The 114,704-nt window shown below is 64.7% G+C and carries 99 protein-coding genes, 1 tRNA gene and 1 pseudogene (2 of these 101 running past the window's edge); 54 read left to right on the top strand and 47 right to left on the bottom strand.

All coding sequences use genetic code 11. From position 1 onward, the window contains the following. From AC24YW_RS08940 to AC24YW_RS08930, 3 genes are all read left to right on the top strand, one after another. Positions 1-709, top strand: partial view of an acyl-CoA dehydrogenase family protein gene (locus tag AC24YW_RS08940; RefSeq protein ID WP_487482372.1) — the 3' portion only. It extends 419 nt beyond the left edge of the window; 709 of the gene's 1,128 nt are visible here — the last part of the coding sequence; its start codon lies off the left edge, out of view; it ends in the stop codon at positions 707-709. Between the two features lie 125 nt (positions 710-834). Beyond that, positions 835-2,079, top strand: coding sequence for an acyl-CoA dehydrogenase (locus AC24YW_RS08935; RefSeq protein WP_487482371.1), 1,245 nt, complete (start codon positions 835-837; stop codon positions 2,077-2,079). A gap of 119 nt (positions 2,080-2,198) precedes the next feature. Continuing rightward, positions 2,199-3,443, top strand: a complete 1,245-nt coding sequence (locus AC24YW_RS08930; protein ID WP_487482370.1) for an acyl-CoA dehydrogenase — start codon at positions 2,199-2,201, stop codon at positions 3,441-3,443. 67 nt (positions 3,444-3,510) lie between these two features. Here AC24YW_RS08930 and AC24YW_RS08925 read toward each other — a convergent pair whose 3' ends face one another. Continuing rightward, positions 3,511-5,106 carry an ABC transporter substrate-binding protein gene (locus AC24YW_RS08925; RefSeq protein ID WP_487482369.1) on the bottom strand — a complete coding sequence of 532 codons (1,596 nt, stop codon included), beginning with the start codon at positions 5,104-5,106 and terminating at the stop codon, positions 3,511-3,513. 198 nt (positions 5,107-5,304) lie between these two features. Between AC24YW_RS08925 and AC24YW_RS08920 the strand changes: the two genes are divergently transcribed. The 12 genes from AC24YW_RS08920 (at position 5,305) to AC24YW_RS08865 (ending at position 18,668) form a co-directional block, all read left to right on the top strand. Beyond that, positions 5,305-6,966: an ABC transporter substrate-binding protein gene (locus AC24YW_RS08920; protein WP_487482368.1), complete on the top strand. Its 1,662-nt coding sequence runs from the start codon at positions 5,305-5,307 to the stop codon at positions 6,964-6,966. Between the two features lie 223 nt (positions 6,967-7,189). After that, positions 7,190-8,143, top strand: a complete 954-nt coding sequence (locus tag AC24YW_RS08915) for an ABC transporter permease (RefSeq protein ID WP_487482367.1) — start codon at positions 7,190-7,192, stop codon at positions 8,141-8,143. 215 nt (positions 8,144-8,358) lie between these two features. Next, complete coding sequence (locus tag AC24YW_RS08910; protein WP_487482366.1) at positions 8,359-9,261, top strand: ABC transporter permease; 903 nt, start codon at positions 8,359-8,361, stop codon at positions 9,259-9,261. A gap of 3 nt (positions 9,262-9,264) precedes the next feature. Beyond that, entirely contained in the window at positions 9,265-10,323 is a 1,059-nt protein-coding gene (locus AC24YW_RS08905) for an ABC transporter ATP-binding protein (protein WP_487482365.1), read from the top strand. Continuing rightward, a complete protein-coding gene (locus AC24YW_RS08900; RefSeq protein ID WP_487482364.1) occupies positions 10,320-10,517 on the top strand; it encodes a hypothetical protein in 198 nt (65 codons plus the stop codon). Before AC24YW_RS08905 ends, AC24YW_RS08900 begins: the two co-directional genes overlap by 4 nt. Beyond that, entirely contained in the window at positions 10,514-11,929 is a 1,416-nt protein-coding gene (locus tag AC24YW_RS08895) for an amidase (RefSeq protein WP_487482363.1), read from the top strand. Before AC24YW_RS08900 ends, AC24YW_RS08895 begins: the two co-directional genes overlap by 4 nt. Next, on the top strand, positions 11,926-12,903 hold the full coding sequence (locus tag AC24YW_RS08890; protein WP_487482362.1) for an ABC transporter ATP-binding protein: 978 nt from the start codon (positions 11,926-11,928) through the stop codon (positions 12,901-12,903). The genes AC24YW_RS08895 and AC24YW_RS08890 overlap by 4 nt, the downstream gene beginning before the upstream one ends. A 100-nt stretch (positions 12,904-13,003) precedes the next feature. Next, positions 13,004-13,273 carry a GlsB/YeaQ/YmgE family stress response membrane protein gene (locus tag AC24YW_RS08885; protein WP_487482361.1) on the top strand — a complete coding sequence of 90 codons (270 nt, stop codon included), beginning with the start codon at positions 13,004-13,006 and terminating at the stop codon, positions 13,271-13,273. 256 nt (positions 13,274-13,529) lie between these two features. Next, a complete protein-coding gene (locus tag AC24YW_RS08880; protein WP_487482360.1) occupies positions 13,530-15,278 on the top strand; it encodes a type I secretion system permease/ATPase in 1,749 nt (582 codons plus the stop codon). Between the two features lie 10 nt (positions 15,279-15,288). Next, positions 15,289-16,620 (top strand): HlyD family type I secretion periplasmic adaptor subunit, encoded by a 1,332-nt coding sequence (locus AC24YW_RS08875; protein ID WP_487482359.1) that lies wholly within the window; start codon positions 15,289-15,291, stop codon positions 16,618-16,620. Positions 16,621-16,842: 222 nt separating this feature from the next. Beyond that, positions 16,843-18,312: an AMP nucleosidase gene (locus tag AC24YW_RS08870; RefSeq protein WP_487482358.1), complete on the top strand. Its 1,470-nt coding sequence runs from the start codon at positions 16,843-16,845 to the stop codon at positions 18,310-18,312. Between the two features lie 80 nt (positions 18,313-18,392). Continuing rightward, complete coding sequence (locus AC24YW_RS08865; RefSeq protein WP_487482357.1) at positions 18,393-18,668, top strand: DUF1488 family protein; 276 nt, start codon at positions 18,393-18,395, stop codon at positions 18,666-18,668. Between the two features lie 185 nt (positions 18,669-18,853). Here AC24YW_RS08865 and AC24YW_RS08860 read toward each other — a convergent pair whose 3' ends face one another. Then, positions 18,854-19,336: a CinA family protein gene (locus tag AC24YW_RS08860; protein ID WP_487482356.1), complete on the bottom strand. Its 483-nt coding sequence runs from the start codon at positions 19,334-19,336 to the stop codon at positions 18,854-18,856. Positions 19,337-19,479: 143 nt separating this feature from the next. Here AC24YW_RS08860 and AC24YW_RS08855 point away from each other — a divergent pair, with 143 nt between their 5' ends. From AC24YW_RS08855 to AC24YW_RS08845, 3 genes are read left to right on the top strand one after another with little or no spacing between them, the layout of a single operon-like run. Further along, positions 19,480-20,538, top strand: coding sequence for an amidohydrolase family protein (locus tag AC24YW_RS08855; protein WP_487482355.1), 1,059 nt, complete (start codon positions 19,480-19,482; stop codon positions 20,536-20,538). A gap of 25 nt (positions 20,539-20,563) precedes the next feature. Continuing rightward, positions 20,564-21,673 carry an amidohydrolase family protein gene (locus tag AC24YW_RS08850; protein WP_487482354.1) on the top strand — a complete coding sequence of 370 codons (1,110 nt, stop codon included), beginning with the start codon at positions 20,564-20,566 and terminating at the stop codon, positions 21,671-21,673. Between the two features lie 13 nt (positions 21,674-21,686). Next, entirely contained in the window at positions 21,687-22,100 is a 414-nt protein-coding gene (locus tag AC24YW_RS08845; protein ID WP_487482353.1) for a Rieske (2Fe-2S) protein, read from the top strand. A gap of 219 nt (positions 22,101-22,319) precedes the next feature. Here AC24YW_RS08845 and AC24YW_RS08840 read toward each other — a convergent pair whose 3' ends face one another. Next, a complete protein-coding gene (locus tag AC24YW_RS08840; protein WP_487482352.1) occupies positions 22,320-23,219 on the bottom strand; it encodes a transcriptional regulator GcvA in 900 nt (299 codons plus the stop codon). Positions 23,220-23,329: 110 nt separating this feature from the next. Between AC24YW_RS08840 and AC24YW_RS08835 the strand changes: the two genes are divergently transcribed. Beyond that, positions 23,330-23,533, top strand: coding sequence for a DUF1127 domain-containing protein (locus AC24YW_RS08835; RefSeq protein WP_487482351.1), 204 nt, complete (start codon positions 23,330-23,332; stop codon positions 23,531-23,533). Between the two features lie 68 nt (positions 23,534-23,601). Further along, positions 23,602-24,225 (top strand): N-acetyltransferase family protein, encoded by a 624-nt coding sequence (locus AC24YW_RS08830; protein WP_487482350.1) that lies wholly within the window; start codon positions 23,602-23,604, stop codon positions 24,223-24,225. Between the two features lie 52 nt (positions 24,226-24,277). Here the strand turns inward: AC24YW_RS08830 and AC24YW_RS08825 are convergent, their stop codons facing one another. Continuing rightward, the gene (locus AC24YW_RS08825; protein ID WP_487482349.1) at positions 24,278-25,108 is read right to left on the bottom strand and encodes an enoyl-CoA hydratase; all 831 of its coding nucleotides are present in this window, start codon (positions 25,106-25,108) and stop codon (positions 24,278-24,280) included. Between the two features lie 117 nt (positions 25,109-25,225). Next, the gene (locus AC24YW_RS08820; protein ID WP_487482348.1) at positions 25,226-25,927 is read right to left on the bottom strand and encodes an SDR family NAD(P)-dependent oxidoreductase; all 702 of its coding nucleotides are present in this window, start codon (positions 25,925-25,927) and stop codon (positions 25,226-25,228) included. 221 nt (positions 25,928-26,148) lie between these two features. Between AC24YW_RS08820 and AC24YW_RS08815 the strand changes: the two genes are divergently transcribed. Both AC24YW_RS08815 and AC24YW_RS08810 read left to right on the top strand, forming a co-directional pair. Further along, complete coding sequence (locus tag AC24YW_RS08815) at positions 26,149-27,933, top strand: acyl-CoA dehydrogenase family protein (RefSeq protein ID WP_487482347.1); 1,785 nt, start codon at positions 26,149-26,151, stop codon at positions 27,931-27,933. A 45-nt stretch (positions 27,934-27,978) separates the two neighbouring features. Then, positions 27,979-29,067: a Zn-dependent alcohol dehydrogenase gene (locus tag AC24YW_RS08810; RefSeq protein ID WP_487482346.1), complete on the top strand. Its 1,089-nt coding sequence runs from the start codon at positions 27,979-27,981 to the stop codon at positions 29,065-29,067. Positions 29,068-29,212: 145 nt separating this feature from the next. On the opposite strand, the gene AC24YW_RS08805 is transcribed toward AC24YW_RS08810, so the two are convergent. The 6 genes from AC24YW_RS08805 to AC24YW_RS08780 form a co-directional block, all read right to left on the bottom strand. After that, entirely contained in the window at positions 29,213-30,685 is a 1,473-nt protein-coding gene (locus tag AC24YW_RS08805; protein WP_487482345.1) for an amidase, read from the bottom strand. A gap of 92 nt (positions 30,686-30,777) precedes the next feature. After that, positions 30,778-31,926 carry an alpha/beta hydrolase gene (locus AC24YW_RS08800; RefSeq protein ID WP_487482344.1) on the bottom strand — a complete coding sequence of 383 codons (1,149 nt, stop codon included), beginning with the start codon at positions 31,924-31,926 and terminating at the stop codon, positions 30,778-30,780. A gap of 201 nt (positions 31,927-32,127) precedes the next feature. Next, on the bottom strand, positions 32,128-32,994 hold the full coding sequence (locus AC24YW_RS08795; protein ID WP_487482343.1) for an MBL fold metallo-hydrolase: 867 nt from the start codon (positions 32,992-32,994) through the stop codon (positions 32,128-32,130). A 16-nt stretch (positions 32,995-33,010) separates the two neighbouring features. Next, positions 33,011-33,622 (bottom strand): glutathione S-transferase family protein, encoded by a 612-nt coding sequence (locus AC24YW_RS08790; RefSeq protein ID WP_487482342.1) that lies wholly within the window; start codon positions 33,620-33,622, stop codon positions 33,011-33,013. 158 nt (positions 33,623-33,780) lie between these two features. Continuing rightward, on the bottom strand, positions 33,781-34,623 hold the full coding sequence (locus AC24YW_RS08785; RefSeq protein WP_370101506.1) for a fumarylacetoacetate hydrolase family protein: 843 nt from the start codon (positions 34,621-34,623) through the stop codon (positions 33,781-33,783). 86 nt (positions 34,624-34,709) lie between these two features. Next, positions 34,710-35,558, bottom strand: coding sequence for an MBL fold metallo-hydrolase (locus AC24YW_RS08780; protein WP_487482341.1), 849 nt, complete (start codon positions 35,556-35,558; stop codon positions 34,710-34,712). Positions 35,559-35,685: 127 nt separating this feature from the next. Between AC24YW_RS08780 and AC24YW_RS08775 the strand changes: the two genes are divergently transcribed. Further along, complete coding sequence (locus AC24YW_RS08775) at positions 35,686-36,162, top strand: DUF3775 domain-containing protein (RefSeq protein ID WP_487482340.1); 477 nt, start codon at positions 35,686-35,688, stop codon at positions 36,160-36,162. Between the two features lie 150 nt (positions 36,163-36,312). Here the strand turns inward: AC24YW_RS08775 and AC24YW_RS08770 are convergent, their stop codons facing one another. Beyond that, entirely contained in the window at positions 36,313-37,095 is a 783-nt protein-coding gene (locus AC24YW_RS08770; RefSeq protein WP_487482339.1) for an SDR family oxidoreductase, read from the bottom strand. A gap of 130 nt (positions 37,096-37,225) precedes the next feature. Further along, complete coding sequence (locus tag AC24YW_RS08765) at positions 37,226-37,738, bottom strand: CvpA family protein (RefSeq protein ID WP_487482338.1); 513 nt, start codon at positions 37,736-37,738, stop codon at positions 37,226-37,228. 121 nt (positions 37,739-37,859) lie between these two features. Here AC24YW_RS08765 and AC24YW_RS08760 point away from each other — a divergent pair, with 121 nt between their 5' ends. After that, positions 37,860-38,621 (top strand): SDR family oxidoreductase, encoded by a 762-nt coding sequence (locus AC24YW_RS08760; protein ID WP_487482337.1) that lies wholly within the window; start codon positions 37,860-37,862, stop codon positions 38,619-38,621. A 32-nt stretch (positions 38,622-38,653) separates the two neighbouring features. Here the strand turns inward: AC24YW_RS08760 and AC24YW_RS08755 are convergent, their stop codons facing one another. After that, a complete protein-coding gene (locus AC24YW_RS08755; protein ID WP_487482336.1) occupies positions 38,654-40,246 on the bottom strand; it encodes a GMC family oxidoreductase in 1,593 nt (530 codons plus the stop codon). 357 nt (positions 40,247-40,603) lie between these two features. Between AC24YW_RS08755 and AC24YW_RS08750 the strand changes: the two genes are divergently transcribed. After that, positions 40,604-40,680, top strand: a tRNA-Met gene (locus tag AC24YW_RS08750). A gap of 71 nt (positions 40,681-40,751) precedes the next feature. Here the strand turns inward: AC24YW_RS08750 and AC24YW_RS08745 are convergent. From AC24YW_RS08745 to AC24YW_RS08725, 5 genes are read right to left on the bottom strand one after another with little or no spacing between them, the layout of a single operon-like run. After that, positions 40,752-41,519 (bottom strand): ABC transporter permease, encoded by a 768-nt coding sequence (locus AC24YW_RS08745; RefSeq protein WP_487482335.1) that lies wholly within the window; start codon positions 41,517-41,519, stop codon positions 40,752-40,754. Continuing rightward, positions 41,516-42,280 carry an ABC transporter permease gene (locus tag AC24YW_RS08740; RefSeq protein ID WP_487482334.1) on the bottom strand — a complete coding sequence of 255 codons (765 nt, stop codon included), beginning with the start codon at positions 42,278-42,280 and terminating at the stop codon, positions 41,516-41,518. The genes AC24YW_RS08745 and AC24YW_RS08740 overlap by 4 nt, the downstream gene beginning before the upstream one ends. Then, positions 42,277-43,083 (bottom strand): ABC transporter ATP-binding protein, encoded by an 807-nt coding sequence (locus AC24YW_RS08735; RefSeq protein WP_487482333.1) that lies wholly within the window; start codon positions 43,081-43,083, stop codon positions 42,277-42,279. Before AC24YW_RS08735 ends, AC24YW_RS08740 begins: the two co-directional genes overlap by 4 nt. After that, positions 43,080-43,784 carry a GntR family transcriptional regulator gene (locus tag AC24YW_RS08730; protein WP_487482332.1) on the bottom strand — a complete coding sequence of 235 codons (705 nt, stop codon included), beginning with the start codon at positions 43,782-43,784 and terminating at the stop codon, positions 43,080-43,082. Before AC24YW_RS08730 ends, AC24YW_RS08735 begins: the two co-directional genes overlap by 4 nt. Positions 43,785-43,796: 12 nt before the next feature. Beyond that, positions 43,797-44,702, bottom strand: coding sequence for an ABC transporter substrate-binding protein (locus AC24YW_RS08725; protein ID WP_487482599.1), 906 nt, complete (start codon positions 44,700-44,702; stop codon positions 43,797-43,799). Between the two features lie 127 nt (positions 44,703-44,829). Between AC24YW_RS08725 and AC24YW_RS08720 the strand changes: the two genes are divergently transcribed. The 3 genes from AC24YW_RS08720 to AC24YW_RS08710 all read left to right on the top strand — a co-directional run bounded on the left by AC24YW_RS08720 (position 44,830) and on the right by AC24YW_RS08710 (position 52,190). After that, complete coding sequence (locus tag AC24YW_RS08720) at positions 44,830-45,819, top strand: fumarylacetoacetate hydrolase family protein (protein ID WP_487482598.1); 990 nt, start codon at positions 44,830-44,832, stop codon at positions 45,817-45,819. Positions 45,820-45,865: 46 nt separating this feature from the next. Further along, positions 45,866-46,642, top strand: a complete 777-nt coding sequence (locus AC24YW_RS08715; protein ID WP_487482331.1) for a cyclase family protein — start codon at positions 45,866-45,868, stop codon at positions 46,640-46,642. A gap of 235 nt (positions 46,643-46,877) precedes the next feature. Further along, entirely contained in the window at positions 46,878-52,190 is a 5,313-nt protein-coding gene (locus AC24YW_RS08710; protein WP_487482330.1) for a P-loop NTPase family protein, read from the top strand. A gap of 84 nt (positions 52,191-52,274) precedes the next feature. Here AC24YW_RS08710 and AC24YW_RS08705 read toward each other — a convergent pair whose 3' ends face one another. Next, entirely contained in the window at positions 52,275-52,976 is a 702-nt protein-coding gene (locus tag AC24YW_RS08705; protein WP_487482329.1) for a hypothetical protein, read from the bottom strand. Positions 52,977-53,676: 700 nt separating this feature from the next. Here AC24YW_RS08705 and AC24YW_RS08700 point away from each other — a divergent pair. Beyond that, a pseudogene (locus AC24YW_RS08700) lies at positions 53,677-55,284 on the top strand (acyl-CoA synthetase); the annotation flags it as partial. A gap of 41 nt (positions 55,285-55,325) precedes the next feature. Here AC24YW_RS08700 and AC24YW_RS08695 read toward each other — a convergent pair. Both AC24YW_RS08695 and AC24YW_RS08690 read right to left on the bottom strand, forming a co-directional pair. Continuing rightward, positions 55,326-56,276 (bottom strand): AraC family transcriptional regulator, encoded by a 951-nt coding sequence (locus AC24YW_RS08695; protein WP_487482328.1) that lies wholly within the window; start codon positions 56,274-56,276, stop codon positions 55,326-55,328. A gap of 159 nt (positions 56,277-56,435) precedes the next feature. After that, on the bottom strand, positions 56,436-57,578 hold the full coding sequence (locus AC24YW_RS08690) for an MFS transporter (protein WP_487482327.1): 1,143 nt from the start codon (positions 57,576-57,578) through the stop codon (positions 56,436-56,438). A 243-nt stretch (positions 57,579-57,821) separates the two neighbouring features. Between AC24YW_RS08690 and AC24YW_RS08685 the strand changes: the two genes are divergently transcribed. The 3 genes from AC24YW_RS08685 to AC24YW_RS08675 all read left to right on the top strand — a co-directional run bounded on the left by AC24YW_RS08685 (position 57,822) and on the right by AC24YW_RS08675 (position 60,749). Then, positions 57,822-58,625, top strand: a complete 804-nt coding sequence (locus tag AC24YW_RS08685) for an MBL fold metallo-hydrolase (RefSeq protein ID WP_487482326.1) — start codon at positions 57,822-57,824, stop codon at positions 58,623-58,625. A gap of 144 nt (positions 58,626-58,769) precedes the next feature. Continuing rightward, a complete protein-coding gene (locus tag AC24YW_RS08680; protein ID WP_487482325.1) occupies positions 58,770-59,786 on the top strand; it encodes an alpha/beta fold hydrolase in 1,017 nt (338 codons plus the stop codon). A 15-nt stretch (positions 59,787-59,801) separates the two neighbouring features. After that, positions 59,802-60,749, top strand: a complete 948-nt coding sequence (locus tag AC24YW_RS08675; RefSeq protein WP_487482324.1) for a fatty acid desaturase — start codon at positions 59,802-59,804, stop codon at positions 60,747-60,749. Positions 60,750-60,805: 56 nt separating this feature from the next. On the opposite strand, the gene AC24YW_RS08670 is transcribed toward AC24YW_RS08675, so the two are convergent. Both AC24YW_RS08670 and AC24YW_RS08665 read right to left on the bottom strand, forming a co-directional pair. Beyond that, positions 60,806-61,054 carry a hypothetical protein gene (locus AC24YW_RS08670; protein ID WP_028138614.1) on the bottom strand — a complete coding sequence of 83 codons (249 nt, stop codon included), beginning with the start codon at positions 61,052-61,054 and terminating at the stop codon, positions 60,806-60,808. 137 nt (positions 61,055-61,191) lie between these two features. Then, the gene (locus AC24YW_RS08665) at positions 61,192-62,172 is read right to left on the bottom strand and encodes a helix-turn-helix transcriptional regulator (RefSeq protein WP_487482323.1); all 981 of its coding nucleotides are present in this window, start codon (positions 62,170-62,172) and stop codon (positions 61,192-61,194) included. Positions 62,173-62,255: 83 nt separating this feature from the next. Here AC24YW_RS08665 and AC24YW_RS08660 point away from each other — a divergent pair, with 83 nt between their 5' ends. After that, positions 62,256-62,900: a glutathione S-transferase family protein gene (locus tag AC24YW_RS08660; protein WP_487482322.1), complete on the top strand. Its 645-nt coding sequence runs from the start codon at positions 62,256-62,258 to the stop codon at positions 62,898-62,900. 10 nt (positions 62,901-62,910) lie between these two features. On the opposite strand, the gene AC24YW_RS08655 is transcribed toward AC24YW_RS08660, so the two are convergent. From AC24YW_RS08655 to AC24YW_RS08645, 3 genes are all read right to left on the bottom strand, one after another. After that, positions 62,911-63,696 (bottom strand): enoyl-CoA hydratase/isomerase family protein, encoded by a 786-nt coding sequence (locus AC24YW_RS08655; RefSeq protein ID WP_487482321.1) that lies wholly within the window; start codon positions 63,694-63,696, stop codon positions 62,911-62,913. Between the two features lie 124 nt (positions 63,697-63,820). Continuing rightward, positions 63,821-64,039: a hypothetical protein gene (locus AC24YW_RS08650; RefSeq protein WP_018321417.1), complete on the bottom strand. Its 219-nt coding sequence runs from the start codon at positions 64,037-64,039 to the stop codon at positions 63,821-63,823. A gap of 288 nt (positions 64,040-64,327) precedes the next feature. Beyond that, positions 64,328-65,773, bottom strand: a complete 1,446-nt coding sequence (locus AC24YW_RS08645) for a TAXI family TRAP transporter solute-binding subunit (protein WP_487482320.1) — start codon at positions 65,771-65,773, stop codon at positions 64,328-64,330. Positions 65,774-66,176: 403 nt separating this feature from the next. Between AC24YW_RS08645 and AC24YW_RS08640 the strand changes: the two genes are divergently transcribed. Both AC24YW_RS08640 and AC24YW_RS08635 read left to right on the top strand, forming a co-directional pair. After that, positions 66,177-66,524, top strand: a complete 348-nt coding sequence (locus AC24YW_RS08640) for a DUF3307 domain-containing protein (protein WP_487482597.1) — start codon at positions 66,177-66,179, stop codon at positions 66,522-66,524. A gap of 199 nt (positions 66,525-66,723) precedes the next feature. Then, positions 66,724-67,122, top strand: coding sequence for a hypothetical protein (locus AC24YW_RS08635; RefSeq protein WP_487482319.1), 399 nt, complete (start codon positions 66,724-66,726; stop codon positions 67,120-67,122). On the opposite strand, the gene AC24YW_RS08630 is transcribed toward AC24YW_RS08635, so the two are convergent. After that, on the bottom strand, positions 67,119-67,433 hold the full coding sequence (locus AC24YW_RS08630) for a YkgJ family cysteine cluster protein (protein ID WP_487482318.1): 315 nt from the start codon (positions 67,431-67,433) through the stop codon (positions 67,119-67,121). The two genes, AC24YW_RS08635 and AC24YW_RS08630, sit on opposite strands and share 4 nt — an antisense overlap. Positions 67,434-67,438: 5 nt before the next feature. Next, complete coding sequence (locus AC24YW_RS08625; protein ID WP_025033709.1) at positions 67,439-68,137, bottom strand: helix-turn-helix transcriptional regulator; 699 nt, start codon at positions 68,135-68,137, stop codon at positions 67,439-67,441. Between the two features lie 127 nt (positions 68,138-68,264). On the opposite strand from AC24YW_RS08625, the gene AC24YW_RS08620 reads away from it, so the two are divergent. Together AC24YW_RS08620 and AC24YW_RS08615 are read left to right on the top strand one after the other, a co-directional pair. Next, on the top strand, positions 68,265-68,558 hold the full coding sequence (locus AC24YW_RS08620; protein WP_487482317.1) for a hypothetical protein: 294 nt from the start codon (positions 68,265-68,267) through the stop codon (positions 68,556-68,558). 37 nt (positions 68,559-68,595) lie between these two features. Continuing rightward, positions 68,596-69,324 carry a glutathione S-transferase family protein gene (locus AC24YW_RS08615; RefSeq protein ID WP_487482316.1) on the top strand — a complete coding sequence of 243 codons (729 nt, stop codon included), beginning with the start codon at positions 68,596-68,598 and terminating at the stop codon, positions 69,322-69,324. A gap of 261 nt (positions 69,325-69,585) precedes the next feature. On the opposite strand, the gene AC24YW_RS08610 is transcribed toward AC24YW_RS08615, so the two are convergent. From AC24YW_RS08610 to AC24YW_RS08585, 6 genes are all read right to left on the bottom strand, one after another. Next, entirely contained in the window at positions 69,586-70,737 is a 1,152-nt protein-coding gene (locus AC24YW_RS08610; RefSeq protein ID WP_487482315.1) for an ABC transporter substrate-binding protein, read from the bottom strand. Positions 70,738-70,830: 93 nt separating this feature from the next. Next, positions 70,831-71,250, bottom strand: a complete 420-nt coding sequence (locus AC24YW_RS08605; RefSeq protein ID WP_487482314.1) for an acyl-CoA thioesterase — start codon at positions 71,248-71,250, stop codon at positions 70,831-70,833. A 23-nt stretch (positions 71,251-71,273) separates the two neighbouring features. Next, entirely contained in the window at positions 71,274-72,035 is a 762-nt protein-coding gene (locus AC24YW_RS08600) for an SDR family NAD(P)-dependent oxidoreductase (protein WP_036036313.1), read from the bottom strand. Between the two features lie 26 nt (positions 72,036-72,061). Then, positions 72,062-73,945, bottom strand: a complete 1,884-nt coding sequence (locus AC24YW_RS08595; RefSeq protein WP_487482313.1) for a feruloyl-CoA synthase — start codon at positions 73,943-73,945, stop codon at positions 72,062-72,064. 10 nt (positions 73,946-73,955) lie between these two features. After that, a complete protein-coding gene (locus AC24YW_RS08590) occupies positions 73,956-74,765 on the bottom strand; it encodes a crotonase/enoyl-CoA hydratase family protein (protein WP_487482312.1) in 810 nt (269 codons plus the stop codon). Positions 74,766-74,892: 127 nt separating this feature from the next. Continuing rightward, positions 74,893-75,738 carry an SDR family NAD(P)-dependent oxidoreductase gene (locus tag AC24YW_RS08585; RefSeq protein WP_487482311.1) on the bottom strand — a complete coding sequence of 282 codons (846 nt, stop codon included), beginning with the start codon at positions 75,736-75,738 and terminating at the stop codon, positions 74,893-74,895. 178 nt (positions 75,739-75,916) lie between these two features. On the opposite strand from AC24YW_RS08585, the gene AC24YW_RS08580 reads away from it, so the two are divergent. The 4 genes from AC24YW_RS08580 (at position 75,917) to AC24YW_RS08565 (ending at position 81,314) form a co-directional block, all read left to right on the top strand. Further along, positions 75,917-77,413, top strand: coding sequence for an aldehyde dehydrogenase family protein (locus AC24YW_RS08580; RefSeq protein WP_487482310.1), 1,497 nt, complete (start codon positions 75,917-75,919; stop codon positions 77,411-77,413). Between the two features lie 111 nt (positions 77,414-77,524). Next, on the top strand, positions 77,525-78,652 hold the full coding sequence (locus AC24YW_RS08575; RefSeq protein WP_487482309.1) for an alkene reductase: 1,128 nt from the start codon (positions 77,525-77,527) through the stop codon (positions 78,650-78,652). A 239-nt stretch (positions 78,653-78,891) separates the two neighbouring features. Continuing rightward, entirely contained in the window at positions 78,892-79,395 is a 504-nt protein-coding gene (locus AC24YW_RS08570) for a GFA family protein (RefSeq protein WP_487482308.1), read from the top strand. A 257-nt stretch (positions 79,396-79,652) separates the two neighbouring features. Continuing rightward, positions 79,653-81,314 (top strand): thiamine pyrophosphate-binding protein, encoded by a 1,662-nt coding sequence (locus AC24YW_RS08565; RefSeq protein ID WP_487482307.1) that lies wholly within the window; start codon positions 79,653-79,655, stop codon positions 81,312-81,314. 113 nt (positions 81,315-81,427) lie between these two features. Here AC24YW_RS08565 and AC24YW_RS08560 read toward each other — a convergent pair whose 3' ends face one another. Further along, a complete protein-coding gene (locus AC24YW_RS08560; RefSeq protein ID WP_487482306.1) occupies positions 81,428-82,807 on the bottom strand; it encodes an LLM class flavin-dependent oxidoreductase in 1,380 nt (459 codons plus the stop codon). 294 nt (positions 82,808-83,101) lie between these two features. Between AC24YW_RS08560 and AC24YW_RS08555 the strand changes: the two genes are divergently transcribed. The 6 genes from AC24YW_RS08555 (at position 83,102) to AC24YW_RS08530 (ending at position 88,816) form a co-directional block, all read left to right on the top strand. Next, positions 83,102-84,499 carry a M20 family metallopeptidase gene (locus AC24YW_RS08555; protein ID WP_487482305.1) on the top strand — a complete coding sequence of 466 codons (1,398 nt, stop codon included), beginning with the start codon at positions 83,102-83,104 and terminating at the stop codon, positions 84,497-84,499. Between the two features lie 87 nt (positions 84,500-84,586). After that, positions 84,587-85,498: an amino acid ABC transporter substrate-binding protein gene (locus AC24YW_RS08550; protein ID WP_275515079.1), complete on the top strand. Its 912-nt coding sequence runs from the start codon at positions 84,587-84,589 to the stop codon at positions 85,496-85,498. Positions 85,499-85,616: 118 nt separating this feature from the next. Next, positions 85,617-86,348, top strand: a complete 732-nt coding sequence (locus AC24YW_RS08545) for an amino acid ABC transporter permease (RefSeq protein ID WP_487482304.1) — start codon at positions 85,617-85,619, stop codon at positions 86,346-86,348. Positions 86,349-86,351: 3 nt separating this feature from the next. Then, positions 86,352-87,044 carry an amino acid ABC transporter permease gene (locus tag AC24YW_RS08540; protein ID WP_487482303.1) on the top strand — a complete coding sequence of 231 codons (693 nt, stop codon included), beginning with the start codon at positions 86,352-86,354 and terminating at the stop codon, positions 87,042-87,044. A gap of 12 nt (positions 87,045-87,056) precedes the next feature. Further along, complete coding sequence (locus AC24YW_RS08535; protein WP_487482596.1) at positions 87,057-87,788, top strand: amino acid ABC transporter ATP-binding protein; 732 nt, start codon at positions 87,057-87,059, stop codon at positions 87,786-87,788. A gap of 167 nt (positions 87,789-87,955) precedes the next feature. Next, a complete protein-coding gene (locus AC24YW_RS08530; RefSeq protein WP_487482302.1) occupies positions 87,956-88,816 on the top strand; it encodes a D-amino-acid transaminase in 861 nt (286 codons plus the stop codon). A 110-nt stretch (positions 88,817-88,926) separates the two neighbouring features. Here AC24YW_RS08530 and AC24YW_RS08525 read toward each other — a convergent pair whose 3' ends face one another. From AC24YW_RS08525 to AC24YW_RS08515, 3 genes are read right to left on the bottom strand one after another with little or no spacing between them, the layout of a single operon-like run. After that, a complete protein-coding gene (locus AC24YW_RS08525) occupies positions 88,927-89,388 on the bottom strand; it encodes a carboxymuconolactone decarboxylase family protein (RefSeq protein ID WP_487482301.1) in 462 nt (153 codons plus the stop codon). A 26-nt stretch (positions 89,389-89,414) separates the two neighbouring features. Then, positions 89,415-91,025, bottom strand: coding sequence for an MDR family MFS transporter (locus AC24YW_RS08520; RefSeq protein ID WP_487482300.1), 1,611 nt, complete (start codon positions 91,023-91,025; stop codon positions 89,415-89,417). A 4-nt stretch (positions 91,026-91,029) separates the two neighbouring features. After that, entirely contained in the window at positions 91,030-92,211 is a 1,182-nt protein-coding gene (locus AC24YW_RS08515; protein WP_487482299.1) for an HlyD family secretion protein, read from the bottom strand. A gap of 201 nt (positions 92,212-92,412) precedes the next feature. Between AC24YW_RS08515 and AC24YW_RS08510 the strand changes: the two genes are divergently transcribed. Further along, on the top strand, positions 92,413-93,324 hold the full coding sequence (locus AC24YW_RS08510; protein ID WP_487482298.1) for a LysR family transcriptional regulator: 912 nt from the start codon (positions 92,413-92,415) through the stop codon (positions 93,322-93,324). Positions 93,325-93,532: 208 nt separating this feature from the next. Further along, the gene (locus AC24YW_RS08505) at positions 93,533-94,552 is read left to right on the top strand and encodes a DUF3616 domain-containing protein (RefSeq protein ID WP_487482297.1); all 1,020 of its coding nucleotides are present in this window, start codon (positions 93,533-93,535) and stop codon (positions 94,550-94,552) included. 26 nt (positions 94,553-94,578) lie between these two features. Here AC24YW_RS08505 and iaaH read toward each other — a convergent pair whose 3' ends face one another. Both iaaH and AC24YW_RS08495 read right to left on the bottom strand, forming a co-directional pair. Beyond that, a complete protein-coding gene (iaaH, locus tag AC24YW_RS08500) occupies positions 94,579-96,000 on the bottom strand; it encodes an indoleacetamide hydrolase (protein ID WP_487482296.1) in 1,422 nt (473 codons plus the stop codon). 75 nt (positions 96,001-96,075) lie between these two features. Continuing rightward, positions 96,076-99,525, bottom strand: coding sequence for an indolepyruvate ferredoxin oxidoreductase family protein (locus AC24YW_RS08495; protein ID WP_487482295.1), 3,450 nt, complete (start codon positions 99,523-99,525; stop codon positions 96,076-96,078). A gap of 151 nt (positions 99,526-99,676) precedes the next feature. On the opposite strand from AC24YW_RS08495, the gene AC24YW_RS08490 reads away from it, so the two are divergent. Beyond that, a complete protein-coding gene (locus AC24YW_RS08490; protein ID WP_487482294.1) occupies positions 99,677-100,132 on the top strand; it encodes an Lrp/AsnC family transcriptional regulator in 456 nt (151 codons plus the stop codon). A gap of 246 nt (positions 100,133-100,378) precedes the next feature. Next, on the top strand, positions 100,379-104,485 hold the full coding sequence (locus AC24YW_RS08485; RefSeq protein WP_487482293.1) for a bifunctional diguanylate cyclase/phosphodiesterase: 4,107 nt from the start codon (positions 100,379-100,381) through the stop codon (positions 104,483-104,485). Here the strand turns inward: AC24YW_RS08485 and AC24YW_RS08480 are convergent. The 5 genes from AC24YW_RS08480 to AC24YW_RS08460 form a co-directional block, all read right to left on the bottom strand. Continuing rightward, positions 104,459-104,800: a hypothetical protein gene (locus AC24YW_RS08480; RefSeq protein ID WP_487482292.1), complete on the bottom strand. Its 342-nt coding sequence runs from the start codon at positions 104,798-104,800 to the stop codon at positions 104,459-104,461. The two genes, AC24YW_RS08485 and AC24YW_RS08480, sit on opposite strands and share 27 nt — an antisense overlap. Positions 104,801-105,023: 223 nt before the next feature. Next, positions 105,024-106,016, bottom strand: coding sequence for a UDP-glucose 4-epimerase GalE (galE, locus tag AC24YW_RS08475; protein ID WP_487482291.1), 993 nt, complete (start codon positions 106,014-106,016; stop codon positions 105,024-105,026). 19 nt (positions 106,017-106,035) lie between these two features. Further along, the gene (locus AC24YW_RS08470; RefSeq protein WP_487482290.1) at positions 106,036-106,839 is read right to left on the bottom strand and encodes a WecB/TagA/CpsF family glycosyltransferase; all 804 of its coding nucleotides are present in this window, start codon (positions 106,837-106,839) and stop codon (positions 106,036-106,038) included. Next, complete coding sequence (locus tag AC24YW_RS08465; protein ID WP_487482289.1) at positions 106,832-109,201, bottom strand: exopolysaccharide transport family protein; 2,370 nt, start codon at positions 109,199-109,201, stop codon at positions 106,832-106,834. Before AC24YW_RS08465 ends, AC24YW_RS08470 begins: the two co-directional genes overlap by 8 nt. Before the next feature lie 291 nt (positions 109,202-109,492). Continuing rightward, positions 109,493-110,293, bottom strand: a complete 801-nt coding sequence (locus tag AC24YW_RS08460; RefSeq protein ID WP_487482288.1) for a class I SAM-dependent methyltransferase — start codon at positions 110,291-110,293, stop codon at positions 109,493-109,495. Positions 110,294-110,614: 321 nt separating this feature from the next. On the opposite strand from AC24YW_RS08460, the gene AC24YW_RS08455 reads away from it, so the two are divergent. Beyond that, the gene (locus AC24YW_RS08455; RefSeq protein WP_487482595.1) at positions 110,615-111,643 is read left to right on the top strand and encodes a glycosyltransferase family 2 protein; all 1,029 of its coding nucleotides are present in this window, start codon (positions 110,615-110,617) and stop codon (positions 111,641-111,643) included. 11 nt (positions 111,644-111,654) lie between these two features. Here AC24YW_RS08455 and AC24YW_RS08450 read toward each other — a convergent pair whose 3' ends face one another. Continuing rightward, positions 111,655-112,641: a glycosyltransferase gene (locus tag AC24YW_RS08450; RefSeq protein WP_487482287.1), complete on the bottom strand. Its 987-nt coding sequence runs from the start codon at positions 112,639-112,641 to the stop codon at positions 111,655-111,657. A gap of 250 nt (positions 112,642-112,891) precedes the next feature. Here AC24YW_RS08450 and AC24YW_RS08445 point away from each other — a divergent pair, with 250 nt between their 5' ends. Both AC24YW_RS08445 and AC24YW_RS08440 read left to right on the top strand, forming a co-directional pair. Beyond that, positions 112,892-113,995 (top strand): glycosyltransferase, encoded by a 1,104-nt coding sequence (locus AC24YW_RS08445; protein ID WP_487482286.1) that lies wholly within the window; start codon positions 112,892-112,894, stop codon positions 113,993-113,995. A gap of 3 nt (positions 113,996-113,998) precedes the next feature. Beyond that, on the top strand, positions 113,999-114,704 hold the 5' portion of the coding sequence (locus AC24YW_RS08440) for an O-antigen ligase family protein (RefSeq protein WP_487482285.1). Its footprint extends 686 nt past the window's final position; 706 of the gene's 1,392 nt are visible here — the first part of the coding sequence; its start codon is at positions 113,999-114,001; its stop codon lies off the right edge, out of view.

Raw genomic sequence — 114,704 nt, 5'->3', positions numbered from 1 at the left:
GGCCGCGAACGGCGTGCTCAACGGCGTCAAGAAGCCGGTCGCCGACGGCGCCATCGCGGATTTTGCGGTGGTCGCCGCGCGCACGGGATCGAGCGGGCGCGACAATGACATCTCGCTGTTCCTGGTCGATCTCAAAGCCGGCGGCGTCGAGGTCAAGAACCTCACCAATCTCGATCCGACCCGCGGACAGGCCGAGATCACCTTCAAGGACGCCAAAGCCGAGCCGCTCGGCGCTGCGGGCGAAGGCTGGAGCATCCTCACTGAGGTGCTCGACCGCGCCGCGGTGCTGTGCGCGTTCGAGCAGGTCGGCGGCGCCGACCGCGCGCTGGAGATGGGCCGCGACTATGCGCTGGACCGCATCGCCTTCGGCCGGCAGATCGGCTCGTTCCAGGCGGTCAAGCACATGCTCGCCGACATGTACGTCTCGGCGACGCTGGCGCGCTCCAACAGCTATTACGGCGCCTGGGCGCTCTCGACCAATTCGGCCGAGCTGCCGGAAGCCGCCGCCGCCGCGCGCATCAGCGCGACGCAGGCGTTCCAGCACTGCGCCAAGAACAACATCCAGGTTCACGGCGGCATGGGCTTCACCTGGGAGTTCGACTGCCACATGTACTACCGCCGCGCCAATGCCATGGCGCTGGGCCTGGGCAGCCTGTCTTATTGGGAAGATCAGTTGATCGACCGGATGCGGAAGAAGAACGCGGCGTGATGGTGTCGTCATTCCGGGGCGGCGCGATAGCGCCGAACCCGGAATCTCGACATGGCTAAGTAACCTCTGGATTCCGGGTTCGATGCTTCGCATCGCCCCGGAATGACGGAAGAGAAGGCAAGACCATGAACTTCGACGACACCCCGCAGGAAGCCGAGTTTCGCGCGACCGCCCGCGCCTGGATCAGCGCGAACGCGCCCAGGCAGTATGAGGAGGAGCTGCGCAAATCCTCGCTCGGCCGCACCGTGCTCAAGAACGCGGATATCCTGCAGGTCGCGAAAGCCTGGCAGAAGAAAAAGGCCGATGCCGGCTGGGCCTGCCTGCACTGGCCGAAGGAATATGGCGGCCGCGGCGCTTCGCCGATCGAGCGCGTGATCTGGCAGCAGGAGGAGGGGCCGTTCGGCCAGCTGTCCCGCATGTTCATCATCGGCCATGGCATGTGCGGGCCGACCATGATGGCGTTCGCGCGCGAGGAGCATAAGCGCACCTATCTGCCGCCGCTCGCCTCCGGCGAGAAGGTCTGGTGCCAGCTGTTCTCCGAGCCCGCCGGCGGCTCGGATGTCGCGGGCTTACGCACGCGCGCCGAGAAGGACGGCGACGACTGGATCATCAACGGCCAGAAGATCTGGACCTCTGGCGCGCATTATTCCGACTACGGCATCCTGCTCACCCGCACCGATCCGACCGTGCCCAAGCACAAGGGCCTCACCATGTTCTTCCTGGACATGAAGAGCCCCGGTGTCGAGGTGCGACCGATCAAGCAGGCGAGCGGTGCCTCGGATTTCAATGAGGTCTATTTCACCAATGTCCGCATCCCTGACCATCAGCGCCTCGGCGAGGTCGGTGACGGCTGGAACGTGTCGCTGACCACGCTGATGAACGAGCGCAGCGCGATCGGCGCAGCCGTCTCGACCGGCTTCCCGGAGCTGTTCGAGTACTGCTCCGGCCTGATGCTCGACGACGGGCCGGCGATCGAGGATCGCGCGGTGCGCTCTAAGCTGGCGAACTGGGCGGTGAAGGCGAGCGGCCTGAAATACACCAGCATGCGCGCGATCTCGGCGCTGTCGAAGGGCGAGCGGCCGGGACCGGAGAACTCCATCGGCAAGTTGGTGGCGGGTTCGATGATCCAGGACGTCGCGACCTACGCGCTGGACTTGCAGGGCGCGGGCGGCGTCGTCAGCGGCGAGGACGGCGAGCTCGCCGGCCGTTTCCAGGCGATGCTGCTGCGCGCGCCCGGCACGCGCGTCGAAGGCGGCACCGACGAGATCATGCGCAACATCATCGCCGAGCGGGTGCTGGGCCTGCCTGGCGATATCAGGGTCGACAAGGACGTGCCGTTCAACAAGATCCCGACCAAGGGAAGAGGCTAGAATCGTAGGGTGGGCAAAGGCGCGGTACGCGCCGTGCCCACGAATTCTATCGAGGGAAAGTGGTGGGCACGCTTCGCTTTGCCCACCCTACGCACCGAACGAGGATTGAGAGGTCCGCCATGAATTTCGACGACACCCCGCAGGAAGCCGCGTTCCGTGAGACCGCGCGCAAATGGATCGAGGCCAATGCGCCGAAGGAGCTGCATGCCGAGCTGTCGAAATCCTCGCTCGGCCGCATCCGCCTCGCCAATCGCGACATCGTCGACGTCGGCAAGGCCTGGCAGAAGAAGAAGTTCGAAGGCAATTGGGCCTGCCTGCACTGGCCGAAGGAGTATGGCGGCCGCGGTGCGACGCCGATAGAGAAGGTGATCTGGCAGCAGGAGGAGGGCGTCTACGGCAAGCTGACGCAGCCGTTCCAGATCGGCGAGGGCATGTGCGGCCCGACCGTGATGGCGTTCGGCAGTGAGGAGGCCAAGCGCCGTTACTTGCCGAAGTTGGCTTCGGGCGAGGAGATCTGGTGCCAGCTGTTCTCCGAGCCGTCGGCCGGCTCCGATGTCGCCGGCCTGCGCACACGCGCGGAGAAGAAGGGCGACAATTGGGTCGTCAACGGTCAGAAGATCTGGACCTCGGGCGCGCATTATTCCGACTACGGTCTATTGATCGCGCGCACCGATCCGAACGTGCCCAAGCACAAGGGCCTCACCATGTTCTTCCTGGACATGAAGAGCCCGGGCGTCGAGGTCAGGCCGATCAAGCAGGCCAACGGCATGCAGGAGTTCAACGAGGTCTATTTCACCGATGTGGTGATCCCCGATAGCCAGCGGCTGGGCGCCGTCGGCGACGGCTGGAACGTCTCGCTGACCACGCTGATGAACGAGCGCATGTCGATCGGCGCGCGGCTCGCGACCGGCGTGCCCGAGATGTTCGAATTTTGCTCCAACCTGATGCTGGAGGATGGCCTCGCCATCGATGATCCCGCCGTGCGCTCGAAGCTCGCGAGCTGGGCGGCCAAGTCGAACGGGCTGAAATATACCAGCTACCGCACGATCTCGGCGCTGTCGAAGGGCGAGCGGCCGGGTCCGGAGAACTCGATCGGCAAGCTGGTCTCGGGCATGATGCTGCAGGACATCGCGACTTACGCCATGGACCTGCAGGGCGCGGCCGGTGTTCTCACCGGCAACGACGAGGAAACCGCGCAGGGTCAATTCCAGCAGATGCTGCTGTCCTCGCCCTCGATGCGCATCGCCGGCGGCACCGACGAGATCCTGCGGAACATCATCGCCGAGCGCGTGCTGGGCCTCCCGGGCGACATCCGCGTCGACAAGGACGTGCCGTACAACAAGATCCCGACCAAGGGACGGTGATCGCGCGCCGCGCTTGTATCCCGGGTGGGCAACGGCGCAAAGCGCCGTGCCCACCCTTGCCTGTTGCTCACTCCACCCCGATCGTCGTCAGGTCCTGGAACCAGTGCTGCGCCTGCACGAACTGCTTGATCTTCGGTGACAGCGCGTGCGGATTGGTGTCGTGGACGACCCACACCAGCGTGGCATCGTCCACGATCAGCGCATGCGCCTGCGCCAGCAATTGGTCCTGCTTGGTGCTGTCGAAAGTCTGCTTGGCCTCGTCGATCAGCGCGTCGACCTTGGGGTTCTTGTAGCCGCCCCAATTGACGCCCACCGGCGCGATCTGGCCGGAATGGAAGAAGCGGACAATGGCGTAGAGCGGATCCGAGGTGACATAGGCGATGTTGTTGGAGGTGATGCCGGCGTTCATCTCGTCGGCGGCGCCCTTGCGCCAATGCGTATAGAGCGTCTCCAGCTCGACCACCTTGAAGTCGATCTCGATGCCGATCTCCTTGAAGCTTTGCTGCAGGAATTCGTTCATCGGCAGCGACAGCATCTGGCCGGTGCCGCCTTGCGCGATGATGAAGGTGGTCTTCAGCGGCTTGGCTTTGGAATAGCCCGCTTCCTCCACCAGCTTCTTGGCGGCGGCGAGATCATATTTCAGCTCGAAGCTGGGCTTGCCGAACCACGGGCTCGACGGGTCGACCTGGCCCTTGGCGGGCTTGGCGAGGCCGTTCATCAGGCCGACGACTTCGTCGCGGTTGATCGCAAGGTTCAGCGCCTTGCGCAGGCGGATGTCGGTCCAGGGCGAGCCCGGCAGCACGCTGAGGTGATAATTCCAGACATGCGGCGTGACGTTGTCGACCAGCTTCATGCCGGCCGCCTTCAGCTGCGGCACGGCATCCGGCGCCGGCGTCTCGATCAGGTCGACCTGGCCGGCGAGCAGCGCATTGGTGCGCGTCAGCGCTTCCGGCATCGGCACCAGCACGATCTTGTCGACCTTCGGAATGCGCTTCTTGTTCCAATAGTCCGGATTCTTGGTGAGCTCGGCGAGCTCGCGCGGCACCAGCTTCGTCAGCTTGAACGGGCCGGTTCCGGAGGGCTGGCTGGCGAACTTGTCCCAGTCCTTGCCCAGCTTTTCATATTGCGCCGGGCTCGAGACCAGGAACCAGAGCATCTGATAGGGGAAGAAGGAATCCACCGTCTTGGTGGTGATCTCCACGGTGAAGTCGTCGATCTTGGCGTAGCTGGCGACGGAGGGGAGGCGGGTCTTCACCTGCGCGCTCTGCCGCTTGTCGAATTGCGGCGCCTTGTCGTTGAGCACCTTGTCGAGATTCCAGATTACCGCATCGGCGTTGAAATCGCTGCCGTCGTGAAACTTCACGCCCTTGCGCAGCGTGAAGCGCCACTTCGTCTTGTCGGCGTCGTCCACCTTCCATTCGGTGGCGAGGCCCGGCACCAGCTTGCCGGGGCGGTCGGCGACGTCCATCTCCCAGGCCACCAGCGGATCGTAGATCGTGTACGCAGTGAACTGATAGGCGCCGGCGCCACGATCTGGCTGGCCGGTGGTGAGTGGAATATCCGCCATCGAGATGCCGTAGCGCACCATTGTTTCGGCGTGCGCCGTGATTGCGGACACCGCCAGTGCAAGCACGGCGAGACAGGTCGATAGACGAATGCGCATGGCCCAAAGCTCCAGGGGGATCTGGGACCAAACCTGCAATCTTGATGCCAGAATAGGCAGCGCGCCAATGTCGCCCGTGCGTCATCACAAGGACTTGTCGTCGCAGGGGCAATTTGCAGAAAAAGTTTTCCCTTGGCATAGCCATTGCATACGATTGCATCAAAATTAATCATCGAAAGCCGGAAAGGGACTGAGGCGATGCTTATCAAGAACAACAAGACACGGGCGGCGCTGATCGCGCTGTTGGCGCTGGGCAGCGCGGCCGCATGGCCGCGGGTGGCGGATGCCGAAACTGTGCTGCGCATCGGCATGACCGCTGCCGATATTCCGCGCACGCTCGGCCAGCCCGATCAGGGTTTTGAGGGCAACCGCTTCACCGGCCTCACCATGTACGATGCGCTGACCAGCTGGGACCTGTCCTCTGCCGACAAGGCGAGCGTGGTGATCCCCGGCCTTGCCACCGAATGGAAGGTCGACGATGCCGACAAGACCAAATGGACGTTCAAGCTGCGTCCCGGTGTCACCTTTCATGACGGCTCGCCCTTCAACGCCGACGCCGTGGTGTGGAATGTCGAGAAGGTGCTGAAGCAGGATGCGCCGCAATTCGACGCCAGCCAGGTCGGCGTCACGGCCTCGCGCATGCCGACGCTGGCCTCCGCGAAGAAGATCGACGACATGACCGTCGAGCTCACCACCAAGGAGCCCGACAGCTTCCTGCCGATCAACCTCACCAATCTGTTCATGGCGAGCCCTGCGAAGTGGCAGTCCTTCTACGACAAGGCCGAAGGCGCCGACGCCAAGGCGAAATCGCAGGCCGCATGGACCGCCTTCGCCAGGAGCGCCTCGGGCACCGGCCCGTGGAAGATGGCGAGCTTCACCCCGCGCGAGCGGCTCGAACTGGTCAAGAACCCGGACTACTGGAACAAGGCGCGCGTGCCCAAGGTCGACAAGATGGTGCTGCTGCCGATGCCGGAAGCCAACGCGCGCACCGCGGCGCTGCTGTCCGGCCAGGTCGATTGGGTCGAGGCGCCGGCACCGGACGCGCTGCCCGAGCTCAAGCAGCGCGGCTTCAAGCTCTATTCCAACGAGCAGCCGCACGTCTGGCCGTGGCAGTTCTCGCGCGTCGAGGGCTCGCCCTGGAACGACATCCGGGTGCGCAAGGCCGCGAACCTCTGCGTCGACCGCGAAGGCCTCAGGGACGGTCTGCTCGCGGGGCTGATGGTGCCGGCGTCCGGCACCTTCGAGCCCGGCCATCCCTGGCGCGGCAATCCCACCTTCCAGATCAAGTACGACAAGGCGGCTGCGCAAAAGCTGATGCAGGAGGCCGGCTACGGTCCCAACAAGAAGCTGACCGTGAAGACGCAGACCTCGGCGTCCGGCTCGGGCCAGATGCAGCCCTTGCCGATGAACGAGTACCTCCAGCAGGCACTGGCCGAATGCTATTTCGATGTGCAGCTCGACGTCATCGAATGGAATACGCTGTTCACCAACTGGCGCCGCGGCGCCAAGGATCCCAGCGCCAACGGCTCGCACGCGACCAACGTCACCTACGCGGCGATGGACCCGTTCTTCGCGCTGGTGCGCTTCCTGCAGTCGGGCATGGCGCCGCCGGTCTCGAACAATTGGGGCTTCATCAACAACCCCAAATTCGACGAGTTGGTGAAGAAGGCGCGTCAGACCTTCGATCCCGCCGCGCGCGACGCCGCACTCGCCGAATTGCACGCAGCCTCCGTCGATGACGCCGCCTTCCTCTACGTCGCCCATGACGTCGGCCCGCGCGCCATGAGCCCGAAGGTGACAGGCGTCGTGCAGCCGAAGAGCTGGTTCATCGACTTCTCGCCGGTGTCGATCGCGCAGTAAGGTGAGCACGCTCTATCGACGCGTCATGCCCGGGCTTGACCCGGGCATCCACGTCTTTCTTCCGTCATTCCGGGGCGATGCGTAGCATCGAACCCGGAATCTCGAGATTCCGGGTTCACCCTTCGGGTGCCCCGGAATGACGGCGCAAGCGGCGCGTGGATGGCCGGGTCAAGCCCGGCCATGACGATCCGCGAAGTCTACGCACTAACCTGAGTAACCAAACGTGCTCGCCTATACCGCCAGACGCATTGTCTACGTCGTCCCGATCGTCATCAGCGTCGCGCTGGTGTGTTTCCTGCTCGTGCACATCACGCCGGGCGATCCGCTGGTCGCCGTGCTGCCGGCCGACGCGTCGCAGGAGCTCGCAGCGCAGCTGCGTTCCGCCTATGGCTTCGACCGGCCGCTGCCGGTGCAGTTCGGGCTTTGGCTGCTGCGTGCCCTTCACGGCGATCTCGGCAATTCCATCGCCACGGGGCGTCCGGTGCTGGCCGAGGTCATGCGCGCGGTCGGCAACACCGTCACGCTCGCGATTGCCGCCGCCATCATCGGCTTCACCATGGGCGTCCTGCTCGGCCTGATCGCCGGCTATTTCCGCGAGACGTGGGTCGACAAGGTCGCGACCTCCTTTGCCATCGCCGGCGTCTCGGTGCCGCATTACTGGCTCGGCATGCTGCTCGTCATCATCTTCTCGGTCCAGCTGAACTGGCTGCCTGCGGTCGGCGCCGGCCCCAGCGGCTCCAACTCCTGGGCCTGGGATTGGGCGCACCTCAAATATCTCGTGCTACCGGCGATCACGACGTCGGTGATCCCGATGGGCATCGTCACCCGCACCGTGCGCGCGCTCACCGGCGACATCCTCTCGCAGGATTTCGTCGAGGCCTTGCGCGCAAAAGGCCTGCACGAGCGCGGCGTGTTCCGCCACGTCATCAAGAACGCCGCGCCCACCGCCCTCGCGGTAATGGGGCTTCAGTTGGGTTATATGCTCGGCGGCTCGATCTTGATCGAGACCGTGTTCTCCTGGCCGGGCTCGGGCTTCCTGCTCAACTCCGCGATCTTCCAGCGCGACTTGCCGCTGCTGCAGGGCACGATCCTGATCCTGGCGCTGTTCTTCGTCTTCCTCAATCTCCTGGTCGACATCGCCCAAGCCGCGATCGACCCGCGCATCAAGCGGGGCTGACGGATGAGATCGAGCCCAGTCATAGCCGCGAATTCGGTGCGCTCCCTCCCCCGCTTGCGGGGGAGGGCCGGGGAGAGCGTGTCTCCGCTTGCGAGAACCCCCAAGAGGAGAGAACCCTCACCCGGCGCTTCGCGACGACCTCTCCCGCGAGCGGGAGAGGTTAAGGGAGCCCGCGGTTCGCACCGACCACACCCATACGCAACGGGAGCCAGCCGATGAGCGAGCTTCCGTTGACCGCCACCGCCGATGCCGCGCTGCAGGCCGCGCCCGCCACCAAGGCGCGCGGTTATTGGGCGACCGTCGGCCGTCGCATCATGCGCGACAAGGTCAGCATGGCCTGCGCGCTGGTGCTGCTGCTGATCTTCCTCTCCGCGATCCTCGCGCCGTGGCTCGGTCTCGAAGACCCCTACAAGGGCTCGATGATCCGCCGGCTCCGCCACATCGGCACCACAGGCTATCCGCTCGGCACCGACGAGCTCGGCCGCGACATGCTGGCGCGGCTGATCTATGGCGGGCGCCTGTCGCTGGTCATAGGCATCCTGCCCGTGATTCTGGCCTTCTGCATCGGCACCTCGCTCGGCGTCATTGCCGGCTATGTCGGCGGCAAGCTCAATACCGCGATTATGCGCACGGTGGACGTGTTCTACGCCTTCCCGTCGGTGCTGCTGGCGATTGCGATCTCCGGCGCGCTCGGCGCCGGCATCCTCAACTCCATCGTGGCGCTCACCATCGTGTTCGTGCCGCAGATCACCCGCGTCGCCGAGAGCGTCACCACCGGCGTGCGCAACATGGACTTCGTCGAGGCCGCGCGTGCCTCCGGCGCAGGCGCCTTCACCATCATGCGCGTGCATATCCTCGGCAATGTGCTCGGCGCGATCTTCGTCTATGCCACCAGCCTGATCTCGGTCTCGATGATCCTGGCGGCCGGTCTGTCCTTCCTCGGCCTCGGCACCAAGCCGCCGGAGCCGGAATGGGGCCTGATGCTGAACACGCTGCGTACTGCGATCTACGTCAATCCCTGGGTCGCAGCCTTGCCGGGCGCAATGATCTTCGCGGTCTCGATCTGCTTCAATCTCCTTTCGGACGGCCTGCGCAGCGCCATGGACATCAGGAACTGAGCCATGAGCGAGAATGCCTCCGTCGAAATGCTGGAGCCGGTCGAGGACCGCGGCGGGCTCGCGCAGCCGCTGCTGCAGGTCAACGGCCTGACCAAGCACTTTCCGGTGCGCGGCGGCCTGTTCGCCGCCAAGCGCACGGTGCGCGCGGTCGACAACGTCTCCTTCTCCGTCGCCAAGGGCGAGACGGTGGGCATCGTCGGGGAATCCGGCTGCGGCAAGTCCACCACCGCGCGGCTCCTGATGCACCTGATGCCGCGCGATGACGGCGACATCATCTATGACGGCATGTCTGTCGGCCAAACGCTGAGCTTGCGCGAGCTGCGCCGCGGCATGCAGATGGTGTTCCAGGATTCCTACGCCTCGCTCAATCCGCGCCTGACCATCGAGGAATCGATCGCCTTCGGTCCCAAGGTCCACGGCATGGCCGATGGCGCGGCTCGCAATCTGGCGCGGGAGCTGCTCGGCAAGGTCGGCCTGCGCCCCGAAAACTTCGCCAACCGCTATCCGCACGAGATCTCGGGCGGCCAACGCCAGCGCGTCAACATCGCCCGCGCGCTGGCGCTGTCGCCGCGGCTGGTGATCCTGGACGAGGCGGTCTCGGCGCTCGACAAATCCGTCGAGGCGCAGGTGCTCAACCTGCTGGCCGATCTCAAGCGCGAATTCGGCCTCACCTATCTCTTCATCAGCCACGACCTCAACGTCGTCCGCTACATCTCGGACCGCGTGCTGGTGATGTATCTCGGCGAGGTGGTTGAGCTCGGCCCGGTCGACCAGGTCTGGGATCGGCCGGCGCATCCCTATACGCGCGCGCTGCTGGCGGCGATGCCGTCCTCCGACCCTGACAGGCGCACCGAGACGCCGCCGATCACGGGCGACCCGCCCAATCCGATCGATCCGCCGCCGGGCTGCCGCTTCCACACCCGTTGCCCGTTTGCGGAGCCGCTCTGCGCAAATGCGACACCAAAGCTCACCGCGCTGGATAAGATGGGCCACGAGGCCGCGTGCTACACGGCGATACCGGGTTCAGGCCACAGCCGCGCCCCCAGGGGAGACACCGTATGACGAGACCGACACCGAAAGAGATCAAGCCGATCGCGCAAATCGCTGGCGTGCCCGTGGACGACGAGATCGCAACCCGCATCTCCAACGCCATCGGCCCGTCGTTCGAGGGCTTCGCCGCCATCGCCGGTACGCTGCCGTTCGACCTCGAGCCGGCCGGCTATGTTCTCGCGCAGGCGCAGAAGGTGTCGAAATGAGCGGCGAACCCGCATTGCTGACGCTCACCGAGATCGCGCGTGCGATCACGGCGAAGCAGGTGTCGTCGCGCGAAGCCACCCGCGCGCTGCTGCAGCGCATCGGGCAATGGCAGCCGCATCTCAATGCCTTCATGTCGATCGAGGCGGAGGCGGCATTGAAGGCGGCGGATGCCGCCGATGCCGAGCTGGCCAAGGGCAACGTCCGTGGTCCGCTGCACGGCGTGCCGCTCGCGCACAAGGACATGTACTACGACGCCGGTCACGTTGCGACCTGCGGCTCGCTGATCCGGCGCGACTTCGTGCCGACGGTCACCTCCACGGCCTTGCAGCGGCTGAAGGACGCCGGCCAGGTCCGGCTCGGCACGCTGCATCTCGCCGAATTCGCCTATGGCCCGACCGGGCACAACGCCCATTACGGGCCGGTGCGCAATCCCTGGAACGTCGCGCACATCACCGGCGGGTCCTCGTCCGGCTCCGGCTCGGCGGTTGCCGCGCGCCTGACCTATGCGGCGCTCGGCTCGGACACTGGCGGCTCGATCCGCATGCCCGCGCATTTCTGTGGCGTCACGGGGCTCAAGACCACGGTCGGCCGCGTCAGCCGCGCCGGCGCAATGCCGCTGTCGCAATCGCTCGACACCGTCGGCCCGCTGGCCCGCACTGCCGAGGATTGCGCGCTATTGCTGGCGCTGATGGCCGGCCCCGATCCCGCCGATTCGACCTGCAGCCACGAGCCGCTCGCGGACTACGTCGCAGCCACCAAGGCTTCGCTGAGGGGTCTCAAGATCGGCGTGCCCGCCTCGTTCTATGTCGACGATCTCGACAGCGAGGTCGCGCGCGTGCTGGACGAGACCATCGCGGTGCTCAAGCGCGAGGGCGCCGACATCGTCAAGGTCGAGCTGCCGGACCAGCGGCAATTGTCCTCGGCCAGCCAGCTCGTGCTCGCCGCGGAAGCTGCCGCCTTCCACAAGCGCTGGTTGATCGAGCGTCCGCAGGACTACGGCCCGCAGGTCTTGATGCGGCTTCAGAACGGCCTTGCCGTTCCCGCCATCACCTACCTCGAGGCGATGCGCTGGCGCGGGCCTGCGCTCGCGGCCCACAATGCCGCGACCGCAGGCGTCGATGCGGTGATCGCGCCGGCGTCCCCGGTGCCGGCACCGACCATCGAGGAGAGCGACGTCGGCGGCGGTCCGAACGCACCGGCCATGGTGCAGCGGCTGACGCTGTTCACCCGCCCGGTGAATTTTCTGGGTCTGCCATCACTGACCATTCCATCGGGGTTCACCACGAACGGCCTTCCTGTCGGCATGCAGCTGATCGGCCGCTCCTTCGACGAAGCCACCCTGCTGACGATCGGCGCCGCGTTCCAGCGCGCCACCGATTATCACGACCGATTGCCGAAGCTGCCGTCATGACAAATCTCGTCGAGATCTCAGGCCTCAACATCCGCTTCACCGGCGAGCGCACGGTCTATGCCGTGAACGATCTCAGCCTCTCGCTCGGCAACAGCGAGGTGCTGGGCCTGCTCGGCGAGTCCGGTTCGGGCAAGAGCGTGACCTTGCGTGCCTTGATGCGGCTATTGCCGAAGAAGCGCACGCAGATTTCGGGCACGGTCAACGTCATGGGACAGGACGTGCTGGCCATGAACGACGAGCAGCTGTCGTCGTTCCGCGGCCAGACCGTCTCGATGATCTTCCAGGAGCCGGCGCTTGCGCTCGATCCGGTCTACACGATCGGCGCGCAGATCGCCGAAAGCGTGGTGCGGCATGAAGGCAAGAGTTTTGCGGAAGGGCGCGCAAGGGCGCTGGAGATGCTCGAGGTCGTGCGCATTCCCTCGGCCAAGCGCCGGCTGGATGCCTATCCGCACGAAATGTCTGGCGGCATGCGCCAGCGCGCCATGATTGCGCTCGCGCTGGCCTGTCGTCCCAAGATCCTGCTGGCGGACGAGCCGACCACGGCGCTCGATGCCACCGTGCAGATCCAGATCCTGCTCTTGCTGCGGGAGCTGCAGCGCGAGTTCGGCATGTCCGTCATCTTTGTCACCCACGACATCGGTGTCGCCATCGAGATCTGCGACCGCGTCGCGGTGATGTATGCCGGCCAGATCGTGGAGCAGGGGACCTTGCGCGACATCGTCCGCTCGCCGGTGCATCCCTATGCCAAGGGCCTGCTCGCCTCCACCATCCACGGCGCCAAGCGGGGCCAGCGGCTGGAGACCATCCCCGGCACGCCGCCGTCGCTGGCCGAGAAGCCGCACAATTGCTCTTTTGCTCCCCGCTGCAAGCTGACCGAGCCGCGCTGCCTGGAGCAATTGCCCGCGAATGTCGAGGTCGGACCGGGCAGGGCGGCGAGGTGCGTCCTGGCGGAGCCGGCCGCCGTGGTGTCATAGTTCGCATGAATTGAGCCGGGCTGAGCTAGCCTCCAGCATTCACACCCCGTTCATTCCGGTTCCCGTTCCATGGCGCCGTTCACGGAGAGGGACCTCACTGATGTACATTTCCAACGAAGGCCTGCTCGTCATCCTGTTCGTCGGTCTCGTCGCCGGCTGGCTGGCCGGCAAGATCGTGCGGGGCGCCGGGTTCGGTCTGATCGGCGACATCGTGATCGGCATCTGCGGTGCGCTGGTGGCGAGCCTGCTGTTTCCAAAGCTCGGCATCCGCCTCGGCACCGGCTTGATCTCCGAGATCGTCTATTCCGCAATCGGCGCCGTCATCCTGCTGCTGGTGGTGCGCCTGGTGCGCGGCGGGGGCCGGCTCTAGCCCCTGCACTCGGCTAAAGAGGAACTTGGGCCGCACTTTTCGCGGAAGCGGCTGAAAGCCTGCAAGAAAAAGCCGCAAGCCTGTGGAATTCCGGGCTTGCGCTGAAGGCTGTCGGGGGTAGATGTGGCCCCTGAGGCCTCGGATTAAATTTGGCCGCGTTGGACGGGCGCGAAAACAGATGTTAATCCGAGCCGGGTACTCCTTGAATCGCCTTTGAAATCAGGGCTTTGCCCGTTAGCCGAAAGAGATCAGACTGATGGCAGCCATCCCTGGCGTCCGCCGTTCAGAGCTCGGTGACGCCTTGCGCGCTTGTCGCACGGCCTTCATCGGCGTCGGCCTGATGAGCTGCATGATCAACCTGCTCTATCTGACCGGGTCGATCTTCATGCTGGAGGTCTATGACCGGGTGCTGCCGAGCCGCAGCATCCCGACCCTGGTTGGCCTGATCATCCTCGCCAGCTTCCTCTACATGGCGCAGGGCGTGCTCGACATGATCCGCAACCGCATCCTGGGGCGGATCGGCACCGCGCTCGACGAGGCCCTCAACAAGCGCGTGTTCGATACCATCGTGCGCCTGCCGCTGCTGGTCGGCAGCCGCAACGAGGGCCTGCAGCCGCTGCGCGATCTCGACAATGTCCGCTCCTTCCTCGGCGGCATGGGCCCGAGCGCGTTCTTCGATCTGCCCTGGTTGCCGCTCTATCTCGCCATATGCTTCGCCTTCCATGTGTTGATCGGCGTCACCGCGCTGGTCGGCGCCATCATCCTGGTCGGGCTGACGCTGGTCACCGAGTTCATGTCCCGCCAGCCGGCGAAGGAGGCGATGGGCCTCGCCGCCCAGCGCAACGATCTCGCCCAGACCAGCCGCCGCAACGCCGAAGTGATGGTGTCGATGGGGATGGCCGGCCGGATGAACCAGCGCTGGAGCGAGGCCAACGAAAAATACCTCGCCGGCAATCAGCGGGCGAGCGACGTCGCCGGCGGTCTCGGCGCGGTCGCAAAGGTGCTGCGGATGATGCTGCAATCGGCCGTGCTCGCGGTCGGCGCCTATCTCGTCATCCACCAGGAGGCGACCGCCGGCATCATCATCGCCGGCTCGATCCTCTCCGCCCGCGCGCTCGCGCCGGTCGATCTTGCCATCGCGCATTGGAAATCCTTCGTCGCGGCGCGCCAGAGCTGGCAGCGCCTGACGCGCCTGCTGGAGCAGATGCCGGCGCAGGCGATGCCGACCCAGTTGCAGGCGCCGACCAGCCGGCTCTCGGTCGAAGGCGTCGCCATGGTGCCGCCCGGCGATCAGCGGCTCGTGGTGCAGGATGTCACCTTCGCGCTGGCCGCCGGCAACGGCCTCGGCGTCATCGGCCCCAGCGGCTCCGGCAAGTCGTCGCTGATCCGCGCGCTGGTCGGGGTCTGGCAGCCGGTGCGCGGCAAGGTGCGGCTCGACGGCGCGGCACTCGATCAATGGACGAGCGACGCGCTCGGCCGCCATATCGGCTATCTGCCGCAGGACGTCGAATTGTTCGGCGGCACCATCGCGCAGAACATCAGCCGGTTCGATCCCGACGCCACCTCCGAGGCGATCATCGCCGCGGCCAAGGAGGCCGGCGTGCACGAGATGATCATCAAGATGCGCGAGGGCTACAACACGCAAGTGGGCGAGCAGGGCGCCGCGCTCTCCGCGGGCCAGGCCCAGCGCGTGGCGCTGGCGCGCGCGCTCTACGGCAACCCCTTCCTGATCGTGCTCGACGAGCCCAATTCCAATCTCGACACCGAAGGCGACGAGGCGCTGACCCGCGCCGTCCGCTCGGCACGCGAGCGCGGTGCCATTGTCGTCGTGGTGGCGCACCGCCCGATCGGCGTCGAGGCGGTCGACCAGATCCTGGTGCTGCGCGACGGCCGCATGCAGGCCTTCGGCCCCAAGGAGCAGGTGCTCGCCCAGGTGCTGCAGCCGCGCGTCACGCCGCCGGCGCCGATCAAGATCGTCAGCGAAGGCGGAGTGGCCAAACCATGAGCACGAAGCCATGAGCACGATGGCGATCGGCGGCCCCAAGGCGGCCGCGAAGACCGTACGCGACTCCATCAGGTTCCACCTGATGCTCGGCCTCGCCATCGTGATGGTCCTGGTCGTCGGTCTCGGCGGCTGGGCCTCGACCGTCCTGATCTCGGGCGCGCTGATCGCGCCGGGCCAGATCGTGGTCGAATCCAACGTCAAGAAGGTGCAGCATCCGACCGGCGGCGTGGTCGGCGAGGTGCGCGCCCGCGACGGCGACCTGGTCAGGTCCGGCGACATCGTCGTCCGGCTCGACGACACCGTCACCAAGGCCAATCTTGCCATCGTCACCAAGAATCTCGATGCGGCACAGGTGCGTGCGGCGCGATTGCAGGCCGAGCAGCGCGGTCTCGACCGAATCGAGTTCCCGCAAAGTCTCATCGAGCGGGCGGGCGATCCCGACGTCAAGGCGCTGCTCGCGGCTGAAACCAAGCTGTTCGAGGTCCGCGTCCACGGCCGCACCGGGCAGAAGGCGCAGCTGCGCGAGCGCATCACGCAGCTCAACGAGGAGATCGCCGGTCTCAGCGCCCAGGAAAAGGCCAAGGACCAGGAGATCGCGCTGGTGCTGAACGAGCTCACCGGCGTGCGCGAGCTCTACGAGAAGCGTCTGGTGCAAATCTCGCGCCTGACCCAGCTCGAGCGCGACTCCGCCCGTCTCAACGGCGAGCGCGCGCAGTACGTCGCCGCGCGCGCCCAGGCCAAGGGCAAGATCACCGAGACCGAGCTCCAGATCATCCAGATCGACAAGGACGTGGTCAGCGAGGTCTCCAAGGACCTGCGCGAGACCAACGACAAGATCGGCGAGCTGATCGAGCGCAAGGTCGCGGCCGAAGACCAGCTCCGCCGCGTCGACATCCGCGCGCCGCAGGATGGCATGGTGCTGCAATCGACGGTGCACACGATCGGCGGCGTCGTCACCGCCGGCGATACCCTGATGCTGATCGTGCCGCAGGCCGACGATCTCCAGGTCGAGGCCAAGGTCAATCCGGTCGACATCGACAAGCTCCAGATCGGCCAGAAGACGCTGCTGCGCCTGTCCGCATTCAACCAGCGCACCACGCCCGAGCTCAACGGCCTTGTCAGCCGCGTCTCTCCCGACGTCACCACCGACCAGCGCACCGGCCAGAGCTACTACACCATCCGCGTCTCGATGCCGCCGGAAGAGATCGCCAGGCTCGGCGACGTCAAGATGATCCCCGGCATGCCGGTGGAAGCCTTCGTCCAGACCGGCGACCGCACCATGCTGTCCTATCTGATGAAGCCGTTCCACGACCAGCTGATGCGGGCGTTCCGCGAGAAGTGACGCGCGACAGCGCGTCGTCTTCAATGACGATTTGGCTGTCAGGTCTCGTAGGGTGGGCAAAGGCGCTATGCGCCGTGCCCACCATTCTTCGTGCGAAGAGATGGTGGGCACGCTTCCGCCTTCGCTCTACGAGCTACGGCGGACAAGTCGCTTTGCCCACCCTACGGCACCGCCTTCTTTGCTATAGTTCGACTCGAGCCCCAGCAACACGGCGGTCGAACCATGCAATCTCCTCCCTCCATCGCCACCCAATCCTTCACCGACGCGGACCTCGCCGTTGCACGCCTCGAGGAAATCTACGAGCGCAACACGAAGTTCCTGCGCGACCGGTTCGAGGCCTATGTTGGCGGCGAAGCGATCACGACGCGGGTTCGCGCCTACTATCCCTTCGTCCGTATCACCACCGCGACGCATGCGCGGCTGGATTCGCGTCTTGCTTACGGCTTCGTCGCCGGACCCGGCGTGCATGAAACCAGCGTGACGCGGCCGGATCTGTTCCGCAGCTATCTCACCGAGCAGATCGGCCTCTTGATCCAGAACCACGGCGTGCCCGTCGAGATCGGCGAGTCAGCCGAGCCGATCCCGATCCACTTCGCCTATCGGCGCGACATCAATATCGAAGCCGCCATCACCACCAGCGAGAATTCGCCCGTCACACGCTCGCTGCGCGATGCGTTCGACGTGCCCGTTCTCGCGACGATGGACGATTCGATCGCCGACGGCACCTTCGAGCTCCAGCCGGGCGCGCCGGAGCCGCTGTCCCTGTTCCGTGCAGCCCGCGTCGATTACTCGCTGCGCCGGCTCTATCACTACACCGGCACCGATCCCGAATATTTCCAGAACTTCGTGATTTTCACCAACTACCAGTTCTATGTCGACGCCTTCGCGCAAGCGTGCCAGCAGCGGCTGCAGTCCGGCGAGGCCGGCCTCGATGCTTTCGTCGGGCCCGGCAACGTCATCATGCAGAGCGGCGGCGCCATCAGCGGCACCGCGCCGGCTCGCGCACCGCAGATGCCGGCCTTCCACCTGGTCGTGTCAGGCTATCGCGGCATCACGTTGATCAACATCGGCACCGGTCCTTCCAATGCGCGCAACGTCACCGACCACGTCGCGGTGCTGCGGCCGCATGCCTGGCTGATGCTCGGCCATTGCGCGGGCCTGCGCAACACGCAGCGCCTCGGCGACTACGTGCTCGCGCACGGCTATGTGCGCGAGGATCACGTGCTCGACCGCGAGCTGCCGCTGTGGGTGCCGATCCCGGCGCTGGCCGAGATGCAGGTCGCGCTCGAGCAGGCGGTCGAGGACGTCACCGGGCTCGAAGGCTTCGAGCTCAAGCGCCTGATGCGCACCGGCACGGTCGCGAGCGTCGACAACCGCAATTGGGAAATTTCCGGGCCCGAGGTGATCCGCCGGCTGTCGCAGTCGCGCGCGGTCGCGCTCGACATGGAATCGGCCGCGATCGCCGCCAACGGCTATCGCTTCCGCGTTCCCTACGGCACGCTGCTGTGCGTCTCCGACAAGCCGCTGCATGGCGAGATCAAGCTCGCGGGCATGGCCAGCGAATTCTACCGCCGCCGCGTCGGTCAGCATCTCGAGATCGGCCTGAAGGCGCTGGAGCGGCTCAAGCAGCAGGAATCGGAACGGCTGCATTCGCGCAAGCTCCGCAGCTTTGCCGAAGTGGCGTTCCAGTAGGACCGAAGCCGCACTTTGCTGCTGACAAGCGCAGCGATTTTCAGCATTGTCCGGCCCGGGGGCTCGACCGGGACGACTTGATGCCGCTCATGCGCCACAAGATCATTGGCCATGATCTGGAAAGGCTGGCCTTTCGCTTCACCATGCTGAACGACGGCGAGGTCGTGCAGTGCCAGATCAGCGACGCCGCGATGGACGAGCTCGCGGGCATGCAGGGCACCGAAAGCAGCGCACGGCAGGCGCAATTCCTGTCGTTGCGCGAGACCATCGAGCGGATCGCGTCCGATCTCTACGACGAAGCGCCTCGGTTTCAGGGGTACGTGGTGCGGATCTTCATGCGGCATTTGGGAGGGTAGGGCGCGATACTCTCTGCCGTCATTCCCAGCGAAGGCGGGGAATCCAGTACGCCGCGGCGTCTCGGTTCGATCACTGCCGTCTCGGAGTTTCGATCACTGCCGTCTAGGAGTACTGAATCGCCCGGTCGAGGCCGGGCGATGACAGTGGTGTTGGTGGCGAGAAGATCCCAATTCGCTGACGAGCCTCACCCCTCGAGCTTCCTCAACAACAGCTTCAGCGCCGTCGCCGCAAAAGCCTGCATGTTGCCGAACCGGTCATCGCTTCCGGTCTCCAGCGTCATCACCTCCACGGCCGGTCCTGCAACCGCCATGCAGCTGTGGCCGGCGGCGTCGCCGTAGCGATTGCCGGTGGGGCCGGCGGCGCCGGTCTCGGACAGGCCCCAGTCGCTGTCGAAGCGCGTTCGCATCTGCTCGGCCAGCAATTGCGCATAGGGCTCGGACGAGGACCGAAAGCCCTTCATTCCTTCGTCCGAAATATCCATCAGGACGCGCCTGGCATCGCGCGTATAGACCACCGCGCCGCCGAGGAAATAGGCGGATGCGCCCGGCACCGCGAGCAGGCTGGCCGCGATCAGGCCGCCGGCGGAGGATTCGGCGACCGCAATGGTCTGTTTGCGCGCGATCAGTCTGGCGGCGACCTGTTCCGCAATGCCGACGAGCTCTTTCATGTCCTAACCCCATTCCTTCGCAACCGAGCTCAGCCTTCCTAGCATATGACAGGACGCTTGGCCGAGTTGCGGGCGGCGGGCAGGCCTGCTTGAATGCTGGGTACAAGAAGAGACATGCGAGGAAACGTGAGAAGGGAGACGTGATGGCGTCCCTGATCGCCGGCGGCATCGATTGCGACGTGCATCCGGCCGTGCCGCATCTGACCAGCCTGCTGCCCTACCTGAACGATTACTGGCGCGATCAGGTGACGACGCGCGGCATGGTCGACCTTGTCTCGCAATCCTATCCGCAGAACTCCCCGATCACCGCGCGGCCGGACTGGCGCCCCGAGACCGGCAAGCCCGGCGAGAGTCTGGCGGACATGCAGCGTCACGTGCTCGATCCCTTCCAGCTCAAGCATGCCATCTGCAATCCGCTCTACGGCGTGCAGATGGTGTTTTCGGAAGACATGCAGGCGGCCTTCTGCCGCGCGCTGAACGATTGGCTCGTGAAGGAATGGCTCGATCGCGACGCGCGGCTGCGCGGCTCCATCGTTATCCCCACGCAAAGCGTCGAGAAAGCGGTGGCCGAGATCGAGCGATGCGCGCACGACAAGCGCTTCGTGCAGGTGCTGATGCTGGTGATGGGCGACACGCCGCTCGGCAAGCGCGCGCTGTGGCCGATCTACGAGGCCGCGGAACGTCTGGAACTTGCGGTCGGCATCCACGCCGGTTCCGCCTATCACAATCCGCCGACCGCCGTGGGCTGGGGGTCCTATCACATCGAGGATTATGTCGGTCAGGCCCAGGCGTTCCAGACCCAGCTCACCAGCCTGATCGTCGAGGGCGTGTTCGCCAAATATCCGCAGCTGAAAATGGTGATGCTGGAGTCGGGCGTGTCCTGGATCGCGCCCTATCTCTGGCGCCTGCACAAGTTCTGGCGCGGGGTACGGATGGAGACGCCGTGGGTCGATCGCGCGCCGCTGGAGATTGTGCGCAGCAACATCCGCTTCTCGTTACAGCCATTTGATGCGCCGCCGGAACCCGAGACATTAATTCGCCTGTTTGATCATATGCAGTCGGATGAATTGGTCCTATTCTCCACGGACTATCCGCACTGGCAGTTCGACGGCCAGGACGCGCTGCCCGAAGGTCTGTCCCCCGATCTCGTGCGCAAGATCATGATCGACAATCCGCATGCAACCTATCCCCGCCTGAAATGAGCCCGCTGCCAAAGGAGGCAAGGCGATGAATATCCAGTTCCGCGAGAACCAAGAAGCTGCTTCCCCACTGACCGTCAAAACCGCAATTGCGGACTGCGACATCCATCCGGCGCGCACGACCCACACCGAACTCTACCCCTACCTCGCCAAACGCTGGCAGCATCATCTCGAGGTTTACGGCGTCCATGCCTATCAGGGCATGATGGAAGGCCCACCCTATCCGAAGGCCCAGCCCAACGCCTCGCGCCGCGATGCTTATCCGCCGGAGGGCGGCCCGCAGGGCTCCTCACTCGCCTTCATGCAGAAGCAGCTGCTCGATCCCAACAACGTGCAGCTGGGCGTGCTCAATCCGCTCAACACCGGGCAGGGCATCCGCAATCACGAGCTCTCGGCCGCGCTGTGCTCGGCCATCAACGATTGGCAGATCGACAAATGGACCTCTAAGGACAAGCGGCTGAAGGCCTCCATCGTCGTCGGCAATGAGGACGGGCCGTCGGCTGCGGCCGAGATCCGCGAGCGTGCCGGGGACAAGAACTTCGTGCAGGTGCTCTTGCTCAGCCGCAATGTCGAGCCGCTCGGCCAGCGCCGCTATTGGCCGATCTACCAAGCTGCGGAAGAGGCCGGCCTTCCTGTCGGCGTGCACGCCTTCGGCTTCGGCGGCAATCCGATCACGCCCTCGGGCTGGCCGTCCTATTACATCGAGGAGATGGTCGGGCATTCGCAGTGCCAGCAATCGGCGCTGGCGAGCCTGGTTTTGGAGGGCGTGTTCGAGCGCTTCCCGAAATTGAAGATGGTGATGATCGAGGCCGGCTTCGGCTGGGCGCCGTCACTGGCATGGCGGCTCGACAAGGCCTGGCAGCGGCTCAGGAGCGAGGTGCCGCATGTAAAACGGCCGCCGTCGGAATATATCCGCGAGCAGGTGTGGTGGACGACGCAGCCGATGGAGGATCCTGAAAGGCGCGAGGATCTGTTCGACGTCATCAAATGGATCGGCTGGGACAAGCTGCTGTTCGCGACCGATTATCCGCATTGGGACTATGACGAGCCGTCGCGCGTGCTGCCGGCCGGCGTCAGCGAGGCCGACCGCGAGGCGTTCTATCTCGGTAATGCGAAGAAGCTGTACGGCGTTTCCTGATGGCAAGATCCTGATGGCAAGACACGTCATCGCGCCGGTCGACGAGCTTCCGCCCGGCACGCGAAAATTCCTGGAGATCGACGGGCGGCCGATCGCGGTCTTCAACATCAAGGGCGAATATTTCGGCCTGATGAACCGCTGCCCGCATCAGGGTGCGGCGCTGTGCGAGGGGCCGTTGATCGGCCTCGCCCAGTCGCGCAATCCCGGCGAGATCGAATATACCAAGCTGGGTGAGATCATCCGCTGCCCCTGGCACGGCTGGGAGTTCGACATCCGCACCGGCCAATCCTATTGCGACCCCCGCCGCTTCCGCGTGAAAGCCTATCCCGCCCATGTCGAGCCGGGCGCCAGCGTAGTGAAGGGACCGTATGTCGCCGAGACGATTCCGGTCAGAATCGAGAGCGACTACGTGGTGGTGGAGCTGTAGGCGCGCCTCTTTACCCTCCCCTGGAGGGGGAGGGTCGATCGCGCGAAGCGCGAGCGGGGTGGGGTGATCTCTCCACTCGGGCACTGTTGGATGTGGGGAGACCGTCACCCCACCCCGCTACGCATTCCGCTTCGCTGCATGCGTAGCGACCCTCCCCCTCCAGGGGAGGGTGAAGGGGGGGCGACACAGTCAGCGCCTTTCCGGAGGAGGTTGCTGATTTCAGCTTTTATTCTGCGCCGCCGCGAGCACCCATTGCCGGAACGCAGCCAGCTTCGGCGCCTCCCGGCGGCCTTCCGGCGCGACCAGGTAAAATCCGGCGTCCGCCGGCAGCGCGATCTTGAAGGGGACCACGAGGCGGCCCTTGGCGATGTCGTCCTGCACGTAGGAGGTCCGTCCCATCGCGACGCCAATGCCGTCGATGGCGGCCTGGATGGTCATGAAGATCATGTCGAAGGTGATGCCCGGATGCCGCGCGATGTCGGCGGGCAGGCCCGCCGCGGTCAGCCACAGCCGCCAATCGTCGCTGTTGGTGTTTGATGTGTGCAGCAGCGGATGGTTGCGCAGGTCCTCGGGCCGGCGCAGCGGCTTGTCGCCGCGCAGCAGCGACGGGCTGCACACCGGAAACAGCTCGTCCGCCATCAGCCAGTCGGCGCGCAGGCCGGGCCATTGGCCGCGGCCATAGCGGATCGCGGCATCGACATTGTCGCGCTGGAAATCGACGAGGCTGGTCGAGGTGGTGATGCGCACGTCGATGCCGGGATGCTGCTCCTGGAAATCGGTCAGCCGCGGCAGCAGCCACTTGGCCGCGAGCGAGGCCAGCGTCGACACCGTCAGCACCTTGTCGTCGTCCTTGCGCAGCAGACGGTCGGTGGCGAGGCGCAAATCGTTGAAGGCGGCGCGGACGCCCGGCAAATAGTCGCGCGCCTCCGGCGTCAGCGCCAGCGCGCGGTTCTGCCGGATGAACAGGCGGATGCCGAGCTCCTCCTCCAGCCTGCGGATCTGATGGCTGATCGCGGTCTGGGTCACGTTCAGCTCGCTGGCCGCGAGCGTGAAGCTGAGATGGCGCGCGGCGGCCTCGAACGCCCGCAATCCGTTCAGGGAGGGCAATCTGGCAGTCATGTGGCAGCAGGATGCATGACGTTATTTCATGCGAAAGGGTACAAATTGTCGTTTGTCGCGGCGCAGCAGAAGGCAGATATTAGCGGTCAATCTAGCTCCAGGAGCTTAAAATGTCCACATTGACCGACAATTCGATGACAAATCATCATGCGCACGGCTTCCTCTACCAGATCGGCGAGGTCCTTCATGTCTGGCACGAGCGCTACCGGACCCGGCGCGAGCTGACGCACTGGACCGCCCGCGACCTCCACGACGTCGGGCTGTCCTGGTCCGACATTGCCTACGAGGCCGAGAAACCCTTCTGGCGGGCCTGACAGGCCGCCAGGCCGGCGCCGCCTGAGCACAGGGGCGCCGGCGGTCCCCTTTCCGCAGGGCATGTGTCATGAGCTCGCTTCGCCTCGAAGACCTCAAGCAATATTCGGACGTGCTGCGCACAAGGCACGGCGAGCGGCTCAATGTCCGCTTCGTCGAGCCGCGCGACACCGATGAGCTGCAGCACTATTTCCGTTCGCTCTCGACCCGCTCCCGCTACAACCGCTTTTTCGGCGCGATCAGCGAATTGCCGAAGGGCCTGTTGCACGATTTCCTCGAGGTCGGCGAGCGCGATCGCTTCACCATCGTGGCGACCATGATGGTCGACGGCTTCGAGACCATCGTGGCCGAAGCCCGCTATGCCTTCCATGCCGAGACCGCGACGCTCGAATTCGGCCTCTCGGTCGATGACCGCTGGCAGGGCCAGGGCATCGCTACCGCGCTCATGAAGAACCTCGAATGCCGCGCGGCCGCGCTTCGAGCCGAGCACATCTACGGCGACACGTTGCGCGCCAACGAGACCATGGTCTCGCTCGCGCGCAAATCCGGCTTCACGTTCGTCAACCATCCTGATGACTGGAAGCTGGTGCGCTTCGACAAGGAGATCAACCTCGCGCCGCAAGACATCCCCTGTGCGAGCTGGCGCCTCGCCGCCCTTTCCCGTCAGGCCGACAGCCCCTCAGCCTCGGCCTGACATGACTGCAGCCCGGCCTGGTTATCCAGAGCCGGGCATTTTTTTGCGCCGCTTACTTCCCCGTAAACACCGCCTTGCGCTTGTCGATGAAGGCCTGCACCGCCTCCTTGTGGTCGGCGGTCGTGGTGAGGCGGACCAGCCGCTCGGCTTCGTGGTCGCGCGCGGTTTCGAAATCGAACAGCAGGGCCTCGTCGAGATTGTCCTTCATGTAGCGCAGCGCGAGGCGCGGGCCTTCGGCAAGCGATTTGGCCAGCGCGAACGCCTCGGCTTGCAGCTTGTCGTCGGGCACGACGCGGTTGACGAGGCCGATCGCTTCGGCGCGCGCGGCATCGACGCGGTCGCCGGTGAACATCAATTCGCGCGCCCGCGCGGTGCCGACGAGGCGCGTCAGCAGCCAGGCGATGCCATAATCGCCTGAGAGCGCGATGCGGGCATAGCCGGTGGCGACGAAGGCGGATTGCGCGGCGATGCGGATGTCGCAGGCCATGGCGATGGCGAGCCCGGCGCCGACCGCAGGGCCGGGGAGCGCGGCAATCGTCGGCTTGCGCACCGACACCAGCGCGCCGGTGAGCAGCCGCTGCCGCTCCTGCAGGTCGGCGACCTTGTCGTCAAAGGACATGTCGAGCTTGGCCTTGTCGCGATGCGCGCCCATGCCCTTGACGTTGCCGCCGGCGCAGAAGGCTTCGCCAGCGCCGGTCAGCAGCAGCGCGCCGACATCGGGATTCTCGCCGCAGCTCCGGATCATCGTGCGCAGCGCCGGCGTCAGCGCGTCCGACAGCGAGTTGCGCGCCTCGGGCCGGTTCAGCGTGATGACGGCGACGCGGTCGCGGATCGTGCAGAGGAGCTCATTGGTGCCGGTGTCGATGGTGGTTTCGCTGTTCATTGTTCCTCCGGGCTCTCGTAGGGTGGGCAAAGCGGAGCGTGCCCACCATTTCCTTTTCGTGTCTGGGGTGGCGGGCACGGCGCTAGGCGCCTTTGCCCACCCTACGGCAGTGTGCCTTCAAAACCGCTCCACCCAGGGCCGCAGCTCGAGCTCCCAGCTCCAGGCGCTGCGCGGCTGCTGCAGCACGTTCCAATAGCTCAGCGCGATCGCATCGGGATCGAGCATCGAATCCGGCTTGTCCGCCGGATCCGTCCGCGCGGCGCTCCTGATGCCGCCGTCGATGACGAAATGCGCGACATGGATGCCCTGCGGCGAGAGTTCGCGCGCCATGCTCTGCGCAAGTCCGCGCAGCGCGAACTTGCCCATGGCGAACGGAGCGGACTGCGCATAGCCCTTGACGCTGGCGGAGGCGCCGGTGAACAGGATCGCGCCGTGCTGGTTCGGCAGCATGCGCTTGGCGGCCTGCTGCGCCACCAGGAAGCCGCCATAGGCGCTGACCGCAATCGCCTGCGCGACGTCGGCGGGCACGAGATCGACGAACGGCCCGCGCGTGCGGCCGGAGGCGTTGTAGACGACGAGGTCGGGCGTGCCGATCTCGCGCTCGACGAGGCCGAACAGCCGCTCTACCTCGTCCGGCTCGGTCGCGTTGCAGGCATAGGCCCTGGCTCCGGTCTCGGTGCAGAGCGCGCCAAGCTTCTCGATCTTGCGTGCGGCGAGCGCGACGCGGATGCCCTGCGCCGCCAGCAGGCGCGCCAGCGATGCGCTGAGGCCTTCGCCGGCACCGACGATGAGGGCGATCCTGTATTTCGGGTGTTCCATGGCGTGATCTCTCGGAAGAAGGGAGCCGTTGATCTATGCATGGTCCGTGCGGACAACCAGCCGGGCGATCACAATTCCGCAGGGCGAATTGCTCCCTCGCGGCGATCATGCCGCCCTGACATTTTGCGGCTTTATCGCTGTCCGCGACTGGAGCATGATCGACATCATCCAAAGCGGCAAGCGCAAAGAATTGCCGTCGGACGGAAACGAAGAGGACGATCATGCCCGGACCGGTCACAGCGCAGCCAGAAGATGTCGCGGCCGCACCCTCCGGCCTGCTGGCGCCCGATACGTCCGGCATGAATTTCTACCGCGCCGATCCCGCGCTCACGGACCTCTTGCGCATTCATCTGCCCGAGAATCTGTTCCGTCACATCGAGCCGCATCTCGACCGCCTCGGTGAGCTCGCCGGCGGCCGTCTCGACGAATGCGCGCGGCTCGCCGACCGCCACACGCCCATCCTGCACCAGCGCGACAAGTTCGGCCGCGACGTGCAGTGGATCGAATATCACCCGGCCTATCGCGAGCTGGAGAACGCCGCGTTCGGCCAGTTCGGCATCCACGCGCTGTCGAACGCCAAGGGCATCATGGGCTGGCCGGACAAATACCCCGTTGTCGCCAAGCACGCCTTCACCTTCCTGTTCAACCAGACCGAATTCGGCATGGGCTGCCCGATCAACGTCACCGACGGCTGCGCCAAGCTCCTGGCGAATTTCGGCAGCGAGGCGCTGAAGGCGAAGTATCTGGACGGCCTGACCTCGACCGACATGAGCAAGCTGACCCAGGGCGGCCAGTTCATGACAGAGAAGGAAGGCGGCTCCGATGTCGGCACGCTGACGACGCGCGCGGTGCAGGAGGGCGACCATTGGCGCCTCACTGGCGAGAAATGGTTCTGCTCGAATGCCGATGCGAAAGTCGTGATGCTGCTGGCACGCCCCGAAGGCGCCGGCCCCGGCACGCGCGGCGTCGGCCTGTTCCTGATGCCGCGCTTCCTCGACGACGGCACGCAGAACCATTACCGGATCGTGCGCCTCAAGGACAAGCTCGGCACGCGCTCGATGGCCTCGGGCGAGATCAAGCTCGAAGGCGCGATCGCCTACGCCGTCGGCAAGCTCGACCGTGGGTTCGTGCAGATGGCCGAGATGGTGAACTCCTCACGGCTCTCCAACGGCGTCAAGTCCACTGCGCTAATGCGCCGCGCCTATCATGACGCGATGACGGTGGCGAAGAGCCGCGTGGTGTTCGGCCAGCGCATCATCGATCTGCCGCTGGGACGGCGGCAGATGCTGAAGATCATGCTGCCGGTGGAGCAGGGTCTGTCGATGAGCTTCCTCACGGCTGATGCCCTCGACCGTGCCGAGGCCGGCAGCCAGGACGCCGCGGCGCTGCTGCGCATTCTCACCCCGACGCTGAAATTCCGCGCCACGCGCGATGCGCGCAAGGTCTGCGGCGATGCGCTCGAGATGCGCGGCGGCATCGGCTATATCGAGGAATTCGCCACCCCCCGCCTGCTGCGCGATGCGCATCTCGGCTCGGTCTGGGAAGGCACCGGCAACATTGTCGCGATCGATGCGCTCCGCCGCGCGGTCGGCCGCCACGGCGCGGAATCCGCGCTCGCGGCCGATCTGCACGCCCGGCTCGGCGACAGCGGCTCGGTGCCGCAGGCCTGGCGCGATCATCTGCGCGGCCTCACCGACCGCGCCGTCGGCTTCGCACGCGAAGTCGCGGGCAAGTCCGAGAACGAGGCCGATGCGCGGCGCGCCACCAGCCTGCTCTATCACGTCGCGAGCTCCGTCGCGCTCGCCTGGGAGGCGCATCGCATCCACGAGATGCGCGGCGATGCGCGCCGGCTGCTGCTGTCGCGCCTCGTGATCGACCATCGCGTAACGCCGAGCGATCCGTTCCGGCTGACGGAAAATGCAGCTCAGGCGAAGATCGCCGAGCTGCTGCTCGGTGATCGCGCCGCCGGCATGAGCGAGGTTGGCGAACTGGTTCTGGCGGCGTAGGCTGCGCGACTGCGATCAAACAAAAAACGCGACAGGGAGTGTTCGATGAAGGCCGCCGTCCTCTATGAAGTCAACCAGCCGCTTGTCATCGAGGACATCAGCCTGCCGAAGCCCGGCCCGCGCGAGGTGCTGATCCGCACCGCGGTTGCCGGGCTCTGCCACTCCGATCTGCATTTCATGGAAGGGCTCTATCCGCATCCGCTGCCTGCGGTCCTCGGGCACGAATCCGCCGGCGTGGTCGAGCAGGTCGGCTCCGACGTCACCTACGTCAAGCCGGGCGACCACGTCGTGACGTGTCTGTCCGTCTTCTGCGGCACCTGCGACAATTGCACCACCGGCCGCACCGTGCTCTGCACCGACGCGACGGTGAAGATGCTGCCGGGCGTCTCCAACCGCATGCAATGGTCGAAGTCGGAGAAGCTGCACCAATTCCTCAATCTCTCCTCCTTTGCCGAGCAGATGCTGGTGCACGAAAACGCCATCGTGAAGATCCGCAAGGACATGCCGCTCGATCTCGCCGCGCTGATCGGCTGCGGCGTCATTACCGGCTATGGCGCGGTGGTGAACACGGCGAAGGTGACCGCGGGCGAGACCGTGGCCGTGATCGGCTGCGGCGGCGTCGGCATGGCCGCGATCAACGGCGCGCAGATCGCCGGCGCCGGCCGCATCATCGCCATCGACACCAATCCCGCAAAACTCCAGCTCGCGACCAAGCTGGGCGCGACGGACATCATCAATCCGGGCGACGGCGATGTCGTGAAGCAGGTCCGCGACCTCACCAATGGCGGCGTGCATCATTCCTTCGAGGTGCTCGGCCGCAAGGAGACCGCCGAGCAGGCTTTTGCGATGCTCGCCTCCGGCGGCACCGCCACCATCGTCGGCATGATCCCGTTCGGCCAGAAGATCGAGCTGCACGGCTTCGACTTCCTGCGCGAGCGCAAGATCCAGGGCTCCTCGATGGGCTCGAACCATTTTCGGGTGGACATGCCGCGCCTGGTCGATTTCTACCTGCGCGGCCGGCTGCATCTGGAGGACTGGATCTCGGCCAAGCTGAAGCTCTCCGAGATCAACGAGGGCTTTGCCAACATGAAAGCGGGCAAGACGCTGCGCAGTGTGATCGTGTTCGACAGTTGATTCCAGAATCGCTGTTTTCGCTCCGTCATTGCGAGGAGCTCGCGACAAAATTGCGAAGCAATTTTGCGCTGATGCGACGAAGCAATCCAGGAGTCTTCGCGGAGATAGTCTGGATTGCTTCGCTTCGCTCGCAATGACGAAGGAATCAATCATCGAACATCTTCGGAGGCACGAAGCCGCCGAACTCCCGCTCGATCAGCTCGGCGAGCTTGAGCGGCGTCCTGTCTTCGAGGAAGGGACCGACGATCTGAGCGCCGACGGGCAGGCCGTCTTTCGACAGGCCGATCGGAACGGCCGTCGCCGGCAGGCCGGGAAGCGTTGCGATGCCCGGCCAAGCGAGCTGGTCGGAATAGGGGTACTCCCTGCCGTCGATGCTGATCGTTCGCAGGCGCTGCTCCGGCGAATGATCGTGCGGAAAAGCCGGCGTCGGCATGATCGGGCAGATCACCGCGTCGAAGCTCCCGAACAACGCCCGCCATTGCGCGCGCAGGGCGGCGCGGGTCCCCGCATCGAGCACCCAGGCACGGTGGCTCGCGGTGATGCCGCGCAGTCGCTCCGCGCCGAGGCTGGTGTCCTCCGGCGAGAGATTACTCGCCCGTGCCTGCGCATCCGCCAGCTCGTCGGGAGGCAGGAACGCGCCGAGGAAGCCCAGCAGCATGCGCATGTAAAGCCGGGACGTCTCCGCGAAGTCCGGCAGCAGCGCGCTCTCTCGTCCGACGGTGACGCCGGTCTTCGCAAGATCGGTTGCGAGCTTGTCGATCGCGCCGCGGACGTCCCGGTCGCTCGGCAGCAGGGGATGGCTGTCGATCACCAGGACGCGAAAATCCCGCAGCGATTGATGCCGCGCGGCCGGCAAATCGAGCTTGTAGGCGATGCCGGAATCGAGCGGATCGGGCCCCGCCATGACGTCGAGCAGCAAGGACAGATCCGCCGCATTGCGCGCCATCGGCCCGATGACGGCGAGGTCCCCCTCGCGCGGAATGGCCGGAAACGGCGGCGGGGTCTCGCCGCGCGCCGCGCAGAGATTGAGGGTCGGCTTGTGCGCGAACACGCCGCAATGAAATGCCGGCACACGCAGGGAGCCGCCGATGTCCGAGCCGGTGGCGAGCGCGCAATAGCCGGCGGCGAGGGCTGCCGCCGATCCTCCGGACGAACCGCCCGGCGTGCGGCCGAGATCGTAGGGATTGTTGGTGGTGCCGTAAATGTCGTTGTAGCTCTGCCAGTCGCCGAGGCCGATCGGCACGTTGGTCTTGCCGAGGATCACGCCGCCAGCCTGCCTGATGCGGGCCACCGCCAGGGCGTCTTCGACGGGCTTGAAATCCTTCTGCGGCACGAATCCCCAGGTCGTCGGCAGGCCGGCGATGTTGAACGATTCCTTGATCGTCGTGGGCAGGCCGAGCAGCGGCTTGCGCTCGCCGCGCGCCAGCGCCGCATCCGCTTCGCGCGCCGCAGCGAGCGCGCGATCGAAGTCGCGCACGCACACCGCGTTGATCCTGCCGTCGTGCCGTTCGATGCGCGCGATCGCCTCCTGCGTGAGCTCGACCGCCGAGACCTTCTTCGCACGCAACGCGGCCGCCAATTCGACCGCACCCTTGAAACTCCATTCCGATCCGGCCACGGCTCTTCTCCCGCTCTGGTTGTTGGAGGATGATCGCAGTCTGGCTGAATCTCGCAACGGCTGTTTGATGGAGATTGTGGTTCCCCGTCAATTCAGGCCATGCCTGCCCTGGCGAGGAACGCGAGCAGCAACCGGCTCACCGCGGCCGGCTGTTCCTGCTGGACCCAATGGCCGGCGCCATCGACGAGATGGCAGCCGAGCATCTTCGTGCACGCGCTGCGCTGCATCGCCTCGAATACGCCGTGTCGCTGATAAGTGCCCCAATCCTGCTTGCCTGAAATGAAGCAGGAGGGCACGTCGATGCTGCGGCCGGCAAACAATTGCATCTCGTTGTTGAGCATGCCCGACGTGCCGTAGCGGTACCATTGCAGCCCGCCCTGAAATCCGGTGCGGCTGTATTCGGCGCTGTAATAGGCAAGGTCGCTGTCCGGCAGCCATTGGTTGGCGGCGATCGCGGCCGGCGAGGGCATCTCCTTCGCGACCGTCTCGGCCATGGTCTCATGCAAGTCCATGACGTAATAGGTCGGCAGCTTCGCCAGCTCCTGCGCCGACCATGCTTGCAGCGGAGAGGGCTTGTTGTCGATCCAGTCCGCGCTCTTGTGATGATAATAGGCACGCAGGAAATCATGCACGCCCTGCGGGGCCTGCTGCATGTCGGCATTGGCTTCGCGTGTCGAATAGTACCATTGATAGTGCTTGCGCGGCCGCGGCAGGGCGGCGAGCTCACGATGCACGGGGTCTCCCACCGCCGGCTTCGCCGGATTGTCGACAGTGCCGAACGGCAGCGGCGGCGGACCGCCGAACGGCGCGCTCATCATCGTCACCGAACGAAACACGTCGGGCCGGATCAAGGCGCACCAGGCTGCGACCGGGCTGCCGAAGTCGTGCCCGACCACATCGACCTGCCTGTAGCCGAACGCCGACACCAGCCCGAGCGCATCGCGTACTAGATTCAAGAGCGAGAACGGCGCGAGAGGGCCATCATAGTCCGCGCTCCATCCCGTGGTGCGCCCATAGCCGCGCTGGTCCGGCGCGATCACGTGGTAGCCGGCTGCGGCAAGCGCCGGCATCACCTTGCGCCAGGAGAAGGCGAGCTCGGGAAAGCCGTGCAGCAAGAGGATACAGGGCCGTCCCTTGGTCTCGAAACCGGCCTCCAGCACATGCATCCGCAAGCCGTTGATGCCATCGACGTAACGCGAGCGGATGCCGGCGGGGAGGGGAATGTCGGGGAGTGCGGTCATGTTGTTTCCTCCTTACCCTCCCCGGGAGGGGGAGGGTCGATCGCGCGAAGCGCGAGCGGGGTGGGGTGATCTCTCAACTCGGGCAGTGTTGAACGTGGAGAGACCTTCACCCCACCTCGGTTCGCATTCCGCTTCGCTGCATGCGAACCGATCCTCCCCCTCCAGGGGAGGATGGGAGTTCGCCGCGCGAGCTCGGCTGAATCACACCGCGATACATTCGAACGCGCTGCCCTTGCGCCTGATCTTCCCGACCGACGGCGAGGGAAAATGCGCAGTGCAGCACAGCGTGTCGGTGTCGCAATAACGTTCCAGGAAGCTGCGGCGCGTTTTCGCGGCTGCGGCCGGATCGACGTCGAACTTGATCGACAGCTCCGGATAGAGCGTCTGCAGCGGCGAGTGGATGAGATCGCCCGAGAACACCGCATCGTCCTTGCCGCGCCCCATCGTGATCGCGATATGGCCCGGCGTGTGACCCGGTGTCGGCAGGATGCGGACGTGGTCGCCGATCGCGTGGTCGTTGCCGACAAGCTCGTGCCTGCCAGCCTCGACCACCGGCAACACGCTGTCGACGAAGGGCGGGACCTCCGTCTTCGCGTTCTGCGCGGACCAGTGATCGAATTCCTGCTTGGCGAACACATAGCGCGCCTTGGGGAAGGTCGGCACCCAGCGGCCGTTCTCAAGCCGCGTATTCCAGCCGACATGGTCGACATGCAGATGCGTGCACATCACGAAGTCGATGTCGTCGACCGAAAATCCCGCGGCGCCGAGGCCGCGCAAATAGGTGTGGTCGGTCTTCATGTTCCATTTCGGCCGCGGCCGCGGCTTGTCGTTGCCGATGCAGCTGTCGACCAGGATGGTGTGGTGCGGCGTCTTCACCACGTAGGACTGGAAGCACAGCAGCAGCACGTCCTCTTCGTCCAGCGCCTTCGCCTCGCGCATCCAGGCGCGGTTCTCGGCCAGCACGTCCGGCGTCAGTCCCGGCAGCATCTCCAGCGCCGGGACGAACGAGGTTTCCTGCTCGATGACGCGATGGATGGTGAGATCGCCGGCCGAGAACTTCAGGCTCATGGACACTCCTTGCGGGTTACGCCGCCGGCGGCACCGAGATCTTGACCGAGGGCCGCTCCAGCATCTTCTGGTGGAAGGCGTCGAGCTTGGGAAAGGCCTTGCGCCAGCCGCAATCGGCGAAGCGGAAGTCGGCATAGCCGAGCACGCAAACGAGGCCGATCTGCGAGATGTCGAACGGGCCGTTCAGCACGTCAGGCATGTTCTCGAAGCGCGCCATGCCGGTCCAGGCCCTGTTCCAGTGGTCGTCCGACCAGGCCTGCCATTGCAGGCCCTGCGGCCGCACCATCTTCTCGTAGCGGCACAGCAGCATGGAATCGAGCATGCCGTTGATCAGCGAGTGATTGGTCTTGGCCTTCCAGCGCCGCGGGCCGTAATCCGGGATCAGGCTGCCGCCGGCGATCTCGTTGAGATATTCGACGATGACGTAGGAGTCCAAAATGACGTCGCCGTCGTTGGTGATCAGCACCGGCAGCTTCTTCAGCGGCGTGATCTTCGAATAGTCCTCGTTGGCCGTGCCCGGCGCGACGCTCGCGGGCACGAGCTCGATCTTGTCGATCAGCCCGAGCTCGATCGCGGCGATGCGCACCTTGCGGGCAAATGGCGAGGCGGGAGAGAAGGTGAGCTTCATGGGGACCATTCCCTGAGTTCGATCTTGTGCGAACGGTGTCTCCTCCGTCATGGCCGGGCTTGACCCGGCCATCCACGCGTTTCCACGCGGTCAGACTGCGAGACGTGGATGCCCGGGACAAGCCCGGGCATGACGACGAGTGGTGTGGCGATCGCGCCTTACGCCGCCACGATCTCCTGGCGCTGCTCGCCGAGGCCTTCGATGCCGAGCGTGACGACGTCGCCGACATTGAGGAAGGTCGGCGGCTTCATGCCGAGGCCGACGCCGGGCGGGGTGCCCGTGGTGATGACGTCGCCGGGCAGGAGCGTCATGAACTGCGAGACATAGGAGATGCACTTGGCCATCGAGAAGATCATGGTCTTGGTCGAGCCGGTCTGGCGGCGCTGGCCGTTGACGTCGAGCCACATCGACAGGTTCTGCACGTCCTTGATCTCGTCCTTGGTGGCGAGCCACGGCCCGAGCGGGCCGAACGTGTCGTGCGACTTGCCCTTGGTCCACTGGCCCAGGCGCTCGATCTGGAAGGCGCGCTCGGAGACGTCGTTGCAGACGCAATAGCCGGCAACGTGGTTCAGCGCGTCGGCTTCCGAGACGTATTTGGCGCGGGTGCCGATGATGGCGGCGATCTCGACCTCCCAGTCGAGCTTGGTCGAGCCGCGCGGCTTCTCGACCGGATCGTTCGGGCCCGACAGCGAGGTGTTGGCCTTCATGAAGATGATCGGCTCGCTCGGGATCTCGGCGCCGGTCTCCTTGGCATGGTCGGAATAGTTGAGGCCGATCGCCACGAATTTCGAGATGCCGGTGACGGGGGCGCCGAACCGCGGCTTGCCGGAGACGGCGGGCAGCGAGGCGGGGTCGAGCGCCGCCAGCTTCTTCAGGGATTCAGGCGAATAGGCCTCGCCGGTTAGGTCCTTCACATGCGCCGACAGGTCGCGCAACTGGCCGGATCTGTCGATCAGGCCGGGCTTTTCCGCCCCCTTCTCGCCATAACGAACAAGCTTCATCTCGTTTCTCCCTGGAGATTGGACCGATCGGTTGAATAGCTTCTTGGAACAGGGCGGCGGGAAATTCAACCGCTCAAAACGTAAGATCACCCCAGCGCCATAAACCTGAACGCGTCGCCGTCGCGCTCGATGTGCCCGGCCGAAAAGTGCCCGCCGATCACCAGCGTCGGCGTGTCGGCGAAGCGACCGAACAGCGCCGCCCTGGTCGTAGCGGATTGCGCCTGGTCGGAATCGGCGGTGGAGGACCAGTCGAGATGCGCCATCTGGCAGGGGTGGTGGGCGACGTCGCCGGTGAGCAGGCCCTGCTCGCCGTCGGACTGGATCAGGACGCTCATATGGCCGGGGCTGTGGCCCGGGGTCGGGATCATGCTGATCTCCTCGCAGAGCCTGTGGTCGCTCGCGATCAGATCGGCCCTGCCGGCATCGACGATCGGCTGCACGGAATCATTGAGCACCGCCGCCTTGTCCGGCTCGGTCGAATGGTCGCGCCAATATTCATATTCGGTCCTGCCGAAAACGTAGCGCGCCTTGGGAAAGGTCGGCACCCATGTGCCGTCGACCAGCCTCGTATTCCAGCCGACATGGTCGACGTGGAGATGCGTGCACAGCACGGTGTCGATGCTCTCGGGCGGAAAGCCGGCCGCAATCATCGTCTCCAGGAACGGCGAGCTGCGGTTGTTCCAGGTCGGCACGCCACGGCCCTGCTTGTCGTTGCCAAGGCCGGTATCGACCACGATGCGCCGCGTCGGCGTCTCCACCACCAGCGAATGGACCGACATTTTCAGCCGGCCTTCGTCTGTGGCGAAATGCGGGACCAGCCAGGACAGCTTCCGGATCTCGTCATTGGTTGCGGCCGGCAGGATGAAGCGGGTCGAGCCGACCGTCTCCATTTCGACGAATTTCGTGATCCTGACCTTACCCACCTTCCACTGCATCCGGCGCCTCCCCCGTATTCTTGCTCTTGCGCTGGAACATGCACATTTTCTGCCATCGCGCGCAATGGATCATCTGAGGCGATGTGGCGTTATCGCGGGGAACTGGATGTTAGCCGAAGAGGACGCCATGCCAGAGCTTGCGATTTCCGCGGAGAAGGTCGCCTTCATCATCGAAAAGGCGCGTGAATTCGACGTCAAGGAGGGGGCTTCTGATCCCGACTCCGGCTCGAACGCGGCCGACGACGATATGATGGATGTCCTCGACGACGATGGCTCCGATCCGGTCGTGCAAGAGCTCGGCAGCTTCATGATCGCCTTGAACGAGGACGAGCAGCTCGATCTCGTCGCGCTGACCTGGCTCGGCCGCGGCGACGGCACGATCGATGAATGGGACGATCTGCGCGCCCGCGCGGTGGAGGCGCGGCGTGAGTATCGCAGCCCGCGCCGCGAAACGGTGCACTATCTGCTCGGCGAGCCCATGCTGGGCGACCTGCTCGCCGACGGGCTCGACGAATTCGGCGTCGACTGGACCGATGAGCGCACCACCGCCGATTCCTCCGCTCCGAGCCAGCAGGATGAGGACGAGCCGACCAAGCAGCGGTGATGATCTTACCTCGCCCCGCTTGCGGGGAGAGGTCGGCGCGAAGCGCCGGGTGAGGGGGACTCTCCGCGAGTCCAGCTCTCACCGTGTTTGCCGAAGCAGCCCCTCACCCCAACCCTCTCCCCGTAAGAACGGGGAGAGGGAGAGGACCAGTTACAGCGTGCCCGGGAAGGCACCACCATCCAGCAGAATGTTCTGTCCGGTGATGAAGCCGGCTTTGGCGCCGCACAGGAAGGCGCAGGCATAGCCGAACTCGTCGGGCTGGCCGAAGCGCCCCGCGGGGTTGAGCTTGGCGCGCTCGGCCAGGATCTGCTGCGGCGTGACGCCACGCTTGTCGGCTTCGCCCTTCGCGGTGCTGGTCAGACGATCGGTCTCGAACGGGCCCGGCAACAGGCCATTGATCGTGACGTTGTTGATGACGGTCTTGCGCGACAGGCCGGCGATGAAGCCGGTGAGACCGGCGCGGGCGCCGTTGGAAAGGCCGAGGATGTCGATCGGCGCCTTCACCGCGGCCGAGGTGATGTTGACGATGCGGCCGAACTTGCGCGCCATCATGCCGTCGACCGTCGCCTTGATCAGCTCGATCGGGGTCAGCATGTTGGCGTCGATCGCCTTGATCCAGTCGTCGCGGGTCCAGTTGCGGAAATCGCCGGGCGGCGGGCCGCCGGCATTGTTGATCAGGATGTCGGGCTCGGGGCAGGCCTTCAGCACCGCCTCGCGGCCCGCCGGCGTCGTGATGTCGCCGACGATCTCGGTGACCGTCACGTCGGGATAGGCCTTGCGGATTTCATCGGCCGTTTTCTTCAGCGCATCAGCACCGCGCGCGGTCAGCGTGACGTGAACGCCCGCCTCGGCCAGCGAGACGGCGCAGGCGCGCCCCAAGCCCTTGCTGGATGCACAGACGATGGCGCGGCGACCTTTGATCCCAAGATCCACTGTTTCACTCCCGTAAATGTCAGGCAGGTTTTGGACGGGTCGCACTCTAGCCAAATGCGGCGCCGCTGATAAGGGACGGGTTCGCACCAAAATGCATGCGCCTCGCGGCCAGCGATGCAAATGCGCCAGATCAGATCCGCCGCTCCTGCTTGAGGCGGTCGATCGCGGCGGCGGCCTCCGGCGGCAGCGACTTGAAGCCCATCTGGCCCACGGTCGAGAACAGCGGCCGCAGATGCGAGTCGGCGAGGAAGGGCGGCTGGCGGTTCGTCGGCACGATCTGGTCGAACACCAGCACCAAGGTGGTGGCGACGAGCCCCACCCTGGCGGCGCCGAGCGCCGCGCCGCCGAGCCGGTCGCCAATGCCGGCCTCGCCGATCGTGTCGTTCAGCGCGATGCGGCCGATATGGCCGAACAGCATTCCGACGACAACGAAGATGGCGAAGAACCAGATCCAGTTCTGCAGCAGCGGCGAGTTCGGATTGCCGGCGATCTCAGGTGCGATCAGCGGCATCAGTGCCACCGCGATCGGCGCGGCGAGCAGATAGGCGAGGATGGTCATCGCGCTGCGCAGCAGCCCGGTCCTGAACCCCAAGCCGACCGCAACGGCCAGCGTGGCATAGACGGCGAGATCGAAACTGTTCATGCGAAAAAGCCCTGCCTCGCCGGAACGAATGAACGCCGAGCCGATCATTCCGGTTTCAGATCGCTAAAATCGTCTGTATTGGTGGCTCCAAAGCTTAAGGGAACCGCGCAAGGAACGCGTCATGTCAGACCTATTCGACGTCAGTAAAGAAACCATCCTCGTCACGGGTGCGAGCCAGGGGCTCGGCCGGCAATTTGCCCGGGTGCTGGCGGCGCATGGTGCGGCCGTCGCGCTGGCTGCACGACAGGTCGACAAATTGAGGAGCCTGGAAGAAGAGATTCGCGGCAAGGGCGGCCGCGCCGCGGCGGTCGCGCTCGACGTCACCGACACCGCCTCGATCGCCAGGGCTGTCGATGCCGTCGAAGCCGCGCTTGGCCCGGTCACGGTGCTGATCAACAATGCCGGCATCGCCATCGAGAAGCTCGCGACCGAGCAGACCGAGGCGGATTGGGACGCGGTGATCGGCGCCAATCTCAAGGGCGCCTATTTCCTCGCAACGGAGGTGGCGCGGCGCATGATCGCGCGCAAGCAGCCGGGCAACATCGTCAACATCGCCTCCGTGCTCGGCACCGGCGTCCTGAAGGCGCTCTCGCCTTACGCGATCTCCAAGGCCGGCATCATCCAGGCGACGAGAGCGATGGCGCTCGAGCTCGCGGGCCAGAACATCCGCATCAACGCGCTCGCGCCCGGCTATATCGATACCGAGATGAACCACGCCTTCTGGTCGACGCCGGCAGGCGAGCGCCTCGCCAAGCGCATCCCGCAACGCCGCGTCGGCGCCGAGTCCGATCTCGACGGCGCGATCCTGCTGCTGGCATCGAATGCCTCGCGCTACATGACGGGCAGCGTGGTGACCGTGGACGGCGGGTTCTTGCTGAGTTGAGCGGTATTCGCCGCCCTATCCACGGGAATCAATTACCGCATCTCCCCTCTGATCATATCCGCCGCCTTCTCCCCGATCATGATGGTCGGCGCATTGGTGTTGCCGCCGATCAGCGTCGGCATGATCGAGGCGTCGACGACGCGCAATCCTCCGACGCCATGCACCTTTAGCGCCGGATCGACCACGGCCATCGGGTCCGTGCCCATCTTGCAGGTGCCGACGGGGTGATAGACGGTGTCGACGCGCGCGCGCAGAATGGCGCGGATGTCGTCATCCGTTCTCACGTCGGATGTGAACATGTCCTTTTTCTGCAACGCCCGCAGCGCCGGCGTTTCCATCAGACGGCGCGTGGTCTTGAACCCCGCGACCATCGCCTCGAGATCCTCCGCCTCGCCCAGGAAGTTCGGGTCGATCATCGGTGCTGCGAGCGGATCGGCGCTCTTCAGCCAAATGCTGCCGCGGCTCTTCGGCCTGAGCAGGCAGAAATGGCATGAGAAGCCCGCCTCCTTGTGCTTCTTGCGGCCATGGTCGTCGAGCATCGCGATGACGAAGTGGAGCTGGATGTCTGGCACGTCGAGATCAGGCCGGGTTTTCAGGAAGCCGCCGCACTCGGCGAAATTGGTGGTCATCACGCCGCGCCGTTCGCGGCGATAGCGCTGGATGCCGCGCAGCAGGGAGGGCAGCCGACTGAGCGAGGCGTGAACGAAGTGCGGATAATCGGAGGCGTAGACGAACACGAAATCCGGATGGTCCTGCAGATTGCGCCCGACGCCCGGCAGGTGATGCACGACGCCGATGCCGTGCGCGGCAAGCGCGTCAGCGTCGCCAATGCCAGACAGCATCAAGAGCTGCGGCGATTGGAAGGCGCCGGCAGCGAGGATCACATCGCGGCGGGCGCGTAGCTGCTTTGTCTGCTTGCCCTGCACATATTCGACGCCGACCGCGCGCCCGTCTTCGAACAGGATCTTCGTTGTCTGCGCCCCCGTCTCGACCCGCAGATTGGCGCGCTTGCCGAGATGAGGAGCCACATAGGCGCGCGCCGCGCTCCAACGCTCGCCGCCCCGCTGAGTCACCTGGTAGCTGCCGAGCCCTTCGTGGTCCTCTTCATTGAAGTCCTCGCGGATGCGGAACTGCGCCTCGCGCGCGGCCTGATGGAAGACGTCATGGATCGGATTGTCCGAGCGCAGCCGGTTGACATGCAGCGGGCCGCCCTTGCCGTGATATTCGCCGTCGAAATCGGCGTTGTCTTCCGACCGCTTGAAATAGGGCAGCACGTCCGCATACGACCAGCCGGCATTGCCGAGCGCGGCCCAATGGTCGTAATCCCATTTGTGGCCGCGGATATAGACCATGGCGTTGATCGCCGAGGACCCGCCGAGGCCCTTGCCGCGCGGCTGATAGCCGATGCGGCCGTTCAGTCCCTTCTGCGGCACGGTATCGAACGCCCAGTTGGCCGCGGCATACGGCAACGCGAGCCCGAATGGCGTCGTGATCCGCCAGGTGTCGTTGCGTCCGCCCGCATCGAGCAGAGCGACGGATGTGCCTGGATTCTCCGACAGCCGCCCCGCAATTGTGCAGCCGCCAGAGCCCGCGCCCACGACGACGAAGTCGAATGTATCGGTCAATGTTGTTTCCCCCCGTTTACCGTCATTCCGGGACGCGCGAAGCGAACCCGGAATGACGCTGCGGCGTTTCAGCCTTAATCTTGTTGCCGCAAGCTGGCCCTTTGTGGAACTTCTGGCAAGACTGCGCGAAACGGTGCGAAAATCCGTCCATCCCCTGTCACAAAGTCGAAAAAAACGTTCCCGCAGCCCTTTCCAAAGGCAGCCCGCCTTGATACATACCCCCCCGCACCCGACGGGTATTGCCCCTGGGGTCGCCTTCCAAGGAAGCCTTTGGGACGCAAGTGGAAAGCCAGCGCGACCAGCGCCGGCCTCAACCGACCGTCCCCAGGATTTGAGCGAAGGTGCGCAAAGGTTTAACGCGGGGTGGAGCAGCCCGGTAGCTCGTCAGGCTCATAACCTGAAGGTCATAGGTTCAAATCCTATCCCCGCAACCAAATTCGGATTGTCCGGATCCGAGACGAAAACGGCCCGCGATAGCGGGCCGTTTTGTTATGAGATCGCCGCGCTACCTCGCCGCGGTCTGCCAGGCGAGCAGCCGCTGCTCGATCAGTGACATCGCAATCGACGTCAAATATCCGGTCGCACCGAGCAGGATGACGCCGGCGAAGAGGTCGGCGGACCGGAACGCGCGTGCCGAGAGCAGGACCCAGTGACCAAGGCCGTCGAGGCCGGCCAGGATCTCGCAGACCACCGAGAGGATCAACGCAACCGTCAGGCTGAGCCGCATGCCCGCGAGGATATCCGGCAATGCCGAGGGCAGGGCGATCTTGGCGATGATTGCGGTGCGCGACATCTGCAGCGAGCGGGCGACCTCATACAGCCGCGGCTCGACTGCGGCAAAGCCGTGAATGGTTGCGAGCATGATCGGCCAGATCGCGCCGAACGCGATCACGAACAGCGCCATGCCCTGCGTCAGCCCGAGCATCGCGATCGCGACCGGGATGATCGCCGAGACCGGCAGGGGCCGCAAGAATTCCAGCGACGGCGCGACATAGGCGCGCATCATCTTGGACGAACCGATCAGCGCGCCGAGCGCAATGCCGGCGATCGAGGCGGCGAACCAGCCATAGGCCATGTGCTCCAGCGTGCCGATCAGCTTGCCCGCGAGATCGCCGCTGGAAAAGCCGCGCACCAGAGCGGCCCAGGCTCTATCAGGACCGGGCAGGAACACCGGCGACACCAGCTTCAGATTGGCGATGAGCTGCCACGCCGCGATGAAGCTGCCTGCGACGAGAACGCTTGCGACACGCCAGAGGATCGCCGCGCGGTTCATGAATTGTCTCCGGCAAGCGCGGCGCGGCCGAACAGGCGGCGCTGGGCGGCGATCAACAGGATGTTCAGCGCGTAGCCGATCACGCCGATCCAGACCAGATAGGCCAGCATCAAATCGGCGCGCAGCGCCTGCTGCGCCAGCATGATGCCGGCACCCAAACCAATCGGGTTGATGGCGATCTCGACGGTGACCGCGACGATCAGGGCGATCCCGGCCGACAGGCGGAAGGCGACAAAGATCCGCGGCAATGCGGCCGGGATCACGATCTTCGCGACCCGTTGCGGCGCGCTCAGCCGCAAGGCCCGCGACACTTCCATCAATCGCGGCTCGATGCTGCGCACCGCGCTGCGCGTCAGGATCAGCATCGGCCAGACGCAGGCGAACGCCACGATCACGATCTCCATGCGGTAGCCGAAGCCGAGCGCGATCAGCGCAATCGGCAGCAGCGCGATCGAGGGAATCGGGCGGATCGCCTCGACCGTCACCTCCATCAGCCGGTCGAGGGGACGCGAAATGCCGAAGGCGATGCCGAGCGCAAGCCCGATGGCGCTGCCGATGGCGAGGCCCGCAAAGGCGGCGAACAGCGTGTCGCGGGTCGCGATCGGAATCGAGAGATCGGCGAGCGCCGTGGCCAGCGCCGCGAGGATTGCGCTCGGCGGCGCCAGGCTGTCGCTTTGCAGATGGGTGAGGCGCGCCCAGAGCTCAAAGGCCAGCATCAGCGCCAGCGGCAGCAGCAAGGGCCTCGTGCGGTCGAGGCTCAATGTTCGGTCGCCTTGATGAAGTCGAACAATTGCCGGCGGAGCCGCAGGAATTCGGGATGCTCGCGGGTGGCGAGCTGGTCGCGCGGACGCGGCAGGTCGACGTCGAGCTCGATCCCGATCCGGCCGGGATGCGGCAAGAGGCCGACGACGCGGTCGCCGAGATAGATCGCCTCGTCGAGATCGTGGGTCACGAAGATCACGGTGGTCTGGCTCGCCTGCGTCAGCGACAGGACCTCGTCCTGCAAGCCCTGCCGCGTCATCGCATCCAGCGCGCCGAACGGCTCGTCCATCAAAAGCGTGGTCGGCTCCTGCGCAAGGCAGCGCGCGATCTGCAGGCGCTGCTGCATGCCCCCCGACATTTCCGTCGGATATTTGTCGGCATGGCCGGGCAATCCGACCTTGCGCAGCAGCGCCTCGATGCGTGCGCCGCGTTCGCGCGCCGGCACGCGCGAGGCTTCCAGCGCCAGCGAGATGTTTCCGGCCGAGGTCCGCCACGGCAACAGCGCCTTGCCGTAATCCTGGAACACGATCGCGACCTCACGCCGCGGCTCGGTGATCTCTTCGCTCTCAAACGTTACCGTGCCGCTCGTGGGCCGATAGAGGCCCGCCGCGAGCCGCAGCGCCGTGGTCTTGCCGCAGCCGGAGGCGCCGACGATGCAGAGGAATTCGCCCGGCCGCACCTGAAGATCGAGATTCTCGATGATGGTCTTGCCGCCGAGCCGCAGCGTCGCGGCGTTGAACGCGATCAGCGGTTTCTGCCGCCGCGCAGCGCGCGCCTCAATGAGTTTGGCAACGACACTCATGATTGCTCCCCGCTTTCAGGCGGATAGACGAAATTGATGGTCGAGTGCAGATGCGCCGCCAACACCGTCTGCGCGGCGGGCAGGTCGCGGGCGAGCACGAGGTCGGCGAGCATCTGGTGACTGCGGATGAACCTTTCCCCGCTGTCGATGGCGCTCATCATCACGCGGCGATAGCGATAGGCCTGGTCGTAGAGGTCGGAATGGGCGGCCAGCATGCGCCGCGAGCCGCAGGCGGCAAGCAGCGCGGTGTGAAAGCCCTTGTGCAGTCGATCGAAATCGGCCGCGCCCTCGCGGAATTGGTTGCCGGTGCGTTCGATATGCCGGCGCATCTGATGCAGCGCGCTGATGATGCCGGCCTCCCAGGCGGCGTCGCCGTGTAGGATCGCGAGCCTGACCGCCTCGATCTCGACCGCGGTCCGCATGCAGGTGATGTCGGCGAGATCTTCTCGACTGACCTCGGCAACGCGAAAGCCGCGCTGGCCGATACCGACGATCAGGCCGCGCGACATCAGTCGCGACAAGCCTTCACGCAGCGGCGTGGCGCCAATATCGTAACGGTGCACGAGGTCGACGATGCCGAGCCGCGATCCCGGCGCGAGATGTCCGGCCAGGATGTCCTGCTCGATGAGGCTTGCCGCGCGCTCGCTCAGGGTGCCGGCTTCCGCCGGCGGGCGTTCGAGAGTGCGCTCGGGAGCGGGCATCGTCGATATCCCCTAGTTCAGCACCAGTTTCGCGGTGTCGAGCTTCGATTGCAGCATCTTCTGCGACGACATCACCTCGATCCACCAGCTGAGGTTTTGCGGCTTGAGGTTCGGCTCGGACTGGTTCGGCGGCGTCGCCTTGACGAGATCGAGCGGCTGCTTGGTGAACTTGGCGATCGAGGCTGAGGCCTTCTCGCGGTCGCTGTTGACGATGACGGCGGCCTCCGCGATGGCCTCGCGGAATTTCTTCACGGTCGCCACATTCTTCTCCGCCCAGTCGCGCGATGCGGCATAGAAGATGATCGGATCTGTACGGCCGAGGTCGGCGCCGTACCGCGCGCCGACCGAGCCGAGCCCCGCATTGCTCATGCGCGTGACGAACGGCTCGGCCGTGAGCACGGCATCGACGCCGCCTGACTTGATGATGTCGGCCATGGTCGGGAAGGTGACTTCGACGAAATTGACGCTTCGGGGATCGACGCCTTTCTCGACCAGCCATTTCACGAAGAGCACGTGCAGGAAGGCGTTCAGGCCGGGCGCGCCGACCTTCTTGCCGACGAAGTCCTTGGGATCCTTGATGGTGATGCCGTTGCGGACGAAGGCGGCGATCGCGGTGTTCGAGGTCGGGTTCATGACCGAGGCGCCGGCGATCGCGACGAGGTCGAGGCCGCCATCGACGGCCTGGAGGAAGACGGTGGAGGTGGGGCCGCCGACCTGAATCGAGTTCGACAGGATCGCCGCCGGGATATTGGAGTTGATGGCGATCGGCGTCATCTCGACCTCCAGCCCGTGCTTTTTGAAGATGCCTTCGTCGACGGCGACCATGGCCGACGCGCAGTCGGTGGTCGCGGTGCAGCCGATCTGGATCTTGGCTTGCGCCAGCGCGGGTGTCGTCAAGCCAGCAGACATCCCGAGCATGAGACCTGCCAACATCGCCCTGATCTGCGTCCGCCTCACTGCGCTCTCCCCGCTTTATATTTTTCGTGCTTGTTTATCGATATTTTATCTGATCATATATTCGAAACGATAACAAGGGGTGTCCAAGGTGAAGCTCGCAACATTCAAATCGGCCGGTCAGGAGAAGATCGGAGCCGTCCACAGCAACGACGGCCAGGTGTTCGACCTCGCGGCCGCGGCCGCACGGGACGGCGGGGCTGACCCGGCCTTCGGCTCGATGCTGGCTCTGATCGACGCCGGGCCCAGAGCGCTGGATCGGGCACGGGCTCTGCTGGACAAGCACGGAAAGGACGCGACGCTGTCGGAGGCGGTCAGCGCCGTCGACATCCTCGCGCCGGTCCCTGAGCCCAGGCAAATGCGCGACGGCATGTCGTTTCCCCTCCACATCCTGCAGGCGCCGCGCGGGCAGCAAAAGCTCGCCGCGCGCGCCAGGGGCGACATGGCGGAATTGGCGCGCATCGACGCCGAGCCGCTCGGCGAGCTGCCCGAGGTCTATCGCAAGCAGCCGATCTTCTACATCACCAACCGCTTCAGCGTCCGCGGCACCAACACCACGGTGAAATGGCCGCGCTACAGCAAGGTGATGGATTACGAGCTCGAATTCGGCATCATCACCAAGAACAAGGGCGCCAACATCACGCCTGCGAAGGCCAAAGATCACATCTTCGGCTACACCATCTTCAACGATTTCTCCGCGCGCGACGCCCAGCGCATCGAGATGGAGGGACGGCTCGGCCCCGCCAAGGGCAAGAGCTTTGACGGCGGCAACGTGATGGGGCCCTGGATCGTGACGCCGGACGAGATCGGCGATCCCTACAAGCTGAAGATGGAAGCGCGCGTCAACGGCGAGACCCGCTCGAAAGGCGTGAGCGAGGGCATGCTGTTTTCCTTCGAGGAGATCATCGCTCACGTCTCCCAGGACGAGACGCTGATGCCCGGTGAATTCATCGGCTCCGGCACGGTCGGCAATGGCTGCGGCCTCGAGCTCGGCTGGTTTCTCGAGCATGGCGATACGGTCGAGCTCGAGGTCGAGAAGATCGGCATTTTGAAGAACCGCGTCGAGCGGCAAGACATCTGAAGTGAAGCCTGACGGCCGCCAAATAAAACAACAACGAGGAAGCGCCATGACGAGCAAGCTGATCGACATCTCCGTCCCCCTGCAGAACGACGTGCCGGCCGACCCGCCCGGCAATCATCCGACGATCCAGTACATCGATCACCAGCAGGGCCTGCCGCGCATGCTGCAGTTCTTCGACGGGCTGAAGGCCGAGGATCTGCCGGACGGTCAGGGCTGGGCGGTTGAGCAGGTCAGTCTCTCCACTCACAACGGCACGCATCTCGACGCGCCCTGGCATTTTCACCCGACCATGAATCGCGGCGAGCGGTCCTGGACCATCGACGAGGTGCCGCTGGAATGGTGCTTTCAGCCCGGCGTGAAGCTCGACTTCCGGCACTTGCCGGACGGCTATGTCGCGACGGCCAAGGACGTCGAGACCGAGCTCAAGCGCATCGGCCACGAGTTGAAGCCGCTCGAGATCGTCGTGGTCAACACCAGCGCCGGCGCCAAATATGGCCGGCAGGACTACGTCACCTCGGGCTGCGGCATGGGCTACGAAGCCACCATGTACCTGCTCGAGCGCGGCGTGCGCCTGACCGGCACCGACGGCTGGAGCTGGGACGCGCCGTTCGTCCACACCGCAAAGAAATACGCCGAGACGAAAGACGCCGGCCTGATCTGGGAAGGCCACAAGGCCGGACGCCATATCGGCTATTGTCATCTCGAGAAGCTGCACAATCTCGAAAAGCTGCCGGCAACCGGCTTCAAGGTGTCATGCTTCCCCGTGAAGATCGAACGCGCCTCGGCAGGCTGGACGCGAGCGGTCGCGATTCTGGAGGGGTAGCTTGTTGTGACCTGTCATGGCTGCCCTTACGAACCGGTAGCGGCTCGCGTTTACGCGTGTAGGCGCATTCTCTATTTGTTATTCAATGGACCGGCCCGCCTGTCGGTGTGGGCATCTTTAAGAGGCCGTGAAGGTGCTTTGTCCTTGAATCTTTTATGCTCCGCCTTGAGAGTTCTCATCATCACCCTGGGATGAGGCTTCTTGGCAACCCACGCCAGACTACATACAATCGCGAATGATGGCCAAGAAACCTCAGTCCGCGAAGCAAACGACAAACGCGAAGCATTCTGCTACGACACGTTCGACCGCTGGTCCTGGATTCGTTTTTGAGGATCAGATCGCGGCATTTCTTTTGGTGAAGATGCTGACAGGCGAGCCAATTCCTGGCCTCGGCGATGCCGCCCTTGGAAGTACGATCCGATCTCAAACTAAATCGCTTGGTTGGCTTATCGACGACCTTCTTGCCATAAGCGCAGCTTCCAAAGCTCAACTCGCCCTATCTTGTAAGAGCAATCGGCAGGTTACCGGCAACGGGTTGCCGGACGACTTTGTTCTGGATGCTTGGCGGCAGTGGAGCGATCGGCGTTTTGAAAATCCGTTTCATCGCGACAAAGACAAGCTAATGCTAGTCACGCGCGGTTCACATCACGTCTTCGAGCCTCTGTGGGCTGATGTTAAGAACTGGTGCTCCCAGCCCGATAATCCCCTTGCCGTTGCACGCATTCGTCAAACTGCCACACATGCGAAGCTGTTGGACAAGGCCAAGGCAGCAATCCTAACGATTGAGAATAGTGTCTCGGACGAGGACGTTGCTGAGCTATTTGCGAGATTGGAGGTATTCCCAACAGACTTTCATCTACCGAACTCACAGAGCCGCGATAATGCGATTGCGCAGTGCCGCAGGCTGCTTGTGAGCGGGGCGCAGGCTGAGGCAGTCGACCTTTGGGACGCGCTTGTTAGCGAGGCAGAAACAGCACGTACGACGCATGGTATGATCAAGCTGGAGACGCTTTGGTCAAAGCTGGCCCAGCGCTTCAAGCTCAAATCGCATCCGAATTATGAGCGCGCCTGGAAAGCACTCGATGCGATCACGGCCGACGTCACGGCGGAAATTTCTACTGGATTGCCGACCGGACTGACGATTGACCGAGCGGCCGACGCAGACACCTTTGCGACTCTTTTCGCTGGGAAGGAGCTGCTCGTTCTCTTCGGCGAGTCAGGAAGCGGAAAATCCGCTCTGGTAAAGGCTACTCTCACGGCACGCTTCCCTGATTGGCGCCAAGTTTGGCTCAAGCCTGACGATTTGGCGACCGCCCTCTCCGCTGCCAAGCGTCAACCAGCCGGTCTCGACTACCCTCTGGAAGAGATACTAAAGTTCAGTTCCACGGCCAAGAATGTCCTTGTCCTGGACGCGGCCGAACGTCTTCCAGACGAGGTCATCTCAAGGGCCAACGCCCTGATCGCGAGCCTGATCGCGCATAACGGTGAGGAAGCTTCCCAGTGGCATATTGTTGTGGTTGGCCAAAGTGACAGCTGGTCCCAGGGGCGATTGCAAAGGATCGGCAGCACCGCGTCGGCTGAATACTGGGAACTAAAACTGCTCGCGCAAGATGATGTCCAGCGCGCCCTCCTTTCGTCGCCGCAGCTGCGGTGGGCAGCATCTCATAGCGAGATTGTCTATGCTCTCACCAACCCACGCACGCTCGCCTGGGTGTTGGAGGCGGCGCCCCGCTTCGCACAAAACAATGTGTCCTCGCTAGCCTCGCATGTCGCCATTGCGGACCACCTCTGGCAGTACTGGACCGATGGGAAGGAGACGCTCCAGCGTACCCTTGTGGACCTTGCTGTGCGGGAAGCCAATTTTGAACACAGCTTTGAGATCAGCAAGTTGGAGCCAGGCCACGCTGAAGCCATTGAAAAGAGGCCTTCTCAGCTACCGCTGCGCAAGAACAAGTACAACCGCTTCGAGTTCGAACACGATTTGGCGTCCGATTGGATTCGTTTTCAGCGGTTAAAGGAGGTGGCCACCGACACAAGCCAGTGGATCGCCTACGCTGGAAATCCCCTGTGGCTTTCAGCTCTTCGCATGCTAGGCGGGTTCTTACTTCGTGATCACCCGCGCGGAAGCCGCTCGTCTTGGGACGCAGCTTTTGAAGCGGTAGCAGGCCAGCCCGAGAGTACGACAGCAGCCGATCTCCTGCTCGATGCGCTTTGCCTCGATCCCGAGGCTGAAGTGTTTTTGCGAGAACGCACCGATTTGCTCTTACGGGAGAACGGTAAGCTTCTTCATCGGCTGTTGCGACGCTTTCAGCACGCCGCGACCGTACCAGGCGGCCCCTCGAAGCTACTCGGCGATGTCATATTCGCAGATGCGTCATTCGGACTGTATTTGGAAGCCCAATTTAGGACGCCCATTGCGCTGAGATGGGTCGCGATAGCGCGATTTCTTCACACCCATCAGGATCGTATCGCCGCTCTATGCTCACCGACCGTCGCGAGCGCTTGCAGCAGATGGCTATCAGCTTTTCCGCCGACCTTCGGCGGTTCACCATTTCCGTTGCGTCGCGAGTTCGCGGAACTCGCCTTGGCCACCGCACGCGCCGTGCAGCTGCAGCAAGCGAAAGGCACCATATTCGCAGACGATTCGGTCAAGGACATCTATGCGGCCGCCTTGGCTGCGGCACCCGATCTTCCTGACGAGGTTGCGCAATGGGCGTTGGAAATGGCGAAACGCCGTCCACTTGATGCCACTTTGGCGTCACAAGTCGCCGAACACAGGCGCCAGAAGGATATCGACCACCAACAGCGGCTCAAAACTGATGAGGCCTATCGGTCAGAGCACGAAAGACGGCGCCGCGCGTCTGGTCCTTCATACATACCTTCCGGCCGCAAACTGCCGCCCTGGCCCCTAGGCCCCCACGGGCGCATCGACCATCATTTCCGAGAGGCCTGCGCGATCGGAGCCGCGCTGCTTCCAGTCATGAAGGCACGCCCAGCTGAGGCTGCGGAGCTTCTGCTCGCTGTGCTTATCGAAGGCAATCCGGAAGAGAGCTACAGCCGCACACGCTTTTGGGACGATGTTGGTTTGGCGCACGACCGGACCGCATATCCAACCGGCTTTTGGAAAAGCCCCTTCTTTTCATTTCTGATGATTGATCCCATCGGGCTTGAAACCCTGCTCAAGCTGGTAGACTTCTGCACAGAGCGTTGGGTCCATGAGGTAAGGAGAAGTTCAGACGGTATCGTTCCGATCATCAGCCTCTCCTTGGAAGACGGTGCAAAACGCGACTACCTTGGCGCGAGGCGCGTTTTTGAGTGGTGTCTGGCTAGTGCCCGCTCTGCTGGTCAACTCAATTCTGCCCTTGCAGCTCTTGAACGTTGGTTGGCCGGCAAAATCGAGGCCGGCGAGGATGTTGGGTCGCTGGTTCGAACTATCCTGCTCGGCACCAATTCCGTTGGCGTACTGGGAGTGCTGGTTAACATCGGCAAACTCAAACCGGACCTGTTTCTTGGTCCCTTGAAGCCGATCACCGCAAACACCCATCTTTACCGTTGGGATGAGGCGATCACTGCCGCTCTCGGTGATTATTTCGACGGTATGCAACTCTCTACTCAAGGCGATATCGTCTTCAATCTCGCGAGAGACTGGCATTTTGCTCCACATCACAGAGTCACTATGCTGAGTGTGGTATCGGATCTTGCAAATGCTGACCCTGCCTTTGCCGATTACCTTCGCTCCGCGATCGCCATTTGGCCGGCTCCGGACGACGAAAAAGCAGCGATCGAGCAACGTATGCGTGCAGCTCAGCTGGACAGCGCCAATTATGAAGCCAAAGTCGACGCCGAAAGCGGTGTTACCAAATACGAACTTAGATACCCGCCGTCCCTCGTCGCGGAGGTACGGGCGTTTCAAACGGGGCATGTCTATGCCGCGCAGATTTTGCTCCTTCCGAACCAATGCCTCAAAGTCCTCAATCAACCTAAGCAGCTTGAAGCGAACGAAGCTAAGGCCCTTGCATCTCTGTTGGATGATACTGCGAGTGAAGCCGGCCTGGAGGACGAATTCAAGGAGCGAGCCAAAATAGCGGTCGCCTGCACGCTGAGCGCGCGAGCCATCGACTGGCTCCAGAACAATGAGGGCAAAAACGCCGAGGTCCAGCGAATCATTGACGATGTGCTCGCAGCTATCGGTGATGGCGCGGAGTCACTTCGGGGAGCCGCCTTCACAACCAAAGACCATCTGAGTTTCATTGCGTACGCCGTCTTTGAAAAGTGGCTCCGCAATCCAGGAAAGGAAAGCGACGCAGCTGTCCTGAAGCTTATGACGAGCGGAGATCGCGCGGCGCAAGCTGTTCTGTTTGGTCTCGGCTATCGCTATCACGAACAATTGGCCGAACGTTGGCAACGCCTTCTCAAGATCGCGGTATTGTGGGCCGGGCTTTCGATTTTGAGACCGCGATTTGACGAAGAAACTGTCGGTTGGGATAGATGGCTGAAACGCTTCAGAACTTGGCCCCTGAGCGATGCTTCACTAGCAATTGCAGATGCCAGTCCGGTATCTGTTGCCAAGCGGATTGAGCGGCTTGAACGAGCGCGATGGCGCCGAGAGTCCAACGGCAAACGTCAAGTTATCTACTCCCACATCCCACCTGAGCAGCGACGCTCCGATGGTCTCGACTGGTCACTCCTTGAATCGGCCTTTGCGTGGCTGACATCCTCAAGCTCGCAACCTGCTAGCGCGGGAGATCTTAGCGAGGATGAAAGGCTACTTCTGTCGCTGTGGTCTTATGAAGTATGGCGCCGCCATCAGCCCAAAGGAGACTGCGAAGACGAGCCTGCCCCAAACCAGCTTGGCTACCGATTGTTGGAAGAGCTAGCCAAGAAGTCACTTGCCGCGCCCGCGCAAGATGCACATCAGTTCTGGCAACCCGTCCTCGCACTTGGCGCACCAGCTCGCTATAGCGTAGGGCATTTCCTGAGCTGCTGGTTCACGCTGGCTTCTACGGCCGATCCAAACGTCTTCGCCGTTCGGTGGCGCCAAATGATCGAGTACGCCTTGGCCGCTCCCACCTGGGGGGACGGCAATCCTTGGTACTACGGCCAACGTCTCCTTGCACAGGTCCTCGGGTGTCGTGCAGCGAGAACGCTCGATACAAATCCAATCTATCAAACAGTCGTCGCCGGGTTCAAAGATCTCTTCGAGGCCTGGGCGAATGGTCATTTAAGGAGAGACGACAGCAACGTTGTCGCGCTTTGTTCTTTCCTTGCCTCGTCCACCGGGAAAGCCTTGCGCCTCCCTGGCCTAACATGGGTTCATTCCGCTCTTACGGGCGACGATCCAGTCTACATAACCTGGCGCTCTTCGGCACTCACAGCGCTCACGGATTTGCTGGACGTGAGCCTTGCCGAAGATCTCTCGGCGCTTTCGGCAGATGCAGGCGCGCGCTCAACGTTTCTTGCTTTGGTCGACCTGCTGGTCGCAAGGCAAGCCACTGCCGCCTTGGCTCTTCAGGAGCGAGCGCGGCGGCTGCTGCGCCCCGATAGATAGTCCACGTTTCTCGCAACGCGTTGTAGGGTTCGGCTTGGTTCTCGCGCAATCAACTCTCAGCACGCTTGGCGCAGCGTCGCCAACTTAAGCACTAACTTTCCTACAGTAGTCGTTGTTCGGCTGCTGTTTTCCAAGTATCGTAGCCGCCAACCAATGGCGATGCACCTTTCCATGGTGACACCAAAGATCACCACCCTGAACAGACTCGGTTGCAAGCAGAGCGCGATACCCTTGGGGGAAGTCTTGGCGCCCATCGTCTATTTTTTGGACTATTGCGTATGTCTTAAACTGTTGCCAGAACGCGATCTCATAGATTGCAGTCTGCGGATCACCTTCAACAGGAGCCCGGTGGATTTCTAAACCGGGCTCGCGCTTAAATTCCTTCCCAGCCCGCCGAATTATCTCTGCAGCAATTTCCGCTCCAGAACCATCAAGATAGGCATCGATCTGGTAGGGACGCTCAATGAACTTGCCGTCTTCGCGGTAAACCAACCCACGCACGATCTTCTCAGTTATCGCGTCCAAGCTCGCTCTTGGTATTTGGACCGCAAGCTGTTCATCCTTGGCTCTGCCCCACCGTTCGGCGAGTCCAGGTATCAGTTGGTCCTCTGGAATCTGTTCACCCTTGAACGTCTCGCCGAGGATTTTTCGACCGCGCGCCGCCCGGGCTGCGGCGTCCCTTTCATCCTGACCGGCCTTTGTGTCCATCGCCCTCAATGCTTTATCGACAAGCCCTTGTGAAGCCGGGTGCTTAGTGTCGAGGACAAGTGCAAAACGGGTCAGCAAGTCGTCTTCTAGCTTGCTGTAACGCTGATTGCACTTGAGACAGCAGGGAAACTGCCACTTCTCAAGAGTCTCTGGCGTTGTGTCCGGGTACCAGGCTCTTGGAAACATATGATCCGACGTCAGCTCGACACCGCTCTCCAGGCAATGCACGCATCTCCCGATAGTTGGTTTCCTCGCCATTGGCTCTAATCTCAGATGCATTGGATGGAGGTGGATGACGGTGACAGCACCGGGCTGCACCGACCCCTACTGTCCATCGGCCAGTGACGAAGAAAACAAAAGTCGACCGCGCAACTCGCTCGCCGCCGGAAAGCGCAGCCGGAACCCGCCCTGTCCGACCTCCTGCGATGATGCCACTATGCTCCTGTTTTGCCCGACGAAGCAAATCGCGGGAGACGTCATTTCCGAATGGGCGGCAACGATCGCGGCCAAGTCTCAGCGGCTCGCCTGGGCGAGCCGGACGGGCGAGTCAAACCACGATCCCTCGGCTTTTTGGCGCGGGAAATCCGGTCCGACCCGCACCCAATCCCGCTCCCCACCTAACCCATTGATTTTGCAATCACCGTCTACTGTGCATGGGGTTGTTTTCGCGTTTTTTATTTGCGCGCGTGCAATTTGACGTCGCTGACAGCGCCGACTACGTTCCGCGAAACGCGAAAGCTCGCAGCCAAGTGCCGAGCAGAAATTCCACGGGGAAGAAATGACCGGCGACATTGCAGCCACCATCGCGAAAGCGCGCGAGCATTCCATCGGCGATCTCCTGCGCCGCTCCGCCGGCCGCGAGCCGAACAAGCTCGCGGTGAGCTGCGGCGATGTCAGCTGGAGCTTTGCCGAGATGGACGCGATCTGCAACCGGCTCGGCCGCGGCCTGCTCGGCCTCGGCGTCGGGAAGGGCGACCGCCTCGCCGTGCTCTCGCGCAACTCGCACGCCTTCGCCGCGCTGCGCTTCGCGGCTGCGCGGATCGGCGCGGTGCTGGTGCCGATCAACTTCATGCTCAATCCGGACGAGATCAATTTCATCCTGAAGAGCTCCGGCGCGAAGCTGCTCGCGACCGGTCCCGATTTCGTCGGGCCGGCACGCGCGGCGAGCGCGAAGGATTGCGCGGTCGAGAAGATGATCTGGCTGCCGGGCGAGGATCCGGCCGTGCCGCCTGCCGACCTCGCCAGCTTCGACGATCTCCTGCATCCCGACGGCTCGTTCCTGGACGCCTCGGTCGATAGCCGCGATCTCGCGCAGATCGTCTATACCTCCGGCACGGAATCGCTGCCCAAGGGCGCGATGCTGACTCATGAAGCTGTGATGTGGCAGTATGTCAGCTGCATCATCGACGGCGGCATGAGCGTGGAGGACAAGGTCCTGCACGCTTTGCCGCTCTATCATTGCGCCCAGCTGGATGTGTTCCTGGGCCCGCAGGTGTATCTCGGCGCCTCCGGCGTGATCACCGGCAAGCCGACGGCCGACAACATCCTGGCGCTGATCCAGGCGCACGGGATCACCTCGTTCTTCGCGCCGCCGACGATCTGGATCGCGATGCTGCGCTCGCCGAATTTCGACAAGACCGATCTGTCGACGTTGCAGAAGGGCTATTACGGCGCCTCGATCATGCCGGTGGAGGTGCTGCTCGAATTGCAGCGCCGGCTGCCTGCCGTGAAGTTCTGGAATTTCTACGGCCAGACCGAGATCGCGCCGCTCGCGACCGTGCTGCGGCCGGAGGACCAGCTCCGCAAGGCCGGCTCCGCCGGCAAGCCCGTGCTCAATGTCGAGACGCGCGTCGTCAACACGGCAATGGAGGACGTCGAGGTCGGCGAAGTCGGCGAGATCGTGCATCGCTCGCCGCATCTGCTCTCCGGCTATTACAACGATCCGGTCAAGACCGCGGCGGCATTTGCCGGCGGCTGGTTTCATTCCGGCGATCTCGCCACCGTCGACGAGGAAGGCCACATCACCGTGGTCGACCGTGTCAAGGACATGATCAAGACCGGCGGCGAGAACGTCGCCAGCCGGGAGGTCGAGGAGATGGTCTATCGCATTCCGGAGGTCTCGGAGGTCGCGGTGGTCGGCCTGCCCGATCCGCGCTGGATCGAGGCGGTGACCGCCATCGTCGTGGTCAAGAGCGGGGCAAAGCTCGACGAAGACACCGTCATCAGGCATTGCGCCGGCCAGATGGCCCATTTCAAGGTGCCCAAGCGCGTGATCTTCGTGGACGCCCTGCCGAAGAATCCGAGCGGCAAGCTGCTCAAGCGCGAGCTGCGCCAGCGCTTCGTCGGCGGCGAGACGCTCGACAAGGCGGTGCAGAGAGCTTTGGGACGTAGCAGGCGCCGTGCGGGCGCCGCTGCGGCGGAACTCGCTTATTCGGTCTCGCCGGCCAGTTTCCTGACATCGTCGGGCGTTGCTCCGAAACGGCGGCGAAACGCGCGATGGAAGTAGGAGACGTCGTGAAAGCCAGCGAGGTGCGCGATCTCGATGATCTTGCGGCCGCGCATCGCAGGATTTCGCAGCAGCCGCTCGGCGCGCAGCAATCTTTGCTCCAGCACGAAGCCGCTATAGGTGATGCCGGCGCGCTCGAACAGCAATTGGATGCTGCGCGGGCTGATCCGGTGCGCGGCCGCGAGGTCGGACAGCGACAATGCGGGGCTGTCCAGCTGCGCCAGGATGTCGGACTTGAGCGCTTCGAAGCGCGCCGCCGCGAGGCCGCGCAACTGAGCCTCCTCGGCGGCATCGCCGCGCGCGCCGAGCATCAGGACGGCGAGGTCGAACAGGTGCTGCGAGACCGCGTCGAGCTCCGCCGGCGCGAGCTTGTCCGCGTGCGCATGCGCGAGATCGTAATATCGCAGGAACATCGACGTGATCGGGCTGGCGCCGGAGATCGACCGCGCAATCAGGTCCTCGGCGTTCGGGCACGCGCGCAGCAGGGCTTTGCGCGGCAGCAGCGCGGTCTGGAAGTTGCCGTGGGCCATCTGTGTGACTCGCGCCCCCCTGATCGACGGATCTCCGATCGTGAGGTCGCCGGCGGCGATGTTCAGCGCGCGCCTGGCCATGGTCCCGCTCAGGGCCGAATTCGGTGACGTGACGACCACCAATTCGTCGTTGGTGCCCATGGACACGAAGCTCATCGGCGTACCGTGGGAAGCGGACAGCCTCACGCGCGGAAGGATGGCGGGCCTGATGGTCCGGTGCACTGGACCGTCTCCGATGGGGACGAAATCGGTCCCCATCACCTGCCGGCAGAACTGCTCGCGCCAGCCCTCATAGGCCGGTCCCGTCGGATCGCCGCTGAATGAGAGCTGAGGCTGGATCATCGGTCGGCGGTAAACGTCCGTGCGCTGTTGCAGCGGTATTCTGGTTGGCGCGCCGCGCTGCGGCAACGAGAAAAACCGGGATTGCGCGAAAATCCACTCGCACCTACGCGCTGAGCCAGCGACCGGGTGCCGCAGCTCGGCATTCCGCGCGGCTGAGCCTCAATATTTCTTCACCGCCGCACCGAAGGCCAGCCACAGCGCGATCGACGCCAGGCCAAAGCCGCCGAGCAGCAGGAAGGTCGGCCCATAGCCGATCCATTGCGCGATCCAGCCGCCGAGGGCGGGACTGAGGCTCGCGCCGACGCCCTGCACGGTGATCACGGCGCCCTGGCCGAGATTGATACGGCCGGTGCCATTGAGCGAGCGCGCGACCATGCCGGGGACGGCGACCGTTTGCAGCCCGGTGCCGATGCCGTCGAGCACCTGCATCGGGACGACGCCCCACCATCCGGTGACGAAGAAGGCGAGCACGCCCCGGACCGGCAAGAACATGAAAGACACCAGGATCACCGGCCAGTAATTGCGCTTGCTCGCGGCCTTCATCGCGATCAGCGAGGTCACGATCATGACGCCTTGTGCGATCACCACGGTCGTTGCGACGAAGCTCGGGCCGTTGGCCTGTCCCTCGGCGACCGCGGCAAGCCCGTACAGCGGCACGATCGCGGCATTGCCGAGGTGGAACAGCGCGAGGGCGAGAGCCAGCACGAGCAGCGCCTTGTGCTTCAGCAGTATCGTCATCGCATCCGGCGGCGCCTTGGAATCGTCCTCCTTGCTGCCGCGCGCGGCGCGGTCGTCGATCGCCCGGGCTGGAATCATCATGACGCAGGCGATGGCGATGGCGCCGAACAGAGCCGCCAGCGCGAACACGGCGACATAGCCGAACTTGTAGCCGAGATAGCCTGACAATGCGGCGCCGACCATGTTGCCGGCGTGGTTGTAGGCCTGGTTGCGGCCGTTGAGCGCATTGAAGCCCTTCTGCTTGGCGATGCCGAGCGTGATGCCCGTGACCGCCGGCACGATTGCGGCGCTCGCCAGCGATTGCGCGACTTGCGAGAACGTCACCGCCCAGAAGTTTTGCGAGATCAGGATGATCGCGGATGCCGAGACCACGCAGATGCCGGGAATGACCACCCACAGCCGCTTGTTGCGGCTGGAATCGATGAAGCCGCCGATCGGCGTGGTGATCAGCATGCCCGCGACATTGCCGATGGTCATGGCGGTACCGATCAGGCCGCTGGCCCAGCCACGCTCCTGGAGGAATACTCCGACGAACGGCCCGATGCCCGATTGCATGTCGGCCATGAAGAAGTTCAGCGCGAACAGGGGCCAGATGCGGGACGTTGAAGGGCGCGATGTCATCGAGACGCTGAACTTGATACTGCCGATCGAATCGGATCTCGCATGAGGCGGACTCGGCGGGCGCTGCGGGTGCCCGGGGCGGACCAGAACTTAACCTGCTCTCATCGCGTTGGTTCCGGTTGCTCTTGCGATCCGGCAAGGACAACGTCATGTCTTGCAAGAATGGACTCGTGATGGATCACCGCAATGGCCCTCTGGACCTGCGCAACCTGCGGCGCTCAATTCCCGGATAGCGAAAATCCTCCTGCGGCCTGTCCGATCTGCGAGGACGAGCGCCAGTTCGTCGGCTGGGACGGTCAAGCCTTCTTCACGCGCGAGGAGCTCGCGCGCAAGTACCGACTGGTGGGGCGCGACGATCTCGGCCTGACCGGGATCGGGATGGAGCCGAGCTTTGCCATCGGGCAGCGGGCACTGCTGCTGCCTGACGGCGACGGCTGCGTGATGTGGGATTGCATTCCACTCGCGACCGACGAGGCCATCCAGCACGTCGCAGCACTCGGCGGCCTCAAGGCCATTGCGATCTCGCATCCGCATTATTATGGCGCGGCCGCCGACTGGAGCGACAGGTTCGGTGGCGTGCCGGTCTATCTGCATGCCGACGATCGCGCCTTTGTCACGCGGCCTCATCCGGCGATCGTGCACTGGACCGGTGAAAGCCATCGCCTCTCCGACGACGTGCTGCTGCTGCGCACCGGCGGCCACTTCGACGGCGCCACCGTGCTGCATTATGCGGCTGGTGCGGACGGCAAGGGCGCACTGCTCACGGGGGATATCGTGCAGGTGGCGATGGACCGGCGCTTCGTCAGCTTCATGTATTCCTATCCGAACTACATACCGCTCAATGCCGCCGCGGTGCGGCGGATCGCATCGGCCGTCGAGCCGTTCGCCTTCGACCGGATTTACGGCGCCTGGTGGGGCCGCAATATCGCCAGCGGCGCCAAGGCGGCGTTTGCTGCGTCGGTCGCGCGCTATCTCGCGGCCATCGCTTGAGCCGACTTGCGAACCGGATTTATCTTGCCGGCCTCAAATAATTGTACTAAAAGTACACTATATGAAGGGCGACGTCCGGCGAAAGCCGGCATGATCGATGCATTGCGGACGCCGATAGGGCCTCCGTGAGCGGGAGCTGAGGGCATGACGGCGCAGCGCGATGACGAGATCTTCGAGGCCGGCGACGTCGCGCTCCAATCCGGGTCGGTGTTTCCCGCGCTGAAGCTCGCCTACAAGACCTACGGCACGCTGAGCCCGGCCAAAGACAACGTCATCCTCTATCCGACCTCGTTCAGTGCCCAGCACACCGACATTGAATGGCTGATCGGTCCCGACGGCGTGCTCGATCCCAACAGTTACTTCATCATCATCCCGAACCTGTTCGGCAACGGCCTGTCGTCTTCGCCCTCCAACACGCCCGCGCCCTTCCCCGACGTGACCTATCACGATGCCGTCGCGGTGCAGCACCGGCTGCTCACCGAACGCTTCGGCATCTCGAAGCTTGCGCTGGTCTATGGCTGGTCGATGGGCGGCATGCAGGCCTATCACTGGGCGGCGCTGCATCCCGACATGGTCGAGCGCGCCGCGGTCGTCTGCGGCAGCGCCCGCTGCGCACCCTATAATTACGTCTTCCTCGAAAGCGTGAAGGCCGCGCTCACGGCCGATCCCGCCTTCCGCGATGATCGTTTCCTCGAAAAACCCGTCGCCGGCTACCGCGCCATGGGGCGCGTCTATGCCGGCTGGGCGATGTCGCACGGCTTCTATCGCGACGAGCTTTGGCGCGAGGCCGGCTTCACCTCGCTCGAGGATTATCTCACCCGTGCCTGGGATGCGACCTTCGCGCGGCGCGATGCCAACGATCTCCTGGCGCAGATCGGCATCTGGCAGCGTGGCGACGTCAGCCGGTGTGCGGCATTCGCCGGCGATCTCGATCGCGCGCTGGCGGCGATCAAGGCACACATGCTGCTGATGCCGGGTGCGACCGACCGCTATTTCGACGTGCACGACAACGAGGACGAGCTCGGCAAGCTCGTCAACGCGAGATCGGCGGTGCTGCATCCGATCCCATCGCTGCATGGCCATCGCGCCGGCAACCCCATCAACAATCCGCGCGACCAGGCCTTCATCAAGGCGGAGGTCGCCGAGCTTCTCCGCAAGTAGGACAGGCAACCGATCATGAGTGACGCAACCGTTCCAGATACCGGCCATCGCCTGAAGCTGCTGACGCCGGCCATGCTGCGCGAATTGTCGGTTCGCTCCGACCTCAGGGGCGCCGCGCAGAGCCTCGGCCATTACGCCGTGATTGTGCTGGTGGGCGCGCTGATCTGGATAGTTTCGTCGAGCTGGGGCGCGTTCTGGGCGCTGCCGCTGATGGTGGTGCAGGGCTATGTCGTCGCCTTCCTGTTCATGGCGGTACACGAGACCGCGCACAAGACGGCGTTCAGGAGCCGGCGCCTCAATCTCGGCGTCGGCTATCTCTCGGCGTTCATCATCGCCCTGCCTTACGAATATTACTGCCTGTTTCACTGGGACCATCATCGCTACACGCAGGACCCGGAACGGGATCCCGAGCTGATCGTTGGCGTGAAGCCGACGTCCGACACCCAGCTTGCGCTCGCCTATAGCGGCCTGCTCCAGGTCGCCGGCCGCCTGCGGCTGATGCTCGGCCACGCGATCACCGGCAAGGTCGTCGTGCCATGGATTCCCGAGAGCAAGCGCAGCACCATCGTTGCCGAGGCGCGCGCCTATGTCGCGCTCTACGCCCTGCTGCTGGCGCTGTCGCTGTGGTTCTCGTCAGCGCTGCTGCTCTGGGTCTGGATCGTGCCGCTCGTGATCGGGCAATTCTTCCTGCGGCCCTATCTCTACGCCGAACATACCGGTTGCGACCGCACCCGCAGCGCCTTTCACAACACTCGCACGACTTACACCGGCGCGATCGTCAAATGGTTCGCGTGGAACATGCCCTATCACGTCGAGCACCACGCTTATCCCTCGATCCCCTTTCACGCCCTGCCGAAGCTGAACGCGATCGTCGACGGCGAGATCGTCCATCGCGGCCGCGGCTACATCAGAACGACGCGCGAGACCTGGGCCTGGTTTCGCCGGCAGCGGCAGGCCGGCTAGCTCAACGCAAAACTCCGGCCGCGATGCGACCGGAGCTTTGTCGTGACATCGAGATATCAGTAGATCCCGTAGGCGCAGACGTTCACGACGCGCACGCGCAGGCCGTGACGGGTCCGGACCAGGCGCTCCTGGTAGCAATTGCTGACGCCGGTGTTGAGGTAGATGCCGCCAAAGCCCCAGCCGGGACCCCAGTGATGATGACCGTGATGGTGATGGAAACCGCCGGCCGAAGCGGCGGTGGGGGCGAGCGCGGCGACACCGAGCGAGCCGGCAGCGATCAGACCAAGAGCAAGTTTACGAAACATCTTCATTCTCCATTCGGCGCTAGGGCCATTGTTGCGTCCCTGCATTTCGGTCGAGACGAGACGCGATCGCGTTCATGGCAAGCGGGAAGAATCGTGTTTCAGGAATGTTTCGTCGGCTGCGGCAGAATGTGCCGCGATCAGGCTTTCCGCGCCGCGCGATAGCGCGCGGCCATCGCCTGCGTCAGCTCGGCCATCTTGTCGCGGAGGTCGGCAGGCTCCAGCACTTCGGCTTCCGGACCAAGCCGCAGCAATTCGGCCGCGGCGTGCCACGACGTCTTTCCCACCGGCACGCGCGCGATGCGCCAGCCGTCTGCATCGGTTGTCTCCTCGAGCTGCGTGCGTGCCTTGACATAGGGTTGGCTGAGCGCGTCGAGCAGCTTCACGCCGAACGGCGACAGCCGGACAATCGCGACATTGGGATGCATCTCCGCTTCGAGACGAAGTGTCGCGGCCTGCCAATAGGCGGCGAGATCGAAACCGGCGGGACAATCGAAGCGGTCGCCGAGGGCTGTGCAGTCGAGCACGCGTGCGACCCGATAGGTGCGCACGCTGCCGTCGACTTCTCCTGCGAGATACCAGCTGCCGCCCTTCAGCACGAGGCCGAGCGGCGCGACGCGGCGCTGCTTCTCGGCACGCCAGCTTTGGTATCGAATCCTGATCGAGGTCCCGCGCAGCACGGCGCCGGCGATGGTGCGCAGGTGCTTCGGGTCTTCCGCTTCGCCGAACCAGCCGGGCGCGTCCAGGTGAAAACGCTCCTGCATCCGCCCGGCGTCCTCGCGCAAATTCGGAGGCAGCGCCGCCATCAGCTTGTTCTGGGCCGCGATCATCGCGGCATCGAGCCCGAGCGCGGCGGCCGGGCCCGGCAATCCCGCCAGGAACAACGCCCCCGCTTCGCTCTGCGACAGCCCGTTGAGCCGAACGCGATAACCGTCGAGCAGGCGATAGCCGCCTTCCGCGCCACGGTCGGCGTAAACGGGAACGCCGGACGCCGCGAGCGCGTCGATGTCGCGATAGATTGTGCGCACCGACACTTCGCAGGCCTCCGCGAGCTCGGGCGCGGTGACCTGTCCCCTGGCCTGGAGGGTGGTGAGGATCGACAGCATCCGGCTCGCGCGCATGATCCTTTAGACCATACCTGACACAAGATGTCAGGTATGGTCCGCTACAACCGCCATCGCCAGCCGGCCAGATGGAGACCGCCATGACCGATCCGAACCGCATCACCCTGTTCTATTCGCCGCAGACGCGCGCCACCGGCACGCGGGTGCTGCTGGAGGAGCTGGGGGCTCCTTACGATCTCCATGTCCTCAACATGAAGGCCGGCGATCAGCGCAAGCCCGCTTATCTCGCCATCAACCCGCTCGGAAAGGTGCCGGCGATTGGCCACGGCGAGGCGCTGGTCACCGAGCAGGTCGCGATCACCATCTATCTGGCCGACCTGTTCCCGCAGGCCGGCCTTACGCCCGCCTTGAACGATCCGCTGCGAGGGCCTTATCTGCGCTGGATCGCCTATTACGGATCGTCGTTCGAGCCGGCCATGATCGACAAGTTCATGCAGCGTGAGCCGGCGCCAGTCACGCAATCGCCCTATGCCGATTACGATACGATGCTGGGTGCGCTCGAGGCCCAGCTGGCAAAAGGACCCTATCTGCTTGGCGACCGCATGACGGCGGCCGACGTATTGTGGGGCGTCGCCTTCAGCTGGACCATGATGTTCGGCATCGTGCCGAAGAAGGATGTCTTCGTCCGCTATGCCGAACGCATGACCGCGCGGCCGGCGTTCCAGCGCATCAATGCGGCAGATGCGGAAATGGCGGCGCAGCATGCCGCTGCGGCGGGTGGATGAGAGGGGCGCCTCAATACCTCGGCGCTCTCTTCTCGGCGAACGCCTTGATGCCTTCCTTGATCTCGTCGCCGCGCATGCTGTCGCGGTGGCGCCGGTCGGCGGCGCCTTCGTCGAGTTCGCCGCGGGCGAACTCGTTGATCGCGCGCTTCATGCCGCGCATCGCCTGCGGCGCGTTGCCGGCGAGAATCGCAGCGAGCGTGTCGACCTCCTCGTCCAGGAATTCCACCGGCACCATCGCGGTGAGATAGCCGATGCGCAGCATCTCCGGCGCGCTGATCCTCGTGGCGGTCAGGAACAGCTTCTTCGCATTATCGACGCCAAGGCGGGTCACGTAGCGTTTGATGCCGCTCGGGTAGTAATGCAGCCCAAGGCGCGCCGCCGGCATGAACATTTCCGCCGTATCGACGCCGATGCGGAAATCGCAGGCGAGGGCGAGGTCGGTCGAGCCGCCATAGACGCCGCCATTGAGCCGGCAGATCGTGGGAACGCCGAGATCCTCGAGCCGGTTGACCACCGCCTCGAAGGCCGAGCCCGCGCTCTGCTGCTCGCTGGCGCTGACCGCGCGTTCCGCCACCGAATTGAGATCGTAGCCGGCGGAGAAGGCGCGCCCGGTGCCGGTGAGCACCAGCACGCGAATCTCGGGATCGGCCTCGATCCGGTCGAACAGGCTCGTCAGCTCGTCGAGATCCTCCGCCTGCAGTCGGTTGAGATGCTTCGGCCGGTTGAGGCGGATGGTGGCGCGGGCGCCGATGATTTCGAGCACGGGGCTGGATGCTGCCTCGGCTGTGTCCGACATTCTGGTCTCCATTGTCCGCGCTAAAGTGCCCGCCCGAGCGGAGGCCGTCAACGACGGGCGCGCAGTAGCGTCATGGGTGCCGTTGCACCATTTCCGTCGGTCGGTACCGCCGTTACTCGAGGACCTACCTGAAATGTGGCGGCTCGTCGTAGCCGCGGCGGCTGCTGAAGAACAGCAGCACCATCAACCCGACGCCGACGATGACGGAAAACCCCGCGCCCAGCGCCAGTGCCACATAGCCTTCCGTCGGGATCGGCTCACCTTCGACCGCCATTGCGGAATAGGCGAAGTAGCCGGCCGCCGCCAGCATTCCCAGAAGGAGGATGATGAGGAGTGCACGCATGCCGCGTTCTCCGGTTGCAACCGGAAATCAACGGTTGCGGATGGGCAGGGTTCCAGGAGGTTGGCTGGCGATCGGACGGGGAGCATGCCTCACCCTCGTGCCTCGGACGCAGCGCAGCACGGAGTGATGCGCTGCAGAGCCGGGGCCCATCGAGCAGCAGAAACTGCGACTCCTGGGTCCCGGCTCAGCGCCGCAACGCCCCAAGCGCGTTCACGCGCGTCTTCAACGCGCTATGGGCATTGCGGCTTGTCCGGCACACGAGCGTGGTGGGTGCCTGATCCGGCGGCGTCAGGCGCTCTGGGCGGTCTTCACCACCACGACATTGCTGTCGTCCGGCGGGGCCGGGCCGGCATCGCGTATCGTCTTGTCGGCTTCGCCGGCATGACGTTTCAGATAGTCGCGGCGCATGCCGATCTCGTCACGGACGAATTCGTAGCCGAGCTTGAAAGTGTCGAGGCCGTCAGTGCTGATCGTGCCGTCTCTGAGGCCAATGACGGCCCCTCGTAAAATGCCTTCCAACTCGTCCTGGAGACATTCGAGCTGATCCAGCGAGTGGGCGTGCTCGATCCGCTCGCCGATATCGAGGATGGCGGTGGAGAGCTCGCTGGCCTTCTCCGGCGCGATGCGGGTGATCTTGGTGTAGATCGCGGCGAAGATCGAGCCGATGATGCTGAGCGCGGCGACGGCCAGATACATCAAGTCGCTGTACTTATCCATGAACGACTTGGTGTCGTCGTTGATGTAGTCGGCGGCGCCCCGATGCGCGATCACGAAGGCGTCCTTCTCCACCGAGGCCGGCTCGATCCTGGTGGCAAAGCCGTTGTCGAGCCCGAGCGCCGACTTGTTCTCGTAGACGATGCGGGCGAGCTCGCCGGCCGTGGTCGGGGACATCCGGGATTGCGCGACCAGCAGCCATTCGAGACCGATCGTGTCGAGATCGTCGTCGGGAATCTGCGGGGATGTCGACACCGAGCCGGCTGTCACGGTCTCGTCGGAAATGCCGGGAAATTTGCGCGCCAGCGTCTTGGTCTCTTCGATGGCGTTCAGCGTGAAGCCGCCACGCTTGGCGGCCTGCTCATAGGATTTGTCCCGGATCGCCTTCGAGGCGTGGACGATTGCGATCACCGCGCTGAAGCCGTTTGCCGGGGCGAACAGCTTGTCGAGCGTCGCGCCCTGCGGCGCCATCTGGATCTTAGCAGCCTCAGGGCCATCGGGGACGTCGAGGATGTTGCGGACGAAGGCGAGCGAGGATTCGTGCTCGGCGACGACCGCGACCTTCTTCTTCTTCAATTCGGCCAGCGACTTGATCTTCTTGTTGCCGGGACCGAGCAGGAGCACGAGATCGTGCTCGAGAATCGCGAGCGTGCGCGCCCGCAGCGGCACCTTGGCATCGGTGCGCAGCACGGCGAGGTCGGCCTGCCTGCGGTCGAACTGCGCGAGCGCCTTGGCATTGTCGGCGTTGTTGACGATGTTGATCCGGAAGCGCGATGCGTTGCTCTTCAGGAGGGCGGCGAGCTTGGCCGCGAACAGCGCCTCGTCGCTGTTCGGGCCGCCGACGGCAAAGGTGAGCGTCTCCGAATTGTGCACCAGCGTGCGGCCGGCCCAGACGGTGGCGAGCGACAGCAGCAGGGTCAGCACGACGTAGAGGAGAACCTGCTGCTGGTTGGTCTTGATCACCTTGGGGCGCCGGGGCGGCGGCACGGTCGGCGATGCGCTGGGGCCTTCAGTACTCATGGCAGCACTCTGGCCTTATCGTTTGGCTGGCGGCGGCGCATGGCTTGGAAGCGCGGCGGGCCCGGTAATTCGTAAGCGCCTGAAAAAAGAACGATATTCCCGATCGCCGATGATAGCGCGAAGGCAGCGGAATGCAAATTTCGAGCCGAAGGTAACCTTACCCGATCTGTCCGCGGCGATTGGTCATCCTATCACCAGTTAGCCACACTTGGCGATTTTCCGGTTCCACCCGGCTGCATTCCGCCGCGGGAGATGTCATAAATTGCGCGTCCCGGCCATTTGACCGGTCCAAGAAGAAGTTGCGCTGAACGCTCCAATTCTTCTCGTCACGTCAATGAGGGCGTCAGCTTTGTCGTTTCCACCCATGTCATCGGCGATTCCGGTTGAAGCGCTCATTGGCTGGATGTTGCTGCTCACCTTCAAGCACGTCATCGCCGATTTCGTCCTTCAAACCGCCTGGATGGCGCACGGCAAGGACCAGAAGCACGGCTGGGCCCTGCCGCTCCTGGTGCACTGCCTGGTCCACCTTGCCGTCGGGCTGCCGCTGATCGTGATCGTGGCGCCGCGATTCTGGTTCGTGGCCTTCATCGACTTCCTGATCCACATCACGATCGACCGCGCCAAGGGATACGTCTCCGCCAATTTCGGCGTCGACCTCACCCATCCCTGGTTCTGGACCCTGATCGGCGTCGACCAGGCGCTGCATCACCTGACCGGCTTCGGCCTCGCGATCTTCATGGCGGCGAACTGACGGCGCCTTTGAGCCTCCGGGGAGAGGCAATTGCCATCAGCACCCGGCCATGACGCCGTGAAAAGCCTTTGAAAACCCCTCCAAGGCGTCCCTCCGATTCACGGACCACGCGCAACCACCCCGGGCGACTACCGGGCGGCGTGGTTAACCTTTCGTTAGAGAATTGCGCTGCATCTTCCTCACACGAGGGAGAACTGCAATGTTTTCAAGCCGCGACGCCTTTGAAAGCGATTTCTGCCCGGTCCGCGACGAGCTCCTTGGCGAGATGTATCGCGCCAGCGAGAGTGGCCTGCCGAGGCTGGTTGAGAGTGTTTCCCCTGACGTGCGCGCCAGGCTGGCACTGTTCTGCTATCGCCGCAGCCATCTGCACTCGCTGGCGGTCGCGATCGCCGCGAGCTGCAGTGAGCGCGACCTGATCGAGAATGGCGGCCGCGTCGGCTCCACGCTCTTCGCGCTGTCGCGCGAAGGCATCGCGAAAGCTTCAACGTCGCTTTCGAGTGGGCGCAAGCCGATCACGCTGTCGACCAAGCCGCTCTCGGTGCTCGCACCGCTCGATGACGAGCTCGACGACGAGATCGGCGAAGCCGTCCCCGCCTAAGCCATATCGATAACGGGCAAGCCGAACTTCCGCCGCGCCATCGCGCATTCGGCGTCACCAGGCATGCAGGTGCGGCACACCTCCGGCCGCACGTCGTAGATGCCGCAGGCCGTCGTCTTTCCGATCTCGCCTTGCAATGCCGCGCAGCGATCGCCCTCGCAGCGCATGCCCGATTGCCGGTCGTTGACGAGCGCCTCCGGGATCAGCGCAAGTTCCTCGTCGCTCTCGATCGAGAAGCGCGGCCAGTTCTGCGAATAGCCGCAACAGGCACCGCAGCCCTGGCAACAGCTCGACAGCTCGGTCTCGTCCATCGTCCTCACGTGTCCTTCGGCGGACCCCAGACCAGGCTCTGCCGCCATCTCGCGCGCAGCACGTCGCGCCTTTCAGGATATTTCTCGTCGAGATAGGTCGCCTCGACCACGCGGTCGGTGCGGAAGCTGCGGAAGTCGCCGCGCAGCTCGCACCAAGCCGCCAGCAGGCGCACCGCTTCGAGATAGCCCACCGAGATCGGCCAGATCATGCGCTCGCTGGGGCGGCCCTGTTCGTCGCGGTAGCGCAGCATGATCTTCTTGCCTTCGTGGATCTGGGTGCGGGTGCGCGCCATGTCCAGGCGGTCCGGTTCCCGGTTCCAGCTCGGACGCGCCCGGCTCGCCGGCTCCAGCACGAAGGGGCGCAGGCGCTCCGGCACCGTGTCGGCGATCTTGGCCATCAAGTCTTCGGCCGCGCGCGCCAGCGCGGAATCGGCGTGGCCCGCGACCCATTGCGCGCCAAGCACGGCCGCCTCGATCTCGTCGGGTGTCAGCATCAGGGGCGGCAGGTCGAAACCCTTTTCCAGGATGTAACCCATGCCGGCTTCGCCGCGGATCGGCACGCGCTGGCCGATCAGGGTTGCGATGTCGCGATAGATGGTGCGCTTCGAAGTCTCCAGCTCGGCCGCGATCGCGTCCGCCGTCAGCGGCTTCCGCGTGCGCCTCAGCACCTGGATGATTTGAAACAGCCGGTCGGCGCGTCTCATGACAGGTCTCTTGTCGCTGCTTTTGTCTCGGTGGTGTTTTCAGAAGGTGGCGCGCGGCTGCTGACAGGATGTTGGCAGCAGGGGAGTTCTATACCGCGACAACACATCGACTGAAGAGGATTTGTCCATGATCATTCCAACCCATTTCGGCCAGGCCGGCCCGTTGTGGCGGAGCTGGCCTTTCCAGGTCCAGGCTTTCCAGGCGAAGGCATGGCAGGCTCGGGCATTCAGCCGCCTCGTCTCGCTTGATGCCGCGACAATCGCCGATCTCCGCCTTGCGCTCGCGAGCGCCGCGACGCGCTCGCTGGTCCATGCCGCGGATGCGCTGGTCCGCCACGTGATGGGCCGCGCCTGGCGCGGCGCCCGCTTCGCAGAAGATATCACGGCTGCTGCCACCATGGTGGCAGCAGCCGGCCGCTAGGTTCCTTCACTCGTTCGACAGGTTCAGGAGAGCTTGCATGATCACGCTTTACGGCTTTGGCGCCGGCTTCGGCCTGCCGGAAATCAGCCCCTTCGTCACCAAGACCGAGGTGCAGCTCAAGATGGCGGGACTGCCGTACCGGAAAGAGCGGGCGATGCCGCCGGCTTCGCCCAAGGGACAACTGCCCTTTATCGACGACGGCGGCGAGGCGGTGGCCGATTCCACCTTCATCCGGGCCCATATCGAGCGCCGCTACGGCTTCGATTTCGACGCCGGCCTCTCCCTGGCTGAGCGCGCGCAGGCCTGGGCGTTCGAACGCATGATCGAGCACCACGTCTATTGGGCGCTGGTCGGCGCGCGCTGGGTCGATCCGGTCAATTTCGCCAAGGGGCCCGCGCATTTCTTCGACGGCGCGCCGGAGCACAATCGCGAGAAGCTGCGCGAGGATGCGCAGTTCCGCGTCGCCGAGAACTACCTGCTCTCCGGACTCGGCCGCCATGCGCCGGATGACGACGTCGATCTTGCCGTGCGTTCGCTGTTCGCGCTGTCGGTGCAGCTCGGCGACAAAGCCTACCTGATGGGCAACCGGCCCTGCGGCGTCGACGCGACGGCCTTTGGCGCGCTGGCCGGAATCCTGACGCCGTTCTTCGAATCCGTCTTGCGCGAGCGCACGGAGGGATTTCCCAACCTCACCGCCTATGTCGACCGCATGATGGACGATTATTATCCCGAGTTCGCCTGGACGCCGCTACGGCAGGCGGCGTGAGGCATATTGCTTCCAAGGGCTCGGTGTAACCTCTCCCGCTTTGCTCGCGGGAAAGGTCGGCGCGAAGCGCCGGGTGAGGGCTTTCTCCTCTGGGGGGTGTCTCTGCTCGCCTCGGACAGTCCCGACGCGGAGGCACCCTCTCCCCAACCCTCTCCCGCAAGCGGGAGAGGGAGCGCACCGGAGCCGCAGCTCACTCCATTCACCAAACGAAAAGAGCCGGCCCATGGGGCCGGCTCTCGTCGTCTCGAACTTTCGCGATGTCTACTTCACCAGCGTGTATTTGCCGTCCTTCACCGTGAGCAGGATGCGCGCGCGCTCGTCGACGCCGTAGCGGTCCTTTTCGGTGAAGTTGTAGACGCCCTGGCTCGCCGCCAGCTCCTTCTCCGTCAGCAGCGCCTGGCGGATGGCCTCGCGGAACTCCGGCGTGCCAGGCTTGGCCGTCTTCAATGCCACCGGAATGACGCGCTTGAGGATCTCGAACGCATCGAAGGAATGGCCGGCGAACTGGCTGCGGCTGTTCGGGCCGTACTTGGCTTCATAGGCCGAGTTGAGCGCGAGACCCGGCTTCTTGGTCAGCGCGCTGTCCGGCTGTTCCTCGGGGGCCATGACGGGACCGGAGGCCATCAGCACGCCTTCGGCCGCTTTGCCGGCGATGCGGACGAAGTCCATGCTGGCCGCGCCGTGGGTCTGGTAGATCAGGCCCTTGTAGCCGCGCTCGCGCAGCTCGGTCTGAGGCAGCGCGGCCGCGGTGCCGGAGGCGCCGACCAGGATGGCGTCGGGATTGGCGGCGACGAGCTTCAGCACCTGGCCGGTCACCGAGGTGTCGGGACGAGCGAAACGCTCCTCGTCGACGATGGTCATCCCCATCGGCACGGCCTGGGCCTTGAGGTCGTTGAACCAGAGATCACCGTAGGAATCGGAATAGCCGATGTAACCGAGCGTCTTCACGCCTTTGGACTTCATGTGGTCGTACAGCACCTTGCCGACGATCGGGATCGGCTGCGGCATCGCTACCGACCACTTCATGCGCTCCGGTGTGATCGGGAACGGCGCCAGACCAAAGTGCGGGATACCGGCTTCATTGGCGACGTTGGAGACCGCGATGGTCGGCGGCGTCAGCGCCGAGCCCATGATGATGTCGGCCTTGGATTCGGTGACGAAGCGGCGGGCGTTGGTGGTGGCGGTGGTGGGATCGCCGCCGTCGTCGAGCACGATCACCTTCAGCGGCACGCCGCCGATCTCCTTCGGCACGAATTCCAGCGCGTTGCGCTCGGGAATGCCGAGGGCCGCACCCGGGCCGGTCGTCGTGGTGGTGATGCCGATGGTGACTTCGCTGGTCTGGGCCAGCGCGGGCAACGCCGGTAAGGCCAGCGCGGCCGCAGTGATGGCAGCGGTCAAATAAAAGCGTTTCATCTATTATTCCTCCCTTGACGTGTTCATTTGAAAGCAGAAATCGCGGGGTAATTCAGCCCCGTCTTTTGGTGATGCGGCGATTTAGCTCCGGACTTAACTCCCCGTGAATTTGGTTACCATTTCCGCCGGGAATGGTGCGGATTTCAGCTTGTCGTGGTTAGCAGGATCGCGGCCGACCAGGACGCGGGTCTCGAAACCCTCGATCGCGAGCGCCTCGCCCTTGTAGACGTTGTGCTTCACCTCGAAGCTCGAGCGCTTGATGCTCTCGATTCTGGTCTCGATGGTGATCCAGTCGCCATAGGTCGAGGGGATGTAGAACTTGGCCCGCGTGTCGACCATGGGGATGCCCACCAGGCCGTACTTGCGGACCAGGTCCTGCTTGGAGAAGCCGGCGGCTTCGAACAGGGTCGAGGTCGAATCGTCGAACATCGCGAAATAGCGCGGGTAGTAGACGATGTTCGCGGGGTCGCAATCGCCCCACTGGATCTGGACCTCGCGCCGGTTCACGAACATCTGGCTCGCCCTATTCTGCGAATTTACTTGGGCGCCATGCGCAGCGAGCCGTCGAGGCGAACCACCTCGCCGTTCAGGTAGGCATTCTCGACCATGTGCAGCGCGAGCGCGGCGAACTCGTCGGCCTGGCCGAGCCGGCGCGGGAAGGGGATGGCGGCGGCGAGCGAGTCCTGGGCCTCCTGCGGCAGGTTGGCCAGCAGCGGGGTCAGGAACAGGCCGGGCGCGATCGTCAGCACGCGGACGCCGAACTGCGCCAGCTCGCGCGCGATCGGCAGCGTCATGCCGACGATGCCGCCCTTGGAGGCCGAATAGGCGGATTGGCCGATCTGGCCGTCATAGGCGGCAACGGACGCGGTGTTGATGATGACGCCGCGCTCGCCCGTCGCCTGCGGCTCCAGCTTGGACATTTCGGTGGCGGCGAGGCGCAGCATGTTGAAGGTGCCGATCAGGTTGACCTTGATCACCTTGTCGAAATCGGAAAGCGCCATCGGGCCGTCGCGGCCGACCACGCGCTTGGCCACGCCGATGCCGGCGCAATTGACCAGCACGCGCGCCGGGCCGTGGGCCTTGGTCGCCTGCGCGATCGCGGCTTCAGCGGAGGCGGCATCGGAGACATCGCAGGTGACGGCAACGCCCTTGATCTCCGCCGCGACCGTTTCGGCCAGCTTGGTGTTGAGGTCGCACACCGCGACCTTGGCGCCCTGTGCGGCCAGCTTTCTCGCGGTGGCCGCGCCCAGTCCCGATGCGCCGCCGGTGACGATTGCGGCCTGATCCTTCAACAACATGGCGTTCTCCTTTGGCGATCTTTTTTCTAGGCGACCGATATCACACGGTTCGACGGATTGGCAGCGTAGAGCTCCTCGATCAGCTCGCCGCGATGCTCCAGCACCGCGCGCTGGTTGATCGAGCCCTTGTCGGTGACTTCGCCCTTGTCGATCGAGAGCGGCGTGTCCATCAGGATCGCACGCGTGATCCGCGTCGAGGATCCGGTGGCTTGGCCGAGGAAACGGGTCAGGCGCTCGCGGAACGCCTCGCGCACCAGGCGGTCGCGTGTCGCGACGACGAGATCGTCGGGCGGCAGTGTCGGGTTGATCAGCCGGCAGCCGTCGAGGTCGAGCACGACGAGCGCGGAGACCTCGTCGCGATTGATGCCGGCGATGACGACGTCGCGCACCAGGGGCGCGCAGGCCGCGGTGAGGCGCGCGCGTAAGGGGCCGACGCTGACCCAGGTGCCGCTCGCGAGCTTGAAGTCCTCGCTGACGCGGCCGTCGAAATCGAAGCCGGCGTTGAGATCATCGGGATCGGTGGGCTTGAGGGCGTCACCCATCTTGTAAAATCCTTCCTCGTCGAAGGATTTTGCGGTGATGTCGGGTTGGCGCCAGTAGCCGGGCATCACGTTCGGCCCCTTGGCGCGTACTTCCAGCTTGCCGTTGTTCGGCACCAGCTTGGCGTCGTTGCCGGAGACGGGCAGGCCGACATGGCCGGAGCGGCTGGTGCGCGGATTGACCGACATGAAGAACGGCGCGGTCTCGGTCGCGCCGAGACCGGTCAGCATCGGCACGCGATAGCCCTTCTCCTTCGCCGCGAGCTCGTCGAGGCTGTCCCAGACGAACGGCGACAGCGCCGCGCCGGAGAAGAACATCGCATGCAGCCGGTCGAAGAACTTGGCGCGCAGGCCCTGGTCGTCGCGCAAATAGGGCAGCAGCGATTCATAGCCCTTGGGGACGTTGAAATAGACCGTCGGCGAAATCTCCCGGAGATTGCGCACGGTCTCCTCGATGCCGCCAGGCACCGGCTTGCCGGCGTCCAGATACATCGAGCCGCCGTTGTAGAGCGTCAGGCCGATGTTGTGATTGCCGCCGAAGGTGTGGTTCCACGGCAGCCAATCGATGATGACCGGCGGCTCGTCCTTCAGGAAGGCGAGCGTCTCGCGCAGCATCACCTGGTTGGCGCAGATCATGCGCTGGGTGTTGACGACGGCCTTGGGATTGCCGGTCGAGCCCGAGGTCAGCAGGAATTTTGCGATCGTGTCGGGGCCGATCCTGCCATGGACCTCGTCGAGATCGCCACGGATCGGCGTCGCCATCAGATCGGCGAGCAGGGTGACGTCGCGGCCCGGCACCTGCCCGTAGGACGCGGCGATCTCGGTGCCGAGCGAGACGTTGGCGGCGAGCGCATCGGCGAACTTGTCGGCATCGTCGGCGAAGACGAGGCCCGGCGTCAACAGCTTCATCAGATAGGACAGCTTGCCGTAATCCTTCGACACCAGCGAATAGGCCGGCGACACCGGGCAGAACGGAACGCCGGCATAGAACGCGCCGAAGGCGAAGAGCGCGTGGTCGATCGAATTGCCGGAGAGGATGACGACCGGCCGTTCTGCAGACAGGCCGCGCTGGATCAACGCCGAGGCGATGTGCCGGCTCGCGGTGAGCAGCTCGGCATAGGTGATCTTGCGCCAGCCGCGACCGCCTTCGCGCTCGGCCATGAAGACGCGGTCCGGCGTCGTCGTGGCCCAATGATGCAGGCGGTCGGTGATGCGGACGGGATAGTCGCCGAGCGGCTGCTTTGGCCGCAGGTAGATCGTGCCGTCGTCGCGCCGCTCGATGTTGACGACGGGATCGCCGAACGAGATGGGCCGCAGCGGGAAATTACTCGCGCCGCGCTCCATGCCGGAAGAGGACGGCTGGGCGCTCATGACTTGACGCTCATGATTTGGGCTTCACCTTCGCGGTCTTGTGCTCGAGGAATTCGCGGATCCGCCGCTTGGCCTCCTTGTCGCTCTGCGCGACGGTGGCCATCAGCGACTCCATCAGCAGGCCGGTCTGTGGATTGGCCTCCGCGATCATCGGCAGCGCCTGGAGCACGGCGAAATTCGTCAGCGGGGCGTTGGACGCCACCTTGGTCGCGAGCTCCAGCGCCTTGCCGAGCCCGTTGCCGGCCTCCGTCAGATATTGCGCGAAGCCGTAGGACGCGCCTTCGGTGGCGCTGTAGACGCGCCCCGTCAGCATCATGTCCATCATCCGGGCGACGCCGATCAGCCGCGGCAGCCGCACCGAGCCGCCGCCGCCGACGAAGATGCCGCGCTGCCCCTCCGGCAGCGCGAAATAGGTCGAGGGCTCGGCGACCCGAATATGGGCCGCGCAGGCCAGCTCCAGCCCGCCGCCGATCACGGCGCCCCTGAGTGCCGCGATCACGGGCACGCGGCTATACTGGATGCGGTCGAACACCCGGTGCCACATCTGGGAATGCAGGAGCCCGCCGGTGGCGTCATGCTCGGTCAGCTCGGAGAGGTCGAGGCCACTGGAGAAATGGTCGCCGATGCCGTGGATGACGACCGCGCCGATATCCTCGGGCAGCTTCGCAAAACACTCGCCGATTTCCAGGATGATGCCGTCATTGAGCGCATTGCGCTTGGCCGGCCGGTTCAGACCCACGGTCAGGACCCGGTCCGCCCGCTCGATCCGGAGTAGCCCGGAGGCGCCCGCGTTTGCGGTCTCGGCGTTTCCCTGTGTCATTTGCGTCCTTCTCAGAATAGTTATGTTGTATAACGAATTTTGGGGGAGTCAAGGTGGGACGCAGCCGGGTGAGCGTGGCCCGCTCCTCTCCGCGAGGGACCAAGGCGAGCGAGAGAGCGGTGCAGGCCTAGTCTTGCGTCACAAACTTCGCGAACGCATCGGCGTAATCCGGATGCCAGCGCGACAATGGCGGGCGGTTCTCGACGATGTCGCCGGCCGCCCAGAGCATGCGCTTCTCGTCGAGCGGGCGCGGCACGTCATTGTCCGGGCAGAGAATGTAGAAATCGCCGGCCTCCAGCCGCGCCAGCATGAAATCGACCGTCTGCTCCGGCGTCCAGGCGCCGGCCGGCTTCTCGGTGCGTCCCTTCGCGGTCAGGCCGGTGAAGACGAAGCCCGGGATCAAGAGGTGCGCAGTGATGCGGCAGTCCTTCGTGTTGCGCAACTCGTGCTGGAGCGCCTCGGTGAACGCTTTCACGCCGGCCTTCGAGACGTTGTAGGCGGGATCGCCCGGCGGCGTGGTGATGCCCTGCTTGGAGCCGGTGTTGATGATGAGGCCGCGCCTGCCACGGGCGATCATGTTTGGCGCGAAGATGCGCGAGCCGTTGATGATGCCCCACATGTTGACGGCGATGATGCGCTGCCAATTGTCCGGCGCGTCGAACAAGGTGCTGCCAGGCTGAATGCCGGCATTGTTCATGAGGACGTCGGTGCCGCCGAACCGCTCGTGGACGGCGCGCTCGAGTTCCATCACGCTCTCGATCTTGCTGACATCGACGGCCGACGTCATGACGTTCGCGGCAGACGTGATGGATGACAGTTTTGTTGCAGCTTCTGCCAGGCGTGTCTCGTCGACATCCGCGATACACACCTTCATTCCAGCGCGCGCAAATGCCGCGGCGGCGGCGAATCCGATGCCGGCTGCGCCGCCCGTGATCACGGCAACATTGTCCTTGACGATGGCTGGATGTGACATCGAGCGTCTCCGTGGAAAGCCTTCAGAGCTATAGCATGGCAGCCGTGCGACCCTGCACAAGTCGGCATGGGAGGTCTTCGTTCCGCGCTGCCTTTACGCCTATCAGGCGCGGCTGTATCCTCGACAGAGCGATCCCGCCCAGATCGAACCAATCAATCACCTGACAGGGAGTGCAGCCATGGCTGTGTCGCAGGCTATTCCGATCACGCGCCATCCGTTCGCCAACGGGTCCTACAAGCAGATGCTGATCGACGGCAAGTGGGTCGATGCAGCTTCGGGCAAGCGCTTCGAGACCCGCAATCCCGCCACCGGCGAGCTGCTCGCAACCGTCGCCGAAGGCGACAAGGAAGACATCGATCGTGCGGTCGCGGCCGCGCGCCGCGCCTTCGAAGGTCCGTGGAGCAAGGTCAAGCCGTTCGAGCGGCAGAACCTGCTTCTCAGGCTCGCCGACCTCGTCGAGAAGAATTTCGACGAATTGTCGCAACTAGACACGCTCGACATGGGCGCGCCGCTGAGCCGGACCCGTGCCTACCGCCTGCGCGCCGTCGGCATGCTGCGCTATTACGCCGGCCAGACCACCGCGATTCACGGCGAGACCATCGAGAACTCGCTGCCCGGCGAGATCTTCTCCTACACACTGAAGGAGCCGGTCGGCGTCGTCGGCGCCATCATTCCCTGGAACGGGCCGCTGACCGCGACGATCTGGAAGATCGGCCCGGCGATCGCGACCGGCTGTACCGTGGTGCTCAAGCCTGCCGAAGAAGCGCCGCTGACCTCGCTGCGCATTGCCGAGCTCGCGCTGGAAGCGGGCGTGCCGCCCGGTGTCATCAACGTCGTTCCCGGCTATGGCGAGACCGCGGGCGCTGCGCTCGCCTCGCACCACGATGTCGACAAGGTCGCCTTCACCGGCTCGCATGTCACGGGCCAGTCGATCATCCGTGCATCGGCCGGAAACCTCAAGCGCGTCTCGCTCGAGCTCGGCGGCAAGTCGCCGGACATCGTGTTCGCCGATGCCGATCTCGACGCCGCCGTGCCCGGCGCGGCGATGGCGGTGTTCGCCAATTCGGGGCAGATCTGCAGCGCCGGCACGCGCTTGTTCGTCGAGCAGTCGATCTACGACGAGTTCGTCGGCCGCGTCGCCGAGTTCGGCAAGAAGCTGCAGGTCGGCAACGGCCTCGATCCCAACGTGCAGATCGGCCCGCTGGTCTCAGAGCAGCAGCTCGAGCGGGTCACCGGCTATCTCGACATCGGCCAGAAGGAAGGCGCGAAGGCGCTCGCCGGCGGCGGCCGCGTCACCGAAGGCGCATTGTCCAAGGGTTTCTTCGTCTCGCCGACGGTGTTCGCGGGCGTCCAGGACAACATGCGCATCGCGCAGGAGGAGATTTTCGGTCCCGTCATCTCCGCAATCGCGTTCAAGGACACGGACGAGCTCGTCAAGCGCGCCAACAACACCACGTTCGGCCTCGGCTCCGGCCTGTGGACGCGCGACGTCAGCAAGGCCCATGCGGTGGCGAAGTCGCTGCGCGCCGGCTCGGTGTGGGTGAACTGCTACCAAGCGATGGACCCGGCCGTGCCGTTCGGCGGCTACAAGATGAGCGGCTACGGCCGCGAATCCGGCAAGCAGCACGTCGAGGAATATCTCAACGTGAAGGCCGTCTGGATCAAGACGGCCTAATGTTCCTCCTGCGTTTCGCGGGGAGGAATTTCCTTCGTGGGGGCGGCGCCTTCTCCAGGTGTCGCCCCCGCTCTATGATCGTCATCTTACCAAGCTCCAGTTGAGGCCAGCATGAAATTCGAAGCGTTGTTTCGGCCGTTGCAGGTCGGTCCCTACAAGCTCGCGCATCGCGTTGCGATGGCGCCGTTGACGCGCATGCGGGCCGAGCGCGACACTTTCGCGCCGCGGCCGCTCAATGCCGAATATTATGGCCAGCGCGCGACGAAGGGCGGCCTGATCATCGCCGAAGCCTCGCCGGTGCTCTCGCACGGCCGCGGCAACCCGGCGACGCCCGGCATCTATTCGGAGGCGCAGATCGCGGGCTGGCGCAAGGTGACGGATGCCGTGCACGCCAAGGGCGGCATCATCTTCCTCCAGCTCTGGCATGTCGGCCGCGTCTCTCATTCCTCCTTCCACGGCGGCGAGCTGCCGGTTTCGGCCTCGGCAATTCCGATCAAGGCCGAGGGCATGAAGGCAATGACGGCCGACGGCAAGATCGCCGACTACGAGACGCCGCGCGCGCTTGAGACCGAGGAGGTGAAGGGCATCGTCGAGGCGTTCCGGCAGGGTGCCAAGAACGCGCTCGCCGCCGGCTTCGACGGCGTCGAGATCCACGGCGCCAACGGTTATCTGCTCGAGCAATTCCTGCAATCGCGCAGCAACCAGCGCACCGATCAATATGGCGGCGGAATCGAGAACCGCGCGCGCCTTCTGCTCGAGGTCACGCAGGCCGCGATCGACGTCTGGGGCGCGAACCGCGTCGCTGTCCGGCTATCGCCGCACGGCATCGCCAATGATTCCGGCGAGCCGGATCCGATGCCGCTCTACACCCACGTGGTGAAGGCGCTCGACAAGCTAGGTCTCGCCTATCTGCATCTCATCGAGCCGCGCTCGAGCGGCGCCGGCCGCGCCGATGTCCATTGGGAAAACGTGCCGTCGGCGATGGTGCTGTTCCGCCCGCTCTACAGCGGCGTCTTGATGACGGCAGGTGGCTTTACCGGCGAGACCGCGAATGCGGCGATCGCGGAAGGCCACGCCGACATCATCGCCTTCGGCCGCATCTTCATCTCCAATCCGGATCTGCCGCGTCGTCTTGAGCACGGCTACCCGATCACGCCGTACAACCGCGCGACCTTCTACGGCGGCGAGGAGAAGGGGTACACGGATTATCCGGTGTATGACGAGCTGACGCCGGCCTGATCTGTCATTCCGGGGCGACGCGAAGCGTCGAGCCCGGAATCCATCGGGCCGCATACTCGGAGGTGAGATGGATTCCGGGTTCGATGCTTCGCATCGCCCCGGAATGACGACATTGATTTGTTGCGCGACCGCCACCACAATTTCCGTCATTGCGAGCGCAGCGAAGCAATCCAGAATCTTTCCGCGGAGACGGCCCTGGATTGCTTCGCTGCGCTCGCAATGACGACGGAGAGACGTCCATGGCCAAAGCCGCAGCCGCCGCAGGGATCGCCACCGGCCAATGCCTCTGCGGCAAGGTCGCCTTCGAGATCGACGTGCCTGCGCGCTGGGCCTGGCACGATCATTCCGCCGGCAGCCGGCGCGCCCATGGCGCGGCCTATGCCACCTATGTCGGAAGCTGGAAGAAGCGCTTCCGCATCACCTCCGGCAAGACCGCGCTGACCCGCTACGAGGACAAGTCGACGAAGACCGTGCGCAGCTTCTGCTCGCATTGCGGCACGCCGATCATGTACGAACGGCCGCGCGGGCCGCACATGATCAACATCCCGCGGGCGCTCTTCAACGAGCGTACCGGCCGCCAGCCGCTCTACCATATCGCCATCGAGGAGCTGCAGGAATGGGCCTATGCCGGTGAGCCCTTGGTGCCGCTGAAGGGCTTTCCCGGCGTCGTCTGGCAGCGCTCGAAAAAGAAGAAGCGCGCTGGCGGTGAGGACCCGTTCGAGCTGGGGCGGGAGGAGATGTAGCCCGCCGCACGCTCCGCGCTCGTGTCCCGGACGCGCTGCAGCGTGAAACGCTGCTGCGCAGAGCCGGGACCCATCTATCGGCGAGCTCGGCGCGATCTGGGTCCCGGCTCTGCGTCGCAACGTTGCACGTTGCGCCGCGTCCGGGACACGAGACCGCCCGCGCAACGCAGCCATGACCGCGCTTCCTTGCGCGTCGGCCGACATCTCGGCCATCATGCTTTCCGTCCTTGCGGCAATTGTCCGCTCCTGGAGGAAACATGAAGAACAAGATCACCGGCCGCTCCGCCTTTCTCGCGTTGCTCAAGGACGAGGGTATCACGCACCTGTTCGGCAACCCCGGTACCACCGAGCTGCCGATCATGCATGCGCTGAAGGACCATCCCGATCTCACCTATGTGATGGCGATGCAGGAGAGCCTGGTGGTCGCGATCGCCGACGGCTACAGCCGCGCTTCGGGCAAGCTCGTCGCCTGCAACGTGCACGTCGCGCCCGGCCTCGGCAATGCGATGGGCTCGCTCTACAACGCCCAGTTCACGGGCACGCCGATGATCCTGACCGCAGGCCAGCAGGAACAGGGCCACGGCCTGATGGAGCCGGTGCTCTATGGTCCGCTGGTGCGCATGGCCGAGCCGCTGGTGAAATGGGCGGTCGAGGTGACGCGGCTGGAGGACCTGCCCCGCATCGTGCGCCGCGCCGCCAAGGTGGCGATGACGCCGCCGACCGGGCCGGTGTTCATCTCGCTGCCCGGCGACATCCTCAACAGCGAAGCCGGCATCGATCTCGGCCGCTCCACCCGCATCGATGCGCGCACGAAACCATCGGACGAGGCGCTGAAAGCCTTCGCTGCACGCCTGCTCAAGGCCGAGCGTCCCGTGATCGTGACCATGGACGAGGTGGTCAAGAGCGATGCGCTGAAAGAGGCCGCTGAACTCGCCGAGCTGCTCGGCGCTGCGGCCTATCAGTCCTCGACGCCGTACGGCTCGCACTTTCTGTCCGAGAGCCCGAGCTTCGTCGGCACGCTCGCGCGCGTGCAGAAGGTCGCCCGCGATACGCTCACGCCATACGATCTCTTGATTGCGCTCGGCGGCGATCCCTTGCGGATGTCGGTCTATAGCGAGGTTGATGCGCTGCCTGAGGGCCTCGGCATCGTGCAGGTCGGCCTCCTCGATTGGGAGATCGCCAAGAATTACGGGGCCGAGATCGCGCTGAAGGCGGATCTGAAGGAAACGCTGCGCGCGCTGATCCCGGTGCTCAAGGAGATGGGCGGGGCGGCCCTCGCGAGCCGCGCCAAGCAGCGTCTCGCAGAGCTCGCGCCGAAGAACTGGACCGCGCGCCGCGCCGCTTTGGTCGAGCAGATCGGCAATAGCGCGGGTCGCACACCGATCGATCCGGACTTTCTCGTGCTGCAAATGATCGAGGCGATGCCTGCCAACGCCATTCTCGTCGACGAAGGTCTCACCTCCAGCCGGCAGATTACGGCCCTGCATCCGCATCGTGACCGCTACGGCTATCACGGCCTCGCCTCCGGCGGCATCGGCTGGGGCCTGCCGGCCTCGGTCGGGGCCAGCATTGCCAATCCCGATCGCCCCGTGGTGTGCTTCTCCGGCGACGGCAGCGCGATGTACTCGATCCAGTCACTCTGGACTGCCGCTCACCACAAGCTGCCGCTCAACGTCGTCATCGCCAACAACGGCGGCTATCGCATCATCAAGCAGCGCCTGCTCGCCTTTCACGGCGACGACAATTACGTCGGCATGGATTTCGTCGATCCTCCCGTCGATTTCGCCGGCATCGCCAAGGCGCTCGGCTGTGAGGCGATCAAGGTCAGCGATGTCAGTGAGCTGAAGGCGACGCTGGCGTCGGCGTTTGGTCGGCCTGGGACGAAGCTGATCGAGGTGATGGTGGACGGGAAGGTGTAGGGCGGGCTTTGTCCGCCGTCATTGCGAGGAGCGCAGCGACGAAGCAATCCAGATTGTCTCCGCGGAGGGATGCTGGATTGCTTCGCTGCGCTCGTAATGACGAGGGGAGGCAGCTACCCCGTCTTCCCCACGCGGTACCCCGCCGCCGGATGCGGCGCACCTAACCGCGCACGCCCCCCACCGAACAGCTTCTCCCGCAACGTGCCCTTGGCGTACTCGCTCTTGTATCGCCCGCGCCGGGTCAGCTCCGGCACCAGCATGTCGGCGATGTCCTCGAAATCACCGGGCGAGATCGCGAACGCGACGTTGAGGCCATCGACATCCGTCGCCTCGAACCATCCTTCGATCTTGTCTGCGACCATCTCGGGCGTCCCGACCACGACCGGGCCGGCGCCGCCGATGCCGACATGCTCGATCACGTCGCGCACGGTCCAGACGCGGTCGGGGTCGGCGCGGGTGACGTTGTCCATCGCGCTGCGACCGGCATCGTTCTGGACGTGGCGCACCTGCTGGTCGAGGTCGTAGCCGGAGAAGTCGACGCCGGTCCATCCCGACATCAGCGCCAGCGCGCCTTCGGGGCTGATGTGGCGGCGATAGTCGGCGTATTTTTCCTTCGCCTCGGCTTCTGTCCGCCCGAGGATGATCGTCATCATCGAGAACATCAGGATTTCGGCCGGGTTGCGGCCGAGTGCGGCAGCCTCCTGCCGGATCGCGGAGACGCGCGGCGCGATCACCTTTGCCGAGGGCCCCGACATGAACACGCATTCGGCATGCCTGGCCGCGAATTGCCGGCCGCGCGGTGAAGTGCCGGCCTGGTACAGCACCGGCGTGCGCTGCGGCGATGGCTCGCTGAGGTGAATGGTGTTGTTGATGCGAAAGTTGGCGCCCTCGTGGTTGACGCGATGAACTTTTGCCGGGTCGGTGAAGATGCCGCGCTTGCGGTCGCGCAGCACGGCGTCGTCCTCCCAGCTGCCTTCCCAGAGCTTGTAGACGACCTCCATATATTCGTCGGCGATGTCGTAGCGGTCGTCATGACCGGTCTGCTTGTCCCTGCCGGCGCCGCGCGCGGCGCTGTCGAGATAGCCGGTGACGACGTTCCAGCCGACCCGCCCTTCGGTGAGATGGTCCAGCGTCGACATCCGCCGTGCGAACGGGTAGGGCGGCTCGAACGACAGATTGCTGGTGACGCCGAAGCCGAGATTTTGCGTCACCGCCGCCATCGCCGACAGCAGCAGCAGCGGCTCGTTCGACGGCGTCTGCGCTGCATTGCGCAAGGCTGCGTCAGGGCTGTTGCCATAGACGTCATAGACCCCGAGCACGTCGGCCAGGAACAATCCATCGAAACGGCCGCGCTCCAGCGTCTTGGCCAAGTCGATCCAGTAGGGCAGGCGGTTATAGTCGGCGGTGCGGTCGCGCGGATGGGTCCACAGGCCCGGTGATTGGTGTGCGACGCAATTCATCGCAAAGGCATTGAGCCTGATCTCTTTGGCCATGCTGGTCCCTCGGCGCTCTGTACTGCGCGCTCTTCGAATGATAGATGTGCGCCCCAACTTGGCGAAGTTCTTGCATATAATTGGCCCTTGGCAAGGGCCAAGAATAGAAGGCTTGCGCTTGGCAAGGCCAAAGTCAGCGTCGCAACTGCGCTTGGCAAGCCGGTTTCAAGGAAGCAAGAACGAAAATCCCAAGAACACAAGAAGAGAACCACAAGAACTATCCAAGTCCCCGCCACTTTCGAAGGCAAACCCGTCTCAGGTAAGGTCCTTCGTCTCACATCTCGAAAAGCAAGCATGACCAGAGCCGACGCCATCGCCCGCGCCCGTGAGGATTTCAAGTCCGGTGCGTTCCTCGCTGAACTCGATCGCCGCGTCGCCTACAAGACCGAGAGCCAGAACCCGCAGCGCGGCCCCGAGCTGCGAGCCTATCTGGAGCAGGAGATGCAGCCGGCTTTCGCCGCGCTCGATTTTTCCAGCCGCATCGTCGAATCCCCGAGCGGCAAGGCGCCGTTCCTGTTCGCCGAGCATCACGAGAGCGCCTCGCTGCCGACCGTGCTGGTCTACGGCCATGGCGACGTCGTCGACGGCATGGAAGGCGAATGGCGTGACGGCCGCGATCCCTGGCGCACCACGGCCTCGGGCGCGCGCCTTTATGGTCGCGGCACCGCCGACAACAAGGGCCAGCACAGCATCAACATGGCCGCGCTGCGTGCAGTGCGCGAGGCGCGCGGCGGCAAGCTCGGCTTCAATGCCAAGTTCATCATCGAGATGGGCGAGGAGATCGGCTCGCCCGATCTCGGCAAGGTCTGCGATCTCCATCGCGACGCGCTCAAGGCCGACCTGTTCATGGCCTCGGACGGGCCGCGCCTTTCGGCCGATCGGCCGACGCTCTTTCTCGGCTGCCGGGGCGGCATCCGCATCCATCTCGACGTGAACTTGCGCGACGGCGGTCACCATTCCGGCAATTGGGGCGGCGTGCTCGCCAACCCCGCGACCATCCTGGTCAATGCGATCTCGACCCTGGTCGACGGCCGCGGCCGTCTTCAGCTCGACGCCTTGAAGCCGCCGCGGCTGACCAACCAGATCCGCGCCTATCTCGCCGACGTCGAGGTGGTGCCGACTGCGGACGAGCCGGCGCTGGCCGAGAACTGGGGCGAGGAGGGTCTTTCGGCCGCTGAACGGCTCTACGCCTGGAACACGCTGGAAGTGCTGGCGATGTCCTCGGGCAATATCGAGAAGCCGGCCAACGCGATTCCGGGCCAGGCCAATGCCGTGCTGCAACTGCGTTTCGTGGTCGGGACGAAGGTTGAGGGGCTGATCGACGCTGTCCGCGCGCATCTGGTCGGACGTGGTTTTCCGATGGTCGAGGTGCGCGCGGCGCAGAGTTTTGCTGCATCGCGCACCGATTTCGACAGCCCGTGGATCAAATGGGCGTCGGCTTCGGTACAGGAGACCACCGGCAAGGCGCCGGCCGTGCTGCCGAATTTCGGCGGTTCGCTGCCCAATGACGTGTTTTCCGAGATCCTGGGACTGCCGACGATCTGGGTGCCGCACTCCTATCCCGGCTGCTCCCAGCATGCGCCCAATGAGCACATCCTGCTGCCATTGACCGAAGAGGCCTTGACGGTGATGGCCGGGCTGTTCTGGGATCTCGGCGAGTTTCCAAAGCCACTGGCAGGCCCGTTAACCTGAGCCCATAATCCAGCCGAAAGTTACATTCTAATCCGGCCCGATTTGTGCTTGCATCCGGGCCGCATCATCCGAAAGGGGAAGAAAAACGTGAAACATTTCCGTCACATCGGGCTCGCGCTCGCCGCGACCTTCGTCGTCAGCCAAGCCGGGGCCCAGGAGCTGACCGGCACGCTGAAGAACATCAAGGACACCGGCGCGATCACGCTCGGCTTCCGCGATTCCTCGATCCCGTTCTCCTATCTCGACGACAACCAGAAGCCCGTCGGGTTCGCGATGGACATCTGCTACAAGATCGTCGAGGCCGTGAAGAAGGAGCTCAAGCTCGACAAGCTCGAGGTCAAGCTCAACCCGGTGACCTCGGCGACGCGTATCCCGCTGATGGCCAACGGCACCATCGACCTCGAATGCGGCTCGACCACCAACAATGCCGAGCGCCAGAAGCAGGTCGCCTTCACCAACACTCACTTCCTGACCGCGAGCCGCTACGTCTTCAAGAAATCGAGCGGCCTGAAGTCGATCGACGACCTCAAGGGCAAGACCGTGGTCTCGACCGCCGGCACCACCAACATCAAGCAGCTTACTGAGGCCAACGTCGCCAAGGGCCTCGGCGCCAACATCATCCCGGCCAAGGACCACGCCGAGGCCTTCCTGATGGTCGAGACCGACCGTGCGGTCGCCTTCGTCATGGACGACATCCTGCTCGCGAGCCTCGTCGCCGGCTCGAAGAACCCGGACGACTACGCCGTCTCCAAGGACGCGTTCTCCAAGCCCGAGCCCTATGGCATCATGCTGCGCAAGGACGATCCCGCCTTCAAGAAAGTGGTGGATGCGGCGACCGCCGCGCTCTACACCTCGGGCGAGGCCGAGAAGATCTACAGCAAGTGGTTCACCCAGAAGATCCCGCCGAAGGGCCTGAACCTCAACACGCCGATCTCGGCCGAGCTGAAGAACGAGTTCGCCAAGCCGACGGACTCGCCGAACCCGGACGACTACAAGTAAGCTAAAACCTCGATCTTTCGATCGGGATCATGTCCGGCCACTCTTGACACCGGAGTGGCCGGACATTTGCATAGGCGCTCAAGACGCCCAATGACGGGCGCGTTCGCGCGGGGGACACGTGAACTACAACTGGAACTGGGGAATCTTCTTCCAGCCGAACCCGATGGGGACCGGCACCTATCTCGACATGCTGCTGTCGGGGCTGGCGCTGACCCTCAAGACCGCGGCGCTGGCCTGGGTGATCGCGCTCATCACGGGCTCGATCGTCGGCGTCATGCGCACGCTGCCGTCGAAGGGCGCCAATTGGTTCGGCTTCGCCTACGTCGAGTTCTTCCGCAACATGCCGCTTCTGGTGCAGCTCTTCCTGTGGTTCTTCGTGCTGCCGGAACTGCTGCCAAAAGGTGCGGGCACCTGGCTGAAGCAACTGCCGAACGCGCCGTTCTGGACAGCTGCGATCGGGGTCGGCTTCTTCATGTCGGCGCGCGTGGCCGTGCAGCTGCAGGCCGGCATCTCCTCGCTGCCGCGCGGGCAGAAGATGGCGGCGACTGCGCTCGGCCTCACCACCGTGCAGGGTTATCGCTACGTGCTGCTGCCGATGGCCTTCCGTATCATCCTGCCGCCGCTGACGTCCGAATTCCTCAACACCATCAAGAACACCGCCGTCGCCATCACCATCGGCCTGCTCGAGCTGACCGGACAGGCGCGCTCGATGCAGGAATTCTCGTTCCAGGTGTTCGAGGCCTTCACCGCCGCGACCATCCTCTATCTCCTCGTCAACGCCGTCGTCGTGACCGCGATGCGCTTCCTCGAGCGCTGGGTCGCGATCCCCGGCTACATCACGGGGAAATAAGCGATGTTCGGCAATCTCGATTTCGACGTCATCCGCCGCGCGCTGCCCTATCTGTTCTTCGAGGGCATGACCTTCACGCTGACGCTGACCTTCCTCGCAGCTCTCGGCGGCCTCATCTTCGGTACGGCGCTCGCCTTGATGCGCCTGTCCGGCTTCAAGATTCTCGGGCGCATCGCCGGCATCTATGTCGACTTCATGCGCTCGCTGCCGCTGGTGCTGGTGATCTTCTGGTTCTACTTCCTGGTGCCCTATATCGGGCAGTGGGTGACCGGCGCCTCGCGTCCGATCAGCGTCGGCGCCTTCGCATCCTCGCTGATCACGTTCATCATGTTCGAGGCCGCGTATTTCTCCGAGATCATGCGCGCCGGCATCCAGTCGATCTCGCGCGGCCAGCCGGCCGCGGCCAGCGCGCTGGGGCTGACCTACGCGCAGACCATGCGCTACGTCGTGCTGCCGCAGGCCTTCCGCAACATGCTGCCGGTACTGATCACGCAGACCATCGTGCTGTTCCAGGACACCTCGCTGGTCTACGTTCTGTCGATCACCGACTTCCTCGGCGCGGCGAGCAAGGTGGCGCAGCGCGACGGCCGCCTGGTCGAGATGTATCTGTTCGCTGCGGTCGTCTACTTCACCATCTCCTGTATCGCGTCCTACGGCGTCCGCCGCCTGCAGGCGCGCATCGCCATCATTCGATAGAGCGTGTCGATCATGATCGAAATCAGCCATGTCAACAAATGGTACAGCCCCACCTTCCAGGTGCTGACCGACTGCACCACCAATGTCACCAAGGGCGAGGTGGTCGTGGTCTGCGGCCCCTCGGGCTCGGGCAAGTCGACGCTGATCAAATGCGTCAATGCGCTGGAGCCGTTCCAGAGCGGCGACATCCTGGTCGACGGCACCAAGGTCAACGATCCCAAGACCAATCTGCCGAAGCTGCGCTCGCGCGTCGGCATGGTGTTCCAGCATTTCGAGCTGTTCCCGCACCTCAAGATCATCGACAATCTGTGCCTGGCGCAGGAGAAGGTGCTGGGCAGGGGGCATGACAAGGCGCAGGCCAAGGCCGTGCAGCTGCTCGAGCGCGTCGGCTTGAAGGAGCAGGCGCAGAAATTCCCGGCGCAGCTGTCCGGCGGCCAGCAGCAGCGCGTCGCCATCGCGCGCGCGCTCGCGATGGATCCGATCGTGATGCTGTTCGACGAGCCGACCTCGGCGCTCGATCCGGAAATGGTCAGCGAGGTGCTCGACGTCATGGTCGACCTCGCCCGCGAGGGCATGACCATGATGGTCGTGACCCACGAGATGGGTTTTGCCCGCAAGGTCGCCAACCGCGTCATCTTCATGGACCGCGGCGAGATCGTTGAGGACGCAGCGAAGGACGATTTCTTCGGCAAGCCCCGCAGCGACCGCGCGCAGAAGTTCTTGTCGAAGATTCTGTCGCATTAACCGGTCATCCCGGGGCGCGCATAGCGCGAACCCGGGATTGCGATGGTGGCTATGGATTCCGGGCTCATTCGCCGCGCGAATGCCCCGGAATGACGAAACGAGGGTGATCGGCACCCCCAACTGGCGTATAAGCGCGGCAAATCCCTTCCCTCCCCAGGAGACCTGCCTTGGACTCGATCGCCTACGTCAACGGCTCATTCGTCCCGCTCTCGGAAGCCAAGATCTCGGTGCTCGATCGCGGCTTCCTGTTCGCCGACGGCATCTACGAGGTCTCGGCCGTGCTCGACGGCAAGCTGGTCGACAACGCCTCGCATCTGGCGCGGCTGGAACGGTCCGTCGGCGAGATCAAGTTGAAGCTGCCGGAGACCATCGAGCGCATCACCGAGCTGCAGAAGGAGCTGATCGCGCGCAACAAGCTCGTGAACGGCCTCGTCTATCTCCAGGTGACGCGCGGCGCCGACAAGGGGCGCGACTTCCCGTTTCCCAAGGCCGACGTCAAGTCGAGCCTGGTGATGTTCACGTCCGAGAAGGACATCATCAACGCCGCGGTGGCCAAGACCGGCATCAAGGTCATCACGGTGCCCGACATCCGCTGGGAGCGCCGCGATATCAAGAGCGTGGCGCTGCTGGCGCAGGTGCTGGCGAAGCAGGCCGCGGCCGAAGCCGGCGCCGGCGAAGCCTGGATGCTGCAGGATGGCTACGTCACCGAGGGCGGCTCGTCCACGGCGTTCATCCTGACCAAGGACGACGTCATCGTTACCCGCAAGAATTCCAACGCCATCCTGCCCGGTTGCACCCGCAAGGCCGTGATTGCGCTTGCCGAGGAGCGCCAGCTTCGCGTCGAGGAACGCTCGTTCACGGTCGCCGAAGCGCTCGCCGCCAAGGAAGCCTTCATCACCAGCGCATCCTCCTTCGTGCAGCCGGTGGTCGCCCTCGACGGCAAGACGATCGGCGACGGCAAGCCCGGCCCGATGACGATGCGCCTTCGCGAGATCTACGTGGAGTTCGCCAAGGCGACGGCGGTGTAGCTGTCATTGCCGGGCTTGACCCGGCAATCCATCAAGAATCAGAAGTTCTTTGGACCGATGCGCGGGTCAAGCCCGCGCATGACGATCTGCATTTGTGTCGACGTGGCTGCCTACGCCGCCGACGCCTTCACCTTCACCGGATGCACGGCGCGGAATGCGATCGCGATCCTGTTCCAGGCATTGATGGCACCGATCAGCATGGTCAGGTTCACCGTCTCCTCCTCGGAGAACTGCGCGCGAACCTGTTCGTAAGTCTCGTCGGGCGCGTGCGTCTCGGCGATCAGCGTCACCGCTTCGGTCCAGGCCAGCGCGGCGCGCTCGCGGTCGGAATAGAGCGGGGATTCGCGCCAGGCGTTAAGCAGGTAGATGCGCTGCTCGGTCTCGCCGCGCTTGCGGGCGTCCTCGGTGTGCATGTTGATGCAGAAGGCGCAGCCGTTGATCTGCGAGGCCCGGATCTTGACCAGCTCGATCAGCGATTTCTCCAGGCCCGTCGACTGGATCTGCTGCTCAAGCGCCATCAGCGCTTTGATCGTATCGGGCGCGGCCTGGTAGTAGTTCATGCGGGGCTTCATGGTCGTTCTCCTTTTCTTTGGTTGGGTCAGTGGGCTCCGCCGGCCGAGACTTGGCCGGGCTTCTTCAGAAAGAATACGGCGACGAGGGCAACGATCAGCGCCATGCCGAGCAGGTAGAACGTGTCGCTGAAGGCGAAGATGAAGGCCTGCTTCTGTACGGTATGGCCGATCGCGACATAGGCGCGATGCGCGGCGTCCGCGCGGTCGAGAACGCCGTGATTGACGAAATACTGCGTGAGCTGCTCGAGCCGCGTGCGCGTGGCCTCCTCGAACACAGAGACCGACTGCATCAGCACGTTGGAGTGATATTGCTCGCGCTTGGACAGCACGGTTTGCAGCAGCGCGATGCCGACGGCGCCGCCGAGATTGCGCATCATGTTGAACAGGCCGGAGGCCGAGCCCGCATTCTCCGCTTCGATGCCTGCCGTCGCCACCGCCGACAACGGGGCCATCACCAGCGCCTGGCCAATGGCGCGCACGACATTGGGCCACAGCAGCTGGTCGGCGGCATAGTCGTTGGTCATGTAAATGTTCATGAAGTTTGATGCTGCGAACAGAACGAAGCCGACGCCGATGATGATCCGCGCATCGAGCTTCTGCATCAGGTGCGGCACCAGCGGGATCAGAACGAGTTGCGGCAGCCCGGTCCAGGCCAGCACCATGCCGATCTGCTCGGCATTGTAGCCCTGGATGCGCGCCAGATATTGCGGCAGGATGAACACGGAGCCGTACAGTGCAATGCCGAGCAGGAAGTTCGCGAGCATGCCGAAGCCGAAATTGCGGCGCACGAGCAGGCGCAGATTGAGCAGCGGCTTCTTCACCGTGAGCTCGATGATCAGGAATGCCGTCAGCGCAACAGTGGCGATGATCGAGAACTTGACGATGAACGGCGAGCCGAACCAGTCGTCCTTGTTGCCTTCCTCCAGCACGGTCTGGAGCGCGGACAGGCCGATTGCCATGGTGATGATGCCGGCCCAGTCGCCCTCGCGAAGCAGCGCCAGCTTCATCGGCTTGGGCTCGAGCGCGTACCAGAGCATGCCGACCATGATCGCGCCGGGAACCAGGTTGACGTAGAAGATGTATTGCCAGCCGAAATTCTCGGTGAGATAGCCGCCGATGGTCGGGCCGATCGCCGGCGCGAAAGTCGCCGACAGCGCGAACAGCGCAAGGCCGACCGGCTGCTTGGCGCGCGGCAGCAGCATGATGATCAGCGTGAAGGCCATCGGGATCAGCACGCCGCCGGTGAAGCCCTGGATGGCGCGCAGCACGATCATCTGCGACAGATCCTGCGCCAGCGCGCAGGCCGCGGACAGAACCAGGAACAGGATCGCGTTGGTGAGGAGATAGATGCGGATCGAGAACACCTGCGCCAGCCAGCCGGACAGCGGGATCACCACGATCTCGGCGATCAGGTAGGAGGTCGAGATCCAGCCGCCGTCGTCGATGCCGGCGCCGATCGCGCCCTGAATGTCCGCGAGCGAGGCGTTGACGATCTGGATGTTCAGAACCGCCATGAAGGCGCCGAGCGTGGCGCCGATTACCGCAATCCAGGTCTTTGTGGACACCGCCGGCGCGGCGGGTGCAGCGGGAGCTGGGAGGCCGGCAGCGGCGTCGACTGTCGGTTGGAGCGTGCTCATGGCTTCAACCCCCATTCGCGCGGGACGTATTGCCGGCGAGACGTTTTGCGCTGTCGCGCTCGGCCAGCACCGCCTGTTTGGTATCGACGGTCGGCACTGCGGACATGCCGGGCCGCAGCAAGCCGGTGAGGCTGTGGTCGTCGAGTACGATCTTCACCGGAACGCGCTGCACGATCTTGGTGAAGTTGCCGGTTGCGTTGTCGGGCGGCAGCAGCGCGAATTCGAGCCCGCTCGCCGGCGACAGGCTGTCGACATGGCCGCGCAGGGTGGTGTTGCGGAAGCTGTCGACGTGCAGCTCGACCGGCTGTCCCGGCCGCACATGCGTGAGCTGGGTCTCCTTGAAATTGGCGACGACGTAGACGGCGTCGAGCGGCACCACCGCCATCAATTGCGTGCCGGCCTGCACGTATTGGCCGACACGCAAGCTGCGGGCGCCGACCGTGCCGTCCACCGGCGCGGTGATCTCGGTATAGGACAGGTTCAGCGCCGCCTGCTGCGCGACCGCGCGGGCGCGTTCGAGCTGGGCGGTGGCCTGAGCGCGCTGGGTGGTGAGCACGTCGACCTTGCGCTGCGCCGCGACGAGGCCGGACTTGGCATGCTGCAATTGCGCACTGCTGGCGCGCAGCGCCGCGTCGGTCTGCTGAGCGCGCTGGATCGTGCCGGAGCCCGACTTCATGAGGTCGTCGTAGCGGGCGCGCTCCTCCTGCGCGAATTTCAGATTGGCTTCTGCAGCGGCGACGTCGGCGGTGCTCTGTTCGATGATCGGCTGCTGCAGTTCGAGCTGGGCGTCGATGTTGCGGACCGAGGCTTCGCCGGCAGCGACGTCGGCTTTCGCCTGGTCGAGCGCCGCCTTGAAATCGCGGTCGTCGATCTTGGCCAGCAACTGGCCCGCCCGAACCTTCTCATTGTCGCCGACCAGCACCTTGGCGATGTAGCCGGAGACCTTCGGCGCGACGATCGTGGAGTCCGCCTTCACATAGGCGTCGTCGGTCGATTCGAGGTAGCGGCCGTTGGTCCAGTAATCGTGTCCGTAGTAGGCCATGGTCGCAGTGCCTGCGAGCAGCGCGAGCACCAAGGCCGTGCGCCGGACCCTGTTCCGGGCCGGGACAGCGGGCGGCGCCTTGGCGTAATCGCGCGTGATTTCAGTCGCTTGCTGGAAGGTCTCGGTGCGGGGCATTTCGGACATTGCAGTCTCCTGTCGGCTCGCTGAGACTATCGGTCTTGCTGGTCCGGATGATAATCGGCTAGATTTTGGAAGGATTATCCCTTCAGGGTGGATAATCTGGGCGGTCACCCTGGTTGGTGATGTCTCCCGGGCGCGCGGCAACGCCAGCGCGATTGCCGCGCGATTGCTGCTGAGGCGGCACATCCCAGTGCAAGGAAAGCCATGGATCGACTGACCAGCCTCGAAGTGTTCAGCCGGGTGGTCGAGTCCGGCGGGTTCTCCGCAGCAGCCCGCAAGCTCAACATGTCGACCACCATGGTGAGCAATCACGTGCAGGCATTGGAAGACCGGCTCGGGGTGCGGCTGCTTCACCGCACCACGCGCAAGGTCAATCTGACCGAGATCGGCAAGGCCTATTACGACCGTTGCGTCCAGATTCTCGCCGACATCGAACAGGCCGACGACATCGCGAGCGAATTGCAGTCGGTGCCGCGCGGCACGCTGCGCATTCACGTCGCCACGCACATGGTGCCGTTCGTCGCGCCGATTGCGGCCAAACTGCTGTCGACCTATCCGGAACTCAAGATCGATCTGCGCATGGGCGAGGCCGAGGTCGACCTCATCGAGGAAGGCTATGACGTTGCCCTCCGCATGACACAGCCACCCGATTCGAGCCTGATCGTGCGCAGCCTTGCCACCTGGCGCCACGTGCTGTGCTGCTCCCACGATTACATCGAGAAGCACGGCCGGGTGCAGAAGCTCGACGAGCTCACCGGGCACAATTGTGGTCGGCACTTGAACTATCCGTTCGGCGACGAATGGCGCTTCCTCGATCGCAAGGGCACGCCAGCCTCGGTGCGCGTCTCCGGCAGCTTCGTCACCAATAGCGGAGAAGCGCTGCGCAAGGTCGCGCTGGAGGGCGCCGCAATCTGCCTGATGGCGGGGTTCCTCATTCAGGATGATCTCGAAGCCGGCCGCCTCGTGCGCCTGTTGCCGGAATATCGGACGGTCGAGCTCTCCATGAATGCGGTCTATCCGCACCGTCATCATCTGTCGGCGAAGGTGAGAACCTTCATCGACCTGCTCGTGCACCACAGCGCCGAGCAGCAGAAGCTGATCAACCCGTATTCATGAGACCTTTCACCGGCGGCTCCACGCGCCGCAGAAAGCGTGTTGACATCGCCGAGTTGTCTGCGACAAAGCCAGTCAACGTTCGCTCGCGTGAGAGCTTCGCTAGGGATTGGCGGCATCTCCTGTGATGGAGCTGAAAGGCTTGGTCTGGACCGACTGCCGCTCTAGGGAGGCTTCGATGACCATTGCCAGAATGGGATGGATTGCGACTTTGCTGCTCGGCCTCGTGGTGGGGGGCGGCGTGCAGCCTTCTCCTGCTGCGGCCGACGATGCGTGGCCGGTCAAGAGCAAGTTGATCGGCAAGGACGGCGGCAAGTCGGAGGATGTCAGCGGCATCGCCTGCACGACCGCTGACGGGTTTCCCCGTTCGTGCCTCGTTATCGACGACAATCTCCAGGGCGCTCAATTCATCGAACTAACCGACGGCAAGCTCGTCGCCGGCAGCCCCGTGAAGTTGATCGACAACACGTTCAATGGCAAGGCGCTCGAACTCGATGGCGAGGGCGTCGCCTTCTCCAAAGGGTACTATTACGTCATCGGCTCGCACGGCCATCCGCGGGACAAGGACCACAAGCTCGGCCGCAAGAAAGATGCCGAGAAGATTGGCGCGAAGATCGCCGCAAGCAGCCAGATCGTTCGGTTCCGCACGACGGGGGTGGATGGCAATGCGTCCGGCCTCGAGCGCACGGCACAATTGCGAGAGGTCATCGCGGCCGAACCCGCGCTTCTCGAGTTCATGGATATAAGGCTGGAGAAGAACGGCCTGACCATCGAGGGCGTGGCGATCAAGGACGACCGGACGCTGCTCGCGGGATTCCGGGGCCCCGTGCTGAACGGCAAATGCGCCGTCGTTCTGTCGGTGGACGTGGCTGCCCTGTTCGGTAAAGGCAAGAGCACGGACCACCGCCTGCATCGGCTCCCGCTTGGCAATGGTCGCGGCGTGCGCGATCTCGCAGCCTTCGGGGACCGCATTCTCGTCCTGGCAGGTCCGGCAGCGGACGGTCCCGGCTCCTACGCCGTCTACGCCTGGGATGGCGGATCAGACACCGTCGAGCTGTTGAAGGACTTGCCGTTTGACCCGAAGCGCAAGCCGGAGGGGCTCCTGCCGCTGGACAAGACGGCAACCGGATTACGGGTCCTGATCCTGTTCGATGGCGACAAGGAAGGTGCGCCCACCCCGATCGACATACCGGGATCGGGCCCGCAATCTTCATCCTGTCCCGCCGGCTAGGAGACCCCGCGCCTCGCACCGTTTCTCTATAAGGTCGGTGGCGGCAAGCGCCCGAACACGGCCTCGAGCGCCATGCCGATCGCGAGCAGGCGGCGATCGCTGCCGGCGGGGCCGTCGAGCTCGAGCCCGATCGGCAATCTGCTGCTGGCGCCGAGCGCGACCGGGATCTGGATTCCCGGAATACCGGCATTGCTGCCGGGATCGGTGTTTTGGATGAACAGCGCGAAATTTTCCAGGCTGCTGGAGTCCGGATTGGAGGCGATCGCGACGCGCGGCGTCGTCGGAAAAGCGATGGCGTCGAGCCTGTTGCGCGAAAACGTATCGCTGTAGAGCGCCTGAAGCGCGGGCCGCGCAGTCTTGATCGCGGCATCATAGATTGGCCTGGCATCGACCGGCGTGCCGTCGGGACCCGGCAGCTTGCGCGGAATGACGAGGCCATCATAGGTGCCTTTCACGTCGGGGCTGGAGATTTCGTTCGCCAGCGCCTCGATGGTCAGGCCCGTACCGGTGTGCTTCAGATACGAGACCATGTCGTCATAGGCTTCATACAGCGCGATCGGAAAGCCGACCCCTCCGTTGAGTTCGGCGAGCTGCGGCATCTCGACCTCGACGATCCCGATGCCGTGTGCCTTCATCTGCGCGATAGCAGCCTGGAAGGCGGCTTCGGTATCGGCATCGAGATTGGTCAACATCGTCTTCACGATGCCGATCCGAACCTGCTTCAAGTCGGCCGCCGCGACCGCATCGTCACCCGCGATGACGCGATCGAGTAGTTCGACATCGGCCATGGTCGCAGCCATCGGGCCTGCGGTATCGCGGGTGTGCGAGATCGGCGCGATGCCGTCTTGCGGGTAGCGGCCGACCGTCGGGCGCAGCGAGGCGCATCCGTTCAGGGCAGCAGGCACCCGCACCGATCCGCCGGTATCGGTGCCGAGTCCGCCGGCGACGATCCGCGCGCCGATCGCCGCGCCCGTGCCTGACGAGGAGCCGCCGGCGATCAAATTGCGATCATAGGCGTTGCGCACGCCGTACTCGGCGCCGGTCTTGAACGCGGTGTTGTAGCCGGAGATGCCGAAGGCGAGCTCGTGCATGCTGGTCTTGCCGATGATGACCGCTCCGGCATCGCGCAGCTTTGTCACGACAGGCGCGTCGGTCTTCGGAATGTAATCCTTCAGCGCCGGTGTGCCGGCGCTACAGGGCAGTCCCGCGACCTCGATATTGTCCTTGATCACGATGGGTACGCCGCCGAGCGGCCTTGTCTTGTCGCCTGCCGCGTCGAACGCCGCCGCGGCCTTCAAGGCGCCGGCTTCGTCCAGGGTGACAAAGGCATTGAGTTCGGCGTTGGCCTTGGCGCGGGCCAGGGCTTCCCGGGTGAGTGCGGTGCTCGTGAACGTCCCGGCGGTGAGCCCGGCCGCGGCCTCGGTCAGTGTCAACTGGTCGAAATCCATGATGCATCACCCGATTGCAGGAGGCCATCAGAGCGCCCCTTGGGGAGCAGAGGCTGAAGCGTCCGCGGCGCCGCGTCAACCGGTGGCGTGCATCCTTGCCGGCGTTGGCGTGTCCAGTTCGGCGAGCAGCCGCTCGACGTCGGCCTTCACCTTCACAACCGCGATGTCCTTCACCGGGCCATAGCCGCGGATATCCATCGGGGCTTTGGCGATCGCCACGAGATTTGGCAGATGCGCCGCATCGAGCTCGCCCAGCATCCGCTCGATCAGGCTTTCATACCAGGAGATCAGTTCACGCTCGGCGCGCCGTTCCGCGGTGTAGCCGAACGGATCGAACGGCGTTCCGCGCAACCCTTTTAAGTGAGCGAGCATGGCCAGAGGCACCTGAATCCATTGGCCGAAGGCGCGTTTGCGCGGACGCCCCCGTGCATCGCGCCGCGACTTCAGGAACGGCGGGGCGAGGTGGTACTGAACGCTGAAGCCGTCCTCGAACTCGCGCTTCAATTCGTCGAGGAAGCCGCTTCGCATGTGCAGCCGCGCCACCTCGTACTCGTCCTTGTAGGCCATCAGCTTGAACAGGCCGCGCGCGACCGCCTCGGTCAGCGCCTCACTGTTCAGCTTGGCCTCGGCATTGCGGACCTTTCCGACCATCGCCCGGTAGCGCGCCGCGTAGGCTTCGTTCTGATGGGCGGTGAGGAACTCGGCGCGCCGGGCGATGATCCGGTCGAGCGTCTCGACCTCAGGCGCTTCGCTCGCCTTCGGCAGAAAATCCGGATCGGCAGCGGCGATCCGGCCCCAGGCAAAGGCCTGCTTGTTGCGCTCGACCGCGACGCCGTTGAGCTCGATCGCGCGGAGCAGCGCCTGCAGCGAAACGGGGACGAGACCGTGCTGCCAGGCAAAGCCCAGCATGATGATGTTGGCGTAGACGGCATCGCCGAGCAGGCGCTCGGCCAGCGCATTGGCATCGATCGTTTCGAGATTGTGCTCGCCGATGACCTGACCGATTGCGCGCAGGCGGCTTGATCCAGCCAGATCGGCGTCGCGGAAGCGGACCACGTCGCCGGTCGGCATTTCCGCGGTGTTGACGGCGGCACGGGTGCCGCGGCGATAGGTGCCGGACGCCTTCGGCGAGGAGCTGACGACGACGTCGCAGCCGATCAGCGCATCGGCTGCGCCCTGATCGATGCGGACCTGGTGCAGCGCCTCGGGGCTCGCGGCCAGGCGAATGTAGCTCAGCACGGGTCCGAATTTCTGCGCAAAGCCGGTGAAGTCGAGCACGGAGACGCCGCGGCGTTGCAGATGCGCGGCCATGCCGATCAGCGCGCCGACGGTGATCACGCCGGTGCCGCCGACGCCTGTTACCAAGAGGTCGTAGGGCCGCTCGAGTGTTGCGGGCGCGGGCAGGGGGAGCGTTGCGGCGCGGCCGGCCGCATCAATCCGGCTCGCGCTCTTCTTCCGCCGCGTCGCGCCTTCGACGGTGACAAAGCTCGGACAGAAGCCGTTGAGGCAGGAAAAATCCTTGTTGCAGGCCGACAGATTGATCTGCCGCTTGCGGCCGAACGGAGTCTCCTTCGGCTCGACACTGAGGCAGTTGGATTCGACCGAGCAGTCGCCGCAACCTTCGCAGACGAGATCGTTGATATAGGCGAACCGCTTGGGGTCGGCCATCTGCCCGCGCTTGCGCCGGCGCCGCTTCTCGGTGGCGCAGGTCTGCTGATAGATCAGCACCGAGACGCCGGGGATCTCACGCAGCTCGCGCTGCACGGCATCGATCTCCTCACGCGGATGGATGGTCACGCCGGATGGCAGGTCGGCCGGCGAGAATTGCGCGGGATCGTCCGACACCAGGGCGATGCGCGCAACACCCTCGGCGCGGACGCTGTGGGCGATGGCATGGACGCTGACGGGCCCGTCGACCGGCTGACCACCGGTCATGGCGACCGCGTCGTTGAACAGGATCTTGTAGGTGATGTTGGCCTTGGCCGCGATCGCCTGCCGGATCGCCATCGAGCCAGAATGGTAGTAGGTGCCTTCGCCGAGATTCTGGAACACGTGCTTGTGCCCAGTGAAGCGTGATGAGGCTGCCCAGTTCACGCCCTCGCCGCCCATCTGGATCAGCGAGGAGGTCTCGCGGTCCATCCAGCTCGCCATGAAGTGACAGCCGATGCCGGCGAGCGCCTTCGATCCCTCCGGCACTTTGGTCGAGGTGTTGTGCGGACATCCCGAGCAGAAATAGGGCGTGCGGGTCGCGCCGCTGACATTGATCGTGCGCGCGGCTTCCGGCATCAGGGCGGCCGCGCGCGCGGCGAGATTGAGTCCCGGAAACATCGGGTCGAGCCGGCGCGCCAGCACGCTCGCGAGCGCGCGGGGCGACAATTCGCCGATCCAGGAGATCAGCCGTGCGCCGGTTTCGTCGTGCTTGCCGACCATGCGCTCGGGCTTGCTGCCGGGATAATCGTAAAAATACTCCTTGAACTGGCTCTCGATGATGCCGCGCTTCTCCTCGACCACCAGGATCTCGCGCTTGCCCTTCACGAACTCCATCGCGTCATGCAGCGCCAGCGGCCAGACCATGCCGACCTTGTAGACGTCGATGCCGATGCGGCGGCAGGCCGCTTCATCGAGGCCCATTAGCCGCAACGCCTCCATCAAATCGAGATGCGCCTTGCCGGTGGTGACGATGCCGTAGGTGGCGCCAGGGATATCGTAGATGTGGCGATCGATGGGATTGGCTTTGGCGAAGGCGTAGACCGCGTGCTTCTTGGCTTCCAGCCGCTCCTCGATCTGCGGGCCCGGCAAATCGGGCCAGCGATAGTGCAGGCCGCCGGGCGGCGGCGTGAAGTCGGGCGTGCGGAAGACGCGCGGCGGGCGCAGCGCGACGGATGCGCCTGATTCCACGATCTCCGAGATCGCCTTGAAGCCGACCCACATGCCGGAGAAGCGGCTCAGCGCGTAGCCATATTCGCCGAACGCCAGATATTCGCCGACGTCGGCCGGATGCAGCGTCGGCATGAACCAGCTCATGAAGGCGACGTCGGACTGGTGCGGCATCGAGGAGGAGACGCAGCCATGGTCGTCGCCGGCGACCACCAGCACGCCGCCATGCGGCGAGGAGCCATAGGCATTGCCGTGCTTGAGCGCATCGCCCGAACGATCGACGCCTGGCCCCTTGCCGTACCAGAGCCCGAACACGCCATCGACCTCGCGGTCGCCTTGCGTCTCGACCTGCTGCGATCCCAGCACGGCTGTCGCCGCGAGATCCTCGTTCACGGCAGGGAGGAATTCGATGCGGTCCTGCTTGAGCCGCTGCTGGATGCGCCAGAGCTCGAGGTCGATGCCGCCGAGCGGCGAGCCGCGATAGCCGGAGATGAAGCCCGCGGTGTTGAGCCCGGCCACACGGTCTCGTCGCGCCTGGTCGAGCGCGATGCGGACGATGGCCTGCGTGCCCGTGAGGAAGACGCGGCCGTCCTCGCGCTCGTAGCGGTCGGAGAGTTCGTACGTGTCGAGTGACGGAATGGCGTCCATGGCGGACCTCGCGAGGCATCCTGCCCAGTGGCGGAAGGTTATGCCCGGGACGCTGGTAGGTCTTACCTATTTATCCCTTTTGCCGGTGATAGTCGGTAGGATTTTGCATGTGGGTGTTCAATCTGGTAGACCTTCTCGAACTGGAGCCCCCATGATCGAAGAGCAGGACACCCGCATTCTCGCCCATCTCCAGAAAGATGGCCGCGCCACCAACCAGCAACTCGCCGACGAGGTCGGCATGTCCACCTCGGCCTGCTGGCGGCGGGTGCGGGCGCTGGAGGAAAGCGGCGTCATCCAGGGCTATGCGGCGCTGGTCGCGCGCGAGCGGGCGGGCTTTGCGATGTCCGCCATCCTTCACGTCTCGCTGGAGCGGCACGATGCGAAGTTCGTCGATGAATTCGTCGCAAGGGTCACCAGGCGCCGCGAGGTGCTGGAGTGCTTTGCGACCACCGGGGACGCCGATTATCACCTCCGCGTCGTCGTCCAGGACATGGCGGCCTACAACCGCTTCCTCGACGAGTTCATGTTCCGCATCCCCGGCATCCGCTACGTCCGCAGCAACGTGGTGCTGAAGGAGATCAAGACCAGCGTGGCGCTGCCGTTTTGAAGGAGGTGCTACGGCACCGCGATATCAACCTCCCATAAACCAACACAGGGCTGCAAATCGGTAAACGGAGCATGTCTTTCGTCGGCGGTACGGCCTCGCATCGGTATTCCGGTCCGTTTTGTTGCGCTCGTTCGCAGCTCGTTCACTTTGATGGACAGTTTGCGCCGCGCAATAACGAGCACTTAGGCGGTCGCCGCGCATAAAGGCTCCGGGATAAACAGGCAGAAATGCCCGGGAGCTGAGATCGTGCCGACGACACTCGCGCGCACCTTTGCGGCGTTGAGCGCCATCAATGAAGCGATCCTTTACGCGAGATCGCCGGAGGAGCTGTACCAGAAGGTCTGCGACGCCGGGTTCTCGAGCGGGGATTTTCTGGCCGTTGCCGTGTTCCTGGTCGAGCCGGACGGCCGAAGGCTGCGCTTCGCGGCCGGCTGTGGCGACGACATTGCGCGGCTGCGCTCGATCGTGATCACGACGGAAGCCGGCACGCCCGAGGGATCCGGCGTCGGCGGCGAAGCGTTTCGCGATCAGAAGCTGTGCGTCAGCAACGATTACCTGAACGATCCGCGCTCGCTGGCCTGGCGTGAGGGCGCCGCCCAGGCCCACATCGGTGCGGCTGCGGCGCTGCCGCTGCTCTGCAACGGCAAGAGCGTCGGCGTCTTGTACGTGACGCGGAGCGAAGCCAACTCTCTGAACGAACAGATGGTGTCGCTGTTCGAACGCATGTCGGCGAACATTTCCTACGCGCTGGACAATTTCGCGCGCGAGACCGCGCGCCAGACCAGCGAGCGGGCGACCCGGCGGCTCAACCGTATGTTCGGCGCCATCAGCGCCACCAACGAAGCCATCCTGCGCGCCAAGACCGAGCAGGAGCTGTACCAGCTGGTGTGCGACGCCTCTGTCCACAGCGGCAAGTCGCTGGCGACCATCGTGCTGCTTCGCGAGCCGGACTCGCATTGGATGAAGCCCGTCGCCGCCACCGGGCAGAACCTCGATCTCGTCACCCAGGCACGCTATTCGGTCGATCCGGAGAATCCGTACGGCAAGGGCATCTCGGGCGAGGTGTTCCGGACGCAGAAAGCCATGGTCGAGGACGATCTCCCCAGCCGCACCAGGGGCACGCCGTGGGAGCAGGCCAACGTCAACACCGGCGTCGCCGCCTGCGTGGTCGCGCCGTTGATCAGGAACGGCGAGAGCGTCGGCGTGCTGCTGTTCTTCATCAGCCGGTCCTGGGCCAAGGACGAGGAGATTGTCGCGCTGCTGCTGCGCATGGCCGAGAACGTCTCGTTCGCGATCGAAAATTTCGGCCGCGAGACCGAGAGGTCCCGTATCGCCGCCGAAGAAGAGTGCTTGGCGCGCATGTATGCGGCGCTCAGCGCCACCAACGAGGCGATCCTGCGGGCACGGTCGCGGGCCGAGCTGTTTGACCTCGTCTGCGAGGCGACCGCAACGGGAGCAAAGTTCACCTCGGCCACCGTCGCGCTGGTGGACGATCGGACCGGGCTGCTGCGCGTCGTCGCCTGCTACGGGCCGAATGCGGATCAGGTTCGCAACTTCACGTTCTCCACCTCCGACCAGGTGCCCGAAGGGCGCGGCTTGACCGGCACCGCGTTTCGCACCCGCCAGCCCGCCGTCAGCAACGACGTGCTCGCCGACGACCGCATTGCGCCCTGGCAGGCCAGCGCCCGCCGCAACGGCATCGCATCCTCCGCGGCCTTGCCGCTGTTCAACGGCGAGCGGGTCGAGGGCGTCTTTCTGTTCAACTCCCCGGAGCGCGGCACCTTCACGCCGGAGCTCGTCGAGCTGCTGCGCAAGCTTCAGGCCAACGTCGCCTTCGCGCTCGAAAGCTTCGATCGCGCCGACGAGAAGGCGCGTGCGGACAAGCAGCGCGATCGCCTGAGCGGCATGTTCGAGGCGCTGAGCGCGACCAACGAAGCCATCATGCGCGCCAAGACGCGCGAGGAGCTGTTCGAAGCGGCCTGCCAGGCGGCCGTGCTCGGCGACCTGTTCGCCTCGGCGACGATCGGCATCGTCGACGACGAGCACGAGCTCGTTCGCGTCGTCGCGGTCAAGGGGCGTCTGCAGGATCGCATGATCGGGCGGACCTGCAGCATTTCGGCCGGCCATCCCGAGGGCGACGGCATCATCGGCACCTCGCTGCGGACGCGTCAGCCCAGTGTCATCAACGACTACCTGCACGATCCGCGCTCAGTATACTGGCGCACGAAGGCCGTTGAGGATGGAACGCTGGCTGCGGCGAGCTTCCCGCTTCTGAGAGCAGGACGGGAGCCGGTCGGCATTCTGCTCTTTCTCGCACCGGAAGAGAATACGTTCACGCCCGATCTGGTCGAGCTGCTCGGGCGCCTCGCGGAGAACGTCTCCTTCGCACTCGACAATTTCGAGCGCGCCGAGGAAAAGGACCGCACCGAAGCGCAGAAGGAGCGCCTGACGCGCATGTTCGCGGCGCTCAGCGCGACCAACGAGGCGATCATGCGTGCGAAGTCGCGGGCCGAGTTGTTCGACCTCGTCTGCCTCGCGGCATCGAACGGCGCCAAGTTCACCTCGACCACGATCGCGCTGGCAAGGGCCGATAGCGATCAGCTGGAAATCGTGGCGAGCGCGGGCCCGTCAGCCGACACCACCCGTAACGTGCGGCTCTCCGTCGATCCGGAGCGGCCCGAAGGGCGCGGCATGAGCGGCACGGCGTTCCGCACGCGCCGGCCCTGCATCAGCAACGACTATCTCAACGACGACCGCGTCCGTGTCTTCCACGCGATCGTGCGCAGCGACGGCGCGCGCTCGGGCGCGGCGTTTCCGCTGATCGCGCACGATCAGGCGGTCGGCGTCATGATCTACATGTCGACGGAGCCCGGCACCTTCACGCCCGAATTTGTCGAGCTGTTGCAGCGCCTCGCTGACAACGTCTCCTTCGCGATGGAGAATTTCGATCGCGCCGACGAGAAGAACAAGGCCGACGAGCGCATCGAGTATCTCGCCTCGCACGACAGCCTGACCGACCTGCCGAACCGCGAGACCTTCAACGGGCTCTTGCGCGAGGCGATCGATGCGGCGCAACGCCACGATCACCGCTTTGCGGTGCTGTTCATCGACCTCGACCGCTTCAAGGTCATCAACGATTCGCTGGGTCACGAGGCCGGCGACCTGCTCCTGCTCGAAGTGGCGAGCCGCCTGCGCGGCGCCCTGCGGGCGGGCGACGTCGTCGCGCGCCTCGGCGGCGACGAGTTCGTGGTGATCCTCGACCAGTGCGGCGAGATCGAGGACGTCCAGCGCATCGCGACCGAGCTGCTCGCCGCGCTCGCCGAGCCCATGCAGCTGGCCGGCCACGAGTGCCACTCCACCGCGTCGATCGGCATCGCGATGTATCCGGCCAACGGCTCCGACGCGCAGACGCTGACCAAGAACGCCGACATGGCGATGTACCTCGCCAAGGAGGACGGCAAGAACGGCTATCGCTTCTTCTCCAACGAGGTGAAGACGCAGTCGATCGAGCGGCTGTCGCTGGAGAGCGCGCTGCGCCGCGCGCTGGAGCGCGAGCAGTTCTCGCTCAACTATCAGCCCAAGGTCGACATGGCGACGGGTCAGATCACGGGCGTCGAGGCGCTGCTGCGCTGGACGCATCCCGATCTCGGCAACGTCTCGCCAGCACAGTTCATTCCGCTCGCCGAGGAAACCGGGCTGATCGTGCCGATCGGCCGCTGGGTGCTGAAGGAGGCCTGCGCGCAGGCCATGGACTGGCAGCGCCGCGGCCTGCTGCCGCTGTCGATGGCGGTCAACCTGTCGCCGCGGCAGTTTGCCGACGAGCATCTGTTGCAGGACGTCGACGAGGCGCTGGCGGCCTCCCGCATGTCGCCGGTGCTGCTCCAGCTCGAGGTCACCGAGAGCATGATGATGCGCAATGTCGGCCGCGCGCTCAAGGTGCTCGACTCCATCCAGAGCCGCGGCATCCGTCTCGCCATCGACGATTTCGGCACCGGCTATTCGTCGATGTCGCTGATGAAGCACTTCCCGATCGACACCATCAAGATCGACCGCTCCTTCGTGCGCGACCTGCCGCAGGATTCGGAGGATCAGGCCATCGCGCAGGCGATCATCAGCATGGGCAAGGCCCTCGGCATGACCGTCGTCGCCGAAGGCGTCGAGAATGCCGAGCAGGAGGCGTTCCTGCGCGCCCATGGTTGCGACGAGATGCAGGGCTTCCTCATCTCCAAGCCGCTGCCGGCGCGACAGATGGGCGAGCTGCTGCGGCCCATGGTGCTGCCCGTCGCGCCGCCGCTGCAGCCGGAAGTGGCCGGCGAAGACGCACCCTCAGGGCTGAAACGCGCTGTCGTCTGACGGCTGCGGGTGCAGCTCGCGGACGTCGTCTTTCTTGATCTCCGACTTGCGCGGAAAATCATCCGGCCAGGTCAGCGAGGTTTGCTCGGCGAACAGCATGAGAAGCGCCTGCGCACCTTCGGCAAAGCTTGAGCCGTCGCCGAGGCCGAGCTCGCAACACCATTTGTGTCGCATCGGCTCGTGCGTGTCGCGCACCGCCATCGCGGGTCCCCACCACCACGCCGGTGCCGGCGAGCGCTCGTCCTCGGGTACGGCGTGCCAGAGGACGAGCTCGTCCATCACGCGCTCGAATTGCAGGCTTGCGGCCTGATGCATTCGCTCCGTGCTCCTTGGGCCGCGCCTGAAAATAGGCCGATGCGCGGACTCGATGGGGGCCTTGGCTGTGAAGAATCGGCTCGCGCTATTGGCTGAGCCAGGCGTGCCGCTTCCGTCAGCGGCGCTATGAGTAACATGCGGCGGCCGGGACATTCGCCGGCGCCGGCTGTGATCATCTCTTTAGCCCCTCAGCGGCCCCGTCGGCAAGCTGCAATACGGGCGTCTATTGTGTTCTGCGCGGATGCGCCTTCTGGTGCCAGGCCCAGGCGGTGCGGACGATTGTCGGCAGGTCGGAGTGACGCGGCGCGAAGTTCAGCACCTTTCTCGCGGCAGAGGGATCGGCGACCAGAAAGGTGGGATCGCCGGCGCGGCGCGGCTTGACCGCGTGCGGCACCTCGCGTCCGGTCTCCTGCCTGATGGCATCGAGGATCTCGCGCACGGAAAAGCCGGAGCCGGTGCCGAGATTGAAGCTGCCGCCGGCATGGCCTTGCTCCAGAAGGCTCAAGGCCGCGACATGCGCCGCCGCAAGGTCCGTGACGTGGATATAGTCGCGGATCGCGGTGCCGTCGGGCGTGTCGTAATCGTCGCCGAACACCGCGAACTCGACATGGCCCTGAAGCGCCATCATCGCGCGGGGAATGAGGTGGGTTTCGTTGTCGCGCAGCTCGCCGATGCCACCGGCCGGATCGGCGCCGCTGGCGTTGAAATAGCGCAGGCAGAACGCGCCGAATCCATAGGCCGTGCGGTAATCGGCGAGCATGCGCTCGATCATCAATTTCGATGCGCCGTAAGGATTGATCGGCGCGCAAGGAAAGTCCTCCGGCAGCGCCTTGGAATCGGCGTTGCCGTAGACGGCGCCGGTCGAGGAGAACACGATGCGATGGCAGCCCGCGTTGCGCATCGCCTGCAGCAGCGACAGCGTGCCCTGGACGTTGTTGATGTAATATTTCTGCGGGTCGGTCATGGATTCCCCGACGAGGCTCGCCGCCGCGAAATGCATCACCGCCGTGATCTCGTGGTCGGCGAAGGCGCGCGCCAGCGCCGCGCCGTCGAGCAGATCGCCCGTGACCAGCGGGCCGGACACGAAGCTGCGATGACCCGTCGAGAGATTGTCATAGACGACGGGCTGATAGCCGGCGGCGGTCAATGCACGGCAGGCATGCGAGCCAATATAGCCCGCGCCCCCGGTGACGAGGACGGTCGGTCGGTCGGTCATGTCGTATTCTGCTCTTCTCTTAGCGGAGGGGGCGGTTGCGGCTGAAGAGAAGATAGAGCGCGCGGGGGTTGGTGGTCAAATAGCGCCAGAGCAGCCGGCGCGGCTCGAGCAAAGTGCGCCAGGCCCATTCGAGCCCGATCTTCTGCATCCATTGCGGCGCGCGGGAACGACTGCCTGACAAGAAGTTGAACAATCCGCCGGATGTCTTGATCACGCCAACATTGGTCAGATGCGGCGTGAATTCCCTCACGAATGCCTGTTCGTTGGGCACACCGAGCGCGACCCACAGATAATCCGGTGCCAGGGCGTTGATCTCCTCCACCTTGGCCCGCAGCGCCTCGCCGCGCAGATAGCCGTGGCTGTGCCCGACGATCTTGAGACGTGGATACATCTTCTGGACATTCGCGACCGCCGCGGCGTTCTCCGGCTCGCTTGCGCCGAACATGTAGAAGGTGCGGCCGGCAGCTTCGGCCTTGCGCGCAACGACGTGGAACAGGTCGGTGGTCGCGACGCGCTCCGGCAGCGGGAACCAGGACTGCAGCTTCGAAGCGGCGACCAGCGGCTGACCGTCGGCGTTGATCAGATCGGCAGCACGGAACAGGTGCTCGGTCTGCGGCTCGGTGGAGCAGCGCGCCAGCACCTCGCCATTGGCCGAGGTCAGGAACAGCGGACGGCCGATGCGATGGTCGGGATTCGTGGCCTCGATCATGAAATCGGCGGTGGCTTCCAGGTCGATCGCGGCCATGCGAAGGCCGCCGACGGTGATTCTCGGCACCTCGGCAGTTGCTGCCCGTCCGTCGAGGTTGACGCGGCGCTCAAGCATATTGTCTGCCTCGCTGGCGCGCTTGCATTGCAGGGGTGAGCTCGTCGAGCACGACGCCGACGAGCTTGCGCTCGGCCGGGCCGAGCGCGGTCAAGATCTCTTCCAGGCTGTCGTTGACGTCGAGGCTGGTCGGCAGCACGGCCACCAGCGAGTCGACGTTCTCGAGCAGCTTGCGTCCCCCGGTCGCGAGCGGCACGGCCGGGCCGTCGAGGATCACGAGATCATAGCCGCCGGCGGAACGGGCCTGCGCAATCGCCTTGCGGATGGCATCGGCGGCCTTGCCGGCGTCGCCTTCGGCGGCCGGCAGCACCGAGATGCCGTTGACCGTCTTGATCTCGCGCGCGTCCTTGCTGCCGATCGAAAGCCAGCCGAGCCTGCTCGGCTCGCTCTTGCCGGGACGGATGACCCTGTTCGAGAGCGAGCGCATCTGATGGTCGGCGTCGATCATCAGCACGCGGGCGCCGTCGCGTGCGGCCGCCAGCGCGAAGTTCAGCGCGGCCACGCTGCGGCCGCTGGTCTTGCCGGTGCCGACGAGCGCGAGTACCGGCATCGCCTTGCCGCCGGCGCGCCGCGTCAGTGCGGCGCGCATGTCGCGCCAGGCGTTGAGCAAGCTCGTCATGGGAAAGCCGGGGCGCAGCGTCGGCCAACCCAGCCGCGTGAGATCGACGCCGCCGCCGGTGGGAAGTATGGCGCCGAGCGTATGGATGACGTCGGCCTCCTGGAAGCGTGCGATCAGCGGCTTCTCGATCGTTGGCTGCTCGACCATCGAAGGTTGCAGCGGGGGCGCGACAAGCTCCGGCATCGACGGCGCAGCTTCAGGAGTGCGCGGGGCCTGCCGCGGCTGGGCAATCTCCGCAGCCGGCGCGAGCTCCGGTGCTCGGGACGCCTGTGGCGCCGGCAAGCGCTCACGCCGGGCGGGTGTCGGCGTCGCAGGTGCGCCAGCGAACAGCAGCTCTGCCGCAACGAACCAGCTCGATGCCGCAATCGCCCCGAAGATGAAGCCGATCATGGCGAACAGGCTCATGGCGGGCGGGAACGAGCGTCGCTGCGGCACTGTCGCCTCGCCGATGACGCGGGCGGCCGAGGTGTTCAGGCTCTCCTGCTCCTCGGTTTCGCGGGAGCGCTTGAGAAAGGACTGATAGACGTCGCGGCTGGCATCGGCCTCGCGCTCGAGCTCGCGCAGGCGCACGGCGGCCTGGCTGAGCTGGACGCTCTGCCGCTTCTGGGCTTCCAGGGCGCGGTTGAGCGAGGCCTCGAAATCGCGGGCGCGCGTCAGATCGTTCTTGGCGGATTGCGCGAAGCGGTCGATCTCCTCGTTGATGGTGCGCTTGAGATCCTCGACCTGCTTCTCGGTCTGGCGCAGCGCCGGATGGCGCGGGCCGAGCTCACCGGCCTGCTCCGCATATTTCTTCCGGGCGTCGGCATATTGTGCGCGCAAATTCGCAATGGTCGGCGATTGCAGCGCCTCCGGAATCGCACCGGCATCGGCGGCGGTGCGGCGGGTCGCCTCGATCTGGTCGAGCCGCGCCTGCGCATCCATCGTCGCCGCGCGGGCTGCGGAAAGCCGCTGGTTGCTGGCGGAGAGCTGCTGATCGCTGATCAGCGCATCTTGGGTGCCGACGAAATTGTTCTGGGCCTTGTAGGTGGCGAGCGCGGTCTCAGCGTTACGCAGCCGGTCGCGCAGCTCCTTCAGGCGGCTGGAGAGATCGCTGGTGGCGCGCCGTGCCGCCGAAGCCTGCGAGTTGCGGGATTCGGCGAGATAGGCATTGGTCAGCGTGTTGGCGAGCATCGCCGCTTTCGCGGGATCCGTCGACCAGACCTCGACGTCGACGATGAAGCTCTTCTCGGTCTTGCGGACGGCGATGTGCCTGTTCAGTGCCTCGAGCGCCGCAAGCTGCACCTCCTTCTTCTCCGCAGCGGAGGGCGCGCGGGGCTGCAGGCCGATCAGGCCGAGCAGCGACGACATCAGGCTCCCAGCCTCACCGCCTCCGAATTCCGGATCCTTGTCGAGACCGGCCTGCTCGATCACCTGGAGCAGCACGCTGTTGGAGGTGATCAGGCGTGCCTGGCTCTCTACCACCATGGCCATGCCGGAGATGTCCTGGGCCCGTGGCGTGAGCTCGCGGTCGACGAGCTGAAGCTCGCGCGGGTCGACATAGAGCTGGGCGGTGGCGGTATAGCGAGGCGTCACGCTCTTGCCGATGGTGACGGCAAGCGTCGCGCCGAGCAGGGCGGCCGCGGCGATCGCGACCTTCCGGCGCCAGAGCAGATTGGCGAGCTCCAGCACGTTGAAGCCGGCCTGAGGCTTGCGTTGCGAGACCTCCGGTCCGGCTCGATCGATCGGCTGGTTATAATCAAGCATGATCCCCAGCTTTCATTCCAAGTGCCGCGGGCTGAGGGGTTACTCTTCGCTTTACGCCACGCACCCGGGATATAGGTGCCCAATCAACGCAACAGGGAAAATTAACCATACTCATTGAGGGACTATTCACCGAAATGGCAAACAAAGCGTTTAAGCGCATGCCATCCCTCGGCGCGTCCCAGTGACGCTCGCGATACGCGCTCCTTCCAGGAATTAACGGTTCGTTACCGCGCGCAGCCTGGCCGCGAGCCGCAGCTCGTCCGGTGATGGGCCGCGCCCGTGCCATCGCCGTCACTTCCTCCGCAGGATGACGTGATAGTCGCCGCGGCGGACGTCGGTGCCGCGCGGCAGCACGGCGTTGAGCATCGCGGCACCGGCGTCGACCAGGGCCGCAAACAGCGGCTTGCGCCGGCGCATCTCGGGATAGCGCGGACTTTCGACCTCACGACGATAGATCATCTCGAGGCCGTTGGCGGCCGCGAATGCTTCCAGCCGGGGCAGCGTCACCAGGGGATGGAAGAATGTCGGGAACGGTGGCTCGCCGGGCAGGCCGGCGTCCTTGATGCCGCGAATATGCCGGTAGAACCAGACGTGGAACCAGTGCGGCGAATATTTGGTGACGAACCCGGAGAGCGAGCGCGGATTGGGTGCGCCGATCAGGATCATCCCGCCGCGCTTGAGCGCATCGCGGAAGTTCAGGAGCGCGGCGTCGACGTTGGGCAGATGCTCGATCACGTTGTAGCAGATCACGAGATCGAAGGTCTCGCGGTTGAAGCTGTAGGTCTGGACGTCGCCGAGGATCGCCTCGTCGGCGTAGGTGTTGTTGCGGACCTGGTCTTCGTCGATGTCGACGACAGTGACCTTGCTGCGGCTCAGCAAGTCCGGTGGCAGAACGCTGCACGAGCCGCCGCCCGCCTCATAGATAGCGAGCCGTCCCTGCGGCAGCTCGCGAGACAGCACGTCGTGGACGGCGAGCAGGCTGTCGCGGGCTTCGCCGGGGGCGAGATCATGGAGCGCCTCGGCATATGGCGCAGCCGCGGGAATCTGGATCGCCGTGGCTGTCGCGAAATCGATCGTGGCTGGCTTGTTCATATTTTCTGACCGCGCTTGTTCTATTCAAATTTACAGGAAAAAATGCGCCTGCCCGAAGAGCAAATCCGATGCCGCACCGTCTCACCGGTCGCAGTGCTTACGGCCCGGTTAATGCGCATGTGCATTAACTACGGTATTGTTCATGTTGGGGCGTTGTCGGCGCATGGACCGCCAATTGCAGCATGACGTCCGGCGAACTTGATGGCCATGTACCGCGCGGCAACCGTCCATTTTGAGACGCATCTGCCCGCGGCGATGTGCCGTCGTGGGACGCGCGATCGAAGCAGGGCTTTTTCAATACATCTCGGACATCTAGACCCCATGACATTGATCCCGACAGAGCTGTCTGCGTCGCGCATCTCGGATGCCGTGCGTGATCCCAACCGGGAGATCGTGGCGAGCTCTCGAATCATCGACCTGTCGGTCGGCATCGTCGTCTGTGTTCCCTGCTTCCGTCGTCCGCAACACCTGCGCCTGACGCTGGAATCGCTGGCGAACCAGCGCACCCCGCGTTCCTTTGCCGTCGTCATGGTCGAGAACGATGCCGTGCGGCGCGAAAGCGCGCCGGTTGCCGCGGAGTTTCTGGCCGATGGAAGGCTCCAGGGCATCTGCCTCATCGAGAAGCGACAGGGAAATTGCCAGGCGATCAATGCTGCCTTCGAGACGGCGCAGCAGCTGTTTCCCGCCGCGACCCGTTTCCTGATGATCGACGACGACGAGATCGCATCGAGCGACTGGCTCGAGCTGATGGTCCGAACCGCGGAGGCGACCGGCGCCGACGTAGTCGGCGGGCCGGTGCTGCCGGTCTTCGACGACGACAGCAAGCCCTGGCTTTCGCGTCATCCCGCCTTCTGTCCGGCCTATGACTACAGCGGTGCGGTGCCGCTGATCTACGGCTGCGGCAATTGCCTGATCACGCGTGCCGCCTTCGAGCGGTTCGACCGTCCCACGTTCGACCTGCGTTTCAATTTTCTCGGCGGCGGCGATTGCGATTTTTTCGTACGGTGCCGTGACGCCGGCATGCGGTTCCACTGGACGGCGGAGGCCGTCATCACCGAGACCGTGCCGCGTAGCCGCACCAGCCTTGGCTGGATCGCAAAGCGCGGCCTGCGCATCGGCGCGATCAATTATCGTGTGCAGTACAAGGCCGCCCCGAGCGCAGCAGCGCGGGCGCGGGTGTTCGCGCAGATGTTGGGGCGCTTGCCGCTGTCGCTGCTCCGCGCCGCCGCCTTGTTGCCGTCGTCGAAAGCCGTCGTCGCGATGCATCCCGTGATGGTTGCGTTTGGCGCCGCCCTGGCGGCCCTCGGCCTCGAGCCGAAGCCTTACGAGGCCTCGAAGATCGCGTCCTGACGCGGCGGGAACTAGATGCCGAAGCGGGCGAGGGCGACCCGGATGACCGAGCGTGGCAGCGACTTGAGCGACCGCCGGCCGATCATCGCGAGATAAGCGAATGCTTGGCGATACCTGCCGAATCGGACTGCCTGCATCGCCGAATAGGTGACGAGGTGAATCTCGGCGGCGAGGCGCAGCCCGGCCGTCATGCGCTCGGGCAGTCGCGCCAGGATCAACCCGTCATCGAACACCCGCGCAATGGCCGGGAAGAAGTCCTTTGGCGTCCGGACCGCAGCGTTCATGGTGTTGGCGGTGTGCAGACGATAATCGAGCAGCAGCTCCGGCGCGAACTCGAACTCGCCGATCGCGGCGAGGCGGCACCAGCAATGCCAGTCCTCGCAATATTTGAGGGACGTATCGAAGCCGCCGATGGCACGGAAAGCCTCCGCGCGTGCGAGCGCTATGCCGCCATTGACGATGAAATTGCCGGCGGCGAGCCGCGTCAGCACGTCTCCGGACGGCTTCCGGCGCCCCTTCAAGAGGCCGCGCCGGCCGATCTGGCGGCCTTCGCTGTCGATGGTGTTGTAATCGCCGTAGACGAGAACGGCGCGCGGCGCGTCGCGCGCCGCAGCCAGCAGCGCCGCCACTGCGCCGGGACGCAGGCGGTCGTCGGCGTCGAGGAAGAGCAGCCACTCGCCGCTTGCCTGTCGCGCGCCGAGATTGCGTGCGGCCGATACGCCCGCGGAATCGTTGTGGAACAAGCGCAGCCGCGGGTCACGCATGCCGCGGACGATCGTAACGGTTTCGTCGTCCGAGCCGTCGTCCACGACGATGATTTCGGTCACCTCGCGCTGCGCCAGTGCGCTGGCGAGCGTTTCGCCGACATAGGCCGCAACGTTCTTGGCGGGAATGACGACCGATACCGATGTGCTCGAGCCGACCTGAAGCGGCGAGCGCGCGGGCACCGCCGCGCGGGAGGCGGCTGGCAGTTCGAGAACCTCTTCGGCGGTGATCACGCGACGGCTCGCCTTTAATGATCTGTTAACGAGGACCCCATGTGCCGCGCTGGTAATGCTGACGACCACCAGGCCCGGCGTCCGCCGATGATACTCGCATTGCGCTCGAACCGTTGCCGAGATGGCTCGCCTGCCGCCGGTTTCGTAGAATAACGTTAAGCCGCTGGCATTAAGCCTGTGGCAAATTTGGAAGAGTGCGGCGGCCTGCCCCGTGCGAGAATGCGCATTGGACTGCCGCGGATGGAATCCTGTGCCCGCAAACACGTTCGAACACGATCCCGATGCGATGATCCTGAACCTCTTCTACGAGGACAAGGACGATCGCTGGTTTCCCGGCGACCGGCATCTGCGGCGCATCGCCCGCCGGCTGCTGCTCGGCGAGCCGCGCATGAGCGGCCAGCTGCGCGTGTTTCTCAATCTCTGTGCGGGGCTCGACCGGCTCGGCATCCGCTACCGCGTCAACGATTACGGCTACATCGCGCAACATCCCGACGAGCTCGCCTGCATCATCGGCCGCACTTTCCTGCTCGACAAGTTCGCATGGAAGAACCCGATCCTGCTCGGCGTTGCCGCCCACAATCATCCGCTCGACGACCCTGACTTGTTCAAGCGTCTGCCGGTGAAGAAGGTCGTGGTGCCCGGTCCCTGGTACGTCGATATGTACCGGCCATATTGGCCCGATACCGAGGCCTGGCCTGTCGGCATCGACACGAATCTCTGGGCGCCATCGGCTCCAGCGCAAAAGACCGTCGATGTCCTGATCTACGACAAGATCCACTGGGACCGCGAGCACTACGCGCCGGAGATGATCGAGCCCGTGCGCGCCCGACTCATCAAGGAAGGCCGCTCGTTCACGGAGCTGCGCTACGGCAGCTACAAGGAAGCCGATTTTCAGGCAGCGCTCGCGCGTTCGCGCGCGATGGTCTTCCTGTGCCAGAGCGAGAGCCAGGGCATTGCCTATCAACAGGCCTTGTCCTGCGGCGTGCCGGTGTTTGCCTGGGATCCGGGCGGGCCATGGCGCGACCCCGATTATTATCCGCACCGCGTGCAGTTCGCGCCGGTGTCGTCGGTGCCGTACTGGGACGAACGCTGCGGCCTCAAGTTCACCGACATCGCAGGCTTCGAGGCGGGCTGGGACAAGTTCTGGGCCGGATGCACCGCGGGCGAGTTCGATCCGCGCGGCTACATCCTGGACAATCTCACGCTGGAGCAACGGGCGCTGCAATATTACGAGATCGCGCGGAGCATGGTGGGGCCGCCCGCGGCGTCGCAGACCTCCGCAAGGCCCGTTGACGTAGCCCCGGAAGGGCTGAGCCGAGACCCGAAGCCTCGCCGGCGTCACCAAATGTCTTGAGCCATGGACCGCAGCGCCGCCGACATGACAGACGTCGAGGCCCAATCGTTCAGCCATCTCCTGCGTGATCGCCTTGCAGGGCTCGATGCCGTGCAGGTGGCGCGCTGCCTCGTCGCGGTCGCGGCGCTGCTGCTGGTGCTGGTGACGCTCGACCCGTTCCCGGACCTGCGCAATCCCGACGTCACCATGATCGTCGGCGGACGAATGGCGCTGACCTATATTGCCTGGGGCCTCCTGGCTGCGGTCGCATTGTTGTGTGTCGCTGCCACCGATGCGCCCGCGCTGAAGAGCCTGATGACGCCGCTGCATCTCTGCCTGCTGGGCTGGCTGGCGATCAACATCGTCTTCTCCGAGAGCCGCGGCGTTTCGATGCAGCGATTCGTGCTCGCGGCCAGCGTGACGTCGCTCGCAATCGTGTTGCCGTTGCTGCCGCCGACGCGGCGCAGCTTCAATTCTTGCCTCGGTGCCGCCGCACTCGTGCTGCTCGCGCTGTGCTATCTCGGCGTCTTCCTCGCGCCGCAATATGCGATCCACACCGCGCTCGACGTCACCGAGCCGCAGCTCGCCGGCGATTGGCGCGGTAGCTTCGGCCACAAGAACATCGCCTCGGCCGTGATGACCATCCTGGTCTATGTCGGCATCTACCTCTCCGCCGTGGGCTCGTTCGTGATGGGGCCTGTGATCGCCGTGCTGGCCGGCACGTTCCTGA

The organism is Bradyrhizobium sp. USDA3516, assembly GCF_057651995.1.
This window is presented reverse-complemented; position numbering and strand designations above follow the sequence as displayed.

Coding starts and splice junctions, on each gene's coding strand:
- AC24YW_RS08845 (WP_487482353.1), top strand. CDS start 21,687: ATGGCAAGACACGTCATCGCGCCGGTCGACGAGCTTCCGCCCGGCACG.
- AC24YW_RS08675 (WP_487482324.1), top strand. CDS start 59,802: ATGAGTGACGCAACCGTTCCAGATACCGGCCATCGCCTGAAGCTGCTG.
- AC24YW_RS08470 (WP_487482290.1), bottom strand. CDS start 106,839: ATGCTTGAGCGCCGCGTCAACCTCGACGGACGGGCAGCAACTGCCGAG.
- AC24YW_RS08605 (WP_487482314.1), bottom strand. CDS start 71,250: ATGTTCGTGAACCGGCGCGAGGTCCAGATCCAGTGGGGCGATTGCGAC.
- AC24YW_RS08830 (WP_487482350.1), top strand. CDS start 23,602: ATGAGCTCGCTTCGCCTCGAAGACCTCAAGCAATATTCGGACGTGCTG.
- AC24YW_RS08715 (WP_487482331.1), top strand. CDS start 45,866: ATGACGAGCAAGCTGATCGACATCTCCGTCCCCCTGCAGAACGACGTG.
- AC24YW_RS08540 (WP_487482303.1), top strand. CDS start 86,352: ATGTTCGGCAATCTCGATTTCGACGTCATCCGCCGCGCGCTGCCCTAT.
- AC24YW_RS08455 (WP_487482595.1), top strand. CDS start 110,615: ATGACATTGATCCCGACAGAGCTGTCTGCGTCGCGCATCTCGGATGCC.
- AC24YW_RS08930 (WP_487482370.1), top strand. CDS start 2,199: ATGAATTTCGACGACACCCCGCAGGAAGCCGCGTTCCGTGAGACCGCG.
- AC24YW_RS08570 (WP_487482308.1), top strand. CDS start 78,892: ATGGCCAAAGCCGCAGCCGCCGCAGGGATCGCCACCGGCCAATGCCTC.
- AC24YW_RS08865 (WP_487482357.1), top strand. CDS start 18,393: ATGCCGCTCATGCGCCACAAGATCATTGGCCATGATCTGGAAAGGCTG.
- AC24YW_RS08875 (WP_487482359.1), top strand. CDS start 15,289: ATGAGCACGATGGCGATCGGCGGCCCCAAGGCGGCCGCGAAGACCGTA.
- AC24YW_RS08685 (WP_487482326.1), top strand. CDS start 57,822: ATGGCCCTCTGGACCTGCGCAACCTGCGGCGCTCAATTCCCGGATAGC.
- AC24YW_RS08635 (WP_487482319.1), top strand. CDS start 66,724: ATGTTTTCAAGCCGCGACGCCTTTGAAAGCGATTTCTGCCCGGTCCGC.
- AC24YW_RS08820 (WP_487482348.1), bottom strand. CDS start 25,927: ATGGAACACCCGAAATACAGGATCGCCCTCATCGTCGGTGCCGGCGAA.
- AC24YW_RS08510 (WP_487482298.1), top strand. CDS start 92,413: ATGGATCGACTGACCAGCCTCGAAGTGTTCAGCCGGGTGGTCGAGTCC.
- AC24YW_RS08725 (WP_487482599.1), bottom strand. CDS start 44,702: ATGCTCGGGATGTCTGCTGGCTTGACGACACCCGCGCTGGCGCAAGCC.
- AC24YW_RS08660 (WP_487482322.1), top strand. CDS start 62,256: ATGACCGATCCGAACCGCATCACCCTGTTCTATTCGCCGCAGACGCGC.
- AC24YW_RS08695 (WP_487482328.1), bottom strand. CDS start 56,276: ATGATCCAGCCTCAGCTCTCATTCAGCGGCGATCCGACGGGACCGGCC.
- AC24YW_RS08870 (WP_487482358.1), top strand. CDS start 16,843: ATGCAATCTCCTCCCTCCATCGCCACCCAATCCTTCACCGACGCGGAC.
- AC24YW_RS08665 (WP_487482323.1), bottom strand. CDS start 62,172: ATGCGCGCGAGCCGGATGCTGTCGATCCTCACCACCCTCCAGGCCAGG.
- AC24YW_RS08630 (WP_487482318.1), bottom strand. CDS start 67,433: ATGGACGAGACCGAGCTGTCGAGCTGTTGCCAGGGCTGCGGTGCCTGT.
- AC24YW_RS08775 (WP_487482340.1), top strand. CDS start 35,686: ATGCCAGAGCTTGCGATTTCCGCGGAGAAGGTCGCCTTCATCATCGAA.
- AC24YW_RS08785 (WP_370101506.1), bottom strand. CDS start 34,623: ATGAAGCTTGTTCGTTATGGCGAGAAGGGGGCGGAAAAGCCCGGCCTG.
- AC24YW_RS08895 (WP_487482363.1), top strand. CDS start 10,514: ATGAGCGGCGAACCCGCATTGCTGACGCTCACCGAGATCGCGCGTGCG.
- AC24YW_RS08645 (WP_487482320.1), bottom strand. CDS start 65,773: ATGAGTACTGAAGGCCCCAGCGCATCGCCGACCGTGCCGCCGCCCCGG.
- AC24YW_RS08640 (WP_487482597.1), top strand. CDS start 66,177: ATGTTGCTGCTCACCTTCAAGCACGTCATCGCCGATTTCGTCCTTCAA.
- AC24YW_RS08835 (WP_487482351.1), top strand. CDS start 23,330: ATGTCCACATTGACCGACAATTCGATGACAAATCATCATGCGCACGGC.
- AC24YW_RS08735 (WP_487482333.1), bottom strand. CDS start 43,083: ATGAGTGTCGTTGCCAAACTCATTGAGGCGCGCGCTGCGCGGCGGCAG.
- AC24YW_RS08535 (WP_487482596.1), top strand. CDS start 87,057: ATGATCGAAATCAGCCATGTCAACAAATGGTACAGCCCCACCTTCCAG.
- AC24YW_RS08615 (WP_487482316.1), top strand. CDS start 68,596: ATGATCACGCTTTACGGCTTTGGCGCCGGCTTCGGCCTGCCGGAAATC.
- AC24YW_RS08810 (WP_487482346.1), top strand. CDS start 27,979: ATGAAGGCCGCCGTCCTCTATGAAGTCAACCAGCCGCTTGTCATCGAG.
- AC24YW_RS08825 (WP_487482349.1), bottom strand. CDS start 25,108: ATGAACAGCGAAACCACCATCGACACCGGCACCAATGAGCTCCTCTGC.
- iaaH (WP_487482296.1), bottom strand. CDS start 96,000: ATGGATTTCGACCAGTTGACACTGACCGAGGCCGCGGCCGGGCTCACC.
- AC24YW_RS08655 (WP_487482321.1), bottom strand. CDS start 63,696: ATGTCGGACACAGCCGAGGCAGCATCCAGCCCCGTGCTCGAAATCATC.
- AC24YW_RS08885 (WP_487482361.1), top strand. CDS start 13,004: ATGTACATTTCCAACGAAGGCCTGCTCGTCATCCTGTTCGTCGGTCTC.
- AC24YW_RS08525 (WP_487482301.1), bottom strand. CDS start 89,388: ATGAAGCCCCGCATGAACTACTACCAGGCCGCGCCCGATACGATCAAA.
- AC24YW_RS08760 (WP_487482337.1), top strand. CDS start 37,860: ATGTCAGACCTATTCGACGTCAGTAAAGAAACCATCCTCGTCACGGGT.
- AC24YW_RS08490 (WP_487482294.1), top strand. CDS start 99,677: ATGATCGAAGAGCAGGACACCCGCATTCTCGCCCATCTCCAGAAAGAT.
- AC24YW_RS08780 (WP_487482341.1), bottom strand. CDS start 35,558: ATGCAGTGGAAGGTGGGTAAGGTCAGGATCACGAAATTCGTCGAAATG.
- AC24YW_RS08670 (WP_028138614.1), bottom strand. CDS start 61,054: ATGTTTCGTAAACTTGCTCTTGGTCTGATCGCTGCCGGCTCGCTCGGT.
- AC24YW_RS08920 (WP_487482368.1), top strand. CDS start 5,305: ATGCTTATCAAGAACAACAAGACACGGGCGGCGCTGATCGCGCTGTTG.
- AC24YW_RS08925 (WP_487482369.1), bottom strand. CDS start 5,106: ATGCGCATTCGTCTATCGACCTGTCTCGCCGTGCTTGCACTGGCGGTG.
- AC24YW_RS08460 (WP_487482288.1), bottom strand. CDS start 110,293: ATGAACAAGCCAGCCACGATCGATTTCGCGACAGCCACGGCGATCCAG.
- AC24YW_RS08690 (WP_487482327.1), bottom strand. CDS start 57,578: ATGGCCGACATGCAATCGGGCATCGGGCCGTTCGTCGGAGTATTCCTC.
- AC24YW_RS08580 (WP_487482310.1), top strand. CDS start 75,917: ATGGCTGTGTCGCAGGCTATTCCGATCACGCGCCATCCGTTCGCCAAC.
- galE (WP_487482291.1), bottom strand. CDS start 106,016: ATGACCGACCGACCGACCGTCCTCGTCACCGGGGGCGCGGGCTATATT.
- AC24YW_RS08590 (WP_487482312.1), bottom strand. CDS start 74,765: ATGACACAGGGAAACGCCGAGACCGCAAACGCGGGCGCCTCCGGGCTA.
- AC24YW_RS08890 (WP_487482362.1), top strand. CDS start 11,926: ATGACAAATCTCGTCGAGATCTCAGGCCTCAACATCCGCTTCACCGGC.
- AC24YW_RS08855 (WP_487482355.1), top strand. CDS start 19,480: ATGGCGTCCCTGATCGCCGGCGGCATCGATTGCGACGTGCATCCGGCC.
- AC24YW_RS08860 (WP_487482356.1), bottom strand. CDS start 19,336: ATGAAAGAGCTCGTCGGCATTGCGGAACAGGTCGCCGCCAGACTGATC.
- AC24YW_RS08730 (WP_487482332.1), bottom strand. CDS start 43,784: ATGCCCGCTCCCGAGCGCACTCTCGAACGCCCGCCGGCGGAAGCCGGC.
- AC24YW_RS08560 (WP_487482306.1), bottom strand. CDS start 82,807: ATGGCCAAAGAGATCAGGCTCAATGCCTTTGCGATGAATTGCGTCGCA.
- AC24YW_RS08585 (WP_487482311.1), bottom strand. CDS start 75,738: ATGTCACATCCAGCCATCGTCAAGGACAATGTTGCCGTGATCACGGGC.
- AC24YW_RS08745 (WP_487482335.1), bottom strand. CDS start 41,519: ATGAACCGCGCGGCGATCCTCTGGCGTGTCGCAAGCGTTCTCGTCGCA.
- AC24YW_RS08800 (WP_487482344.1), bottom strand. CDS start 31,926: ATGACCGCACTCCCCGACATTCCCCTCCCCGCCGGCATCCGCTCGCGT.
- AC24YW_RS08880 (WP_487482360.1), top strand. CDS start 13,530: ATGGCAGCCATCCCTGGCGTCCGCCGTTCAGAGCTCGGTGACGCCTTG.
- AC24YW_RS08905 (WP_487482365.1), top strand. CDS start 9,265: ATGAGCGAGAATGCCTCCGTCGAAATGCTGGAGCCGGTCGAGGACCGC.
- AC24YW_RS08620 (WP_487482317.1), top strand. CDS start 68,265: ATGATCATTCCAACCCATTTCGGCCAGGCCGGCCCGTTGTGGCGGAGC.
- AC24YW_RS08765 (WP_487482338.1), bottom strand. CDS start 37,738: ATGAACAGTTTCGATCTCGCCGTCTATGCCACGCTGGCCGTTGCGGTC.
- AC24YW_RS08515 (WP_487482299.1), bottom strand. CDS start 92,211: ATGTCCGAAATGCCCCGCACCGAGACCTTCCAGCAAGCGACTGAAATC.
- AC24YW_RS08650 (WP_018321417.1), bottom strand. CDS start 64,039: ATGCGTGCACTCCTCATCATCCTCCTTCTGGGAATGCTGGCGGCGGCC.
- AC24YW_RS08850 (WP_487482354.1), top strand. CDS start 20,564: ATGAATATCCAGTTCCGCGAGAACCAAGAAGCTGCTTCCCCACTGACC.
- AC24YW_RS08710 (WP_487482330.1), top strand. CDS start 46,878: ATGATGGCCAAGAAACCTCAGTCCGCGAAGCAAACGACAAACGCGAAG.
- AC24YW_RS08565 (WP_487482307.1), top strand. CDS start 79,653: ATGAAGAACAAGATCACCGGCCGCTCCGCCTTTCTCGCGTTGCTCAAG.
- AC24YW_RS08935 (WP_487482371.1), top strand. CDS start 835: ATGAACTTCGACGACACCCCGCAGGAAGCCGAGTTTCGCGCGACCGCC.
- AC24YW_RS08840 (WP_487482352.1), bottom strand. CDS start 23,219: ATGACTGCCAGATTGCCCTCCCTGAACGGATTGCGGGCGTTCGAGGCC.
- AC24YW_RS08625 (WP_025033709.1), bottom strand. CDS start 68,137: ATGAGACGCGCCGACCGGCTGTTTCAAATCATCCAGGTGCTGAGGCGC.
- AC24YW_RS08790 (WP_487482342.1), bottom strand. CDS start 33,622: ATGAAGCTCACCTTCTCTCCCGCCTCGCCATTTGCCCGCAAGGTGCGC.
- AC24YW_RS08680 (WP_487482325.1), top strand. CDS start 58,770: ATGACGGCGCAGCGCGATGACGAGATCTTCGAGGCCGGCGACGTCGCG.
- AC24YW_RS08795 (WP_487482343.1), bottom strand. CDS start 32,994: ATGAGCCTGAAGTTCTCGGCCGGCGATCTCACCATCCATCGCGTCATC.
- AC24YW_RS08465 (WP_487482289.1), bottom strand. CDS start 109,201: ATGCTTGATTATAACCAGCCGATCGATCGAGCCGGACCGGAGGTCTCG.
- AC24YW_RS08910 (WP_487482366.1), top strand. CDS start 8,359: ATGAGCGAGCTTCCGTTGACCGCCACCGCCGATGCCGCGCTGCAGGCC.
- AC24YW_RS08555 (WP_487482305.1), top strand. CDS start 83,102: ATGACCAGAGCCGACGCCATCGCCCGCGCCCGTGAGGATTTCAAGTCC.
- AC24YW_RS08575 (WP_487482309.1), top strand. CDS start 77,525: ATGAAATTCGAAGCGTTGTTTCGGCCGTTGCAGGTCGGTCCCTACAAG.
- AC24YW_RS08815 (WP_487482347.1), top strand. CDS start 26,149: ATGCCCGGACCGGTCACAGCGCAGCCAGAAGATGTCGCGGCCGCACCC.
- AC24YW_RS08600 (WP_036036313.1), bottom strand. CDS start 72,035: ATGTTGTTGAAGGATCAGGCCGCAATCGTCACCGGCGGCGCATCGGGA.
- AC24YW_RS08520 (WP_487482300.1), bottom strand. CDS start 91,025: ATGAGCACGCTCCAACCGACAGTCGACGCCGCTGCCGGCCTCCCAGCT.
- AC24YW_RS08495 (WP_487482295.1), bottom strand. CDS start 99,525: ATGGACGCCATTCCGTCACTCGACACGTACGAACTCTCCGACCGCTAC.
- AC24YW_RS08480 (WP_487482292.1), bottom strand. CDS start 104,800: ATGCATCAGGCCGCAAGCCTGCAATTCGAGCGCGTGATGGACGAGCTC.
- AC24YW_RS08900 (WP_487482364.1), top strand. CDS start 10,320: ATGACGAGACCGACACCGAAAGAGATCAAGCCGATCGCGCAAATCGCT.
- AC24YW_RS08610 (WP_487482315.1), bottom strand. CDS start 70,737: ATGAAACGCTTTTATTTGACCGCTGCCATCACTGCGGCCGCGCTGGCC.
- AC24YW_RS08595 (WP_487482313.1), bottom strand. CDS start 73,945: ATGAGCGCCCAGCCGTCCTCTTCCGGCATGGAGCGCGGCGCGAGTAAT.